This is a genomic window from Streptomyces roseofulvus (assembly GCF_039534915.1).
In the GTDB taxonomy this organism is placed as follows: Bacteria; Actinomycetota; Actinomycetes; order Streptomycetales; family Streptomycetaceae; genus Streptomyces; species Streptomyces roseofulvus.
This window is the reverse complement of record NZ_BAAAWE010000001.1, coordinates 6,483,993-6,591,363: the sequence shown is the minus strand read 5'-3', so window position 1 is coordinate 6,591,363 and position 107,371 is coordinate 6,483,993. Positions and strand designations below refer to the sequence as shown.

114 protein-coding genes, 1 tRNA gene and 1 pseudogene (1 of these 116 running past the window's edge) are annotated in these 107,371 nt (G+C 74.6%); 57 read left to right on the top strand and 59 right to left on the bottom strand.

Translation table 11 applies throughout. The annotated features are described in order from the left end of the window. Positions 1 to 231, top strand: partial view of an NAD(P)/FAD-dependent oxidoreductase gene (locus ABFY03_RS30415; RefSeq protein WP_346171306.1) — the end only. The gene continues 726 nt to the left of window position 1, outside the view; 231 of the gene's 957 nt are visible here — the last part of the coding sequence; its start codon lies off the left edge, out of view; its stop codon occupies positions 229 to 231. Between the two features lie 64 nt (positions 232 to 295). Here ABFY03_RS30415 and ABFY03_RS30410 read toward each other — a convergent pair whose 3' ends face one another. Continuing rightward, positions 296 to 592: a hypothetical protein gene (locus tag ABFY03_RS30410; protein WP_319013235.1), complete on the bottom strand. Its 297-nt coding sequence runs from the start codon at positions 590 to 592 to the stop codon at positions 296 to 298. A gap of 116 nt (positions 593 to 708) precedes the next feature. Beyond that, on the bottom strand, positions 709 to 2,019 hold the full coding sequence (locus ABFY03_RS30405) for a M14 family metallopeptidase (protein WP_346171305.1): 1,311 nt from the start codon (positions 2,017 to 2,019) through the stop codon (positions 709 to 711). A gap of 205 nt (positions 2,020 to 2,224) precedes the next feature. Here ABFY03_RS30405 and ABFY03_RS30400 point away from each other — a divergent pair, with 205 nt between their 5' ends. Further along, the gene (locus ABFY03_RS30400; RefSeq protein WP_346171304.1) at positions 2,225 to 3,730 is read left to right on the top strand and encodes a M1 family metallopeptidase; all 1,506 of its coding nucleotides are present in this window, start codon (positions 2,225 to 2,227) and stop codon (positions 3,728 to 3,730) included. Positions 3,731 to 3,754: 24 nt separating this feature from the next. Here the strand turns inward: ABFY03_RS30400 and ABFY03_RS30395 are convergent, their stop codons facing one another. Both ABFY03_RS30395 and ABFY03_RS30390 read right to left on the bottom strand, forming a co-directional pair. Beyond that, entirely contained in the window at positions 3,755 to 4,789 is a 1,035-nt protein-coding gene (locus tag ABFY03_RS30395) for an oxygenase MpaB family protein (RefSeq protein WP_346171303.1), read from the bottom strand. A gap of 141 nt (positions 4,790 to 4,930) precedes the next feature. Further along, positions 4,931 to 5,422 carry a F0F1 ATP synthase subunit B family protein gene (locus ABFY03_RS30390; protein WP_319013239.1) on the bottom strand — a complete coding sequence of 164 codons (492 nt, stop codon included), beginning with the start codon at positions 5,420 to 5,422 and terminating at the stop codon, positions 4,931 to 4,933. 172 nt (positions 5,423 to 5,594) lie between these two features. On the opposite strand from ABFY03_RS30390, the gene sph reads away from it, so the two are divergent. After that, positions 5,595 to 6,575 carry a sphingomyelin phosphodiesterase gene (gene sph, locus ABFY03_RS30385; protein WP_346171302.1) on the top strand — a complete coding sequence of 327 codons (981 nt, stop codon included), beginning with the start codon at positions 5,595 to 5,597 and terminating at the stop codon, positions 6,573 to 6,575. Between the two features lie 22 nt (positions 6,576 to 6,597). Here sph and ABFY03_RS30380 read toward each other — a convergent pair whose 3' ends face one another. Then, on the bottom strand, positions 6,598 to 7,101 hold the full coding sequence (locus tag ABFY03_RS30380; protein WP_346171301.1) for a hypothetical protein: 504 nt from the start codon (positions 7,099 to 7,101) through the stop codon (positions 6,598 to 6,600). Positions 7,102 to 7,145: 44 nt separating this feature from the next. Next, the gene (locus ABFY03_RS30375; protein ID WP_346171300.1) at positions 7,146 to 7,631 is read right to left on the bottom strand and encodes a macro domain-containing protein; all 486 of its coding nucleotides are present in this window, start codon (positions 7,629 to 7,631) and stop codon (positions 7,146 to 7,148) included. An 84-nt stretch (positions 7,632 to 7,715) separates the two neighbouring features. On the opposite strand from ABFY03_RS30375, the gene ABFY03_RS30370 reads away from it, so the two are divergent. The 3 genes from ABFY03_RS30370 to ABFY03_RS30360 are packed head-to-tail and all read left to right on the top strand — an operon-like array spanning position 7,716 to position 9,250. Next, positions 7,716 to 7,925, top strand: coding sequence for a helix-turn-helix domain-containing protein (locus ABFY03_RS30370; RefSeq protein ID WP_031004626.1), 210 nt, complete (start codon positions 7,716 to 7,718; stop codon positions 7,923 to 7,925). Next, positions 7,925 to 8,461: a Clp protease N-terminal domain-containing protein gene (locus tag ABFY03_RS30365; protein ID WP_319013243.1), complete on the top strand. Its 537-nt coding sequence runs from the start codon at positions 7,925 to 7,927 to the stop codon at positions 8,459 to 8,461. The genes ABFY03_RS30370 and ABFY03_RS30365 overlap by 1 nt, the downstream gene beginning before the upstream one ends. A gap of 51 nt (positions 8,462 to 8,512) precedes the next feature. Further along, positions 8,513 to 9,250, top strand: coding sequence for a MerR family transcriptional regulator (locus ABFY03_RS30360; protein ID WP_319013244.1), 738 nt, complete (start codon positions 8,513 to 8,515; stop codon positions 9,248 to 9,250). Here ABFY03_RS30360 and ABFY03_RS30355 read toward each other — a convergent pair. Genes ABFY03_RS30355 through ABFY03_RS30340 form a run of 4 tightly spaced genes read right to left on the bottom strand, consistent with a single transcriptional unit; the run spans position 9,237 to position 15,041 of the window. Beyond that, a complete protein-coding gene (locus ABFY03_RS30355) occupies positions 9,237 to 11,411 on the bottom strand; it encodes a 3-hydroxyacyl-CoA dehydrogenase NAD-binding domain-containing protein (protein ID WP_346171299.1) in 2,175 nt (724 codons plus the stop codon). The genes ABFY03_RS30360 and ABFY03_RS30355 overlap by 14 nt on opposite strands. A gap of 40 nt (positions 11,412 to 11,451) precedes the next feature. Continuing rightward, the gene (locus ABFY03_RS30350; RefSeq protein WP_319013246.1) at positions 11,452 to 12,666 is read right to left on the bottom strand and encodes an acetyl-CoA C-acetyltransferase; all 1,215 of its coding nucleotides are present in this window, start codon (positions 12,664 to 12,666) and stop codon (positions 11,452 to 11,454) included. Positions 12,667 to 12,714: 48 nt separating this feature from the next. Next, positions 12,715 to 13,866: an acyl-CoA dehydrogenase family protein gene (locus ABFY03_RS30345; protein WP_346171298.1), complete on the bottom strand. Its 1,152-nt coding sequence runs from the start codon at positions 13,864 to 13,866 to the stop codon at positions 12,715 to 12,717. Next, positions 13,863 to 15,041: a CaiB/BaiF CoA transferase family protein gene (locus tag ABFY03_RS30340; RefSeq protein WP_346171297.1), complete on the bottom strand. Its 1,179-nt coding sequence runs from the start codon at positions 15,039 to 15,041 to the stop codon at positions 13,863 to 13,865. Before ABFY03_RS30340 ends, ABFY03_RS30345 begins: the two co-directional genes overlap by 4 nt. Before the next feature lie 166 nt (positions 15,042 to 15,207). On the opposite strand from ABFY03_RS30340, the gene ABFY03_RS30335 reads away from it, so the two are divergent. Next, a complete protein-coding gene (locus tag ABFY03_RS30335; RefSeq protein WP_346171296.1) occupies positions 15,208 to 16,413 on the top strand; it encodes a saccharopine dehydrogenase family protein in 1,206 nt (401 codons plus the stop codon). A gap of 24 nt (positions 16,414 to 16,437) precedes the next feature. Here ABFY03_RS30335 and ABFY03_RS30330 read toward each other — a convergent pair whose 3' ends face one another. The 4 genes from ABFY03_RS30330 to ABFY03_RS30315 all read right to left on the bottom strand — a co-directional run bounded on the left by ABFY03_RS30330 (position 16,438) and on the right by ABFY03_RS30315 (position 18,218). Beyond that, positions 16,438 to 16,869, bottom strand: a complete 432-nt coding sequence (locus tag ABFY03_RS30330) for a RidA family protein (RefSeq protein WP_319013250.1) — start codon at positions 16,867 to 16,869, stop codon at positions 16,438 to 16,440. A 59-nt stretch (positions 16,870 to 16,928) separates the two neighbouring features. Further along, complete coding sequence (locus tag ABFY03_RS30325; protein ID WP_319013251.1) at positions 16,929 to 17,315, bottom strand: VOC family protein; 387 nt, start codon at positions 17,313 to 17,315, stop codon at positions 16,929 to 16,931. After that, the gene (gene mmpA / locus ABFY03_RS30320) at positions 17,312 to 17,452 is read right to left on the bottom strand and encodes a morphogenic membrane protein MmpA (protein WP_319013252.1); all 141 of its coding nucleotides are present in this window, start codon (positions 17,450 to 17,452) and stop codon (positions 17,312 to 17,314) included. The genes ABFY03_RS30325 and mmpA overlap by 4 nt, the downstream gene beginning before the upstream one ends. Before the next feature lie 73 nt (positions 17,453 to 17,525). Beyond that, positions 17,526 to 18,218 carry an endonuclease V gene (locus ABFY03_RS30315; protein WP_319013253.1) on the bottom strand — a complete coding sequence of 231 codons (693 nt, stop codon included), beginning with the start codon at positions 18,216 to 18,218 and terminating at the stop codon, positions 17,526 to 17,528. Positions 18,219 to 18,277: 59 nt separating this feature from the next. Between ABFY03_RS30315 and ABFY03_RS30310 the strand changes: the two genes are divergently transcribed. Beyond that, a complete protein-coding gene (locus ABFY03_RS30310) occupies positions 18,278 to 18,838 on the top strand; it encodes an SMI1/KNR4 family protein (protein ID WP_346171295.1) in 561 nt (186 codons plus the stop codon). Between the two features lie 35 nt (positions 18,839 to 18,873). After that, positions 18,874 to 19,173, top strand: a complete 300-nt coding sequence (locus ABFY03_RS30305; protein WP_319013255.1) for a YciI family protein — start codon at positions 18,874 to 18,876, stop codon at positions 19,171 to 19,173. Between the two features lie 9 nt (positions 19,174 to 19,182). Here the strand turns inward: ABFY03_RS30305 and ABFY03_RS30300 are convergent, their stop codons facing one another. Continuing rightward, positions 19,183 to 20,259 carry a WD40/YVTN/BNR-like repeat-containing protein gene (locus ABFY03_RS30300; RefSeq protein WP_346172327.1) on the bottom strand — a complete coding sequence of 359 codons (1,077 nt, stop codon included), beginning with the start codon at positions 20,257 to 20,259 and terminating at the stop codon, positions 19,183 to 19,185. Positions 20,260 to 20,397: 138 nt separating this feature from the next. Between ABFY03_RS30300 and ABFY03_RS30295 the strand changes: the two genes are divergently transcribed. From ABFY03_RS30295 to ABFY03_RS30285, 3 genes are all read left to right on the top strand, one after another. After that, positions 20,398 to 20,919 carry a (4Fe-4S)-binding protein gene (locus ABFY03_RS30295; protein WP_346171294.1) on the top strand — a complete coding sequence of 174 codons (522 nt, stop codon included), beginning with the start codon at positions 20,398 to 20,400 and terminating at the stop codon, positions 20,917 to 20,919. A gap of 117 nt (positions 20,920 to 21,036) precedes the next feature. Continuing rightward, positions 21,037 to 21,453 carry a spore wall synthesis regulator SsgD gene (gene ssgD / locus ABFY03_RS30290; RefSeq protein WP_319013257.1) on the top strand — a complete coding sequence of 139 codons (417 nt, stop codon included), beginning with the start codon at positions 21,037 to 21,039 and terminating at the stop codon, positions 21,451 to 21,453. Between the two features lie 309 nt (positions 21,454 to 21,762). Next, a complete protein-coding gene (locus tag ABFY03_RS30285; protein WP_319013258.1) occupies positions 21,763 to 23,409 on the top strand; it encodes an ABC-F family ATP-binding cassette domain-containing protein in 1,647 nt (548 codons plus the stop codon). Here the strand turns inward: ABFY03_RS30285 and ABFY03_RS30280 are convergent. Next, entirely contained in the window at positions 23,395 to 23,871 is a 477-nt protein-coding gene (locus ABFY03_RS30280) for an ATP-binding protein (RefSeq protein ID WP_319013259.1), read from the bottom strand. The two genes, ABFY03_RS30285 and ABFY03_RS30280, sit on opposite strands and share 15 nt — an antisense overlap. Before the next feature lie 192 nt (positions 23,872 to 24,063). Here ABFY03_RS30280 and ABFY03_RS30275 point away from each other — a divergent pair, with 192 nt between their 5' ends. The 3 genes from ABFY03_RS30275 to ABFY03_RS30265 all read left to right on the top strand — a co-directional run bounded on the left by ABFY03_RS30275 (position 24,064) and on the right by ABFY03_RS30265 (position 26,352). Then, positions 24,064 to 24,909, top strand: a complete 846-nt coding sequence (locus tag ABFY03_RS30275; protein ID WP_346171293.1) for a helix-turn-helix domain-containing protein — start codon at positions 24,064 to 24,066, stop codon at positions 24,907 to 24,909. A 12-nt stretch (positions 24,910 to 24,921) separates the two neighbouring features. Continuing rightward, positions 24,922 to 25,170 carry a hypothetical protein gene (locus ABFY03_RS30270; protein ID WP_319013261.1) on the top strand — a complete coding sequence of 83 codons (249 nt, stop codon included), beginning with the start codon at positions 24,922 to 24,924 and terminating at the stop codon, positions 25,168 to 25,170. A gap of 207 nt (positions 25,171 to 25,377) precedes the next feature. After that, a complete protein-coding gene (locus ABFY03_RS30265) occupies positions 25,378 to 26,352 on the top strand; it encodes an acyl-ACP desaturase (RefSeq protein WP_319013262.1) in 975 nt (324 codons plus the stop codon). 37 nt (positions 26,353 to 26,389) lie between these two features. Here ABFY03_RS30265 and ABFY03_RS30260 read toward each other — a convergent pair whose 3' ends face one another. After that, on the bottom strand, positions 26,390 to 26,662 hold the full coding sequence (locus ABFY03_RS30260; RefSeq protein ID WP_319013263.1) for a WhiB family transcriptional regulator: 273 nt from the start codon (positions 26,660 to 26,662) through the stop codon (positions 26,390 to 26,392). Positions 26,663 to 26,707: 45 nt separating this feature from the next. Then, positions 26,708 to 27,760: a non-homologous end-joining DNA ligase gene (gene ligD / locus ABFY03_RS30255; RefSeq protein WP_319013264.1), complete on the bottom strand. Its 1,053-nt coding sequence runs from the start codon at positions 27,758 to 27,760 to the stop codon at positions 26,708 to 26,710. Between the two features lie 52 nt (positions 27,761 to 27,812). Here ligD and ABFY03_RS30250 point away from each other — a divergent pair, with 52 nt between their 5' ends. The 4 genes from ABFY03_RS30250 (at position 27,813) to ABFY03_RS30235 (ending at position 32,057) form a co-directional block, all read left to right on the top strand. Beyond that, positions 27,813 to 28,871, top strand: coding sequence for an ATP-dependent DNA ligase (locus ABFY03_RS30250; RefSeq protein ID WP_346171292.1), 1,059 nt, complete (start codon positions 27,813 to 27,815; stop codon positions 28,869 to 28,871). A gap of 356 nt (positions 28,872 to 29,227) precedes the next feature. Further along, complete coding sequence (locus ABFY03_RS30245; protein ID WP_373307825.1) at positions 29,228 to 29,476, top strand: hypothetical protein; 249 nt, start codon at positions 29,228 to 29,230, stop codon at positions 29,474 to 29,476. A gap of 63 nt (positions 29,477 to 29,539) precedes the next feature. After that, positions 29,540 to 31,642 carry an MDR family MFS transporter gene (locus tag ABFY03_RS30240; RefSeq protein WP_319013266.1) on the top strand — a complete coding sequence of 701 codons (2,103 nt, stop codon included), beginning with the start codon at positions 29,540 to 29,542 and terminating at the stop codon, positions 31,640 to 31,642. Between the two features lie 55 nt (positions 31,643 to 31,697). Beyond that, the gene (locus tag ABFY03_RS30235; protein WP_319013267.1) at positions 31,698 to 32,057 is read left to right on the top strand and encodes a hypothetical protein; all 360 of its coding nucleotides are present in this window, start codon (positions 31,698 to 31,700) and stop codon (positions 32,055 to 32,057) included. Between the two features lie 15 nt (positions 32,058 to 32,072). Here the strand turns inward: ABFY03_RS30235 and ABFY03_RS30230 are convergent, their stop codons facing one another. Beyond that, positions 32,073 to 32,516, bottom strand: a complete 444-nt coding sequence (locus ABFY03_RS30230) for a YchJ family protein (protein ID WP_319013268.1) — start codon at positions 32,514 to 32,516, stop codon at positions 32,073 to 32,075. Positions 32,517 to 32,659: 143 nt separating this feature from the next. Here ABFY03_RS30230 and ABFY03_RS30225 point away from each other — a divergent pair, with 143 nt between their 5' ends. Then, positions 32,660 to 34,003: a 6-phospho-beta-glucosidase gene (locus tag ABFY03_RS30225; protein ID WP_346171291.1), complete on the top strand. Its 1,344-nt coding sequence runs from the start codon at positions 32,660 to 32,662 to the stop codon at positions 34,001 to 34,003. Between the two features lie 52 nt (positions 34,004 to 34,055). On the opposite strand, the gene ABFY03_RS30220 is transcribed toward ABFY03_RS30225, so the two are convergent. The 3 genes from ABFY03_RS30220 to ABFY03_RS30210 all read right to left on the bottom strand — a co-directional run bounded on the left by ABFY03_RS30220 (position 34,056) and on the right by ABFY03_RS30210 (position 36,066). Continuing rightward, complete coding sequence (locus ABFY03_RS30220) at positions 34,056 to 34,874, bottom strand: SAM-dependent methyltransferase (RefSeq protein ID WP_319013270.1); 819 nt, start codon at positions 34,872 to 34,874, stop codon at positions 34,056 to 34,058. 76 nt (positions 34,875 to 34,950) lie between these two features. Beyond that, on the bottom strand, positions 34,951 to 35,187 hold the full coding sequence (locus ABFY03_RS30215) for a DUF397 domain-containing protein (protein ID WP_030495614.1): 237 nt from the start codon (positions 35,185 to 35,187) through the stop codon (positions 34,951 to 34,953). Next, entirely contained in the window at positions 35,188 to 36,066 is an 879-nt protein-coding gene (locus ABFY03_RS30210) for a helix-turn-helix domain-containing protein (RefSeq protein ID WP_319013271.1), read from the bottom strand. 263 nt (positions 36,067 to 36,329) lie between these two features. On the opposite strand from ABFY03_RS30210, the gene ABFY03_RS30205 reads away from it, so the two are divergent. Genes ABFY03_RS30205 through ABFY03_RS30195 form a run of 3 tightly spaced genes read left to right on the top strand, consistent with a single transcriptional unit; the run spans position 36,330 to position 37,994 of the window. Beyond that, positions 36,330 to 36,821 carry an ATP-binding protein gene (locus tag ABFY03_RS30205; protein ID WP_346171290.1) on the top strand — a complete coding sequence of 164 codons (492 nt, stop codon included), beginning with the start codon at positions 36,330 to 36,332 and terminating at the stop codon, positions 36,819 to 36,821. A gap of 5 nt (positions 36,822 to 36,826) precedes the next feature. Then, positions 36,827 to 37,249: a hypothetical protein gene (locus ABFY03_RS30200; protein ID WP_346171289.1), complete on the top strand. Its 423-nt coding sequence runs from the start codon at positions 36,827 to 36,829 to the stop codon at positions 37,247 to 37,249. Between the two features lie 34 nt (positions 37,250 to 37,283). Then, positions 37,284 to 37,994 carry a class I SAM-dependent methyltransferase gene (locus ABFY03_RS30195; RefSeq protein WP_319013274.1) on the top strand — a complete coding sequence of 237 codons (711 nt, stop codon included), beginning with the start codon at positions 37,284 to 37,286 and terminating at the stop codon, positions 37,992 to 37,994. 6 nt (positions 37,995 to 38,000) lie between these two features. Here ABFY03_RS30195 and ABFY03_RS30190 read toward each other — a convergent pair whose 3' ends face one another. The 5 genes from ABFY03_RS30190 to ABFY03_RS30170 form a co-directional block, all read right to left on the bottom strand. Further along, positions 38,001 to 38,711 carry a hypothetical protein gene (locus ABFY03_RS30190; RefSeq protein ID WP_346171288.1) on the bottom strand — a complete coding sequence of 237 codons (711 nt, stop codon included), beginning with the start codon at positions 38,709 to 38,711 and terminating at the stop codon, positions 38,001 to 38,003. Positions 38,712 to 38,806: 95 nt separating this feature from the next. Beyond that, positions 38,807 to 38,894, bottom strand: a tRNA-Leu gene (locus ABFY03_RS30185). A gap of 270 nt (positions 38,895 to 39,164) precedes the next feature. Further along, a complete protein-coding gene (locus ABFY03_RS30180) occupies positions 39,165 to 39,800 on the bottom strand; it encodes a class F sortase (RefSeq protein ID WP_319013276.1) in 636 nt (211 codons plus the stop codon). A gap of 84 nt (positions 39,801 to 39,884) precedes the next feature. Beyond that, positions 39,885 to 40,430 carry a hypothetical protein gene (locus ABFY03_RS30175; protein ID WP_319013277.1) on the bottom strand — a complete coding sequence of 182 codons (546 nt, stop codon included), beginning with the start codon at positions 40,428 to 40,430 and terminating at the stop codon, positions 39,885 to 39,887. A gap of 166 nt (positions 40,431 to 40,596) precedes the next feature. Next, on the bottom strand, positions 40,597 to 41,541 hold the full coding sequence (locus ABFY03_RS30170; protein WP_319013278.1) for a beta-ketoacyl-ACP synthase III: 945 nt from the start codon (positions 41,539 to 41,541) through the stop codon (positions 40,597 to 40,599). Positions 41,542 to 41,760: 219 nt separating this feature from the next. On the opposite strand from ABFY03_RS30170, the gene fdhD reads away from it, so the two are divergent. After that, positions 41,761 to 42,591: a formate dehydrogenase accessory sulfurtransferase FdhD gene (gene fdhD, locus ABFY03_RS30165; protein WP_319013279.1), complete on the top strand. Its 831-nt coding sequence runs from the start codon at positions 41,761 to 41,763 to the stop codon at positions 42,589 to 42,591. A gap of 6 nt (positions 42,592 to 42,597) precedes the next feature. On the opposite strand, the gene ABFY03_RS30160 is transcribed toward fdhD, so the two are convergent. Together ABFY03_RS30160 and ABFY03_RS30155 are read right to left on the bottom strand one after the other, a co-directional pair. After that, positions 42,598 to 43,011 carry a (2Fe-2S) ferredoxin domain-containing protein gene (locus ABFY03_RS30160; protein ID WP_319013280.1) on the bottom strand — a complete coding sequence of 138 codons (414 nt, stop codon included), beginning with the start codon at positions 43,009 to 43,011 and terminating at the stop codon, positions 42,598 to 42,600. A gap of 25 nt (positions 43,012 to 43,036) precedes the next feature. Further along, the gene (locus tag ABFY03_RS30155; protein WP_346171287.1) at positions 43,037 to 44,068 is read right to left on the bottom strand and encodes a bile acid:sodium symporter family protein; all 1,032 of its coding nucleotides are present in this window, start codon (positions 44,066 to 44,068) and stop codon (positions 43,037 to 43,039) included. Between the two features lie 131 nt (positions 44,069 to 44,199). Between ABFY03_RS30155 and ABFY03_RS30150 the strand changes: the two genes are divergently transcribed. From ABFY03_RS30150 to ABFY03_RS30135, 4 genes are all read left to right on the top strand, one after another. Continuing rightward, complete coding sequence (locus ABFY03_RS30150) at positions 44,200 to 45,072, top strand: LysR family transcriptional regulator (RefSeq protein ID WP_319013282.1); 873 nt, start codon at positions 44,200 to 44,202, stop codon at positions 45,070 to 45,072. Positions 45,073 to 45,801: 729 nt separating this feature from the next. Continuing rightward, positions 45,802 to 47,643 (top strand): AMP-dependent synthetase/ligase, encoded by a 1,842-nt coding sequence (locus ABFY03_RS30145; protein ID WP_319013283.1) that lies wholly within the window; start codon positions 45,802 to 45,804, stop codon positions 47,641 to 47,643. A gap of 165 nt (positions 47,644 to 47,808) precedes the next feature. Then, positions 47,809 to 48,600: an aldo/keto reductase gene (locus ABFY03_RS30140; protein ID WP_319013650.1), complete on the top strand. Its 792-nt coding sequence runs from the start codon at positions 47,809 to 47,811 to the stop codon at positions 48,598 to 48,600. Between the two features lie 8 nt (positions 48,601 to 48,608). Then, on the top strand, positions 48,609 to 49,088 hold the full coding sequence (locus ABFY03_RS30135; RefSeq protein ID WP_319013284.1) for an RICIN domain-containing protein: 480 nt from the start codon (positions 48,609 to 48,611) through the stop codon (positions 49,086 to 49,088). A gap of 24 nt (positions 49,089 to 49,112) precedes the next feature. On the opposite strand, the gene ABFY03_RS30130 is transcribed toward ABFY03_RS30135, so the two are convergent. Next, the gene (locus ABFY03_RS30130; RefSeq protein ID WP_346171286.1) at positions 49,113 to 50,066 is read right to left on the bottom strand and encodes a class I SAM-dependent methyltransferase; all 954 of its coding nucleotides are present in this window, start codon (positions 50,064 to 50,066) and stop codon (positions 49,113 to 49,115) included. A 308-nt stretch (positions 50,067 to 50,374) separates the two neighbouring features. Between ABFY03_RS30130 and ABFY03_RS30125 the strand changes: the two genes are divergently transcribed. Beyond that, the gene (locus ABFY03_RS30125; protein WP_346171285.1) at positions 50,375 to 52,000 is read left to right on the top strand and encodes an ABC-F family ATP-binding cassette domain-containing protein; all 1,626 of its coding nucleotides are present in this window, start codon (positions 50,375 to 50,377) and stop codon (positions 51,998 to 52,000) included. Between the two features lie 15 nt (positions 52,001 to 52,015). Here ABFY03_RS30125 and ABFY03_RS30120 read toward each other — a convergent pair whose 3' ends face one another. Both ABFY03_RS30120 and ABFY03_RS30115 read right to left on the bottom strand, forming a co-directional pair. Beyond that, positions 52,016 to 52,750, bottom strand: a complete 735-nt coding sequence (locus ABFY03_RS30120) for a class I SAM-dependent methyltransferase (RefSeq protein ID WP_346172326.1) — start codon at positions 52,748 to 52,750, stop codon at positions 52,016 to 52,018. A gap of 40 nt (positions 52,751 to 52,790) precedes the next feature. Then, positions 52,791 to 53,096, bottom strand: coding sequence for a 4a-hydroxytetrahydrobiopterin dehydratase (locus ABFY03_RS30115; protein WP_319013287.1), 306 nt, complete (start codon positions 53,094 to 53,096; stop codon positions 52,791 to 52,793). 104 nt (positions 53,097 to 53,200) lie between these two features. On the opposite strand from ABFY03_RS30115, the gene ABFY03_RS30110 reads away from it, so the two are divergent. Continuing rightward, entirely contained in the window at positions 53,201 to 54,016 is an 816-nt protein-coding gene (locus ABFY03_RS30110; protein ID WP_346171284.1) for a helix-turn-helix domain-containing protein, read from the top strand. Here the strand turns inward: ABFY03_RS30110 and ABFY03_RS30105 are convergent. Continuing rightward, the gene (locus ABFY03_RS30105) at positions 54,006 to 54,422 is read right to left on the bottom strand and encodes a hypothetical protein (protein ID WP_319013289.1); all 417 of its coding nucleotides are present in this window, start codon (positions 54,420 to 54,422) and stop codon (positions 54,006 to 54,008) included. The two genes, ABFY03_RS30110 and ABFY03_RS30105, sit on opposite strands and share 11 nt — an antisense overlap. Positions 54,423 to 54,649: 227 nt before the next feature. On the opposite strand from ABFY03_RS30105, the gene ABFY03_RS30100 reads away from it, so the two are divergent. Further along, the gene (locus ABFY03_RS30100) at positions 54,650 to 55,858 is read left to right on the top strand and encodes a low temperature requirement protein A (protein ID WP_346171283.1); all 1,209 of its coding nucleotides are present in this window, start codon (positions 54,650 to 54,652) and stop codon (positions 55,856 to 55,858) included. Between the two features lie 94 nt (positions 55,859 to 55,952). On the opposite strand, the gene ABFY03_RS30095 is transcribed toward ABFY03_RS30100, so the two are convergent. The 5 genes from ABFY03_RS30095 to ABFY03_RS30075 form a co-directional block, all read right to left on the bottom strand. Continuing rightward, positions 55,953 to 56,120: a hypothetical protein gene (locus tag ABFY03_RS30095; RefSeq protein ID WP_319013291.1), complete on the bottom strand. Its 168-nt coding sequence runs from the start codon at positions 56,118 to 56,120 to the stop codon at positions 55,953 to 55,955. A 59-nt stretch (positions 56,121 to 56,179) separates the two neighbouring features. Continuing rightward, positions 56,180 to 56,563, bottom strand: coding sequence for a hypothetical protein (locus tag ABFY03_RS30090; RefSeq protein ID WP_319013292.1), 384 nt, complete (start codon positions 56,561 to 56,563; stop codon positions 56,180 to 56,182). 77 nt (positions 56,564 to 56,640) lie between these two features. Continuing rightward, on the bottom strand, positions 56,641 to 58,056 hold the full coding sequence (locus tag ABFY03_RS30085; protein WP_346171282.1) for an amino acid permease: 1,416 nt from the start codon (positions 58,054 to 58,056) through the stop codon (positions 56,641 to 56,643). A gap of 83 nt (positions 58,057 to 58,139) precedes the next feature. Beyond that, the gene (locus ABFY03_RS30080) at positions 58,140 to 60,302 is read right to left on the bottom strand and encodes a phage holin family protein (protein ID WP_346171281.1); all 2,163 of its coding nucleotides are present in this window, start codon (positions 60,300 to 60,302) and stop codon (positions 58,140 to 58,142) included. A gap of 100 nt (positions 60,303 to 60,402) precedes the next feature. After that, entirely contained in the window at positions 60,403 to 60,807 is a 405-nt protein-coding gene (locus ABFY03_RS30075) for a recombinase family protein (RefSeq protein WP_346171280.1), read from the bottom strand. 90 nt (positions 60,808 to 60,897) lie between these two features. On the opposite strand from ABFY03_RS30075, the gene ABFY03_RS30070 reads away from it, so the two are divergent. Together ABFY03_RS30070 and ABFY03_RS30065 are read left to right on the top strand one after the other, a co-directional pair. Then, entirely contained in the window at positions 60,898 to 61,677 is a 780-nt protein-coding gene (locus ABFY03_RS30070; RefSeq protein WP_319013296.1) for an MBL fold metallo-hydrolase, read from the top strand. After that, complete coding sequence (locus ABFY03_RS30065; RefSeq protein WP_319013297.1) at positions 61,674 to 62,351, top strand: DedA family protein; 678 nt, start codon at positions 61,674 to 61,676, stop codon at positions 62,349 to 62,351. The genes ABFY03_RS30070 and ABFY03_RS30065 overlap by 4 nt, the downstream gene beginning before the upstream one ends. Here the strand turns inward: ABFY03_RS30065 and ABFY03_RS30060 are convergent. The 3 genes from ABFY03_RS30060 to ABFY03_RS30050 form a co-directional block, all read right to left on the bottom strand. After that, positions 62,331 to 63,368, bottom strand: a complete 1,038-nt coding sequence (locus ABFY03_RS30060) for an MBL fold metallo-hydrolase (RefSeq protein WP_319013298.1) — start codon at positions 63,366 to 63,368, stop codon at positions 62,331 to 62,333. The genes ABFY03_RS30065 and ABFY03_RS30060 overlap by 21 nt on opposite strands. Next, entirely contained in the window at positions 63,365 to 64,663 is a 1,299-nt protein-coding gene (locus ABFY03_RS30055; protein ID WP_319013299.1) for an aminotransferase class I/II-fold pyridoxal phosphate-dependent enzyme, read from the bottom strand. The genes ABFY03_RS30060 and ABFY03_RS30055 overlap by 4 nt, the downstream gene beginning before the upstream one ends. A 67-nt stretch (positions 64,664 to 64,730) precedes the next feature. Continuing rightward, positions 64,731 to 65,927, bottom strand: coding sequence for a sulfite oxidase (locus tag ABFY03_RS30050; protein WP_319013300.1), 1,197 nt, complete (start codon positions 65,925 to 65,927; stop codon positions 64,731 to 64,733). Between the two features lie 390 nt (positions 65,928 to 66,317). Between ABFY03_RS30050 and ABFY03_RS30045 the strand changes: the two genes are divergently transcribed. Beyond that, positions 66,318 to 67,154 (top strand): methyltransferase domain-containing protein, encoded by an 837-nt coding sequence (locus ABFY03_RS30045; RefSeq protein WP_346171279.1) that lies wholly within the window; start codon positions 66,318 to 66,320, stop codon positions 67,152 to 67,154. Between the two features lie 7 nt (positions 67,155 to 67,161). On the opposite strand, the gene ABFY03_RS30040 is transcribed toward ABFY03_RS30045, so the two are convergent. Beyond that, positions 67,162 to 69,123, bottom strand: a complete 1,962-nt coding sequence (locus tag ABFY03_RS30040; RefSeq protein ID WP_346171278.1) for a DUF5107 domain-containing protein — start codon at positions 69,121 to 69,123, stop codon at positions 67,162 to 67,164. Positions 69,124 to 69,280: 157 nt separating this feature from the next. On the opposite strand from ABFY03_RS30040, the gene ABFY03_RS30035 reads away from it, so the two are divergent. Further along, on the top strand, positions 69,281 to 69,616 hold the full coding sequence (locus ABFY03_RS30035; RefSeq protein ID WP_319013303.1) for a DUF6204 family protein: 336 nt from the start codon (positions 69,281 to 69,283) through the stop codon (positions 69,614 to 69,616). Here ABFY03_RS30035 and ABFY03_RS30030 read toward each other — a convergent pair. The 3 genes from ABFY03_RS30030 to ABFY03_RS30020 form a co-directional block, all read right to left on the bottom strand. Then, positions 69,597 to 70,142, bottom strand: coding sequence for a GNAT family N-acetyltransferase (locus ABFY03_RS30030; RefSeq protein ID WP_346171277.1), 546 nt, complete (start codon positions 70,140 to 70,142; stop codon positions 69,597 to 69,599). The genes ABFY03_RS30035 and ABFY03_RS30030 overlap by 20 nt on opposite strands. 206 nt (positions 70,143 to 70,348) lie before the next feature. Continuing rightward, on the bottom strand, positions 70,349 to 70,690 hold the full coding sequence (locus tag ABFY03_RS30025; protein WP_319013305.1) for a hypothetical protein: 342 nt from the start codon (positions 70,688 to 70,690) through the stop codon (positions 70,349 to 70,351). Continuing rightward, positions 70,687 to 70,938 carry a lipopolysaccharide assembly protein LapA domain-containing protein gene (locus ABFY03_RS30020; RefSeq protein ID WP_319013306.1) on the bottom strand — a complete coding sequence of 84 codons (252 nt, stop codon included), beginning with the start codon at positions 70,936 to 70,938 and terminating at the stop codon, positions 70,687 to 70,689. The genes ABFY03_RS30025 and ABFY03_RS30020 overlap by 4 nt, the downstream gene beginning before the upstream one ends. A 158-nt stretch (positions 70,939 to 71,096) precedes the next feature. Here ABFY03_RS30020 and ABFY03_RS30015 point away from each other — a divergent pair, with 158 nt between their 5' ends. From ABFY03_RS30015 to ABFY03_RS30005, 3 genes are all read left to right on the top strand, one after another. Then, on the top strand, positions 71,097 to 71,858 hold the full coding sequence (locus tag ABFY03_RS30015) for a GntR family transcriptional regulator (RefSeq protein ID WP_319013307.1): 762 nt from the start codon (positions 71,097 to 71,099) through the stop codon (positions 71,856 to 71,858). Positions 71,859 to 71,925: 67 nt separating this feature from the next. After that, the gene (locus ABFY03_RS30010) at positions 71,926 to 73,014 is read left to right on the top strand and encodes an adenosine deaminase (RefSeq protein WP_319013308.1); all 1,089 of its coding nucleotides are present in this window, start codon (positions 71,926 to 71,928) and stop codon (positions 73,012 to 73,014) included. A gap of 52 nt (positions 73,015 to 73,066) precedes the next feature. Further along, positions 73,067 to 73,720: a GntR family transcriptional regulator gene (locus ABFY03_RS30005; RefSeq protein ID WP_319013309.1), complete on the top strand. Its 654-nt coding sequence runs from the start codon at positions 73,067 to 73,069 to the stop codon at positions 73,718 to 73,720. A gap of 40 nt (positions 73,721 to 73,760) precedes the next feature. On the opposite strand, the gene ABFY03_RS30000 is transcribed toward ABFY03_RS30005, so the two are convergent. The 5 genes from ABFY03_RS30000 to ABFY03_RS29980 all read right to left on the bottom strand — a co-directional run bounded on the left by ABFY03_RS30000 (position 73,761) and on the right by ABFY03_RS29980 (position 80,747). Continuing rightward, a complete protein-coding gene (locus ABFY03_RS30000) occupies positions 73,761 to 74,711 on the bottom strand; it encodes a S66 peptidase family protein (RefSeq protein ID WP_346171276.1) in 951 nt (316 codons plus the stop codon). Then, positions 74,708 to 76,708: a S9 family peptidase gene (locus ABFY03_RS29995; protein ID WP_346171275.1), complete on the bottom strand. Its 2,001-nt coding sequence runs from the start codon at positions 76,706 to 76,708 to the stop codon at positions 74,708 to 74,710. Before ABFY03_RS29995 ends, ABFY03_RS30000 begins: the two co-directional genes overlap by 4 nt. 51 nt (positions 76,709 to 76,759) lie before the next feature. Further along, positions 76,760 to 78,100: a M20/M25/M40 family metallo-hydrolase gene (locus ABFY03_RS29990; RefSeq protein ID WP_346171274.1), complete on the bottom strand. Its 1,341-nt coding sequence runs from the start codon at positions 78,098 to 78,100 to the stop codon at positions 76,760 to 76,762. After that, a complete protein-coding gene (locus ABFY03_RS29985) occupies positions 78,093 to 78,926 on the bottom strand; it encodes a M55 family metallopeptidase (RefSeq protein ID WP_319013313.1) in 834 nt (277 codons plus the stop codon). The genes ABFY03_RS29990 and ABFY03_RS29985 overlap by 8 nt, the downstream gene beginning before the upstream one ends. Before the next feature lie 99 nt (positions 78,927 to 79,025). Next, complete coding sequence (locus tag ABFY03_RS29980; protein ID WP_346171273.1) at positions 79,026 to 80,747, bottom strand: hypothetical protein; 1,722 nt, start codon at positions 80,745 to 80,747, stop codon at positions 79,026 to 79,028. A 173-nt stretch (positions 80,748 to 80,920) separates the two neighbouring features. On the opposite strand from ABFY03_RS29980, the gene ABFY03_RS29975 reads away from it, so the two are divergent. Continuing rightward, the gene (locus ABFY03_RS29975) at positions 80,921 to 82,090 is read left to right on the top strand and encodes a hypothetical protein (RefSeq protein ID WP_346171272.1); all 1,170 of its coding nucleotides are present in this window, start codon (positions 80,921 to 80,923) and stop codon (positions 82,088 to 82,090) included. Positions 82,091 to 82,104: 14 nt separating this feature from the next. Here the strand turns inward: ABFY03_RS29975 and ABFY03_RS29970 are convergent, their stop codons facing one another. Next, the gene (locus tag ABFY03_RS29970) at positions 82,105 to 84,558 is read right to left on the bottom strand and encodes an MFS transporter (protein WP_386723609.1); all 2,454 of its coding nucleotides are present in this window, start codon (positions 84,556 to 84,558) and stop codon (positions 82,105 to 82,107) included. Between the two features lie 276 nt (positions 84,559 to 84,834). Next, complete coding sequence (locus tag ABFY03_RS29965; RefSeq protein ID WP_031004497.1) at positions 84,835 to 85,278, bottom strand: SRPBCC family protein; 444 nt, start codon at positions 85,276 to 85,278, stop codon at positions 84,835 to 84,837. Between the two features lie 163 nt (positions 85,279 to 85,441). On the opposite strand from ABFY03_RS29965, the pseudogene ABFY03_RS29960 reads away from it, so the two are divergent. Continuing rightward, a pseudogene (locus tag ABFY03_RS29960) lies at positions 85,442 to 85,660 on the top strand (Rv2578c family radical SAM protein); the annotation flags it as partial. Positions 85,661 to 85,763: 103 nt separating this feature from the next. Here the strand turns inward: ABFY03_RS29960 and ABFY03_RS29955 are convergent. Both ABFY03_RS29955 and ABFY03_RS29950 read right to left on the bottom strand, forming a co-directional pair. Further along, on the bottom strand, positions 85,764 to 86,303 hold the full coding sequence (locus ABFY03_RS29955) for a hypothetical protein (protein WP_346171271.1): 540 nt from the start codon (positions 86,301 to 86,303) through the stop codon (positions 85,764 to 85,766). Between the two features lie 466 nt (positions 86,304 to 86,769). Then, entirely contained in the window at positions 86,770 to 87,522 is a 753-nt protein-coding gene (locus ABFY03_RS29950) for a GntR family transcriptional regulator (RefSeq protein ID WP_346171270.1), read from the bottom strand. 364 nt (positions 87,523 to 87,886) lie between these two features. Here ABFY03_RS29950 and ABFY03_RS29945 point away from each other — a divergent pair, with 364 nt between their 5' ends. From ABFY03_RS29945 to ABFY03_RS29895, 11 genes are all read left to right on the top strand, one after another. Next, positions 87,887 to 88,603 (top strand): hypothetical protein, encoded by a 717-nt coding sequence (locus tag ABFY03_RS29945; RefSeq protein ID WP_346171269.1) that lies wholly within the window; start codon positions 87,887 to 87,889, stop codon positions 88,601 to 88,603. Beyond that, positions 88,603 to 88,770 carry a hypothetical protein gene (locus ABFY03_RS29940; RefSeq protein WP_346171268.1) on the top strand — a complete coding sequence of 56 codons (168 nt, stop codon included), beginning with the start codon at positions 88,603 to 88,605 and terminating at the stop codon, positions 88,768 to 88,770. Before ABFY03_RS29945 ends, ABFY03_RS29940 begins: the two co-directional genes overlap by 1 nt. Before the next feature lie 67 nt (positions 88,771 to 88,837). Beyond that, complete coding sequence (locus tag ABFY03_RS29935) at positions 88,838 to 89,215, top strand: hypothetical protein (RefSeq protein WP_346171267.1); 378 nt, start codon at positions 88,838 to 88,840, stop codon at positions 89,213 to 89,215. A 68-nt stretch (positions 89,216 to 89,283) separates the two neighbouring features. Further along, complete coding sequence (locus ABFY03_RS29930) at positions 89,284 to 89,517, top strand: hypothetical protein (RefSeq protein WP_346171266.1); 234 nt, start codon at positions 89,284 to 89,286, stop codon at positions 89,515 to 89,517. Beyond that, complete coding sequence (locus tag ABFY03_RS29925) at positions 89,514 to 89,717, top strand: hypothetical protein (RefSeq protein ID WP_346171265.1); 204 nt, start codon at positions 89,514 to 89,516, stop codon at positions 89,715 to 89,717. Before ABFY03_RS29930 ends, ABFY03_RS29925 begins: the two co-directional genes overlap by 4 nt. A 39-nt stretch (positions 89,718 to 89,756) precedes the next feature. Then, positions 89,757 to 90,833, top strand: a complete 1,077-nt coding sequence (locus tag ABFY03_RS29920; RefSeq protein WP_346171264.1) for a hypothetical protein — start codon at positions 89,757 to 89,759, stop codon at positions 90,831 to 90,833. Positions 90,834 to 91,016: 183 nt separating this feature from the next. Beyond that, entirely contained in the window at positions 91,017 to 93,122 is a 2,106-nt protein-coding gene (locus ABFY03_RS29915) for a hypothetical protein (RefSeq protein WP_346171263.1), read from the top strand. 264 nt (positions 93,123 to 93,386) lie between these two features. Next, positions 93,387 to 93,854 (top strand): hypothetical protein, encoded by a 468-nt coding sequence (locus tag ABFY03_RS29910; RefSeq protein ID WP_346171262.1) that lies wholly within the window; start codon positions 93,387 to 93,389, stop codon positions 93,852 to 93,854. Positions 93,855 to 94,117: 263 nt separating this feature from the next. Next, positions 94,118 to 94,363: a helix-turn-helix domain-containing protein gene (locus ABFY03_RS29905; protein WP_346171261.1), complete on the top strand. Its 246-nt coding sequence runs from the start codon at positions 94,118 to 94,120 to the stop codon at positions 94,361 to 94,363. Then, the gene (locus ABFY03_RS29900) at positions 94,363 to 94,524 is read left to right on the top strand and encodes a hypothetical protein (RefSeq protein ID WP_346171260.1); all 162 of its coding nucleotides are present in this window, start codon (positions 94,363 to 94,365) and stop codon (positions 94,522 to 94,524) included. Before ABFY03_RS29905 ends, ABFY03_RS29900 begins: the two co-directional genes overlap by 1 nt. A gap of 837 nt (positions 94,525 to 95,361) precedes the next feature. Next, positions 95,362 to 97,416 carry a hypothetical protein gene (locus ABFY03_RS29895; protein WP_346171259.1) on the top strand — a complete coding sequence of 685 codons (2,055 nt, stop codon included), beginning with the start codon at positions 95,362 to 95,364 and terminating at the stop codon, positions 97,414 to 97,416. 1,182 nt (positions 97,417 to 98,598) lie between these two features. Here the strand turns inward: ABFY03_RS29895 and ABFY03_RS29890 are convergent. The 4 genes from ABFY03_RS29890 to ABFY03_RS29875 all read right to left on the bottom strand — a co-directional run bounded on the left by ABFY03_RS29890 (position 98,599) and on the right by ABFY03_RS29875 (position 101,227). Further along, the gene (locus ABFY03_RS29890; RefSeq protein ID WP_346171258.1) at positions 98,599 to 99,012 is read right to left on the bottom strand and encodes a hypothetical protein; all 414 of its coding nucleotides are present in this window, start codon (positions 99,010 to 99,012) and stop codon (positions 98,599 to 98,601) included. 275 nt (positions 99,013 to 99,287) lie between these two features. Beyond that, positions 99,288 to 100,337 (bottom strand): tyrosine-type recombinase/integrase, encoded by a 1,050-nt coding sequence (locus ABFY03_RS29885; protein ID WP_346171257.1) that lies wholly within the window; start codon positions 100,335 to 100,337, stop codon positions 99,288 to 99,290. Positions 100,338 to 100,532: 195 nt separating this feature from the next. Beyond that, the gene (locus tag ABFY03_RS29880) at positions 100,533 to 100,934 is read right to left on the bottom strand and encodes a hypothetical protein (protein WP_346171256.1); all 402 of its coding nucleotides are present in this window, start codon (positions 100,932 to 100,934) and stop codon (positions 100,533 to 100,535) included. A 35-nt stretch (positions 100,935 to 100,969) separates the two neighbouring features. Next, positions 100,970 to 101,227, bottom strand: coding sequence for a hypothetical protein (locus ABFY03_RS29875; RefSeq protein WP_346171255.1), 258 nt, complete (start codon positions 101,225 to 101,227; stop codon positions 100,970 to 100,972). A 77-nt stretch (positions 101,228 to 101,304) separates the two neighbouring features. Here ABFY03_RS29875 and ABFY03_RS29870 point away from each other — a divergent pair, with 77 nt between their 5' ends. Genes ABFY03_RS29870 through ABFY03_RS29860 form a run of 3 tightly spaced genes read left to right on the top strand, consistent with a single transcriptional unit; the run spans position 101,305 to position 102,590 of the window. Further along, positions 101,305 to 101,508, top strand: coding sequence for a helix-turn-helix domain-containing protein (locus ABFY03_RS29870; RefSeq protein ID WP_346171254.1), 204 nt, complete (start codon positions 101,305 to 101,307; stop codon positions 101,506 to 101,508). A 3-nt stretch (positions 101,509 to 101,511) separates the two neighbouring features. Then, positions 101,512 to 101,943, top strand: a complete 432-nt coding sequence (locus ABFY03_RS29865; protein ID WP_346171253.1) for a hypothetical protein — start codon at positions 101,512 to 101,514, stop codon at positions 101,941 to 101,943. Beyond that, positions 101,940 to 102,590 carry a hypothetical protein gene (locus tag ABFY03_RS29860; RefSeq protein WP_346171252.1) on the top strand — a complete coding sequence of 217 codons (651 nt, stop codon included), beginning with the start codon at positions 101,940 to 101,942 and terminating at the stop codon, positions 102,588 to 102,590. Before ABFY03_RS29865 ends, ABFY03_RS29860 begins: the two co-directional genes overlap by 4 nt. A gap of 114 nt (positions 102,591 to 102,704) precedes the next feature. Here ABFY03_RS29860 and ABFY03_RS29855 read toward each other — a convergent pair whose 3' ends face one another. Beyond that, positions 102,705 to 104,105 carry a recombinase family protein gene (locus ABFY03_RS29855; RefSeq protein ID WP_346171251.1) on the bottom strand — a complete coding sequence of 467 codons (1,401 nt, stop codon included), beginning with the start codon at positions 104,103 to 104,105 and terminating at the stop codon, positions 102,705 to 102,707. A 21-nt stretch (positions 104,106 to 104,126) separates the two neighbouring features. Here ABFY03_RS29855 and ABFY03_RS29850 point away from each other — a divergent pair, with 21 nt between their 5' ends. The 3 genes from ABFY03_RS29850 to ABFY03_RS29840 all read left to right on the top strand — a co-directional run bounded on the left by ABFY03_RS29850 (position 104,127) and on the right by ABFY03_RS29840 (position 107,295). Further along, positions 104,127 to 104,987, top strand: coding sequence for a radical SAM protein (locus ABFY03_RS29850; RefSeq protein WP_346171250.1), 861 nt, complete (start codon positions 104,127 to 104,129; stop codon positions 104,985 to 104,987). A gap of 112 nt (positions 104,988 to 105,099) precedes the next feature. Further along, entirely contained in the window at positions 105,100 to 106,770 is a 1,671-nt protein-coding gene (locus ABFY03_RS29845; RefSeq protein ID WP_346171249.1) for an alpha/beta hydrolase, read from the top strand. 81 nt (positions 106,771 to 106,851) lie between these two features. Beyond that, on the top strand, positions 106,852 to 107,295 hold the full coding sequence (locus tag ABFY03_RS29840; RefSeq protein ID WP_319013319.1) for a RidA family protein: 444 nt from the start codon (positions 106,852 to 106,854) through the stop codon (positions 107,293 to 107,295). The last annotated feature ends 76 nt before the right edge of the window (positions 107,296 to 107,371 follow it).

Sequence of the window (107,371 nt, the reverse complement as noted above, 5' to 3'; positions counted from 1 at the left end):
ACGGCGGCGGGGATCGTGGCGCGGTGCGCGCGGATCCGGCCGGAGATCGCCGGGGCGCGGGTGCTGGGGCACCGGGTGGGGCTGCGTCCGGCCCGGGCGGGCGGGGTGCGCATCGAGGCGGAGCGGCTGCCGGGCGGGGGCCGGCTCGTGCACCACTACGGGCACGGGGGCGCCGGGGTCACGGTGGCCTGGGGGTGCGCGCGGCGGGCGGCGGAGCTGGTGACGGGCTGAACGGCCGACGGCCCCGTCCGGAGGGACGGGGCCGTCGGGGAGCGGCGGGGTGGCCCGCCCGGGGTCACCTGCCGAACGGCGGGGCCACGACCTCGTCGGCGCGGGCGCACTGCCTGGCCTGGCGGTCCAGGGCGTCGGCGCGGGCGGCGGCCCGGCGGGCCTCCTCGCGGGCGCCGAGGCGCTTGAGCTGGGCGGCCCGGTCGCGCTCGTCGCGGGCCTGCTGGTGGAGCCGGTTGACGTTGCAGGTGCGGCTGGTCGCCGCCTCGGCCACCGGGGCGGTGACGGTCTGGCCGAGCAGCAGGCCCCCGGCCAGCAGCACGGTGGCGAGCAGGGCGCGGCGCGCACGCGTCGCGTGGTTCATGTGTTTCTCCAAGTCGGAGCCGTGACGGCCCGTGTGAGGCATGGTCAGTACCGACCAGTAACTTTACGCGCTCCGACGCGACCGATCGGACACGACCCGCCGTACCCACCCGATCGTCAACACTCCTCCACAGAACGCCCACTGACGAGGTGGTAGGCGGCGCGGCCGTCGAGCAGCAGGGGCACGAGCAGCCGCTGCGACTGGCGCAGCGGGACGAACGCGCCACCGCCCTCCTCGCGGCGCACCGTCACGCCGTGCAGGGCGAGTTCGTCGCCCGCCTCGGCGTACTGGGCGGCGTCGAGGCGGTAGCCGCAGGGCGGGTCGGCGAGGATCTCGGCGGGCTCGGGCGGGTCGTTGTCGGCGCCGCCGAGGTAGACGGGGCCGCGGTCCGCGAAGCCGGTGAGCCGGGCGGCGGCGGAGGCCGCGGCCAGCGGGCCGCCGCGCTCGGAGACGTACGCGAAGACGTCCTTCAGCGCGGTGAGGTGGGTGGCCACCCTGCGCCGCTGGGAGAGGGCCGGGTCGCGTTCCTCGGCCTCGCCCAGCGGGTCCTCCCGGGTCTCGGCGAGCAGGGCGGCCATGTGCTTGATCCCGGCCGTGTTGCGCAGGATGCGCTCCTGGCCGTCTCCGGCGACCTGCCGCACCGGCTGTCCGGTGAGCGGGTCGGTCCAGATGCCGTACACGCCGTGGGTGTGCCCGGCGCGGGCGGCGCCGGGGCGGACGTACTCCTCCGAGAGGGTGCGGGACTCGGCGTGGACGCGGGCGTCGGTGTCGAGGCTGCGCGGCCAGAGGGTGAGCAGGTCCTTGTCGTAGAAGCCGGGGGTGGCGCCGTACTCGTGCAGGTCGTGGACGAGGTCGGGCCGCCGGTCGCGGAGGACGGCGGCGAGGGCGCGGGCCTCGGGGGTGCGCAGCGCCAGGTGGTCGCGGTTGACGTCGACGCCGGCGGCGTTGCCCCGGGTGCCGGCCTCGCGCCCGTCGGGGTTGGCGTTGGGCACGACGAGGACGGTGGTGCGGGCGAGGAGCCGCAGGGTTCCGGGGTCGCGGGTGTGGGCGAGGTCCCGGACGGTGGTGAGGCACGCCTCCCGGCCGGCCGGTTCGTCGCCGTGCTGGCCGCAGACGAGCAGGACCGTCGCGGCGCCGTGGGCGGCGCCGAGGGCGGCGAGCCGCAGCGGCCGGCCCTGCTGGCTGGCGCCGATCGTGGTGACCGTGACCCGGTCGCTGCCGCGGTCGACGGCGGCGAGGAAGGCGCGCTCCTCGGCCTCGGTGGTCCAGCGGGCGCCGCCGCTCGTCTCGAATCCGGTCCGGGGCGGGGCGGGCGGTCCGGCGGGGCCGGCCGCCTTCGCCGGGACGGTGACGAGGGGCAGTCCGAGCACGGCGGTCCCGGCGGCGAGGGCCAGGACGCGGCGGGCGGCACGCGGTCGCTTCGGCATGGGGCGGAACGTACTCGCCGGGCCCGCCGGGGCGGAAGACCGCGTGCGGGAAACGGGTGAACGGGTGGTTCATGTCGGCCGAATGGCGATCGTGTGGCGGGAGGCGCTCTTTACGTGACCGTCCGCGGCGTGGTTCATAGAGTCCGGACTTAAGGACCGACGCCCACCCACGCGTCTTACGTTTCTTATGACTTGGGGAGCATCCGTGCACCGCAGACTGATCGTTCCGAGCGCCCTCGCCGCCTCACTCCTGCTGGCGATCCCGGCATCGGCGGCCGACTACGTCCCCGGCGCGCCGGGCATCGGCGACTCCTACTACCCGGCGAGCGGCAACGGCGGCTACGACGTCTCCCACTACGACCTGCGCCTGAAGTACCAGCCGGCGACCGACCTCCTGGAGGGCACGGCGACGATCCTGGCGACGACGACGCAGAACCTCTCCCGGTTCAACCTGGACCTGGGGCTGCGGGCGAGCGAGGTGCGGGTCGACGGGCGGCTCGCGAAGGCCACCGCGACCGGGGCGCACGAGCTGGAGATCGTCCCGGCCGTGCCGCTGCCGAAGGGCAAGCAGATCACGGTGGTGGTCCGCTACGCGGGCAAGCCGTCGGAGTTCAAGGTCGACGGCTGGTCGGCGTGGCACCGCACCCCGGACGGCGGTGTCGCCGCGCAGGAGCCCGACTCGGCCGCCTGGTGGTTCCCGTCCAACGACCACCCGCGCGACAAGGCCACCTTCGACGTGTCGGTCTCGGTGCCGGACGGCACCCAGGCGGTCAGCAACGGGGTGCTCCAGTCGCAGTCCTCCCGGCTCGGCTGGACCCGCTTCAACTGGCGCTCGAACAAGCCGCAGGCGACGTATCTGGCGACGCTCGCCGTCGGGAAGTTCGACATCACGACCGACAGGACCGCGAACGGGCTGCCCGTCCTCAACGCGTACAGCAAGGACCTCGGCGACAACGCGGGCGCGGCGCGCGCCTCGATCGAGCGGACCGCCGAGGTCGCGGAGTGGCTGGAGGGGGTCTTCGGCCCGTACCCCTTCAACGCGCTCGGCGGCTACGTCCCCAACGTGACGAGCGGGTACGCGCTGGAGACGCAGACCCGGCCGTTCTACAGCCCGCGCCAGTTCGCGAACGGCGCGAACGTGTCGGTGGTCGTGCACGAGCTGGCCCACCAGTGGTACGGCGACAGCGTCTCGGTGCACGACTGGAAGGACATCTGGGTCAACGAGGGCTTCGCCCGGTACAGCCAGTGGCTGTGGTCGGAGAAGGAGGGCGAGGGCACGGCCCAGGAGCTGGCCGACTACGTGTACGCCACGCGGACCGCCGAGGACCCGTTCTGGACGGTGAAGCCGGGCGACCCGGGCCCGGACAACCAGTTCCACATCGCCGTGTACGACCGGGGCGCGCTGGCGCTCCAGGCGCTGCGCAACGAGATCGGCGACGAGGACTTCTTCGCGGTCCTGAAGGGCTGGCCGCAGCGGTTCGCCCACGGCAACGCGCGGGTCGCGGACTTCGTCCGGTACGCGGAGGAGGTCTCCGGCAAGCCGCTGGCGGCGCTCTTCGACACCTGGCTGTACCAGCCCGCGAAGCCGGCGGCCGGGCCCTCGCCCGTGGGCGCCTCCCTGGCCCGGGCGGCCGCGGCGGAGCCCGTCCAGCCGAAGTCGTGGAAGAAGATCGCGGCGACGAACACGATCCACGAGCACGAGGACCACTGAGGCACCGCCCCGGGAGGCCGTCCGTCAGCGCCCGGCGCGGCGGGCGGCCTCCCGGGCGCGCCGGGCGAGCGGCAGATAGCGCAGCCGCTCGGGCAGGACCGGCACGACGACCCGCACGACCCGGGCGAGACGGCGCAGCCGGCGCTCCTGTTCCGGCGTCCACTCCAGGCCGATCGCCGCGCGGGCGTCCGGCGGCATCAGGCCGACGGTGAGGAAGGCGCGGACCCGCTGGAAGGGGCGGCGGAGCAGCGGCCACAGGGGGCGGAGGACCAGCCGGAGGAGGAGCGGCCCCCGGTCGGGGGCGGGGACGGGGGCGTCCGGGTCGAGCAGCTCGCGGACGACGGCGGTGGCCTCCAGCTCCTCGGCGAGGACCGTGCGGTAGTACGGCCAGAACTCCTCGACGGTCTGCGGCATGTCCCGGTCGTGGATGCCGAGGATCCGCCCGACCTGGAGCCATTCGGCGTACAGCCTGCGGTCCTGGGCCTCGGTGAGGGGCCGGTGGAGCAGGGCGAGGCCGTGCCGGTAGACGGGGTAGCCGGTGGCATGGACCCAGGCGTAGTAGGCGGGGGTGAGGGCGTGGTAGCGGCGCCCGTGCGCGTCGGTGCCCTGGATGGAACGGTGCAGGGCGCGCAGCCGGCGCCCTTCGGCTGCGGCCCGGTCGCCTCCGTACACCCAGAGCTGGACGGAGCGCAGCGAGCGCTCGCCGCGGCCCCAGGGGTCGGTGCGGAAGACGGAGTGCTCGTCGACGCCGGCGCCGATCGCGGGGTGGGCGACCTGCATGGTGAGGGCGGCGGGCAGCATCAGGAGGGCGCGGACGTCCCCGGCGACGCTCCACAGCACGCCGCCGGCGGGCGGCGGGACGGGGTCGGCGGAGTGCCGGCCGGTCGCGCGCGGGCCGGCCGCCGGCCCGGGCTCCGAACCTTCCGCGACAGCGGTGCCGTCGGGCGTGCCCGAGGGACCGGGCGCGGAGCGGCGGGTGTCACGCGCGCCGGGCTCCGCCCCGGCCGCGCCCGCGAGCCCTGCCCCGGGCTCGGCCGCGGTGTCGCCGCTGGTGCTCATACGGGGGCCTCCCTCTGCCTCTCGCCTCGGTGGCCGCCCTTCCAGGGTGCGCCCTCGGGGCCGTACGACGACGCCGGGGCCGTTCCCGTGGGCTCTCGCCCCGGGTACGGCCCCGGCGTGGTGATCTGCGGGCGGTCGCGGTCAGGCGCGGTCGGCGCCGACCGGCTCGCCGACGATGCGGCCGGCGAGGGCGCGGGCCCAGGCGTCGACGTCGGCGTTGAGCTCGCGCTCGGCGGCCTCGCGCTCGGCGGCGATCTTCGCGCCACCGGCGGCGAGGATCGCGTCGCGCTCGGCCTGGCCCTCGGCGCGGGCGGCGGCGATGGCGGCGGAGCCCTCCTCGACGGCCTTCGAGCGGATCCGGGCGGCGTCGTGGCGGGCCTCGGCGAGCTCGGCCTCGTACTGGGCGCGGATGTCGGCGGCCTCGGAGCGCAGGTCGTCGGCGCGCTCGGTGCCGCCGTCGATGGCGTCCTCACGCTGCTCGATCGTGCGCTTGATCTTCGGCAGGATCACCTTCGCCATGAAGAAGAAGGTCAGGAAGAACACGGCGAAGCCGATGATGAGCTCGGCCCAGACGGGGTTGAGCGGGCCGAGGTCCATGTTGAAGATCTTGGCATTGGAGGCGAGGGTCGTCATGGCGCGCATTCTACCTGGTCCCGGAAGCGGCGAATCGTACACCCCGTCGATCGTTGGCGCGCTCGTACGACGCGGTCAAGATTCCCGGCACCTGAAGGCTACCGGAAGGTAACTACGACTGGTTGTATGTCCCGCGCCGAGTCCAACCCCCCACCACTCGACGGGAGTTCACGTGTCCCTCAGCGCGTTCCGCCGTATCCCCGGTGCCGCCCTGTCCCTGGCGCTCGCCGCCGCCACCCTGGCGGCGACCGCCCCCGCAGCCTCCGCCGCCTCCACCGAGGCGCCGCGCATGAAGGTGCTCACCTACAACGCCTTCCTCTTCAGCAAGACCCTGTACCCGAACTGGGGGCAGGACCACCGGGCCCGGGCGATCCCCGCGGCCCCGTTCTTCCAGGGCCAGGACGTCGTGGTGATCCAGGAGGCGTTCGACAACTCCTCCTCCGACGCGCTCAAGGCGAACGCCGCCGCGGCCTACCCGTACCAGACGCCCGTCATGGGCCGCTCGAAGACCGGCTGGGACGCCACCGGCGGGGCCTACTCGGCGACCACCCCCGAGGACGGCGGGGTCACGGTCCTCAGCAAGTGGCCGATCGTCCGCAAGGAGCAGTACGTCTACAAGGACGCCTGCGGCGCCGACTGGTACTCGAACAAGGGCTTCGTCTACGCGGTCCTCGACGTGAACGGCAGCCGCGTCCACGTCGTCGGCACCCACGCCCAGTCCACCGACCCGGGCTGCTCGGCGGGCGAGGCGGCGCAGATGCGCAGCCGCCAGTTCAAGGCGATGGACGCCTTCCTGGACGCCAAGAACATCCCCGCGGGCGAGCAGGTGATCGTCGCGGGCGACATGAACGTGGACTCCCGCACCCCGGAGTACGCCACGATGCTGGCCGACGCGGGGCTGGCCGGCGCGGACGCCCGCACCGGTCACCCGTACTCCTTCGACACCGAGCTGAACTCGATCGCCGCGGAGCGCTACCCGGACGACCCGCGCGAGGACCTCGATCACGTCCTCTACCGGGCCGGCAACGCCCGCCCGGCGAACTGGACGAACCACGTGGTCCTGGAGTCGAGCGCGCCGTGGACGGTCTCCAGCTGGGGCACCTCGTACACGTACACCAACCTGTCCGACCACTACCCGGTGACCGGCTTCTGAGGCGGCCGTCCGGGCCCTCGGGTCAGGAACCGGCGCCGCCGAAGACGGTGTACGCCCAGGCGGCGACGGCTGTGCCGACCAGCACCAGCACCACCCAGGAGCCGGCGCCCGTGTGCCGGCTCCCGGCCCTGGGTGCCCGGGGCGTCCTCTTCCGCACCTTGGACGCCTTGGGCGCCTTGGGTGCCTTGGGTGCCTTCCCCGGCCGGCCGGCCCGCGAGGGGCCGGCCGGCTCGGCCGCCGCGGCGACCTCGGCGAGCATCCGCCGGCAGACGGTGGCCAGCTCGGAGACCGGCGCCGTCAGGTCCACCACGACCTCGGTCCGGGCCGGCGCCGTGGTCCCCCCGTCGAGCAGCCGCCCGGCCCGCAGCAGCGCCCGGTCCCTGCCGCCCGTCGGGGCGAGGCTGATCCACCGCCGCACGTGCTCGCCACGGATCACGACACCGCCGCCCCGCTCCCGGTACACCGTGTGCTCCCGCCACAGGACTCCGGCCAATTCCGAAGCGGTCTCCCTGAGTTGCGCGTACATCCCACTCCCCTGTTCCGTCCGCAGACGCGGACCGGCCGCCGACTCTAGCCGCCGGCGACGTCGTACACGGTGACCGGTATCCCCCGGGCCACCAGCCGCTCCCGGACCATCGGCTCCACCCGCTCCCACCGCCCCCCGGCGAGCCCGCAGCCAATCCGCGGCATGTGCACGGAGGCCCCGAGCTCGACCGCCTTGTCGGCGAGCCGCCCGAGGGCCGCGTCGATCGCCTCGTACCGCACGGGGACGCCGGTGCTCCGCCCGGTGCGGATCCCCCGCTGGCCGACCAGGTTCGCCACCCAGAGGTACGGCGAGACCTGGACGAACTGCGCCGCGCCGAGCCCGAAGTCGTTGGACGCCCGCTCGCGGTGCCAGCGGCGGTAGGCCGCCTCCGGCTCCGGCCAGCGCCGCGAGACGGCCACCACGAAGCCCTTGCCCCATCCGCCCAGGTCGTTGCAGACATGGGCGATGATCCGGACGCCCTTCCCGAGGGGAGCGGTCGCGTCACCGCGTACGTATGCGATCTCCGTCATGGGGTCACCGTAGGGCTCGGCACCGACATCACCCTCGCGTCAACCATGGTTGACACCCGACAGGTGTCAACCTACATTGACAGCATGACCGATGCGACCGATCTCGCCGCGCGGGCCGGCGACCGCGACCCCCGGGTGGGGCTGCGGGCCGTCTCCGCCCTGCGGCGGCTGCTGGAACAGCTGGAGGCCGTCCAGGTGCGCGGCGCGCGCGCCCAGGGGTGGTCCTGGCAGGAGATCGCCACCGAGCTGGGAGTCAGCCGGCAGGCCGTTCACAAGAAGTACGGGAGGCAGTGATGTTCGAACGGTTCACGAAGGCGGCGCGCGCCGTGGTGAAGGGCGCCGCCGAGCACGCGGAGCGCGGGGGCGCGGCGGTCGTCACGCCGGAGCACCTGCTGCTGGCGCTGCTCGACCGGGAGGACACCCGCGCCGCGGCGGCGCTCGGCCGGCTCTGCCCGGCGGAGCGGCGGCCGTCGCTGTGCGCCGCGCTCTCCGACGCCCGGCGCCGGGCCGGGCTCTCCCGGGCGGACACGGAGGCGCTGGCCGGCCTCGGCATCGACGTCGGCGCGATCGTCGCCCGCGTCGAGGAGGCGCACGGCGCCGGCGCCCTGGCGGGCGACCGGAAGGACGAGGGCCGGTGGTCGGGGCGGCGGACCTTCTCCCGGGAGGCGAAGGGCGTCCTGGAGAAGTCGCTCCGGGTGGCGCTGGCCCGCAAGGACCGGGAGATCGGCGACGAGCACCTGCTGCTCGCGCTCACCACGACCGGCGGTGTCGTCGCCGAGGTGCTGGCCGACCACGGGGTGACGTACGCGGCCGTCGACACCGCGCTCTGAGCCACCGGGGGGGCTTTTACAGTTCTGGTGAGACAGCAATACTGTTCCACCATGGAGGACGCGAGCGACGAGGGACGGCTGCCCGGCTACACCGTCGACGAACTGGCCGCGCGGGCCGGGGTGACGGTGCGGACCGTGCGGTTCTACGGGACGCGGGGACTGCTGCCACCGCCGGTGATCGGGCCCCGCCGGGTCGGCCGGTACGGCCCCGAGCACCTGGCCCGGCTCGCGCTCATCGAGGAGCTGCAGCGGCAGGGCATGACGCTCGCCGCGATCGAGCGGTACCTGGAGCAGCTGCCGGCCGACCTGAGCGCGCAGGACCTCGCGGTGCACCGGGCGCTGGTGGCGTCCTGGGCTCCCGAGTCCGCCGAGTCGATCACCCGGCGGGAGCTGGAGCGGCGGGCCGGGCGGGAGCTGGCCGACCGGGACCTCGCGCGGCTCGCCGCCATGGGCGTCGTGGAGGCGGGCGAGGACCCGGAGGTCTTCCGGCTCGACGGTTCGCTGCTGCGGCTCGGGGTCGAGATGCTGGACGTGCCCATCGAGCACGACGCCATCCTGGCCTCGCGGACCGTGCTGCTCGACCACGCCCGGTCCGCCGCCCAGGAGCTGGCCCGGCTCTTCCAGGAGCAGGTGTGGAACCCGTACCGGGAGAGCGGGGAGGACCCGGACCACCTGACCGCCATGAAGTCGCTCTCCGCGCACATGCAGCCCATCGTGGTCCAGGCCCTCCTCACCGCGTTCCAGCGCTCCCTCAGCGCGGAGCTGAGGGCCGCCTTCAGGCGTCCGTGAAGGTCTCGCCCCGCTCGGCCTTCGCCACCAGGAGGGCCGGCGGGTCGAACCGCTCGCCGTACGTCTCCGCCAGCTCGCGGGCGCGGGCGACGAAACCGGCGACGCCGCCCTCGTAGCCGTTGACGTACTGGAGGATGCCGCCGGTCCAGGCCGGGAAGCCGATGCCCATGATGGAGCCGATGTTGGCGTCGGCGACGGACGTCAGGACGCCCTCCTCCAGGAGGCGGACGGTGTCCAGGGCCTCCGCGAAGAGCATCCGCTCCTGCATGTCGCGGAAGGGGATCTCGTACCCGGGCTTGGTGAAGTGCTCGCGCAGGCCCGGCCACAGCCTGCCCCGCTTGCCGGACTCGTCGTAGTCGTAGAAGCCCGCGCCGCCGCTGCGGCCGGGGCGGCCGAACTCGTCGACCATCCGGTCGATGACGACCTCGCCGGGGTGCGAGACCCAGGTGCCGCCCGCCTCCTCGACCGCCTTCCTCGTCTCGTTGCGGATCTTGCGCGGCAGGGTGAGGGTCAGCTCGTCCATGAGGGAGAGGACCTTCGCCGGGTAGCCGGCCTGGGCGGCGGCCTGCTCGACGGAGGCAGGCTCGATGCCCTCGCCGACCATCGCCACGCCCTCGTTGATGAAGTGGCCGATGACCCGCGAGGTGAAGAAGCCGCGCGAGTCGTTGACGACGATCGGCGTCTTGTTGATCTGGCGGACCAGGTCGAAGGCGCGGGCCAGGGCCTCGTCGCCGGTCCGCTCGCCCTTGATGATCTCGACCAGCGGCATCTTGTCGACCGGCGAGAAGAAGTGCAGGCCGATGAAGTCGGCCTGGCGCTCGACGCCCTCGGCGAGGACGGTGATCGGGAGGGTGGAGGTGTTGGAGCAGAGCAGCGCGTCGGGCTCGACGACGTGCTGGATCTCCTGGAAGACCTTGTGCTTGAGCGCGGTGTCCTCGAAGACGGCCTCGATGACCGCGTCGCAGCCGGCGAGGGCCTGCGGGTCGGCGGTGGGGGTGATGCGGGCGAGGAGGGCGTCGGCCTTCTCCTGGGTGGTGCGGCCCCGGGAGACGGCCTTGGCGCAGAGCTTCTCCGAGTACGCCTTGCCCTTGGCGGCGGCCTCGTCGGTGACGTCCTTGAGGACGACCTCGATGCCGGCGCGGGCGCAGGAGTACGCGATGCCGGCGCCCATCATGCCGGCGCCGAGCACGGCGACCTTGCGGACCTGGCGCTTCTCGACGCCCTGGGGGCGGCTGGCGCCGGAGTTGACGGCCTGGAGGTCGAAGAAGAACGCCTGGATCATGTTCTTCGCGGTCTGGCCGGTGACCAGCTCGGTGAAGTAGCGGGACTCGATGACCTGCGCGGTCTCGAAGTCGACCTGGGAGCCCTCGACGGCCGCGGCCATGATGCGCTGCGGGGCCGGGTAGGGCGCGCCGTTGAGCTGCTTGCGCAGGTTGGCCGGGAAGGCCGGCAGGTTGGCGGCGAACTTCGGGTTCGACGGGGTGCCGCCGGGGATCCGGTAGCCGGGCACGTCCCAGGGCTGGGCGGACTCCGGGTGGGCGTCGATGAAGGCGATGGCCTTGGCCATCATCTCCTCGGGGGTGGCGGCCAGTTCGTGGATCAGGCCGCTGTCCAGGGCGCGCTTCGGGGCGTACTGGGTGCCCTGGAGGAGGACCTTGAGGAGGGCGTCGGTGATGCCCATGAGACGGACGGCGCGGGTGACGCCGCCACCGCCGGGCAGCAGGCCGAGGGTGACCTCGGGCAGCCCGATCTTGGAGCCGGGCGCGTCGAGCGCGATCCGGTGGTGGGAGGCGAGCGCGATCTCGTAACCGCCGCCCAGGGCCGCGCCGTTGAGGGCGGCGACGACCGGCTTGCCGAGCGTCTCGATGCGGCGCAGGGCGCGCTTCATGTCCATCGCGGCGTCGAAGATGGACGGGGCGTGCTCGGGGCCCGCCTGGATCATGTCCTTGAGGTCGCCGCCGGCGAAGAAGGTCTTCTTCGCGGAGGTGTAGATGATGCCCCGGACGGAGTCCTTCTCGGCCTCCAGACGGTCGGCCACGGCCGTGATCGAGGCGCGGAACGCCTGGTTCATGGTGTTGGCGGACTGGTTCGGGTCGTCGAGGACGAGGGTGACGATCCCCGTGGCGTCCTGCTCCCAGCGGATGGTGGTGCTCTCGCTCATGACTGATGCTTCTCCGGTAAGAGGGGTGCGGACGGGGAGGTCAGACGCGCTCGACGATGGTGGCGATGCCCATGCCGCCGCCGACGCAGAGGGTGGCGAGGCCGTAGCGCTTGTCCTGGCGCTCCAGCTCGTCGACGAGGGTGCCGAGGATGATGCCGCCGGTGGCGCCGAGCGGGTGGCCGAGCGCGATCGCGCCGCCGTTGACGTTGACCTTGTCCAGGGAGACGCCCATGTCCTTGACGAAGCGCAGGACGACCGCGGCGAACGCCTCGTTGATCTCGATGAGGTCGATGTCGTCGATGGTGAGGCCGGCCTTGGCGAGCGCCTTGCGGGCGGCCGGGGCGGGGCCGGTGAGCATGATGGTGGGCTCGGATCCGGAGACGGCCGCCGCGACGATCCGGGCGCGCGGCGTCAGCCCGTACCGCTCGCCGACCTCCCGGGAGCCGACGGCGAGGAGGGAGGCGCCGTCGACGATGCCGGAGGAGTTGCCGGCGTGGTGGACGTGGTCGATCTCCTCGACCCAGTGGTACTTCTGCAGCGCGACCGCGTCGAAGCCGCCGAGCTCGCCGATGTCCTTGAAGGACGGCTTGAGCTTGGCGAGGGAGTCGGCGGTGGTGCCGGGGCGCATGAACTCGTCGTGGTCGAGGACGGTGAGCCCGGCCCGGTCGACGACGGGGACGACGGAGCGGGCGAAGCGGCCCTCCTTCCAGGCGGTCGCGGCGCGCTCCTGGGAGAGGGCGGCGTACTCGTCGACGTCGCGCCGGGTGAAGCCCTCGATGGTGGCGATGAGGTCGGCGCCGATGCCCTGCGGGACGAAGTTGGTCTCCAGGTTGGTCATCGGGTCGGCGAACCAGGCGCCGCCGTCGGACGCCATCGGCACCCGGGACATCGACTCGACGCCGCCGGCGAGGACGAGGTCCTCCCAGCCGGAGCGGACCTTCATGGCGGCCATGTTCACGGCTTCGAGACCGGAGGCGCAGAAGCGGTTCTCCTGGACGCCGGCGACGGTGTCGGGGAGGCCGGCGGCGATGCCGGCGATCCGGGCGATGTCGGAGCCCTGGTCGCCGACCGGGCCGACGACGCCGAGGACGATGTCGTCGATCGCCGCCGGGTCCAGGCTCGGGTTGCGGCGCTGGATCTCGCGGATCAGGCCGGTGACGAGGTCGATGGGCTTGGTGCCGTGCAGGGAGCCGGTGGCCTTGCCGCGTCCGCGCGGGGTGCGGATCGCGTCGTACACGTACGCTTCGGTGCTCACGGGAAGCCTTTCGCGGTGAGGGTTTCTCAGGAGGGGTCGGGCGGGGACTCAGCCGAGGAGGGAGCGGCCGATGATCTCCTTCATGATCTCCGTCGTGCCGCCGTAGATGGTCTGGATGCGGCCGTCGGTGAAGGCGCGGGCGACCGGGAATTCGCTCATGTAGCCGTATCCGCCGTGCAGTTGCAGACAGCGGTCGGCCACCCGCTTCTGGAGCTCGGTCGCCCACCACTTGGCCATGGAGGCGTGGACGGGGTCGAGGCCGAGGCCCGTGGGGTCGGCGTGCTCCTCGATGCACCGGTCCACGAACGCCCGGGTGACGGCGCACTCGGTGGCCATCTCCGCGATCTCGAACCGCACGTGCTGGAGCTTGGCGAGCGGCCTGCCGAAGGCCTCGCGCTCCTTGACGTAGGCCGTGGTCAGCTCCAGCAGGTGCTCGGCGCCGGCGATCCCGGCGACCGCGATGGCCAGGCGCTCCTGGGCCAGGTTGGTCATCAGGTGGACGAAGGCGCCGTTGAGCTCGCCCAGCAGGTTCTCCTTGGGGACGCGGACGTCCGTGAAGAAGAGTTCGGCGGTGTCCTGGGACTTCTGGCCGATCTTGTCGAGGTTGCGGCCGCGCTCGAAGCCCTCCGTGCCGCGCTCGACGACGAGGAGGGAGAGGCCGTGCGCGCCGCCCTCGGGGGTGGTCCTCGCGACGACGATCACCAGGTCGGCGAGGATGCCGTTGGAGATGAAGGTCTTGGAGCCGTTGAGGACCCAGTGGTCGCCGCGGTCCTCGGCGGTGGTGCGGATGCCCTGGAGATCGGAGCCGGCGCCCGGCTCGGTCATCGCGATGGCGGTGATCAGCTCCCCGGAGCAGAAGCCGGGCAGCCAGCGCCGCTTCTGCTCGTCGGTGGCGAGCTTGGTGAGGTACGGGCCGATGATGTCGTTGTGCAGGCCGATGGCGAGGCCCGGGGCGGCCGCCCGGGTGAACTCCTCGGCGAGGACGGAGGCGTACCGGAAGTCGGAGTTGCCCCCGCCGCCGTACTCCTCCTCGACGGCGATGCCGAGGAGGCCCTGCCGGCCGGCGGCGCGCCAGGCCTCGCGGGAGACGATGCCGTCCTTCTCCCACTGCGCGTAGTGCGGCAGCACCTCCTTCTCCAGGAAGGTGCGGACGACCGCCCGGAAGGCTTCGTGGTCCTCGGTGTAGAGCGTGCGCTTCATGCGGTCTTCGACTCCTGGGTGTGCGGGGCGTCCTGCGGGCACAGGGCGGGGACGGCCCAGTCGCGGGCGACCTCGGCGGTGTCGGCGCCGGGCAGGGCGGGGCCGGTACGGAGGGTGCCGGGGGTGGCGGAGAAACGGGGCGCGGGCGCGGGCTGGACGAGTCCGCCGTGCTCGGCGAAGGTGGCCCGGGCCGCGAGGTGCGGGTGGCCGGGGGCCTCGCGGAGCGAGAGGACGGGGGCGACGCAGGCGTCGGAGCCCTCGAAGACCTCGGTCCACTCGGCGCGGGTACGGCTCCGGAAGCGGGCGGCGACGGCCTCGCGCAGCTCGGGCCAGCGGGCGAGGTCGCGCCGGAGGGCGGTGGCGTCGACGCCGGCCTCCGGCAGGCCGAGCAGCCGGGCGAACGCGTCGTAGAAGCGTTCCTCCAGGGCGCCGACCGCCATGTGGCCGCCGTCGGAGGTCGCGTACACCCCGTAGAAGGGGCAGCCGCCGTCGAGGAGGTTCACCCCGCGCCGGTCCTGCCAGCCGCCGGCCAGGAGCATGGCGTGGATCATGGTGGTGAGGTGGGCGGTGCCGTCCACGATGGCGGCGTCGACGATCTGGCCCTCGCCGTGCGTCCGCGCGTGCTGGAGGGCGGCGAGGACGCCGACGACGAGGTAGAGCGAGCCGCCCGCGTAGTCGCCGAGCAGATTGGCCGGGATGCTCGGGGGGCCGTCCGGGTCGGGGCCGACGAGGCCGAGGGCGCCGGTGACGGCGATGTAGCCGATGTCGTGTCCTGCGGTGGGGGCGAGCGGACCGTCCTGGCCCCAGCCGGTCATCCGCCCGTAGACGAGCCGGGGGTTGCGGGCGAGGCACTCGCCGGGCCCGACGCCGAGGCGTTCGGCGACGCCGGGCCGGTACCCCTCGATCAGCACGTCGGCGCGTTCGACGAGGTCGAGGACGGTCGCGGGGCCGTCCGGGGCCTTGAGGTCGACGAGGACCGAGCGCTTGTTGCGGTTGGTGAGGTCCTTGGCCGGGTCGACGCCGAGGCCGGGGCCGCCGGGCCGGTCGACGCGGACGACGTCGGCTCCGAGGTCGGCGAGGAGCATGGCGGCGAAGGGGCCGGGGCCGATGCCGGCGAGCTCCACGACCCGGACCCCGGCGAGCGGACCGGTCCGCTCGGTCTGCCTCGTGCTCATCGAGCCCCCAGAGTGTGTGACACCAATGATGTAACACCGGAGATGCTAGGAACGTGTTCCACTCGGCACAAGCCCCCCGGCCGAGCAAGCGCTTGGAAATTCGACGGGGCGGGCGGGTCCGCTATCCTCCGCCGACGACATCGCCGAGGGACGGGAGTGGGGCTCGATGGAGACAGGGGCGGGCGCGGGGCGGGACCCCGGCGGACGGCGGTACGACGTGGTCCTGTTCGGGGCGACCGGGTTCGTGGGCGAGCTCACCGCGGAGTACCTGGCCGAGCACGCCCCCGCCGAGTGCCGCTGGGCCCTCGCCGGACGCTCGGCCGCCCGGCTGGCGGCGCTGCGGGACCGGCTCGCCGCCGGCCGGCCGCACCTCGCCGGGCTGCCCCTGCTGACCGCCGATTCCGGCGACCCCGCCTCGCTGCGCGCGCTCGCGGAGTCGGCGCGGGTGGTGGCCTCCACCGTCGGCCCCTACGTCTGGTACGGCGAGGGCCTGGTCGCCGCCTGCGCGGACGCCGGCACCGACTACCTCGACCTGACCGGCGAGTCCGAGTTCGTCGACCTCATGTACGTCCGCCACGACGCCCGCGCCCGGGAGACCGGCGCCCGGCTCGTGCACGCCTGCGGCTTCGACTCGGTCCCGCACGACCTCGGGGTGCTCTTCACGGTGGAGCAGCTGCCGGAGGGCGTACCGCTGCGCGTCGACGGCTTCGTCCGGGCCGGCGCCGTCTTCTCCGGCGGCACCTTCGCCTCCGCGCTCACCGCCTTCGGCCGCGGCCGGGAGATCCTGCGGGCCGCCCACGAGCGCCGGCTGCACGCGCCGCGGCTGGTGGGCCGGCGGGCCCGCGCGCCGCTGGGCGCCCCCCGGTTCAGCACCGAGACGGGCACCTGGGCGCTGCCGCTGCCCACCCTGGACCCGCAGGTGGTGGCCCGGTCGGCGGCCGCGCTCGCACGGTACGGCCCGGACTTCCGCTACCGCCACTACGCCTCGGTGAAGACCCTGCCGATGGCGCTCGGCGGCACGGCGGCGATCGGCGCGGCCGTCACGGCGGCCCAACTGCCGCCCGTGCGACGCTGGCTGATGGACCGTTACGCGGCGGGCTCCGGACCGTCGGCCGAGCGGCGCGCCCGCAGCTGGTTCACGGTCCGGTTCGTCGGCGAGGGCGGCGGGCGGCGGGTCCTCACCGAGGTGTCGGGCGGCGATCCCGGCTACGACGAGACGGCGAAGATGCTCGCCGAGGCGGCGCTCTGCCTCGCCCTGGACCCGCTGCCGGAGACGGCGGGCCAGGTCACGACGGCGGTGGCGATGGGCGACGCGCTCATCACCCGGCTGCGGTCCGCGGGCCTGCGCTTCCGGGTGGCGCACCGGGGGTAGCGGCGGCCCGGTGCCACGGCCGGTTCACCAGCCGATCATGTCGGGGGCGCTGTGGTCGACGACGACGGCGTCGACCTCGATCTCGACCAGCCACGCCGGGTCGATGAACCGGGACACCTCCATGAAGGTGCAGGCGGGCCGGACGGCGGCGAACCGCTCGCCGTGGGCGCGGGCCGCCTCGCGCCAGGCGGTGGCGTCGGTGAGCAGGACACGGGTGCGGACGACGTCCTCCAGGCGGGCGCCCGCCTCGCGGAGGGCCGCCTCGGCGATGTCGAGACAGCGCACGGTCTGGGCGTAGACATCGCCGGGCGCGGTGGTGGTGCCGTCGGGCGCGATCGGCGCGGTGCCGGCGACGGAGACGTACGGGCCGTGCCGTACGGCGCGGGAGAAGCCGATCTCCGGTTCGAGCGGGGAGCCGGAGGAGACGAGTCGTCGCGGTGTGGTGTGCAGGTCCATCCCGTCTTCCTTCCCCTGGTGCGCCCCGGTCGAATCCGGTGCGGCGAAGGGTCCGGGGCTCAGTCCCCCATGAGCCGGAACGGGTGCCCGGCCGGATCGGCGTACACCCGCCAGAGCGGCCCGGCGGCGTCCTCGCCTCCCCCGCCCTCGCCGAGGGGCACGGCTCCGAGGGCGAGCACCGTCTCGTGGGCGGCGGCCGGGTCCGGGACCCGGACGTCGAGGAGGACCTGCTGCTCGGGGGCGCCCCAGACGGGCGGCCGGTGGTCGGCGACGTCCTGGAAGGCGAGGACCGGCCCGTGGGCGTCGCGGAGCACGGCGGAGCCCGCTCCGACGGCGAGCCCGGGGTCGGGCGCGGTGATCTCGCCGCCCAGCATCTCGCGGTAGAACCGGGCGAGTTCGCGGGAGTCGGGGCAGTCGAGGACGACGCACCGCAGCCGCCCGGTCATCCGGTGGTCCAGTCGGCGAGCACGTACAGGATGGCGCAGGTCCAGGCGAGCGCGGAGAGCGCGGCGACGGCGAGGACGACGGGCATCGCGCGGCCCGTGGAGCGGCGGCGGGAGTGCGTGGTGACGGGGGTTGTCATGGAGGCCACTGTGCCGCGGGGGTCTGACAACGGGCATCCGTACGGGTACTCAGACGCGCCTGGTACGCGGACGCTACGCGGCCCGGGCCTCCTGGAGGGCGCGTCGGCAGAGCGCGTCGGCGTGCCGGGTCGTCTCGGGGATCCGGTAGCGCGGGGTGAGCGCGAGGGTGTGCGCGCAGGCGTTGTCGAGGGAGATCCGGTGGCCGACGGAGACGAAGACGGGCTTGACCCCGCTCCGGGTCCGCAGCGCCCGTCCGACCTCCTCGCCGTCGGCGCGCAGCGGCGCGAAGTCGCCGCGGTCCGGGCCGGGTCGGTCGTAGGCGAAGGTGAACGGGTTCTTGGCGACGCCGATCGCGGGCCGCCCGGTGAGGACGCCGAGGTGGGAGGCGAGCCCGAACCGGCGCGGATGGGCGAGGCCGTAGCCGTCGCAGACGAGGAGGCCGGGGTCGGCGGCGAGGGCGTCGAGGGCGGCCAGCACGGTGGGGATCTCGCGGAAGGCGAGGAGCCCGGGGACGTAAGGGAAGGAGACCCGTCCCACGGCGGTCGCCCGCTCCACGACCTCGAGGGTCCCGGCGTCCAGGACCACGGCCGCGGCGGCGACGAGGTCACGCTCGTCGTCGTACGCGACGTCGAGCCCGGTGACGTGCCCCTCGCCCGCCGCCGGCCCCTCCTCGTCCAGCACGAGCCGTTCCCGCAGCTCGCGCTGGACGTCCAGCGCCGTCTCCTCGTCGGCGGGCCAGCCCGCCGGAACCCCGGTGATCCCCATGCGGCCACCCTACGGCGGCGGCCGGTTCCGGTGTCGGCGCGGTGCGCTGGCGTCCCCGCATGACCGCGATCGACGCTCTCGTACGCCTCTGCCCGCCGCCCGCCGAGCCGCCGCCCGCCGTGGACTGGGCGGGGACGGAGCGCGCGCTCGGGGTGCCGCTCCCGGCCGACTACAAGCGGCTGGTCGAGACGTACGGGCCCGGGGTCTTCGACGAGACGGTGTGGCTGCTGACGCCGGACGCCGGACGCGCCCACCGCGACCTGGTCGCGCAGACCGCCGAACGGACCGAGATCCTGGAGTCGTTGCGGGAGTGGGAGGCCGACGAGTGGCCGGCGGAGCTGTCGGAGCCGGGGGCGCGGTTGGTGCCGTGGGCGTTCGAGGAGGGCTCGGGGGCGTTCCTGTACTGGCTGGTGCGGCCCGAGGCGCACCCCGACGACTGGCCCGTCCTCTACAACGAGGGCCGCGGCCCGCTCTGGGAACGGCACGGGCCGGGGTGCGCCGCCTTTCTGCTGGGGGTGCTCACGGGCACGGTGGAGACCTCGTACTTCGGTTACCTGTACGAGGTGCTGAAGCCGACCGAGCACCGCTTCGAGCAGCCCACCGTGGCGGCGGACGACTGATCGTCGGGGCGGTCCCCGCCGGTAGCCTTGCACGCATGTTCGTACTCGAATTGACCTACACGGCGCCCGTCGAGCGGGCGGACGCCCTCATGGACGCGCACATCGCCTGGCTGGACGAGCAGTACGCCGCCGGGGTGTTCCTCGCGTCGGGGCGGAAGAACCCGCGGGACGGCGGGGTGATCCTGGCGGCCGGGGTCGACCGGGCCGCGATCGAGCGGATCGCGGCGGCCGACCCCTTCAGCGCCGAGGGCGTGTGCGCGTACCGGATCACCGAGTTCTACGCGTCGAAGACCGTCGAGGCCCTGGCCGGCTACCGCGAGCAGCCGCCGGCCTGACGCGGGGCCTCAGGGGCGCGCGAGGACGGCGATCCGGCCCTTCTCGCCCGAGGCCCAGCAGCCGCCGTCCGGGGTGCAGTCGACGGTGTCGTACGAGCCGGTGTCCACGGTCCGCCAGGTGCGCCCGCCGTCGCGGGTGAGGTCGGTGCCGGTGGGCCCGACGGCGAGGGCGGCGCTCCGGGAGTGCGGGAGCCAGGCGACGCCGGAGCGGTAGGCGGGCGGGGGCGTGCCGGCCGGGGTCCAGGTGCGGCCGCCGTCGGCGGTGACGGCGGCGGCCTGCGGCGACGGCCGGCCGGTGCGGTAGTCGCCGCCGACGGCGAGGCCGTGGTGGCGGTCGCGGAAGGCGAGCGCGAAGACGCCCCTGGCCGGGTCGCCGGCCGGGACCGGGCTGTCGGTGACGGTCCAGGTGCGGCCCCGGTCGGCCGAGTGGAAGACGCGGGCGGTGGCGGCGCCGCCGGTCGCGAACCAGACGTCCTGCCCGCCGCTCCCCGCCGTGACCAGGCACTGGCCGCTCGCGGCGAAGCCGGCCTCGCCGGGCAGGGCGGCGGGCATGCCGGCGTCCGGCAGGACCTCCCAGCTGCGGCCGCCGTCGCGGGTGGAGAGCACCCGGAACCGGCCGTCGACGGGGTCGCTGAGGGCGAGGCCGTGGCGGCGGTCGAGGAAGGTCACGCAGTCGTAGAAGGCGCGCGGATCGGTGTTGCGGAAGGTCTCGGTCCAGGTGGCGCCGCCGTCCTCGGTGCGCAGCAGCCGGGACGCCTCGCCCTCGCCGATGGCGAGGACGACGGCCCGGCGGGCGTCGAACGCCTCGACGTCGCGGAGCTCCAGGTCCTCGGCGCCGGCGGGCGAGACGTCGCGCCAGGTGCGGCCCGCGTCGGTGGTGCGCAGGACGGTGCCCCGGGAGCCGGCGGCCCAGGCGGTGTGCCGGTCCACCGCGGCGAGACCGCGGAAGCGGACCTCGGTGCCGGTGGGGGTGAGCCGCCAGCCGTCCGCGGAGGCGGCGGTCGCGGGGGCCGCGGGGGTCTCCCCGGCCCGCGCGGGGGCCGCGAGGGACAGCGCCAGCGCCGCCCCCACCAGTCCCGCCGTCATCGTGCGTCGCGCCGTTCGCATCTTTCGCACAGGTGTCATGGCGCCGGAAGCTAGCGGCGGCCGCCGGGCCCCGTCCAGAGGGCGTCCGGTCCGGTCCGCCGGAGTGCGGGGCGCGGCGGGCGTTCCTAGGCTGGGCGCATGACCGAGGGAACAGCGGACGCGCCGCCGGGGACGCCGGGGACGCCGGAGGCCCCGATCGTCGGGAAGCCGCGGCTGAAGGAGTACGACGGCGAGGGCATCACCGTCACGTTCGAGCCGCGCCGCTGCCTGCACGCGGCCGAGTGCGTCCACGGTCTGCCCGAGGTCTTCGACCTGTCCCGGCGCCCGTGGGTGCTGCCGGACGCGGCCGTGCCGGAGCGGGTGGCCGAGGTGATCCGGCGCTGCCCCTCGGGGGCGCTCCAGTACCGGCCGGCGGCGGGCGGCGCGGCGGAGGAGCCGGACGCGCCGACCCGCGTGCGCCGGAACCCGTCGGGTCAGCTGGTGGTCCGGGGCGATCTGCTGGTCGCCGGCGAGCAGGGGGTGCGGCGCGAGACCCGGGTGCTGCTGTGCGGCTGCGGGGCGTCGGGGAACCAGCCGTACTGCGACCACTCGGGGCCCTGCGCGGAGCCCGGCGACGACGTGGCCGAGGAGCGCCAGGAGCCTTCCGGTACGGCGCGGTGACGCACCTCACGTAGGGGTCCGGTGCACGTTCCGGCGGTTCCGCTCGTCTTGACGGGTGTCAGGTGCCCTGGTGTCGGGGAGACGCACAGGATCGCAACCGCGCGAGAGGAGTTCGCCGTGTCCGCCGTGATCGAGCAGCCCGTCCAGGCCCGTCTGGTCGCTTCCGCGCCCCGGATGGAGACCGTCCCCGCCACCCTGCGCTACGACCGTGAGGACCCGTACGCCGTCAGCATGGCCTTCCCGCCGCCGGCCACCCTGGAGGGCGTCGAGGTCTCCTGGGCCTTCGCCCGGGAGCTGCTGGCCCAGGGGGTCGAGCGGCCCGCCGGCGACGGGGACGTACGGCTCCGCCCGTACGGCTACGACCGCACCGTGGTGGAGTTCCACGCCCCGGAGGGCGTGGCGATGGTCCACGTGCGCACCTCGGAGCTGCGCCGCTTCCTGGAACGCTCGCAGCACCTGGTGCCGGCGGGGCGCGAGCACCAGTACCTGGACTGGGACCGGGACCTGGCGGCGCTCCTGGGCGACGTGCCCTGAGCGGTCCGCTCCGGACGATCCCTCCGGAGCGCTCCGCACCCGAGCCGTCCGCCCGGGACGGTCCGCCGAAAACCGGTTGTCCCTCCGCTCGCCGGGTCCTACCGTCGGTGAGGTCAGATCGCCTCCCGATCGGAGAAGGAACGTTGTACCTCTGAGGTCCCGAGACACCGTGCCGCGCGCGTGCCCCGTGCCGTGCGTGCCGTTCTCGACCTCGGTGGACGAGCCGTTCCCCACGCTGCCCGCGCCCCGGTGTCTCACGCGTCGCACCACGCCCACGCTCGAACCGTGCTCGCGGCACCGGAGGCCCTCGTGTCACATCACCCTGTCTTCCTCTCCACCACCTCGCTCTCCTTCTCCTGGCCGGACGGCACCGAGGTCTTCGACGACCTCAAGGTGACCGTCGGCCCCGGCCGCACCGGTCTGGTCGGGTCGAACGGCTCGGGGAAGTCCACCCTGCTCAGGCTCCTCGCCGGGGAGCTCACCCCCACCGCCGGCTCCGTACGGACGGCCGGCGAGATCGGCCACCTCCCGCAGAACCTGGTCCTGGACACCGGCCGGCGGGTCGACGAGATCCTCGGCGTCGACCGGAAGCGGGCCGCGCTGCACGCCGTCGAGGCGGGCGACACGGCCGAGGAGCACTTCGCCGTCATCGGCGACGACTGGGACGTGGAGGAGCGGGCGCTGGCCACGCTCGACCGGCTCGGTCTCGGCTCGATCGGCCTGGACCGCACGGTCGGCGAGGTGTCCGGCGGTGAGTCGGTGCTGCTGCGGCTCGCCGCGCTGCTGCTCGCCCGGCCGGATGTGCTGCTGCTCGACGAACCCACCAACAACCTTGACCTGTACGCCCGTTCGCGGCTGTACGAGACGGTGGAGAGCTGGTCCGGGGTGCTGGTGGTGGTCAGCCACGACCGGGAGCTCCTGGAGCGGGTCGACCAGATCGCCGACCTCCACGAGGGCGGGGTGAGCTGGTACGGCGGCCCCTGGTCGGCGTACGAGGAGGCGCTCGCGGCCGAACAGGAGGCGGCCGAGCGGATGGTGCGGGTCGCCGAGGCGGACGTGCAGCGGCAGCGGCGCGAACTGGCCGACGCCGGAATGAAGTTGGCACGCCGCAGGCGGTACGCGCAGAAGAGCTTCGAGAACAAGGTCGTGCCGAAGGTGGTGGCCCACACCCGGCGGGGTCAGGCGCAGGTCTCGGCGGGCAAGCACCGCAACCTGCACGCGGAGCGGCTGGCGGAGGCGCGGGAGCGGCTCGACGTGGCGGCGGAGGCGGTGCGGGAGGAGGACGAGATCCGGGTCGAGCTGCCGCGCACCTCGGTGCCGCCGGGCCGCGAGGTGCTGCGGATCAGGGACCTGGAGCTGCGGTACGGGGCGCGGGTCGACGGCGGGTTCGAGCTGCGGGGCCCGGAGCGGATCGCGCTGGTGGGCCGGAACGGGGCCGGCAAGACCACGCTGCTGCGGACGGTCGCCGGGGAGCTGGAACCCGTGTCGGGCGAGGTGGAGACGCTGGTGCCGCTCCGTTTCCTGCCCCAGCGGCTCGACGTCCTCGACGACGGGCTGAGCATCGTGGAGAACGTGGCCCGGTTCGCGCCCGCGGCGTCGGGGAACGAGATCAGGGCCCGGCTCGCGCGGTTCCTGTTCCGGGGCGCCCGGGCGGACCAGCCGGTGGGCGCTCTGTCAGGTGGGGAGCGGTTCCGGGCGACGCTGGCGGCGCTGCTGCTCGCGGAGCCCGCTCCGCAGCTGTTGCTGCTGGACGAGCCGACGAACAGTCTGGACATGGCGTCGGTGCGGAAGCTGACGGCGGCGCTTCGCGCGTACGAGGGGGCGCTGGTCGTGGCCAGTCACGACCTGACATTCCTGGAGTCGCTGGGTCTCACGCGCCGGCTGCTCCTCGACGGCCGTCTGCGGCCGACGTCGGCGGAGGAGCTCCGGGCGGGGTCGGTGTCAGAAGTGCAGTAACGCCCAGGACTTGGTGCCGCCGTCCGGTGTGAGGGCGGGGGCGAGCCCCCAGTCCCCGCCGTGTTCCTCGACCGCCGCGGCCAGCAGCCACATGCTGCGGCTGCGGCGGTCGCGGCACTGTTCGGCGGCGTCCGGCCTACGGTGGAGCGGATGCTGGTCGTAGACCACGATCCGCAGCGCGTCGTACTGCCAGCGGACGCGCAGCGCCATCTCCCGGTCGGGGGTGAACCGGTAGGCGGCGGCGACGAGTTCGGAGGCGGCGAGGGCGGCGGTCTCGCACAGTACGGCGAGTCCGTGGCGGGTGAGGAGGCCGCGGACGGCCTCGCGGGCGAGGCCCGCGCAGTAGGCGCCGCCGGGGAGCAGCATCGAGTAGCTGAGGTTCTCCGCGGCGGGGGGTATGGGCCCGGCGGCCGTGACGGCGGCCGGAAGGCAACGCAGGGCGCCCTTCATCGGATTGCTCACATTTCCTGTACAGGGGGGTGCTCTGCACACGGTCACGGTCGCCCCGTGTGAGACTTGCGCTACCGACCGTAGCGCAGAAGCGGAGCACGGTGCTACTACTTGCGGGTAGTGGCGCCGTTTCCGGACAGAGGCCGAACGGCGGCGCGGGAGCGGGGCGGCAGGGGGCCGCCCGGCAGGACGAGGGAGATCGACGTGCCACCCAGGAGCAGCCCCACCGCGCGCCAGCAGCGGCTCGGCGCCGAACTGCGCAAGCTGCGCGAGCAGTCGGGGATGTCGGCCCAGCAGGCCGCCGCCCTCCTGGGCGTCGACCGCACCCGCATCCCGAACATCGAGTCCGGCCGCTTCGGCATCAGCCCCGAGCGGGTGCGGACCCTGGCCTTCAACTACGGCTGCCCCGACACCGCCCTGGTGGACCTGCTCGCCGCCATGGCCCAGGAGCGCGACCGCGGCTGGTGGGAGGAGCACCGTGGGCTGCTCCCGCCCGCCCTCCTCGACATCGCCGAACTGGAGTACCACGCCGCCGAGTTGTCGACCGCGGTGACCACCCACATCCCCGGCCTGCTGCAGACCGAGGAACAGGCGCGGGCGGTCTTCGACACCGCCGTGCCGCCGCTGCCGGGACCGGACCTGGAGGCCCGGCTCGCGCTGCGGCTGCGCCGCCAGGAGACCCTGGACCGGCCGGTGCCGTACGAGGCCGTGATCCACGAGGCGGCGCTGCGCATGCAGTTCGGCGGCCCGAAGGTCGCCCGGGCCCAGCTGGAGCACATCCTGGAGCAGTCCGAGCGGCCCACCGTCACCGTGCGGGTCATCCCCTTCGCCGCCGGGGGTTTCCCCGGGGCCGGACAGTCGTTCAGCTATGTGTCCGCACCCGTGCCGCAGCTCGACACCGTCCAGCTCGACTCCTCGCACGGCTCGATCCTCCTCGACGCCGACATGAAGCTGCGCCGGTACCGGGGCCTGCTGGAACGGCTGCGCGGACTCGCCCTGTCCACCGCCGACTCCCGCGCGTTCATCCGCTCGACAGCCCAGGACCTGTGAAGGACCCGCACCATGCCCGACACCCTGCCCGACACCGTGAACCTCACACCGTCCGCCCCGTCCGTCCCCGCCGGCGCGATCGCCTGGGGCGACGCCTTCTGCAGCGAGGGGGCGAACTGCTTCCGCTTCGGCCTCGACGACGCCGGCCGCGCCTACATCGGCTCGACCCTCGCCCCCGGCGAGTACGTCAGCGACTCCGTCGAGGCGCTCCGCGCGCTGATCTCCGCGGTCAAGTCCGGGGCCGCCGACCATCTGCTCTGAGTAGCCGATCAGTTGTTCACGGGTGACCGCCCCGGACGTGACCTGCATCTCTTTTGAGGGGTCCGAGCTGGGCACATAACGGAACGTAACCGGACAAGGGTCGAGCGGGGCTTGGTCGCCGCCTTACGGGGCCTTAACCTACGGAGTCGTAACCTACGAAGCCGTAGGTATTCCCGTTCGCCCTCCTCTCCGTCCCCAGGAGTCCCCGTGACGCTCACCTCTCCCCACCTCGGCAGCTCGGCAGGGTGGACCGACGCGCGCTTGCTGTACGCGCTGGAAGAGGTGGTGGAGAAGGAGCTCAACCGGCACCTGAAGGTCGTCAAGGACTGGATGCCGCACGAGTACGTGCCGTGGTCGGACGGCCGGAACTTCCCGGGCTTCTTCGAGGACGGCGAGGCGTGGGACCCGGCCCAGTCCAAGGTCACGGACATAGGGAAGATCGCGCTCGTGGTCAACCTCCTCACCGAGGACAACCTGCCGAGCTACCACCACGAGATCGCCAGCCTCTTCGGCCGTGACGGCGCCTGGGGCACCTGGGTGCACCGCTGGACCGCGGAGGAGGGCCGGCACGGCATCGTCATGCGCGACTACCTGCTCGCCTCCCGCGCCGTCGACCCGGACAAGCTGGAGCAGTTCCGGATGTCGCACATGAGCGAGGGCTTCGAGTCGGACAACCGCCACTCGATGCTGCACTCGGTGGCGTACGTGGCCTTCCAGGAGCTCGCCACCCGCATCTCGCACCGCAACACCGGCCACCAGTCCGGCGACCCCGTCTGCGACCGGATGCTCGCCCGCATCGCGCTCGACGAGAACCTGCACATGATCTTCTACCGCAACCTGCTGAAGGCCGCCCTGGAGATCGCCCCCGACCTCTCCATGCAGGCCGTCCGCGACGTGGTGGTCAACTTCCGGATGCCCGGCCACGGCATGCCCGGCTTCGAGCGGGCCGCCGCGCAGATGGCGATCGGCGAGATCTACAACATGCGCATCCACCACGACGACGTGCTGGAGCCGGTGCTCCGCCACCTGAAGGTCCTCGACATCACGGGCCTCGGCCCGGACGGGCTGCGCGCCCAGGAGGAGCTGGGTCTCTTCATGAACGGCCTCGACGCGGAGGCCGCGAAGTTCGACGCGAAGCTCGCCGCCCGCAAGGCCCGGATGGCCTCGCGCGCCGCGGGCTGAGCCCCGCCCACTCCCCCGCGCACTCCCCGGGAGCGGTTCAGGAGCGCTGCGTGCGCCGCAGCCTGAGCCGCTCCTTCTCGGAGAGCCCGCCCCACACCCCGAACCGCTCGTCGTGCGCGAGCGCGTACTCCAGGCAGGCGACGCGCCCCTCGCAGGCGCCGCAGAGCTGCTTGGCCTCGCGGGTCGAGGAGCCGGGGGCCGGGAAGAAGAACTCGGGCCCGGCCTGGGCGCACAGCGCGTCCTCGCGCCAGGCGAGGTCGGCGGCGGGGCGGGGGGCCGGGAAGGTCAGGACGTCGGTGTCGGTCTGCATGGCTCCACCCTGACGCGGGACGCTAAACACACCGTCAACGTCCGATCAATGCGGCTCGTCGGGCGCGTCCCGTCCGTTCTCCGCCGGCTTCTTGGCCCGGCTCGGCTGGACCCGTTTCGGCTCGCCGGGCATCTTCGGGTACTCGGGCGGATAGGGCAGGTCCCCGAGGTCGTGGTCGGCCTCGTCGCGCCGGGCCAGTTCGAGCAGCGGCTCCAGGTCGAAGCGCTCGTCGTCCATGTCCGCGTGCACGTCGCCGAGCTCGGCGTACCGGGCCGGCATGGTGCGGATGTCGAAGTCCTCCGGCACCGCGTCGTCGACCTCCTCCCAGCGCAGCGGGGCGGAGACGGGGGCGTGCGGCTTCGGGCGGACCGAGTAGGCGGAGGCGATCGTGCGGTCCCGGGCCGTCTGGTTGTAGTCGACGAAGATCCGCTCGCCGCGCTCCTCCTTCCACCACTTCATGGTGACGCGGTCGGGCATCCGCCGCTCCAGCTCGCGCCCGACGGCGATGGCCGCCCGCCGGACCTGGACGAAGGTCCAGTCGGGGCGGATCGGGACGAAGACGTGCAGGCCGCGTCCGCCGGAGGTCTTGGGCCAGCCGCGCAGCCCGTACTCGGCGAGGACGGCCCGCAGCTCGTGGGCGGCGCGGACGGCGTCGGCGTAGTCGGTACCGGGCTGCGGGTCGAGGTCGAGGCGGAGCTCGTCCGGGTGGTCGGTGTCCCCGCGCCGGACCGGCCAGGGGTGGAAGGTGACGGCGCCGAGGTTGGCGGCCCAGACCACGGCGGCCGGCTCGGTGGGGCAGAGCTCGTCGGCGGACCGGCCGCTGGGAAAGGTGATGTGCGCGGTGGGGATCCAGTCGGGGAGGTACTTGGGGGCCCGCTTCTGGAAGAAGGACTCCCCCGTCACCCCGTCGGGGTAGCGCTCCAGGGTGGTGGGCCGGTCCCGCAGGGCGCGGGTGACGCCCTCGCCGACGGCCAGGTAGTAGCGCACCATGTCGAGCTTGGTGTAGCCGGGCTCCGGGAAGTAGATCTTGTCCGGGTTGGAGACGCGGACGGTGCGCCCGCCGGCCTCCACCTCCACCGCTGCCGTCTTGCCTGCCATGGGCGCTACCCTAGGGCTCGCCGACACAAGGCGCATACCGGACAATCGACCCATGGATCTGCCGGTGATGCCGCCCGTGAAGCCGATGCTCGCCAAGTCCGTGAAGAAGATCCCGCCCGGCATGCAGTACGAGGCCAAGTGGGACGGCTTCCGGGCCGTCGTCCACCGCGACGGCCCCGAGCTGGTCATCGGCAGCCGTACCGGCAAGCCCCTCACCCGGTACTTCCCCGAGCTCGTCGAGGCGCTGCGGGAGCGGCTGCCGGAGCGATGCGTGGTGGACGGCGAGATCGTCATCGAGCACGGCGGGCGGCTCGACTTCGACCGGCTGAGCGAGCGGATCCACCCGGCGGAGTCCCGGGTCAGGATGCTCGCCGAGACGACCCCGGCCCGCTTCGTCGCCTTCGACCTGCTCGCCCTCGGCGACGACGCCCTCCTCGACACCCCGCTCGCCGAGCGCCGCGAGGCCCTGGAGCGGACGCTCGACGGCACCACCGCCCCGCTCCACCTGGCCCCCGCCACCCGGGACCCGGAGCTGGCCGCCCGCTGGTTCGACCAGTACGAGGGGGCCGGGCTGGACGGCGTGATCGCCAAGCCGCTCGACCTGCCCTACCGGCCGGACGCCCGGCTGATGTACAAGATCAAGCACGAGCGGACCGCCGACGTCGTCGTGGCCGGGTACCGCTTCCACAAGAGCGGCCCCGTCGTCGGCTCGCTCCTCCTCGGCCTCTACGACGACCGGGGCGCCCTCCAGCACGTCGGCGTCTGCGCCGCCTTCACCGCCCGGCGCCGGGCCGAGCTGGTCGAGGAGCTGGAGCCGCTGCGGATGGACCCGCCCGACGGACACCCGTGGGCCGCCTGGGCCGAGGAGGCCGCGCACGAGGGCGCCCGGCTGCCGGGCGCGCCCAGCCGCTGGTCGGGCAAGAAGGACCTGTCGTGGGTGGCGCTGCGGCCGGAGCGGGTCTGCGAGGTCGGCTACGACCACATGGAGGGCGACCGCTTCCGGCACACCGCGCAGTTCAAGCGCTGGCGCCCGGACCGCGCCCCGGAGTCCTGCGGGTACGGACAGCTCGACGAACCCGTCTCGTACGACCTGTCGGACGTGCTGAGCTGACGATCCTCCCGACCGGGACGCCTCCGCGCCACGTGATTTCCTTCACACCACGAGCGCCGTCCGGGGGCTTGCGCCGCGCCCGCCCGGCCCCGCCGCCGGGCGCCGGCGACCGCGCCGCGCGGAGCCCGCTCGGAAGGCCCGGCCGCCGCCGTGCCCCGTACCTGCGGGAACGCCCGCGCGCGCGATCACCCGCGCCGACGGGTGCCCGGCGGGTGCGCCCGCGCACTCCGGGCGGGTCGGGCGCCCCCGTCGCACACCGGCGCCGGAGCCGTACCGGAACCGCTCCCGCCATCCGGTACGTATGGAGGTGAGAGCCCTTCCCGTCCGCCCCCACGAGCCGCTAGGACTGACCCGTGATCGCCTCGCCCTCCCCCCTCGTCCCCGTCCCGATCCCCGACCGCGTGGCCGCCCTCATCGGCTCCTGCCTGCCCGCGCACGTCCTCCAGGCGGAGATCGAGGCGGACTGCGCGGCGCGCGAGGTCTACCGCTTCCGCGGGCCGCTCTGCGCGGAGGACCGGGCCGACCGTGAGCACGCCCTGGCCGCTCTCGCCCGCGCCAACAAGATCCTGGCCAAGCACCACCCGACGCTGCCGGTACGCCCCTGACGGCTTCGCCCGATCGGCCGCACCCCGCGCGCAACGGCGGCGGCACGGTGTGACGCTGCGAGGGTGACCACGACCAGCGACGCCGCACCCGCGGCCCCCGCCGCGCCCGCACCGCCCGTGCTCGACGGCCGCCGCCGCAACATCGTGTTCGGCACGATCATGCTCGGCGTGCTCCTGGCCGCGCTGGACCAGACCATCGTGGGCACCGCCCTGCCCACGATCGTCTCGGACCTCGGGGGCGCCGCCCACATGTCGTGGGTCGTCACCTCCTATCTCCTCGCCGAGACCGTGGCGACGGTCCTGGTCGGCAAGTTCGGCGACCTCTTCGGCCGCAAGGTGATCTTCCAGATCTCGGCCGTCGTCTTCATCACCGGCTCCTTCCTCTGCGGCCTCGCCACCAACATGACGCTGCTGATCGTCTGGCGCGGCCTCCAGGGCGTCGGCGCCGGCGGTCTCATGGTCACCTCGATGGCGCTGATCGCCGATGTGATCCCGCTGCGCGAACGCGGCAAGTACCAGGGCGCGATCGGCGCCGTGTTCGGCGTCTCGACGGTCATCGGGCCACTGCTCGGCGGCCTGTTCACCGACCACGCCAGCTGGCGCTGGGCGTTCTACGTGAACGTGCCGATCGCCGTCCTCGTCGTCATCGCCGCCGCCCGGACGATCCCCTCGGTCCGCTCGGCGAGCCGGCCGGTCATCGACTACCTCGGCATCGCGCTGGTCGCGGTCGGCTCCAGCGCCCTGATCCTGGCGACCAGTTGGGGCGGGAACGAGTACGCCTGGGGCTCCGGCGTCATCATCGGGCTCTTCGCCGGCGGTCTGGTCGCCCTCGGCCTGTTCTGCTGGGTGGAGTCCCGGGCGGCCGAACCCATGCTGCCCATGCGGCTGTTCCGCAACCCCGTCTTCACCGTCTGCTCCGTCCTGAGCTTCGTCGTCGGCTTCGCGATGCTCGGCGCGATGACCTTCCTGCCGACCTACCTCCAGTACGTGGACGGGGATTCGGCGACGGTCTCCGGCATCCGGACGCTGCCGATGGTCGTCGGCCTGCTCATCGCCTCGATCTACAGCGGCAACGTGGTCAGCAAGACCGGGCACTACCGGATCTTCCCCATCGTCGGCTGCGCGGTGATGGGCCTCGGGCTCTTCCTGCTGTCGCTGATGGACCAGAACACCGGCGCCTGGCTGGAATCGCTGTACATGTTCGTGCTCGGCGTCGGCATCGGCCTGTGCATGCAGGTGCTCACCATCGCCGTGCAGAACACCGTCGACTACGCCGACCTGGGCACCGCCACCTCCGGCGTCACCTTCTTCCGCACCCTGGGCAGCTCCTTCGGCACCGCCGTCTTCGGCACGATCTACACCAACGCCCTCAAGCCCAACCTCACCACCGGGATCGCCGAGGCGTCCGTTCTCGCCGGGCCCGTCGGCATCGATCCGGGGACCGTCGCGCGGGCCGCGCTGAGCCCGCAGGGGCTGCACGCCTTGCCCGGCGGCATCGCCGAACCGATCGTCCGGGCCTACGCCGACACCCTGCACACCGTCTTCCTGTGGACCGTGCCGGTCGCCGTCGTCGGCTTCGTCGTCGCCCTCTTCCTCCGGCAGGTCACGCTGCGCGACACGGTCCGGGAGGCCGCCCCCGACATGGGCGAGGGCTTCGCCTCGCCGACGAGCAGCGGCGACTCGGCCAAGCTCCTCGAACTCTCCGTCGGACGGCTGCTGCGCCGGATGGACATGGACACCGCCCGCCGGATCGTGGCGGGTTCCGACACCCGCCTCGACACGGCCGGCGCCTGGGCGGTCATGCAGGTGGAGCTGTACACCCGGACGGTCGGCCACGCGAGCCTCGGGCTGATCGCGGCGAGCCGGCGGCTGCCGCCCGAGGTCCTCCTCCCCGCCTTCGACCGGATGGTCGACGAGGGCTTCCTCACCCGGCACGGCAACCTCCTCTCGCACACGCCGGCCGGCGCCCGCGAGGCCGAGGTCATCACCCGGGCCTGGGGCGACTGGCTCTCCGCCCGCCTGGAGCAGGAGCGCGGCCGCCCCAGCGGCCCCGAACTCCGCGCCGCCGTCGACGCCATCGCGAAGAAGGCCGTGGCGGAGGACCTCTCCACCGGCCTCCCCGCGGACCGCCGGGACGACCGGGCGGCGGTCGCCGCGCGCGGCTGAGGCCCCGGCCGAAAAGCGCTGGCAGGAGCGGGGCCGGGGGCACGACGATCGGCCCATGAGCCTTCTCGTCCACACCTTCGTCGTCGACGCCGACGGAAGCGAGCGCCTGCTGGAGGACCCGCCGCTCGGCCGCGAGCTGGCGGGCTTCGAGCGGAGCCGCACCAAGCTGTGGGGATCCCCCGCGATGCGTGCCCTCGGCGCGCGGTTCTTCCCGCTCCTCGACGGCTACGACCTGCGTGTCCAGCCCGAGGAGCTCGGGGAGTTCCTGGCCGAGTGCGCGACGGTCCGCCCGCACCTGCCCGCCCTCGCCGAGCACAGCGGCTACACGCTGGAGTACGTCACCGCCCGCTTCGACAACATCGTCGCCGCCGCCCACCGCGCCCGCGAGGTGAACGGCGGCGTCCTGGTCTGGTAGGCCCGGCGGGCCGGGTCAGTCGTCGGGGAAGTCGCCGTCGACGTACACCCAGGCGCCGTCGTGGCGGGCGAAGCGGCTGCGCTCGTGCAGCGCGCCGGCCTCGCCGCCGTGCGCGTACCGGGCCCGGAAGGTCACGGTGCCGGTCTGGTGGAAGGCGGTGCCCCCGGTCGTGTCCAGGATCTCCAGGCCCGTCCAGCGCATGCCGGGGTCCAGGTCGAGGGTGCCGGGCCGGGTCTCCGGGGCCCAGGTGCGCAGCAGGTAGGGCGCGTCGCCGACGACGAAGGCGCTGTAGCGGGAGCGCATCAGGAGTTCGGCGGTGGGCGCGGTGCCCGCCGTACCGCTGTGGAAGCGGCCGCAGCAGGCGCCGTACGCGGCGTCGAGGCCGCAGGGGCAGGGCGTGTCGGCGGTGACGGCCGGGGCGGGCGCGGGCGGGCGGGGCCGGGTCTTGCGTCGGGACATGCCGTCATTCTCCCTCAGACCCACCGCCCGGGACGGGGCCCGCTGCCCGCCATGGGGCCATGCTGCCCGCGATGCGGACGGCGGCGTGGACGCGGGGGCCGGTTCGGGCCGTCCGGCGGGGATGTCCGAGTAGCGTACGGGGCATGCGACTGACGATTCTCGGAGGCGGCGGGTTCCGGGTGCCGCTGGTGTACGGCGCGCTGCTCGGCGACCACGCCGAGGGGCGGATCAGCCACGTCACCCTGCACGATCTCGACGGGGACCGCCTGACGGCCATCGCGCGGGTCCTCGCCGAGCAGGCCGAGGGGGTGCCGGACGCGCCCGCCGTCACGGCCACCACCGATCTCGACGAGGCGCTGCGCGGCGCGGACTTCGTCTTCTCGGCGATCCGGGTCGGCGGGCTGGAGGGCCGGGCGGCCGACGAGCGGGTGGCGCTGGCCGAGGGGGTGCTGGGGCAGGAGACGGTGGGCGCGGGCGGGATCGCGTACGGCCTGCGGACCGTGCCGGTCGCCATGGCGATCGCCCGCCGGATCGCGGTGCTCGCCCCGGACGCCTGGGTCATCAACTTCACCAACCCGGCGGGGCTGGTGACGGAGGCGATGTCCCGGGTCCTGGGCGACCGGGTCGTCGGCATCTGCGACTCCCCCGTCGGTCTCGGCCGCCGGGTCGCGCGGGTCCTCGGCGCCGACCCCGACCGGGTGTGGATCGACTACGTGGGCCTCAACCACCTGGGGTGGCTGCGCGGGCTGCGGGTGGACGGGCGGGACGAGCTTCCCCGCCTCCTCGCCGACGAGGCGCTGCTCGGCTCCTTCGAGGAGGGGAGGCTCTTCGGCACCGAGTGGCTGCGGTCGCTCGGCGCGGTCCCCAACGAGTACCTGCACTACTACTACTTCAACCGGGAGGCCGTCGCCTCCTACCGGGGCGCGGAGAAGACCCGGGGCGCCTATCTCCTCGACCAGCAGGCCGGTTTCTACGCGGCGGCCGGAAAGCCGGAGACCCGTGCCCTGGACGCCTGGCACCGCACGCTCGCCGACCGGGAGGCGACGTACATGGCGCACAACCGGGAGGCCGCCGGGGCCGGCGACCGGGCGGAGGAGGACCTGGAGTCGGGCGGCTACGAGAAGGTGGCGCTGGCGCTGATGCGGGCGATCGCGCGCGGCGAGCGGGCCACGCTGATCCTGAACGTGCGGAACGGGCGGACGCTGCCGGGACTCGACGCGGACGCGGTGGTCGAGGTGCCGTGCCTGGTGGACGCCAACGGCGCCCGCCCGGTGGCCGTGGACCCGCTGCCGTACCACGCCATGGGGCTGGTGTCGGCGGTGAAGGCGGTCGAGCGGGAGGTGCTGACGGCGGCGCGGAGCGGGGCGCGGGCGGACGCCGTGAAGGCGTTCGCGCTGCACCCGCTGGTGGACTCGGTGGCGGTGGCGCGCCGGCTGCTCGACGGCTACACGGCGGCGCACCCGGGGCTCGCCTACCTGCGGGGGTGAGACGACGGGGGGAAGGCCCGCGGGCCTTCCCCCCGTGGCGTCCGCGCGTGGGTCAGGGCTTGCGGGCCACGGCGGCCCAGCCCGGGATCGGGTCGTCGCCCTGGACCGGCACCGGCTCGCCCAGCTCCGGGTGCCAGTCGGCGGTGAGCGAGACGCCGGGCTCGACCAGCTCCAGGCCGTCGAAGAAGGCGGCGAGCTCGTCGCGCGAGCGGGGCCGCAGGGTCATGCCGCGGGCCTTGTACATGCCGACGGCCTTCGCGGCGCCCTCCGGGTCGAAGTCGCCGGTGACCTGGGACAGGACGAGGTAGCTGCCGGGCGCGAGCTGGTCGACGAGCTTGGCGACGATGTCGTGGGCGCCGTCCTCGTCCCCGAGGAAGTGCAGCAGGGCCAGCATGGACAGCGCGATGGGCTGGTCGAAGTCAAGGACCTTTCCGGCCCGTTCGAGGATGGTCTCCGGGTCGCGGGCGTCCGCCTGGATGTACTCGGTGGCCCCCTGGGGGGTCGAGCGCAGCAGGGCGGCCGCGTGCGCGAGCACGATCGGGTCGTTGTCGCAGTAGACGATCCGGGACTCCGGCGCGGCCTGCTGGGCGATCTGGTGCAGGTTGGGCTCGGTCGGGATCCCGGTGCCGACGTCCAGGTACTGGCGCACGCCCCGGGCGCTGAGCCAGCGGATGGCGCGGTGCATGAAGGCGCGGTTGACCCGGGCCATGTCCCGGCCGCGCGCGTCGACGGTGAGGAGCTGGCGGGCCATCTCCTCGTCGACCGGGTAGTTGTCCTTGCCGCCCAGGAACCAGTCGTACATCCGCGCCGGGTGCGGCTTGCTGGTGTCGATCCGGATCTCGCTGCGGGCGGATGCGGGGTCCTGGGTCATCGTCGGCTCTCCTGGTCGGGACGAACGGGTGGCGCTGCTACAAGAGTTACGTGACGGTAGGCAGGGTGCGGAAGGGTCAGGTGAGCAGGAAGTCAGCCTGACCGGATTTGGCCCCCGCGATGAACGCGGCGATCTCCCCGTGGGTGTAGATGAGAGCGGGTCCTTCAGGGTCTGCGGACTGTCGCACGGCGACCCTGCCGTCGGCCAGCTTCATGGCCTCCACGCAGTTGCCCCCGTTCCCGCCGCTCCAGGGCTTGTGCCATCCCTCGGCACCTAGCTCCGCGGCGGGCATGCCGTTGTATATGCGATCCATTCACAGCTCCTTGCGGAGACCCCGGAGGATCTCCTTCGTGCGTTGTGCAGTCGCGGCCTGCGCCGCCATCCGGTCCATGACCTCCAGGTGGGACGCCACCTCGGGGCGCGCGTCGAGGTAGACGGCGCCGGTCAGGTACTCGCTGTAGACCATGTCCGGGAGTTCGGGCATGGCGAAGCGGAAGAGGACGAAGGGACCGTACGTGCCGGGGTGGTGGCCGGACGCGAACTCCGCGATCTGCAGGGTGACGTTCGGCAGCTCGGACGCTTCGAGCAGCCGGTCGAGCTGGTCGCGCATCACCTCGGGCCCGTCGCCGACCGGCCGGCGGAACACCGTCTCGTCCATGATCACCCAGAATCGGGGGGCGTCCTCCCTGGTCAGCAGGGACTGACGCTCCATCCGCAGGGCTACATGCCGTTCGATGTCCTCTTCGCGCGCGGTGTCACCGCCACCGCCGCCGACCGCTCCGCTGCGCAGAATGGCGCGGGCGTACTCCTCGGTCTGGAACAGACCGGGGACGAACTGGGGCTCGTAGGACCGGATGAGGCTCGCGGCCCCCTCCAGGCTGACGTACATGGAGAACCAGCCGGGCAGCACGTCGTGGAACCGCTGCCACCAGCCGGGCAGGTTGGCCTCCTCGGCGAGCGCGACGAACGCCTCCGCCTCGGCCTCGGCGATCCCGTAGGTCTTCAGCAGCAGCTGGACGTACGGGATCTTCAGCGCGACCTCGGCGGTCTCCATGCGGCGGACGGTGGCCGGGGCGACGTGGAGGACCTTCGCGGCCTCCTCCCGCTTCAGGCCCGCGCGCTCGCGCAGATCCTGCAGACGCCGGCCGAGGACGACCTGCCCCACCGTGGGGGCGGACCGCGGCTCGCTCACTCTCAGACCTCCCCGACGCGCTGTTTCGATGAGTGTGCCACGAGACAGGGCCAGAGAGAACACGGCACTCTGCAATTTTCAGAGTGCCACTTGCCAAGTGTCCGCGTCAGGAGGACAGTGTTCCGGTGAACCAGTACACACTGCCGCCGGTGCGCCCCCGGGCCCCGGCGACAGCGACGTACGGCAGCCCTGCCCACTGTTGTGAGGAACCGGTCGTGGCCTCTGGTAACGCGCAGCCCTCAGGTCTCATGAGCCCCCGAGTCATGGCCCAGCGCCCGCAGGCCCGCCACGATCCCGCTCCCCACGACGCCCGGTTCCGCGATCCCCACCACCGGGACGCCCCGCACCGCGCCCCGCTGCGCCGCATGGCCTTCGAGCTGCCCGCGCGCACCGAGTCCGTGAGCCGCGCCCGCCACCTCACCGAGGAACGGCTGATCCTCTGGGGCTGCGGACCGGAGATACGCGACACGGCCGCCCTGGTCGTCTCGGAACTGGTCACCAACGCGGTCCTGCACACCGCCAGCAGCCGGATCGTCTGCGAGGTCCGCGAGGGCGCCGAAGCCCTCCGCATCGCCGTACGGGACGAGGGCGGCCCGGCCGGCCCCCGGATACGCGACTGCGGCGCGGACGAACGCGGCCGCGGCCTCCTCATCGTCGACGCGCTCTGCGCGGCCTGGGGCGCCGAGCGCACCGGCCACGGAACGGCCCAGATCGTCTGGGCGGAACTGCCCCTCGCCCTGGGAGAGCCATGCTGAAGTCCATGGCGACCCTGCTCGTCCCCCGCGCCCGCCGCTCGCCCGAGAACGGCCCCGGCCGCGCCCTCGTCTCCACCCGCCTCGCCGTCCCCACCGGCCTGCACACCGGCCTCGGCTGCGACGCCGTCGGCGTCCCGGCCCGTTTCGGCTTCAAGATCCTCTCCCGGCTGCCCGCCAAGGGCTGCGTGTACGCGGACACCGACTGGTGGTGGTGGCTCGTCCCGGCCGGCTCCGACCTCGACCTGGTCTGGCCGCTGCCCGCCTGTTACGCCCGGGGCGCCGAGATCCCCGACCGCGGTCCGCGACTGATCCACCACCCGGACGGCACCTCCCCCTACACCCCGCCGATCCCCCTCTACCTGCTGGTCTGCCAGCTCACCGGGATCGCCCCGGCGTGGCCCGCCCCGCAGGTGCGCAGCGCCCTGTGACCGTCCGACCGCCCGGCTGCGTAGAGTCGGTGCCATGTTCACCCCGCAGGGCCCGACCCTCCGCGAACTGACCAGGCAGGCGCTCTCCTCGGTCGAGCACGGCTACGACCTCCTGGCGCCCCTGTTCGAGGCGACCCCCTTCCGCACCCCGGACCGGATCCTCACGGCGGTGGCCGGCGCCCTGGCGGAGCTGGGCCCCTTCGAGTCGGGCCTGGACGTCTGCTGCGGCACCGGCGCGGGCCTCCCCGTCCTCCGCTCGGTCTGCGCGGGCCGCGTCGCCGGCGTCGACTTCAGCACCAACATGCTGGCCGAGGCCCGCCGCCGGCACCCCGGGGCGACCCTGGTCCGCGCCGACGCCCTGGCCCTGCCCTTCGCCCCGGCCTTCGACCTGGCGGTCAGCTTCGGCGCCTTCGGCCACTTCCTCCCCGACGCCCAGCGCACCCTCTTCGCCCAGGTCCACGCCGCCCTCCGCCCCGGCGGCACCTTCGCCTTCCCCCTCCCGGCCCCGCCCCCGGTCGGCTCCCGCACCTACTGGGCCCTCTGGGCCTTCGACGCGGCGATGCGCCTCCGCAACGCCCTCTGGCGCCCCCCGTTCGTCATGTACTACCGCACCTTCCGCCTCCCGGACGTCCGCACCCGCCTGGAACAGGCGGGCTTCGAGGTCACCCACGTCCCCCTCACCCCCTTCGGCCACCGCCCGGACGGCAGCCCGAACTGCCGGCTGGTGGTCGCGCGGAAGGGCTGAGGGGCGTCAAGGCAGCTCGCCGCCCCAGAAGGCGGAGTCACCGGTGAAGCCGACGCTCACCTCGACCTCGATCAGGTCCGCCGCACCGGGCGGCACGTCGAAGCCGTAGACCGCGACGGCCTGCCGGTCCGGGAGCAGGCCGCCGGAGAGCGGCAGCAGCCCTTCCGCGCCGTCGAAGACCTGTACCGCCTCCCGGCCGTCGCCGTCCCGGGCCTGGACGACCACGTTCACGAGTTCGAGCCGTTCGCCGGTCTCGTTGCGGACGGTCACCTCCACCTTCACCGCGATGTTCCCCGCCTTGTGCCCGGCCGACGAGTCCGCCGGGCTGAAGCGCTCGGGGGCGGAGACCGTCACCTCGACCCCGCTCTCGTACCGGTGGGCCCGCCCGAACGGGAGCAGCCCGTCGGCGGAGTTCTCGCCGGGCGGCGAGGTCGCGGGCGGTCCGGTCGTGGGAGCGGTGGAGGTGTCGCCCGCCGTCGCCGACGGGGCGGGGGTGCGGGTCTTCTCGCCGTCTCCGTCCCCGAACGCGCCGGTGCCCGCGAGGAGCCCGGCGACGCCGACGGCGAGGACGACGGCTCCGACCAGGGCGAGCAGCCACGCGCGGCGGCGCGGGGGCCGGGCGGAGGATCCGCTGAGCGGTCCGGGCGGCGGGCCGGACGGCGGTTCGCCGCCCCCGGAGGGCCGGCCGGCGGAGCCGGATGTGTTCGCGTCGCCCATGGCACGCCTCCGTGGTCCCCGAGAGGGATTCCCCTCAGGGTAGGCGCGGCATGCCGAAAGCGCCGGTCGATACGAGATCGACCGGCGCTTTCGTCTGGTGTCCGAGGGGGGACTTGAACCCCCACGCCCGATAAAGGGCACTAGCACCTCAAGCTAGCGCGTCTGCCATTCCGCCACCCGGACAAGGTGTCTGTCGTTTCGCGGGGCGTTCCCCGCGGCGACATGGATAACTCTACCAGGGGTTCGCGGGGGCTTTCACCAGCGTTTTCCGTCGTCGGGGGTGGTCCCGTGCGCCGGTGGACCCCGGGTCGTGACCGGGCGCACGGGGACCGCCCATCCCCGAGGGATGCCGCCTCGGCGGCCTGGAGCCGGGCGCCCCCCGACGCCCGCTCCGGGTACCACCTTGTCCCCGGCGGGTTGGTCCAGGCCACTTCGTGTCCGGAATACGTCAGGTCAGCGGACGGCGGTGAGGCGCGCGGAGACGACGACGTTGCCGGTGTAGCCGGTGGCGCGGGTGTAGGGGCCGCCGCAGGTGATCACGCGGAGTTCGGGGGTGCCGGTGGAGGCGTAGACGCGCTCGGCGGGGAAGCCGTCCTTCGGGACGAGCTCGACGCCGTGGACGGTGAAGACGGCGGTCCGGCCGTCGGCGCGGCGGATCTCGATCGCGCGGCCGCGGGTGAGGGAGCCCAGGGCGTGGAAGACGGCCGGTCCCGCCGGGGTGTCGACGTGGCCGACGACGACGGCGGTGCCGGGTTCGCCGGGGGTGACGGCGCCGGTGTACCAGCCGGCGCGGCCGGGGTGCTCGGGCGGCGGGGCCTCGATCCAGCCGTCGGCGTCCAGGCCGACCTGGGTGAGCGGGGCGTCCACGCCGAGCGCGGGGACGGCGACCGCCAGCGGGGCGGCGGCCGGGAGGCCCGGGCGGGCCGGCGGTGGCGGGGGTGCCGGGGCCGCCGGGGCGTCCGCCGCGAGGGGCCGGGGCGGACCGGAGGCGGTGAGCTGCTCCGTACCGCCCCGGACCAGGTGGACGCCGACGAGGAGGAGGACCGCGACGACGCCCCAGGCGCCGCGCCGGCCGTACGCGCTCTCCACGGGCTCGGCCTCCTCGGCTCGGATGCGGTGCTGCTGGTCGCCCCTCCGTCCCGGACCTCGTCACACCGGGGCGGAGGGGCCGTCTCAGGGGCGGCCGCCGGACCGGCCGCGGCGGCGGGCGAGGGCGACGGCGGCGCCCAGGGCTCCGGCGATGAGGACGGCACCGGTCGCCAGCTCGGCGGTGCCGAGGGCGTCGGAGCCGGTGGAGCTGCCGAAGCCCGCCTTGACGCCCTTGCGCGGGGCGGGCGGGGCGGGCGGAGTGACCGGGGCCGGCGGGGTGGTGCCGTGGGCGACGGTCAGGGTGGTGGTGCCGCGCTCGCCCTTGCAGTCGAAGGCGATCTCGTACTCGGCGCCGGCCTTCGCGTCGAGGTCGACGGTGGCGGTGCCGGGGCGGCCCTCGGTGAGGGTGACGGTGTCGAAGATCCCGGAGGTGACCGTCACGGACGGGACCTCGCAGCCCTCCGTGGTCAGGGTGACCGTCCCGCCGGGGGCGACCGTGCTCGGGGTGACGGAGAAACCGAAGGAGGTGACGTTCGGCGTGGTTCCGTCGTCGGCGGAGGCCGTGGGGGCGGACACCGCCACGGCCGCGGTGATCAGCAGGGCGGCGGAAGCGGTACGTATCGCGCGCATGCGGTCCTCCGGGTCGCGGCGGGGGCAGGCGCGCGGAGCCGCTCCGCGTCCGGGTCCGGCGCCGTCGGCGCGGGCACCCCCACCGCGATCGAAGCTAGGTGCGGCCCGGGGGCGCCGCCACCGGGCCCTCCTCGCGCTGCGCCGTACGGGGCACGCGGCGGGGCGTTCAGGGGACGCGGACGACCTGGCCGGCGTAGGAGAGGTTGCCGCCGAAGCCGAAGAGGAGGACGGGGGCGCCGGAGGGGAGCTCGCCGCGCTCGACGAGCTTGGCGAGGGCGAGCGGCACGGAGGCGGCGGAGGTGTTGCCGGAGTCGACGACGTCCCGGGCGACGACCGCGTTGACGGCGCCGATCTTCGCGGCGAGCGGCTCGATGATCCGCAGGTTGGCCTGGTGGAGGACGACGCCGGCGAGGTCCTCGGGGGCGATGCCGGAGCGGGCGCAGGCCTCGCGGGCGAGGGCGGGCAGCTTCTGGGTGGCCCAGCGGTAGACGCTCTGGCCCTCCTGGGCGAAGCGCGGCGGGGTGCCCTCGATGCGGACGGCGTGGCCCATCTCGGGGACCGAGCCCCACAGGACGGGGCCGATGGCGCCGGTGTCGGTCTCGGTGGCCTCGACGATCACGGCGCCGGCGCCGTCGCCGGTGAGGACGCAGGTGGTGCGGTCGGTCCAGTCGGTGATCTCGGTCATCTTGTCGGCGCCGATGACGAGGGCGCGGCGGGCGGCCCCGGCGCGGATCGTGTGGTCGGCGGTGGCGAGGGCGTGGGTGAAGCCGGCGCAGACCACGTTGAGGTCGAGGGTGGCGGGCGCGTCCATGCCGAGGCGGGCGGCGACCCGGGCGGCGGTGTTGGGCGAGCGGTCGATCGCGGTGGAGGTGGCGACGATGACGTAGTCGATGTCCCCGGCGGTGAGCCCCGCGGCGGCGAGCGCCTTGCCCGCCGCGTGCGCGGCGAGCTCGTCGACCGGCTCCTCGGGACCGGCGACGTGCCGCGTGCGGATGCCGACCCGGCTGAGGATCCACTCGTCGCTGGTGTCGACCCGTTCGGCCAGGTCGTGGTTGGTCAGCACCTTGGCGGGCTGGTAGTGCCCGAGCGCGGCGATGCGAGTGCCCGTCATCCCGGGACCCCCTCGATGGTTCGTTCAGCGGCAGGAGCCACCCAGTCTTGCCAGCGACTGATGGGTAACAGGTGACGTAAACCACCAAGATTCCCCCGAGTCGCCTGTCCGACCGTGACAAGGGGTCAGGCGGCGCACCGGGTTCGGGCGGGGGGCACCGGGGTGGCGGACAATGACAGGGTCAGGTCGGGAACAGCGAGGGAATCGAAGGCGGCGGGGATGGGACGGGTCACCGAGCGACGGCGAGTCACGCGGATCCGCGGCGGGGCGGTGAGCGCGCGGCCGGACACGCTGGTGGCGGAGGAGCCGCTGGAGATCCGGCTGAACGGGCGGCCGCTCGCCGTCACCATGCGGACGCCGGGCGACGACTTCGCGCTGGCGGCGGGGTTCCTGGTGAGCGAGGGGGTGCTCGCCTCGGCCGCCGACGTCCGGTCCATCGTGTACTGCGCGGGGGCGAAGGAGGACGGCACGAACACCTACAACGTGGTGGACGTGAGGCTGGCGCCGGAGGTCGTCGTCCCCGACATCACACTGGAACGGAACGTGTACACGACCTCGTCGTGCGGGCTGTGCGGCAAGGCGAGCCTGGACGCGGTGCGGACGACGGCGCGCTTCCCGATCGCGGACACTCCCCCGGTACGGGTCTCCCCCGCGCTCCTGTCGGAGCTGCCGGTGCGGCTGCGGGCGGCGCAGAGGGTCTTCGACACGACGGGCGGGCTGCACGCGGCAGCGCTCTTCTCGGAGGACGGCGAGCTGCTCGACGTGCGCGAGGACGTGGGCCGGCACAACGCGGTGGACAAGCTGGTCGGGCGGGCGCTGCGGGAGGACCTGCTGCCGCTGGACCGGGCGGTGCTGCTGGTGTCCGGGCGGGCCTCGTTCGAGCTGGCGCAGAAGGCGGTGATGGCGGGGATCCCGGTGCTCGCGGCGGTGTCCGCGCCGTCCTCGCTGGCGGTCGACCTGGCGGCGGAGACGGGGCTGACGCTGGTCGGCTTCCTGCGCGGGCCGGACATGAACGTGTACGCGGGCGAGCACCGGGTCGTGCCGGCCTGAGAGGCCCTAGTTCTTCGGCGGGTCGATCATCTGGAGGGCCAGGGTCGCCGGGGGCGGGGCGAGGCCGGGGCCGCCGGCCTCGGTCCAGGCGAGGATGTCGTCGAGGCAGTCGTCGTCGAGGGTGAAGCCGATCCAGGCGGCCCGGCCGCCGCGGCGGCGGCCCTCGGTGGAGGGCTGCACGACGACGATGTTGGCCTGGGCGCAGGGGCCGAGGCAGTCGCTGGTGCGGACGGCGAGCTTTCCGCCGGAGGCCGCGGCGGCGGCGCGGAGCCGGTCGAGCTGGGCGGCGTGGTCGGTGCCGGGGTTCTTGCGGGGGTCGCCGCAGCAGCAGCCCCGGCAGACGACGAGGGAGCAGGGACGGGACCCGTACCGTATGGGGACGCGGTGCGCGCGGGTGCGGCCGGGATCGAGTGAGGGCATGGGAGCACCGTAGCGGCCCGGGTGATCACCCGGGAGTGACGGTCGGCGCGGGCGTGCCCGGGACGGGGGCGCCGGCCCCGGTCTCCTCCGGGTCGCGGGACCGGCGCCGGGCGAGGACCGCGCAGACCATGAGCTGCATCTGGTGGAAGAGCATCAGCGGCAGCACCGCGAGCGAGGCGTGTGCGCCGAAGAGGACGCTCGCCATGGGCAGGCCGGCGGCCATGCTCTTCTTGGACCCGGCGAACTGCACGGCGATCCGGTCGGCCCGTCCGAACCCGAGCTTCCCGGCGCCGTACCAGGTCAGGGCCAGCATCAGGGCGAGGAGGACGGCCTCGGCGGCGAGCAGCAGGGCGAGCCGGCCGGGGGTCACCAGGTGCCAGATGCCGGCGACCATGCCCTGGCTGAAGGCGGTGTAGACGACGAGGAGGATCGAGCCCCGGTCGACGTGTCCGAGCGCCTTCTTCCGCCGGGCCAGGAAGCCGCCGACCCGGCGGCGCAGCGCCTGTCCGAGCAGGAACGGCACCATGAGCTGGAGGACGATCCTGACGACGGCGTCGGCGGAGAGGCCGCCGGTGTGCCCGCCGAGCAGGGCGGCGGCGAGCAGCGGGGTCAGCACGATGCCGGCGAGCGAGGAGAAGGAGCCGGCACAGATCGCGGCCGGCACGTTGCCGCGGGCGATCGAGGTGAAGGCGATCGACGACTGGATGGTCGACGGGACCAGGCAGAGGAAGAGGAACCCGCTGTACAGCTGGGGGGTGAGGACGGCGGGGACGAGTCCGCGGGCGGCCAGGCCGAGCAGCGGGAAGACGAGGAAGGTGCAGCCGAGGACGGTGAGGTGGAGCCGCCAGTGGCGCAGTCCGTCGAGCGCCTCCCGGGTGGAGAGCCGGGCGCCGTAGAGGAAGAACAGGAGGGCGACCGCGCCGGTGGCGGCGGCCTCCGCGACGCCGGCGGCCGCGCCGGAGGCGGGCAGCAGGGCAGCGAGGCCGACGGTGCCGAGCAGGGCGAGGACGTAGCCGTCGACCGGCAGCCGGGCGGGCAGGCGGGGGCGTCGGTTCATGGCTCCACACGGGCGGGGACGGGTCGGGTCGGGTGCGCCGGGCGCGGTCCCCATCCTGGTCGACGGGACGGTCATCGGGAATCCCGTACAGGGCACTGACTGTCATCGCGATCCGCGATAGCGTCGGCTCCGTGTACGAGCCCACCCAGCTGCGCACCTTCCTCGCCGTCGCCCAGACGCTGAGCTTCACCCGGGCGGCCCGGCGGCTCGGGCTGCGCCAGTCGACCGTCAGCCAGCACGTGCGGCGGCTGGAGGAGGCGACCGGGCGGCCGCTCTTCACCCGGGACACCCACAGCGTGGAGCTGACCGAGGACGGGCAGGCGATGCTCGGCTTCGCCCGCACGATCCTCCAGGCGCACGAGCGGGCGGCGGCCTTCTTCACCGGGACGCGGCTGCGGGGCCGGCTGCGGTTCGGCGCCTCGGAGGACTTCGTGGCGACCCGGCTGCCGGAGATCCTGGAGTCCTTCCGGCGCGCCCACCCCGAGGTGGACCTGGAGCTGACCGTCGGCCTGTCCGGGGTCCTCCAGGCGCGGCTCGCGGCGGGCCGGCTCGATCTGATCCTGGCCAAGCGGGGCGCCGGGGCGGACGGCGAGGGCGGGGTGCCGGTGTGGAGCGACGTCCTGGTCTGGATCGGGGCGCCGGGGCTGCGGCTCGACCCGGAGCGCCCGGTGCCGCTGATCGTCTATCCCCCGCCGGGCATCACCCGGGCCCGCGCGCTCGCGGCCCTGGAGGCGGAGGGCCGGGCCTGGCGGATCGCCTGCACCAGCTCCAGCCTGAGCGCCAACGTGGCGGCGGCCCGCGCGGGGCTGGGCGTGATGGCCCACACCCGCGGCCTCGTCCCACCCGGCCTCGTCCCCGTACCGGCCCGCGCCGGCCTGCCGGAACTCGGCGAGGTCGACTTCGTCCTCCGCAAGGGCCGCCGCGGCGGGGCGACCCAGGAGGCGGCGGACGCCCTGGCGGAAGCGATCCTGAAGGGCGGCGACGGCCTCCGCCGCCCGGGATGACGGGCGGGGCGGGCGCGCGGCGGGGCACGGCCGGGGTCTCCGTGGGGCGGCAGCCGAGGGCGCCCGGGCCGGCGACGGGCTGCGGCGCCGGGGCCGGTGCGGCGGCTGCGGTCCCGCGCCACCAGGGGTACGGCGACGGCACCGGCCCCCGCGCCACCGGGCCCCCGGTCTACGGCACCGGCCTCCGCGCCACCGGGGTACGGCTCCGGGCCGCCGGGGAGTACGGCGACGGCTCCGGCCTCCGCGCCACCGGGCCGCCGGGGTACGGCACCGGCCTCCGCGCCGCCGGGGTACGGCACCGGCCTCCGCGCCACCGGGGTACGGCACCGGCCCCCGCGCCACCGGGCAGCGGCTACAGCCGCTGCCCCGGGCCGCCGGGGCGCCGGCCCCGGGGTCCCGGGCGCCGGCCCGGAGGGCTCCGCGGGGCGCCGGCCCCGGGCGCCCGGGCGCGGGCGCGGGACCTCGGGTGGATACCGGCCGGTCTTGGGGCGTGGTCGGGGGGTACAGATTCGGTGGAGACTTGGCGGGGGTGGGGCGTACCGAGCGGTACGCAACGGGCCCCGGTCGGCCGTCACTTGCCTTCTCACCGGCCCTGACCTGTGCGAACGGGGAATGTCGCGGCTTGGTGAAGGTCCTGCCGCCGCCGCTTCCGGTGGGGTACGGTCACGGCGCCGCAGCCGTCACAGCGGCCCCTTTCAGCCACCGAGCCGTCGAGGGAGGAGCAGGTCCGTGCGCGAGTTCACCGTGCCGCCCGTCGAGGCGGCTCCGCTGAGCGGCGGCCTTGCGGACGCCGTCTTCGCCCGCGCCGCCGACACCCCCGACGCGGTCGCCTTCGGACGCCGGGCGGCCGACGGGTCCTGGGAGGACGTGAGCTGCGCCCGGTTCCGGGACGAGGTGCTGGCGCTGGCGAAGGGGCTGGTCGCGCACGGGGTCCGGTTCGGCGACCGGGTCGCCATCATGTCCCGTACCCGCTACGAGTGGACGCTCTTCGACTTCGCGCTGTGGACGCTCGGCGCCCAGCCCGTACCGGTCTACCCGACCTCCTCCGCCGACCAGGTGCACTGGATGCTGCACGACGCCGAGGTCACCGCGTGCGTGGTGGAGCACGAGGACCACGCCATGACCATCGGATCCGTCGTGGACCGGCTGCCCCGGCTCCAGCGGCTGTGGCAGCTGGACCCGGGCGAGGACGCCGGCCCCGGCGCGGTCGCGGAGCTGACCGCCGCCGGGGAGGGCATCGACGAGGACGTCGTGCACCGGCACCGCCGCGCGGTCACCCCCGAGTCGGTGGCGACGGTCATCTACACCTCGGGGACCACCGGCCGCCCCAAGGGCTGCGTGATCACCCACGCCCACTTCCTGCACGAGACGGACGCCCTGCTCGCCGGCTGGGAGCCGGTCTTCCGCTCCCGCCCCGGCGACCAGGCGTCCACCCTGCTCTTCCTGCCGCTGGCCCACGTCTTCGGGCGGATGGTGGAGGTGGCGGCGGTGCGCGGCGGGGTGAAGCTGGGGCACCAGCCGTCGATGACCGCCTCCGCGCTCCTGCCCGACCTGGTGTCCTTCCGGCCGCGTTTCGTCCTCGCCGTGCCGTACGTCTTCGAGAAGATCTTCCACGCGGCGCGGCGCAGGGCCGAGAGGGACGGCCGGGCGGCGGTCTTCGACAAGGCCGTGGACGTGGCCGTGAAGTACGCGGAGGCCCTGGAGCAGAAGGCGTTCGGCCAGGGTCCGGGGCCGTCGGCGGCGCTGCGGGTGCAGCACCAGTTCTTCGACAGGACGGTGTACACCAAGGTGCGCGAGGCGCTGGGCGGCCGGATCCGGTACGCGATGTCGGGCGGCTCGGCGATGGACCGCGCCACCGGGCTGTTCTTCGCGGGCGCCGGCGTCACCGTCTTCGAGGGGTACGGCCTGACGGAGTCGACGGCCGCCGCGACCGCGAACCCACCGGGCCGGGTCCGGTACGGCACGGTGGGCCGGCCCGTGCCGGGGACCACCGTGCACATCGCGGAGGACGGCGAGGTGTGGGTCCACGGCGGCCAGGTCTTCTCCGGCTACCTCAACGACCCGGCGGCCACCGCCGCCGTCCTGAACGACGGCTGGCTGGCCACCGGCGACCTCGGCTCGCTGGACGCCGACGGCTATCTGACGATCACCGGGCGGAAGAAGGAGATCCTGGTGACGTCCGGCGGCAAGAGCGTGGCGCCGAGCGGACTGGAGGAGCGGGTGCGGGCGCACCCGCTGATCGCCCAGTGCCTCGTCGTCGGCAACGACCGCCCGTACGTCGCGGCTCTGGTGACCCTCGACCAGGAGGCGGTCGACCACTGGCTCGCCATCCAGGGCAGGCCGCCGCTCTCCCCCGCCGAGCTGGTCCGCGACCCGGACCTGGAGACGGAGATCCGGCGCGGGGTGGTGGCCGCCAACACCCTGGTGTCGCAGGCCGAGTCGATCCGCACCTTCCGGATCCTCGCCCACCCCTTCAGCGAGGAGCACGGGCTGCTCACCCCGTCGCTGAAGCTGAAGCGCAAGGCGATCGAGCGGGCGTACGCGGCGGAGGTCGAGGCGCTGTACGGCTGACGGGGCCGTGGCGCGCTCGCGGAATGACCGGCGCCGGGTGATCGTTGTGCCCTTGGGGCGAGGCGTCCGCGCGGCGCCCGCCGACGACCATGACGACGTAAGGATCCATCCCACGTGAGCACGGACAGCAAGGTCCCCTCGGTCATCCTGAACAACGGCGTGGCGATGCCGCAGCTCGGCTTCGGCGTCTGGCAGGTGCCGGACGACGAGGCGGCGAAGGCCGTGGCCACCGCCCTGGAGGCCGGCTACCGCTCGATCGACACGGCGGCGGTCTACGAGAACGAGCGCGGCACCGGCGAGGCCGTCGCGGCCTCCGGGATCCCCCGCGAGGAGCTCTTCGTCACCACCAAGCTGTGGAACAGCGAGCAGGGCCACGACAGCACGCTGCGCGCCTTCGACGCCTCGCTGGAGCGCCTCGGCCTCGACTACGTCGACCTGTACCTGATCCACTGGCCGGTGCCGGCGAAGGACGCGTACGTCGACACCTACAAGGCCCTGGAGAAGATCCTCGCCGACGGGCGCGCCAAGGCGATCGGCGTCTCCAACTTCCTCCCGGAGCACCTGGAGCGGCTGACGGCCGAGACCTCGGTGGTGCCGGCGGTGAACCAGATCGAGCTGCACCCGCAGCTGGCGCAGGCCGAGTCCCGCGCCGTCCACGCCGAGCTGGGCATCGCGACCGAGGCGTGGTCGCCGCTGGGCCAGGGCCGCGGGCTGCTCGACGTCCCGGCGCTCGTCGCCATCGCCCGCAAGCACGGGCGCACCCCCGCCCAGGTGGTGCTCCGCTGGCACCTCCAGCTGGGCAACGTGGTCATCCCGAAGTCGGTGACCCCGTCCCGGATCCGCGAGAACATCGAGGTCTTCGACTTCGAGCTGGACGCGGAGGACGTCGCCGCGATCGGCGCGCTGGACGAGGGCCGGCGCCTCGGCCCGAACCCGGCCGAGTTCAACGTGGCCTGAGGCCCCTGGTGAGGGGGACGGCGGACGGGGGCACGGCCCCCGTCCCGGAGGGGCTGTACCGGGTGCGGAACGTGGGCAGCGGGCTGCTCCTGGAGGTGTACGCCGGTTCGCGGCGCGGGGGCGCCAAGGTGCAGCAGGGCGCCGCGTCGGACGCGCCGGGGCAGCACTGGCGGGTGTCGCCGGTGCCGAACGGCGGCGGGCTCTACCACCTGGTCAACGCGGCCAGCGGGAAGCGGCTCGACGTGGTGAACGCCTCCACGGAGCCGGGCGCGCTCGTCCAGCAGTGGCGGGCGAACAACTTCGGCGCCCAGGAGTGGATCATCGAGCAGGACGTCCAGGCACCCGGGACGGTCGCGCTGGTGAGCTTCATCAGCGGGCTGCTGCTCGAAGTGGCGGACGGGTCGGCGGCCGAGGGTGCCGACATCCGCCAGGGGGAGGACACCGACTCCCCGTTCCAGTGGTGGCGGCTGGAGCCGGTGTCCTCCTGAGGCGGGCGGGGCGGCCCGCGCGGTTCAGCCCTTGCGGGCGGTGTGGACCGTGTGGGCCGTCAGGTGGAAGAGGTCCGTCCGGCGGTGCAGGGAGTGCTCGTCGGCCGGGTCGAGGAGCCGGTCGAGGACCGTGCGGTCCTCGGCGGCCAGGTGCTCGCCCATGCCCTCGCGGAGCCGCTCGAAGTGGCGGACGGCCAGCTCGCGGACGACCGGCGGGACCGGCGCCGGGACGTCCACGAGGAAGGTGCGGGTGCCGGCCGGGGTGAGGCCGGCCGCGGCGAACAGGGCGCGCCAGTCGTCCGGTTCGCGGACGGCGCCGGGGAGTTCGGCGCGCATCCGGGCGAACCAGTCGGCGTGTTCGGCGTCGAGGCGGGCCTCCAGGCCGGGGCGGCCGATGCCGATGTCCCGGGGCAGATGGCGGAGCGGCAGCCCGCCCTCGACGAGGGCGACCAGGCCGCCGGGGCGCAGCAGCTTCGCGAAGTCGGCGAGCGCGGCCCGCTGGTCGCCGAGGTGGTGCAGCGAGTTGCCGGCCCACAGCAGGTCTGCCTCGCCGAGTGCGCCGGTCTCCTCGGGGAGTTCGGCGCGCAGGGTGGAGACGCGGCCGCCGAGCCCCTGGTCCTCGGCGCGGGCGCGGGCCCGCTCCAGGAGCTCCGGGGTGCCGTCGACGGCGACAGCCTCGGCGTACGGGAACGCCTCCGCGAGGAGCGTGGTGATGACGCCGGGGCCGCTGCCGATGTCGAGCAGGCGGCGCACGCCGCCGGCCGGCACGAGGGTGCCGAGCCAGGCGGCGGCCTCCCGGTAGGCGCCGCCGGCGACCTCGGCCTGGCGCTCCAGGAGCGGGGCGAGCCGGCCCCAGTCGAGCTCGGTGCCGTCGCCGTGGGAGTGGCCGTGGGAGTGACCGGTGGACGGGGTGTGGCCGGGGGACGGGGCGGGGCCGTGGCCCGCTCCGTGGTGGTGGGCGTCGCGATGCTGGGTCATGGGACCAGAGTGCGCCGGATCCCGCCGGAAACGCGAGAAAAGTTGCCGGTACGGCAAACGTGTCGGCGCCCGGACCCGGCGCGGCCGCCGGGGGCGGGGCACGGGCGCCCCTGCCGACGCGACTCGGGGTGCGGGGTGTGGTGGGCGCGGGAAAAGTCGCGGGACGTCGTCCGCGGCGGCTGTTAGCCTCGGACGTATGGGTACGTTGTACTACTTCCTCTGATTCCGGGTGCCGGCCCGGTCGCCGTCGCGGCCGCGGGCCGGTTTCGTGTGCCCTTTTTCCACGCAACCCGCAGAGGAACACACCCATGCGCGCTCGCGCCCAGCTCTCCCTTCGTCAGGTCGGCGTCTCCTTCGGGGACCGGCGGGTCCTCGACCAGGTCTCGTTCACCGTCCGCCCCGGCGAGAAGGCCGTCGTCGTCGGCGAGAACGGCTCCGGCAAGTCCACCCTGCTCCGGCTGCTCGACGGCGGTCTGGCCCCGGACGAGGGCGAGGTCCTCGTCAGCTTCCCGGGCTCCGTCGCCCGGCTCGCCCAGACGCTGCCGGAGACGTACCCCGTCGGGCCGGACGACACGGTCCAGGACGCCGTCGATCTCGCCCTCGCCGAACTGCGGAGTCTGGAGGCCGAGTTGAGGGCGGCCGAGGCGGGCCTCGGCGCGGCGGGACCGGACGAGCTCGCCGCGTACGGAACGCTCCTCGACCGCTTCGAGGAGCGCGGCGGCTACCGCGCCGACGCCGAGACAGCCGCCTCCCTCGACGCCCTCGGCCTCGGGCACCTCACCCCCGACCGGCCGCTCGCCACCCTGTCCGGCGGCGAGCAGGCGCGGCTCGCGCTGGCCTGCGTGCTCTCCTCCGGCGCCGAGCTGCTGCTGCTCGACGAGCCGACGAACCACCTCGACCGCGACGCCGTCGACTGGCTGCGGGGGCGGCTCGCCGCACACCGGGGCACCGCGCTCGTCGTCACCCACGACCGGTCCTTCCTCACCGGCTTCGCCACGACGGTCCTGGAGGTCGACCGGGACCGGCGGACCGTGCTGCGGTACGGGGACGGCTGGGCCGGCTACCGGTCCGCGAAGGCCGCCGAGCGCCGCCGCCGCGAGCAGGAGCACCTGGAGTGGCGGGAGGAGGTGGCCCGTACCGAGGAGCTCGTCGCGGCGGCGGGGCAGCGGCTCGCGGTGACCGGGAAGGATCCGCGCCAGGGCTTCGGCAAGCACCGCCGCTCCAGCGAGAACAAGCTCTCCGGGCAGGTGCGGACGGCCCGCCGCCGACTGGAGGAGCTCCTGCGGGAGCCGGTGGCGGCGCCGCCGGAACCGCTGCGCTTCGGCGGCCGGTTCACCGGCGCCGCCCCCGGCGCGGACGTGCTCGTCGAGCTGGCGGGGATCCGCTGCGGCGACCGGCTCGCGGTGGACGGGCTGCGGATCGGGACCGGCGAGCGGCTGCTGGTCTCGGGTCCCAACGGCGCCGGGAAGACGACCCTGTTGCGGCTGCTCGCCGGTGAACTCGCCCCGGACACCGGCGTGGTCCGCCGGACGGGCCGGGTCGGGCATCTCGCGCAGGAGCTGCCGCACTCCCCCACCCGCCGGACCGCCCTCGCGGTCTGGGCGGACGGCCGGCCGGGGCCGCCGGAGGAGCACGCCGGGGAGCTGCTGGCGCTCGGCCTGCTGCGGGAGGAGGACCTGCCCGTGCCGGTGGCGGCGCTCTCGGCAGGGCAGCGCCGGCGGCTGGAACTGGCCCTGCTGGTCTCCCGCCCGGTCGATCTGCTGGTCCTGGACGAGCCCACGAACCACCTCGCGCCCGCGCTGGTGGAGGAGTTGGAGGAGGCGGTCGCCGCGTTCCCGGGCGCGGTGGTCGCGGTCTCCCACGACCGGGAGTTCCGCGCCCGCTTCGCCGGCCGCCGACTCGAACTGGCCGGCGGCCGGGTGGCCGCCTGCTGACGGCTCGCGGCGCGGCTAGACCGTCTTCGCGTAGGCGGCGAGGCGGTACTCGGGTGCCGGGCGGGGGCGGTCCTGGTCCGGCAGGGCCGCCAGGGCGGCGGCGAGGGCGTCCGTGGCGGCCGGGTCGCCCCGGAACCAGGAGGCGTAGTACCCGGCGCGGAGTCTGCGGGCGGTGGACTCCGGGGTGGCGCCCTGGCCGTGGCCGGTGAAGGTGGCGGTGCCGACCGGGGCGAGACCGTGGGCGGCTGCGAGGGCGTCGACGCGTCCGGCGCGGTCGTGTGCGGCGCCGGCCGCCCGGTGCGGGCGCAGCAGCGCGTCGATGTCGCTGCCGACGTCGTGGGCGGCGTCCTTGTCGACGGTGACGGCGAGGACGCCGCCGGGGCGCAGCACCCGGGCCGCCTCGGCGACGATCTCCCCGGTGAACGGCACCAGATGGAGCAGCCACACCGCGCAGACCGCGTCGAGGCTCGCGTCGGGGAAGGGCAGCCGGCGGGCGTCGGCACGGACCACCCGGCCCGGGAGGCGCCGGTCGGCGGTCCGGAGCATGGCGTGCGCGGCGTCGGCGCCGAGGACGCGGAGCCCGGGCCGGGCGATCCGTTCGGTGACGAGACCGGTGCCGCAGGCGAGGTCGAGCAGGGTGCGGGCGCCGGGCGGCAGCAGCCGCAGCACGGCGCCGGCCGCCGCCTCGGCCCGGGGCACGCCGCCCCGGGTCTCGTCGTAGTGGGCCGCCTCGGTCTCGTAGTCGAGCAGGGTGTCCGCCATGGAGGGCAGCCTACGAGCGGACGGTCCGTCAGTGGGCGCCGTGGGCGGGGGCGATGGCCTCGACGCGCTCGGCGAGGGCGAAGTCCTTCTCGGTGAGGGCGCCGCCGGCGGAGTGGGTGGAGACGGCCAGGGCGACCGTGTCGTAGCCGAGCGTCAGGTCCGAGTGGTGGTTCAGCTCCTGCTGGACCTGGGCGACGTGGACGACGAGCGCGGTGGCGGCGAAGTGGTCGGGGAGCCGGTAGGAGCGGACCAGGCGCGCGTCCTCGACGGACCAGCCGGGCAGCTCCCGCAGTCGGTCCTCGATCTCCTTCTGAGACAGCGGCTGCGTGGGCACGGGGGTGCTCCCTCCGGTCGGTGGTGCGCGGGGCGGGGTACGTGGTGCGGGCGACGGTCCCCGTGGGAACGTACCCGGTCACTCCTCTGGGATACCGTCTGCGCATGACAACAGTCGTGAGCGACACGGGGGTGGGAGCGCTGCTGCGCGGCTGGCGCGAGCGGCGGCGGCTGAGCCAGCTGGAGCTGGCCCTGCGGGCGGACTCCTCGGCGCGGCACATCTCCTTCGTGGAGACGGGCCGGTCGCGGCCGAGCGAGGAGATGATCCTCAAGCTGGCCGAGCACCTGGACGTGCCGGTGCGGGACCGCAACGCGCTGCTCCTCGCGGGCGGTTACGCGCCCCGGTACGCGGAGTCGACGCTGGACGCGCCGGAGCTGGAGACGCTGCGGGAGGGCCTCGCGCGGCTGCTCCAGGGGTACGAGCCGTACCCGGCGGTGGTGGTGGACGGTTCGTACACGGTCGTGGCCGCCAACCGGGCGATCGGGATGCTCCTGGAGGGGCTGCCGGAGCATCTGCTGACGCCGCCGATGAACGTCATGCGGATCACCCTGCACCCGGAGGGCCTGGCGCCCAGGATCCGCAACCTGCGCGAGTGGCGGGGGCATCTGCTCGCCCAGATGGAGCGTCAGATCGCCTTCGCCCGCTCGGAGGCGCTGCGGGCGGTGTACGAGGAGGTGACGGCGTATCCGCTGCCGGAGCCGGCGGCCGGCGGTGCCGCCGAGGACCCTGCGGACCCGGAGCCGTACCCGTACTTCGCGCTGCCGCTGCGGATCGAGCACGACGGGCGGGTGCTGTCCTTCGTGTCGTCGATCTCGACGTTCAACACCCCGATGGACGTGACCGTCGCCGAGCTGGCCATCGAGACGATGCTCCCGGCCGACCCGGCGACGGTGGAGTACCTGCGTTCCCTCAGCGACTGACCGCCCGCAGCGCGGACCACTGGAGGACGGCGAAGCCGGCGACGGTGCCGGCCTGCATCGGGGTCCAGACGAGTCCGGCGGTGGTGGGGTCGAGCCAGGCGGCGAGGGCGACGAGGCTGAGCACGGCCCAGAGCAGGTTGGCGTCGACGACCAGCTTCACGGCGAGCGCCGGGGGCGCCGGCCGGCTCGCGAGCCAGGCGACGCCGGCGGCGAAGGCGGTGAGGAAGAGGCCGAGTCCGAGGAGCAGGGCGGGGTCCACGCCGAGGAGGTCGCCGAGCGGGCCGGAGGCGAGGGCGTAGGCGAGGCCGTTGGCCCCGGTGACGACGGCGTCCAGGGCCAGGAACCGGCGGACCATGGACTGCGGCCGGGTGGTGCGGGCGAGACCGGCGAGCAGGGCCTGGGACATGGCGGATCACCCTCCTGAGGGGGTCGTTCGTGCGCTGGGGAGCCGGTGCCCGGGCGGAGTGCGCCGCCCGGGTTCCGGTGCTTCAGAGCTTGCCGCCGACGGCGGGTGCGGGTCGATTACCTGGGAGGTCATGCCGGAGTCCGGACTCCCGCCGCGCGGGCCGGGCGGCGTGTGTAGGGTGCGCGCCGGGCGGCGCGCGCCGCCCCTGTCACGGGGAGGACACGCGGATGGCGCGGGACAGAGGCCGGGCCGGCCTGGTGGCCACGGGGGACGATCACGCGGTGACGCCCGCCGAGCTCTTCTTCGACCTGGTGTTCGTGTATGCGATCACGCAGGTCACGGCGTTGATGGCGGCGGCGCCGTCGCCGGTGCGGATGGCCGGCGGCATGGTGGTGCTGGCGCTGCTGTGGTGGTGCTGGTGCTGTTTCGCCTGGCTGGGCAATGTCGTCCGGGCCGACTCGGGCGGCCTGTTCGGGGTGCTGGTGACCGTGATGGCGGTCGTGCTGATCGTGTCGTTCGCGGTGCCCGAGGTGTTCGCGGACGCGCCGGGCGGCCTGCCGGCGCCGCTGGTGTTCGTGCTCTGCTACGGGGCGGTACGGGTGCTGCACCTGGTCTCGTACTGGCTGAGCGCGCCCGGGGACGCGGTGCTGCGCCGGACGCTGCGGCGGACCGCGCTGCTGTCGGTGCTGCCGCCGCTGGTGCTGCTGCTGATCGGCTCGGCGTACACGGGCCGGGCGCAACTCCTGCTGTGGCTGGGCGCGGTGGCGGTCGACTACGGCGGGATCTACGTCACGGGTTCGTCGGGGTGGCGGGTCAACTCGCCCGGGCACTTCGCCGAGCGGCACGGCCTGATCGTGATCATCGCGCTGGGCGAGTCGATCGTGGCGATGGGCGTCGGGGTGTCGGGCTTCCCGCTGACGCTCGCGGTGCTGGGCGCGGCGACGGCCGGACTGCTGCTGTCGGCGGCTCTGTGGTGGCTGTACTTCCGGCAGTTGGGCACGGGGGCGGAGCACCGGCTCGCGGCGCTGGACGGCGACGACCGCACCCGCTTCGCCCGGGACGTGTACACCTTCCTGCATCTGCCGCTGGTGGCGGGCGTGGTGCTGTGCGCGCTGGGCATGAAGAAGGTCCTCCAGCAGGTCGCGGACACCGGGCACTACGGGCTCGCGGAGCCGATGCACGGGGTGGTGGCCTGGTCGCTGCCGGGCGGGGTCGGCGTCTTCCTGCTGGGCGCGGCGGCGATCGGGTGGCGGAGCTCGGGGCGGCCGCCGGTGGCGCTGGCGGCCGGCGGGGTGGCCGGGCTGCTCGCGGGGCCGCTGGTGGGGCTCGTGCCGGGGCTGGTGGCGCTGCTGGCGCTGGCCGTGGCGACGACGGGGCTGCTGGCCGTGCACGGGCGCCGGGGCGCGGGCGCGCCGGCCGCCGTCGCGGAGGCGTGACGGCGAAGGCGACGAAGGGGAGCCGGCGGATCGCGGGGGGGGGCGCCGGTCGGCGGCCGCCCGGCGCGGGGCCGGGCGGCCTGACGGGCGCCGGTCAGCGGGCCGGGCTCTCCCGGTGCGGGCGCGGGTCCGAGGGGGCGGGCGCGGGCTCCGGGGCCGGCGCGGGAGCCGGTTCGGACGGGTGCTCGGCGGCGCGGCGGCCACGGGCGGCCTCGGCGCGCAGCAGGGCCTGGAGGACGGCGTACGGGTCGGACGACGGCATGGCGGTGCTCCTCGCGGGTGCGGGGTCGGGTGGGGAAGGGCTGCTGGAGGCGGGGCCTGTCAGCAGCGCATCACCACCGGCCGGCGCGACGGCGGGCGCGGAGCGGGTACGGGGGCGGGAGCGGCGCGCCGGGGGGCGCGGCGGGCCGGGCGGGGGCCGCCGGGTGCGGGGACGGGGCGGACGCGGGTCCGCCGGTGCCGGGTGCGGCCGGGGACCGCGGCCTCGGCGGGCCCCGGTTCGTACGTCTCGCCGGCCGGGTCCGGAGCGGCGGGCGCGCCGGCCGGCCGGGGTTCCGCGGCCGTGCCGGCGCTCTCGCCGGTGAGTGCTCCCGGCGCGGTGACGACGAGGAGGAGTCCGCAGACCAGGAGCAGCAGCCGCCGGACGCGCGCCGGACGGCCCGCCGGGGCGGCGGGCGCGCGGTGCGGCCGGGGTGCGGGGCTCACGGTTATCCGTACTGCCCCGCCGGGCGGGCGGCCCCTCGTCCCGGGCCGGAGATCCGCTCTCCTGGACTACGCGCCCGTCAGGCGGTGCCGGCGGCGCGCCTGCGGGCGGCCATCCAGGCGTAGACGAGGACGCCGGCGAACAGGAAGAGCACGCCCTGGTAGACGGCGGCGTAGCCGGAGCCGGCGACCAGCCAGAGGGAGAAGCCGAAGGCGGCGAGGGCGAGGACGGTGTCGCGGACCAGCCGGGACCGCTGGACCCGGTCGGCCTGCCCGGAGAGCAGGAAGTAGATCTGGGCGGCGGCGGAGAGCAGGTAGGGGACGGTGGCGGTGAAGGTGGTGACGAGGACCAGGATCTCGAAGACGCCGCTCGGGCCCGCCGTGTAGTTGTACACGGTGAGCAGGGAGGCGAGGACGACGGTCACCAGGACGCCGGCGGTGGGCACGCCGCGCCGCTTGACGGTGAAGACCTGCGGGAAGAGGCCGTCGCGGGCGGCGGCGTACGGGGTCTGGGCGCTGAGCAGGGTCCAGCCGTTCAGGGCGCCGACCATCGAGACGAGGGCCATGCAGGCGACGGCGGTGCCGCCCCAGGAGCCGCCGAACATCAGGTTGACGGAGTCGGCGAAGGGGGCGCTGGAGTCGACCAGCGTGTCGTGCGGGACGGTGCCGAAGACGGAGACCATGGTGAGGAGGTAGAGGCCGGCGGCGGCGAGGGTGCCGAGGACGGTGGCGCGGCCGACGTTGCGGCGCGGGTCGCGGACCTCGCCGGCGCTGACGGCGGCGGACTCGACGCCGAGGTAGCTGAAGAGCAGGATCGCGGCGGAGGCGGAGACCGCGCCGAGGGCGCTGTCGTCGCCGGCCCGGAAGGGGCCGAGGTTGGCGCTGTCGAAGAAGAAGAACCCGCCGACGGCGACGAGCAGCAGCGGGACGAACTTGAGCACGGTGGCGACGAGCTGGACGGCGCCGACGTACCGGGTGCCGGCGAGGTTGGCGAGCGCGGGCAGCCACTGGAGGAGCAGGGCGGCGGCGATGGTGGCGGCCGTGGACTGGTGGACGGGGACGAGGACGTCGAGGTAGCCGACGGCGGCGACGGCGAGGGCCGCGTTGGAGACCCAGGCGGTGATCCAGTACGACCAGGCGGCGAGGAAGCCGGCGAAGTCGCCGAACGCCTCGCGGGCGTAGACGTAGGGGCCGCCGGTCTTCGGGTGGCGGCGGGCGAGCTTCCCGAAGACCAGGGCGAGGGCGAGGGCCCCGGCGGTGAGGATGCCGAAGGCGACCAGGCTGATGGTGCCGAAGGGGGCGACCGAGGCGGGGAGGAGGAAGATGCCGCCGCCGATGATGTTGCCCATGACCAGGGCCGTGGCGATCGGCAGGCCGAAGCGCCGGGCGTGGTGTCCGCCGCTCGCGCCGGTGCCGCCGTGCGGGCCGGTGGCCGCGGGGGCGGTCGGGGCCGTGCCGGCCGGGGGAGCGGTCGGGGCCGTGGGGGCCGTGCTCATGGGGTGGTGCGCCTTCCGTCGTGCAGTACCGGACAATCCTCCGGAACCGGACCATGGTCGGGTACGGCGAACACCCGTCCAAATCAGAGGTTTTTGTCCGGCAGAACCCGCCCCTCGACCGGAAGAACTGATTCCGCTCCGGCCCCGGACGGGGAAATCTCCGGAGCCCCCGCCACCCCGTCCACCGGCACCTGCGGACCGTCGGTCTCCCGCAGCCAGCGCCGCAGCACCCGGTGCACGCGCTCCGCGCCCACCAGCTCCTCGCCCTCCGCGACCGGCGGCGACAGCTCCGGCGGAGAGAGCAGGAAGGGGTGCCCCTGCTCGCCGCCGAGCCCGCCGTGCGAGCCGATCTGCTCCTCGAAGGCGTGCACGGTGCCGGTCGCCGGGTCGTACATCGAGTTGACCATCACGTCGGCGACGTGCGGGAAGCCGTTCGTCCGCCGGACCGCGTCCGCCGCGCCCCGGCCGAACACGGCCAGCGGCCCGTCGTCGGCCAGCTCCGCCACCGGCACCTCCACCCCGTCCGCGGCCAGCACCACCGCGCCGTGCTCCGCGCTCGCCACCAGCAGGAAGCCGATCCCCGGATGCTGCGCCAGGGTCCGCAGCAGCGCCGGGTGGCGTCGGTCGATCTCCTCCTTCGTCATCCGGTGCGGCACGTCCGGGAAGGACACCAGGCCCAGGTTCCCGGAGGCGAGCACGACCGGCTCCGACGTCCGGGCCGGCAGCTCCCGCTCGGTCTCCTCACCCGTCTCCACCGGCCGGTGCAGGGCGCTGCGCAGCGCGTCCCGGGCCGCGTCCCGGGCCTCCGCGCCGCTGCGCGTGCGGCCCACCCGGCGCGACACCGGCAGCCCGCAGCCCGCCCGGACCAGGTCCTTCAGCGTCAGCCCGTACGCCCCCTCGAAGGTCTCCCCCGGGCTCTGCCCGTGGTCGGAGAGGAGCACGATCCGGTACGGCCTCGGGGCGTGCTCGGCGACCCGGGCGATCAGGCCGACGGCGCGGTCGAGCCGGCGCAGCACCTGGTCCGTGTCGCGGCCGCGCGGCCCCGAGTGGTGGGCCACCTCGTCGTACGCCACCAGGTCGGCGTAGACGGCGGTCCGGCCGGCGAGCATGTCGCCCAGGACGGCGGCGACCACCACGTCCCGCTCGATCACCGTGGCGAAGGCGCGCACGAAGGGGTACGTGCCGCCGCGCCGGATCCGGGGCGTCTCCCGGCGCAGCCGGGCCCGCACCGACTGGACCACCTCGCGCACCACCTCGTTGACGAAGGAGCCGGCGGTGCGCACGGCGTTGGCCGGGTCGGAGAAGTACGCGAAGTAGCCGACCCGCGAGCGGTTGCGGCGGCCCCGGCGCGCCGCCACCGTCAGGACCAGCGCCACCTGGTCGGCGCCGCCGCTGAAGAGGTTGCCCCGGGAGGCGCCGTCCAGGGTGAGCAGCCCGCCGTCGCCGGTGCGGCGGACCGCCCGGCGCTGGAGCTCCACCGCGCTCGCCGGCCGGTTCGACACCATGAGGCGGCCGGTGTCCTTCTCGTACCAGCGGAAGGCCGGCACGTCCTCGTTGGTGCCGTGCAGGATGCCGAGCTGGCTGGCGCCGGTCTGGCTCGACCAGTCGGTCCGCCAGGGGGTGAGCCGGTGCCCGGCGTCCAGCCAGCCCGCCACCGTGGGCATGAGACCGTCGGCGACGGCAGCCCGCAGCACCTCGTGGCCGACGCCGTCCAACTGGAGGAAGACCGTGCCGGGCGGCGGCGCCGGGACGGTCCGGGGGTCGCGGGGGCGGGTGCGGCCGGTGAGCCGGTAGAGCCGCCGCCGGTACGCCTCGTCGTCCCGCACGGCGAGCGCGGTGGACGTCGCGGACGCCACCGCGGACATCACGGCCGCGACCACGACCGCCGTCTCCGGATCGGCGGCGCCCCGCCCGTCCGGGATCAGCCAGAGCGCGACGAGCAGCAGCGAGCCGTTCAGGAAGAAGACGAGCAGGCCGAGGACGAGCGCCGGGACGAGCAGCAGCGCGCGCACCACCAGCGGCCAGACCAGCGCCGTCAGCAGACCGAACGCGCCGGCCGCCGACGCGGCGGTGAGGGCCGTACGGGTGAGGCTGTCGCCGTCGGCGGACTGCAGCTGGAAGTCGGGCAGCAGTCCGGCGAGCGCGAGCAGCGTGACCGTCGAGACCGCCCACACGGTGAGCACCCGGACGACCGTCCGCCCCGCGGTGCGCCAGCGGTCGGTGCCGCCCCTTCGCCCGTCGCCCACGCCACCCGTCACCTTTCACCCCGACGTCCCCCCACCCTGACACACCTGCCCACGGGCGGCGGGAGGCACGTCGGCCGGGCGCGGGCGGTGTGCCGGGGCGTCAGCTGCCGTCGTAGCCGGCGGTCGGCATGGAGAGCCGGCGGTGGACGGCCGCCCGGGCCGCCGAGTCGTAGGCGGGCGGCGGGGCGTCGGCCGTCTCCACCCGGACGCCCCGGCGGGCGCACTCCGCGCGGAAGGCGGGGACCGAGGTCACGGCGCGGGCCAGGACGCCCTCGTTGGCGGCCACGAAGAGGTCGACCTCGCCGGACTCGACGTCGGCCCACAGCTCGTCGTGGTCGGGCCGGACCCCGTAGAAGAGGAGCTGGCGGGTGAGGACGTACCCCCGTTCGACGGCCCAGCGGGCGCACACCGCGTGCTGGCCGCGGGTGTCGACGAGAAAGGGGTGGGAATCGAGTTCTTCGAGCGGGGTGAGGCTGGCGATCGCCGCGACCCGGACGTCGTTCATGCGCCGACCCTACTGCCCTGCGGTGCCGCACGGGAGGCCCGCCGGGCCTCTACTCTCGACGACAGGGAGCGGACGGTCGAGGAAGGGCGGATGCCGGTGGAGGTCACCTGGTGGGGGCACGCGACCTGCACGGTCGAGGACTCCGGGGTCCGGTTCCTCACCGACCCGCTGTTCGCGCGGCGCCTCGCGCACCTGCGCCGCCGCCGCGGCGCCCCGCCGCCCCCCGAGGCGGCCGTGGCGGAGGCGGTCCTCGTCTCCCATCTGCACTCCGACCACCTGCACCTGCCGTCGCTCGCCCGGCTCGCGCCGGGGACCCGGCTGGTGGTGCCGCGCGGCGCGCCCGACGCCGTGCCGGGGCTGCGCCGGCTGGCCGCGGCGGGGCTGCGGCTGACGGAGGTGGCGGCCGGCGACGAGGTGACGGTGGAGGGCGTGACGGTACGGGCGGTGCCGGCGCTGCACGACGGCCGGCGGCTGCCGTTCGGCCCGCACCGCTCCCCCGCGCTCGGGTACGTCGTCGAGGGCGAGGCCCGGACGTACTTCGCCGGCGACACCGGGCTGTTCGACGCCATGGCGGAGGAGGTCGGGCCGGTGGACGTGGCGCTGCTGCCGGTCGGCGGCTGGGGCCCGTACCTGGGGCACGGGCACCTGGACGCGGGCCGCGCGGCGCAGGCGCTGGCGGCGCTCTCCCCGGCGGCGGCGGTGCCGGTGCACTACGGCACCTACTGGCCGATCGGCCTGGACGGGGTCCGGCCGCACGAGTTCCACGCGCCGGGCGACGAGTTCGTGCGGCAGGCGGCCCGGCTCGCGCCGAAGGTGGCGGTGCACCGGCTGGGGCACGGCGAGCGGGTGCGGCCGGAGGTCGCCCGGTGACGAGTGGAGTGCTCGCCGCCGTCCGCGACCTGCCGCCGGAGTCGACCCAGCAGGCGGTCGGCTATCCGTCGCTGTTCCTGCTGGTGGCGCTGGGCGCGCTGGTGCCGGTGGTGCCGACGGGGGCGATCGTCAGCTCGGCGGCCGTGGTCGCCCTGCACCAGTCGTCGGTGGACTCCCCGTTCCCGCTGCTCTTCGTCTTCCTGGTGGCCTCGGCGGCGGCCTTCCTCGGCGACGTGGCGCTGTACTGGCTGGGGCAGCGGGGCGTCCGGTCGCGGAACGGCTCGCGCTGGCTGGCGGCGCTGCGCGCACGGGCGGCGCCGGACCGCCTGGCGCACGCCCAGGAACGCCTCGACACCCACCAGGTGTCGGTGCTCGTCCTCTCCCGGCTGGTCCCGGCCGGCCGGATCCCGGTGATGCTGGCCTGTCTGCTGGCCCGGATGCCGCTGCGCCGCTTCGCCCGCGGCGACGCGGCGGCCTGTCTGGCCTGGGCGGCGACGTACCAGCTGATCGGCATCCTGGGCGGCTCGCTCTTCCCGGAGCCGTGGCAGGGCGTGGTGGCGGCGGTCGGGCTGACGCTGCTGATCAGCGCGGTGCCGGCGGTCTGGCGGCGGATCCGCGGCGACCGCGGTGACGGAGGCGACCGGCCGGGCGCGCTACGGCACGAGGACGCGTGACCCGCCGACCGGGAGGTCCCACAGGTCCTCGCGGGGCAGTCCGGCCCGTTCCCAGGCGGCCCGGACCCGGGTGAGGGGTTCGAGGACGGGCTCGGAGGAGAGGACGAAGGTGGCCCAGTGCATGGGGGCCATCCGGCGGGCGCCCAGGTCCTGGTGGGCGCGGACCGCCTCCTCCGGGTCGGTGTGGACGTCGCGGAGCCACCAGCGGGGGTCGTACGCGCCGATGGGCAGCAGTGCCAGGTCGATGCCGGGGTGCCGGCGGCCGATCTCGGCGAACCAGTGGCCGTAGCCGGTGTCCCCGGCGAAGTAGATCCGGTGGCCGGCGGGGTCGGTGAGCACCCAGCCGCCCCAGAGGGAGCGGCAGGTGTCGAGGAGGGTCCGCTTGGACCAGTGGTGGGCGGGGACGAAGTCGAAGCGGACGCCGCCGAGCTCGACCGCCTCCCACCAGTCGAGCTCGGTGACGCGGGTGAAGCCGCGGCGGAGGAACCAGCGGCCGAGCCCGGCCGGGACGAGGACCGGGGTGGCGCGCGGGAGGCGCCGGAGGGTCGGGGCGTCGAGGTGGTCGAAGTGGTTGTGGCTGATGACGACCGCGTCGACCGGAGGCAGGTCCTCCCAGCGGACGCCGACCGGGGTGAGCCGCGCCGGGGTGCCGAGGATGCGGCGGGACCAGACGGGGTCGGTGAGGACGGTGAGGCCGCCGAGGCGGACGACCCAGCTGGCGTGCCCGGCCCAGGTGACGGCGACGGTGCCGGGTCCCGCGGGCGGCAGCGGGCCGGCCTCGAAGGGCAGCAGCGGCACGTCCCGCAGCCCCTCCCGCCGGGGGCGTACGGCCCCCTCGCGGGCGAGCCGGGCGAGGGCGCGGACGCCGGGCAGGGGCGCGGTGAGCCGGTCGGCGAAGGTGCGGGGCCACTGGCCGAGCCGGCCGAGCGGCTGGAGCACGGAGGTCGGGAGGGCGGCGGGCGCGGGCCGGTGCGGGGCCTCGGCGGCCGGGGCGGGGCGGGCCGTCCGTTCGGTCATCTGCGGGCTCCGTTCTGCGCGGGGGGCGGCTCGGCGGCGGGCTGCCCGGCGGGGCGGGCTTCGGCGAGGTCGTCGAGCGCGGCGGTCAGCTCGGCCAGGGCCCGCACCGTCTGGGGCAGGTGTTCGGGGGCGCGGGCGGCGAGGGTCTCGGCGCGCTCGGGCGGGGTGACGCCGAGCAGCGGCCCGGTGTCGAGGCGGACGCGCAGCGCGCCGAGTTCGTCGCCGAAGCGGTGGCCGCCGGGGACGGGACGGCCGAGGCGGGCCGTGAGGTACTGCTCCAGCTCCAGCGAGTCGGTGACGCCGCGGGCGGCCAGCCCGGGGCGGAGCGGACCGAGGTCGGCGTAGAGGTGGCGGCCGGCCTGCGGGGGCCGGGCGAGGGCGCCGGCGGCGAGGACGGCGCGGTGCGCGGCGGCGGCGATCCGGCCGTGCGCCGCGGCGGCGCGCAGGGCGGGTACGAAGACGTCCTCGGGCTCGTCGAGGGCGTGGGCGACGGCCGGGGCGACGGGGGCGGGGAGCACCGCGCCGAGCGCGGTGAGGACGTCGAGGGCGCGGGCGCGCGGGTCGCCGTACCGGTCGGCGCGGGCGGCGCCGGTGGGCGGGAAGCGGGCGATCGCGCACGGCCAGGAGGCGGGGACGAGACCGCCGCCGGCGAGGTCGGCCAGGACGGTGACGTCGTCGGGGCACATCTCGGCGGGGCTGACGACGACGGTCTCGCGCGGCCGGTGGAGGGTGTCGCGCCAGGTCTCGTCGCTGATGACGTGGAGGCCCTCGGCGACGGCGGCCTCGCAGCTCTCGCGGACGAGCTCGGGCGGGGCGACGGTGGCGGTGGGGTCGTCGGCGACGGAGAGGAGCAGCACCCGCGGGTCGCCGCCCTCGGCGCGGACCCGGCGGACGGTCTCCAGGAGGGCGTACGGGTCGGGGACGCCGCCGGCCTCCGCGGTGGTGGGCACGTGGTACGCGGGCCGGCCCAGGAGCCGGATCTGCGGGGTCCACCAGGCGGGGCACGGCCGGGGCAGCAGTACGTCGCCGCCGTGGGCGGCGAGGAGGGCGAGGAGCAGGGCGGGGGCGCCTGGGGCGGCGAGGGAGTCCTCGGCGTGGCCGCGCAGGCCGCGCCGCCACCAGTAGCCGGCGGCGGCCTCGCGCAGGACCGCGCCGCCGCCGGGCGGTTCGGGGTCGGTCCGGCCGGCGGCCGCCGCGAGGAGGGCGGCGAGCTCCGGGGGCACGGGCCGGCCGCTCTCGGGCACGGGAGGTCCGTAGCGCACCGGGCCGCGGCCTTCCGGAGCCGTCTCCCGCATGTCCCGTACCTCCTGAGCGCACGGGGGCGCCGGGCACGGCGTCCCCGTGCCCTTTATAAGTCGGCGCTCAGGCGATCGCGACCGGGTGACGGACGATCGCGTCGAAGAGGTAGCCCTGGGTGTTGTGGACGGCCCGGTCGGGCTGGACGTTCCCGGCGGCGTCGGTGGTGCGGGAGAGCAGGGTGACGGGCCCGGTGCGCTCCGGCCGCCACGGCGCCGACCAGCGGACCCAGGCACCGCGCCGGGGGCCGTCGTGGAGCCGGGCGGGGCGCCAGGTGGCGCCGCCGTCGGTGGAGACGTCGACGGAGCGGACGGGTGCGTGGGCGGACCAGGCGCGGCCGGTCAGCCGGTGGACGCGGCCGGCCTCCAGGGTGGCGCCGAAGGGCAGCTGGTAGCCGGACTTGAGGGTCTGCCGGGTGAGCGGGGCACTGCCGCCGGGCGGGTGGGCCTCGCCGAGGAGCCGGTACCAGTCGGTGGACCAGGGGCTGGTGAGCGGGCGGGTGGAGACCTCGATGTCGCCGAGCCACTTGACGGATGCGATGCCGACCCAGTCGGGCACGATGAGCCGGACGGGGTGCCCGTGGTCGTACGGGAGCGGCTCGCCGTTCATCTCGTACGCGAGGATCACGTCGTCCAGCGCCTTGGCGACGGGCAGCGGACGGCGGACCCGGCCGTGGTCGGTGCCGCCCGAGACGTAGGGGGCGTCGAGGCCGCGCGGCATCAGGTCGACGGCGTCGTGGGCGAGTCCGGCGCGGCGCAGCACCTCGCCGAGGCGGACGCCGCGCCAGCGGGCGGCGCCGACGGCGCCGAGGGTCCAGGCGGTGCCGGAGACGGCCTGGCCCTGCTGGGTTGCGTACAGGCTGCGGGCGTTCCCGGCGCATTCGACGAGGGCCGTCCGGGTGACGGAGGGCAGATCGCGGAGGTGTCCGTAGGTGAAGTGGACGGGCGAGCGGCCGTGGAGTCCGTCGCCCCAGAGGGTGAGCCGCCAGTCCTGGGCGTCGAGGACGGGGGTGGTGGTGTGGTTGCGGACGAAGAAGCGGTCGGCGGGGGTGAGGAAGCCGGTGTCGCCGAAGGCGTCGAAGCGGGCTTCGGCGTTGGTGCCGCGGACGGTGAAGTACTGCTCGGGGAGCGGCTTGACGATGCCCGGGGCTGCTGCGGGGGCGGCCGACGCGGGGGTGGGGGAGCCGCCGAGCGCGGCCGCGAACGGGGCTGCGGCGAGGCCCTTGAGGAGCGTACGGCGGACGGGCGCGGGCGGGTTCGGCACGGGACTCCTCGGCACGGTCACGGGGCGGGCCGCCGGACGGCGGCGGGCCGATCGTAGGCGTGCGCGGGGCGGCCGAGCCGGTTTCCGGCCGCCCGTTCACGAGGCTGTCACAGGAGGCCCGGCGCGGGCCGCGGGCCGGGAGTGGAGAGGGGGCGGAGCGCGGCGGCGGCCCGGTCTCCCCCCTGGGTCCGGGCCGCCTCCGCGGGCACGCGCCCCCGTTGCGCGTCCCCCCGAGGGGAAACATATAGAAGTCCTTTCTAGAAACCAACTCCAGTCCGGAATTCCCTGCTCCCGACCCCTCTTCTGTCCACATCCCAAGACACCCGTCTCACCATGCGTCAGATGGCCCTACGGTGGAGGCCCGTACCCACACCAGAGGGAGTCGGTTCCATGACGCACGCCTCCGAGCGGACCCAGGCCCGCGAGACCGCCGTCTACACCCACGGCCACCACGAGTCGGTGCTCCGCTCGCACACCTGGCGCACCGCAGCCAACTCGGCGGCCTACCTGCTGGGCGAACTGCGCCCGGGGCTCGACGTGCTGGACGTGGGCTGCGGGCCCGGCACCATCACCGCCGACCTGGCCGCGCTGGTCGCCCCGGGGCGGGTCACCGCCGTCGACAGCGCCGAGGACGTCCTCGGCAAGGCGCGGGCGGCGGCACGCGAACGCGGCCTGGAGAAGGTGGAGTTCGCCGTCGCCGACGTGCACGCCCTGGACTTCCCCGACGACTCCTTCGACGTCGTCCACGCCCACCAGGTGCTCCAGCACGTGGGCGACCCGGTGCGGGCGCTGCGCGAGATGCGCCGGGTGTGCCGGCCGGGCGGGATCGTGGCCGCCCGGGACAGCGACTACGGCGCCTTCACCTGGTACCCCGAACGGTCCGCGCTGGACGGCTGGCTGGACCTGTACCACCGGGTGGCGCGCGCCAACGGCGGCGAACCGGACGCCGGACGGCGGCTGTTCGCCTGGGCCCGGGAGGCCGGCTTCGCCGACGTCGCCGCCTCGGGCAGCGTCTGGACCTTCGCGGGACCCGAGGAGCGGGCCTGGTGGAGCGGCCTGTGGGCGGACCGCACGACCGGCTCGTCCTACGCGGACCTGGCGGTCGAGGGCGGCCACGCCACCCGCGCCGAGCTGGCGGAGGTCGCCGCCGCCTGGCGCGAGTGGGGCACCCAGGAGGACGCCTGGTTCATGGTGCCGCACGGCGAGGTCCTGTGCCGCGTCCCCTGACGCGCGATCAGGGCCGCATGCGGAACGCGTAGGCGGCCGGCAGCGGTTCGTCGGTGAGCCGGGACCAGAGGTCGCCGAGGATCTCGGCGCCCTCGCGCAGGTCGGGCACCTCGAAGCCCTCGTCGAAGACGGCCCGGGCCTCGTCCGGGCGCCGCTCGGCGAGGAGGATCCGGGCCTCCAGGAGCCGGAACGCGCCCCGGGCGCGCACCTCCTCCGGCAGCGCTCGCCACAGCGCGCGGGCGCGCTCGGGCCGCGCGGCGGCCAGCTGGGCGTCGACCGCCTCGCGGGTCAGCGCGGCGGCCACGGTGACGGCGGCCGGCCCGTCCACCGTCCCGTCCAGCTCCCCGCACGCCTCGGCGAAGCGGTGGGCGGCCCGCTCCGGATGCCCCTCCTCCCGGTCGGCGACGGCCAGGCAGTACAGCAGCGGCCAGCGGACCACCGCCCCCGCCAGGCCCCGCTCCCAGCTGCGGACGGCCTGCGCGCGGTCGCCGGCGTGCCACTGGGCGATGCCGAGGTGGTACTCGGTGGACGGGTCGGCGGGCGCGGTCTCCAGCATGTCCCGCCAGGCCGGGCCGACCTGCGGCGGCAGCGGCGGGTCGCCCTTCGCGGGCGGCGGCAGGACGCCGGTGCGCAGCAGCTCCCGCCACGGCTCCTGCTCGGGGCCGAGCGTCGCCTCGGGGAAGGGGGTGCCCGGGAGGGCGTGGCCGGCGCGCAGCACTTCGAGGGCTCCCCAGCCGGAGCCGGCCGCCAGGACCGCGTCCGGGGCCGGATCGGTGTCGGCGGCCCCCTCCCGCCAGGCCGTGTGCGCGGCGTCGACGGCGGTACGGGGCAGGGCCAGGTCCAGGGCCCGCTCGGCCTCGGCCCGGGCCGCCGCCCAGTCGGCGCCGAGCGCGGTGGCCGGATCGGCGACCAGCGGCCCGTACGCCTCCAGCCAGCTCAGCTCCGACCCGGGGGCGAGTTCGAGGTGTTCGAGCTGGGTACGGGCGAGGCCGGCCTGGATCTCGGCGTACCCCTCGGTGCCGGGCGCGGTGAGCCATTCCTGCCAGCGGCGGCCGCCGGGTCCGGTGCCCCAGACGAAGAGCTTGCGGCCGCGCAGGCCGTCGGTGGAGGTCTGGACGAGGCCGGTGCCGTCCTCGTCGAGGGCGGCGATCCAGCGCCGTCCGCCGTCCGGCAGGTCGTAGAACCAGTCGCCGGCGTGGGTGCTGTGCCCGGGCCGGGAGCGGTCGGTGCCGTCCTCACCGGCGGGGACGGGGACCCTGCGGAGCCCGCGGTCGTGGCCGTGGTGCCAGGCGGTGTCGGCGGGCGCGAGGATCCGGCGGCGCTCGGGAACGGCGGTGTTGGACCACCAGTAGACCGGGGCGGGCCGCTCGTGCGGATTGCGGACGCGGACGCCGACGAGCAGGAAGTCGGAGCCCTCCGGCAGCCACAGGTCGACCTGGAACGGCAGGTCGCGCAGGCGCTCCCACTCCCAGAGGCGGAGCATCGGGGTGCCGTCCGGGGCGGGGACGGTCGCCGCGTGCAGCGGGGCGCAGGAGAGGGTGGTGTGGCCGGTGGCGCCGGTGTTCCACTCGATGCCGCCGGAGAACCAGGCGCCGTTGAGGGCGAAGGCGGCGGGCTGGAAGACGGGGTTGCGGTAGACGAGTTCGCGGCCGCTGGGCTTGTGGTGGAGGGAGTGGACCCGGCCGCCGAGCCCGGGAAGCACGGTGACCCGCAGCCGGTCGTTCTCCAGGACGAGGGCGTCGAGGGCCCGCTCCGGGCGGTCCCGGCCGTAGCCGTCGCGGACCGGGGCGGGCAGCAGGCTGCGCAGCGGCGCCCGGCCGATGCCCCGCGCCATCTCGCGCGGGAGCGCGGCGAGTTCGGCGGGCCCGAGCGCGTGCGCCGGGCCGGGGGTGCGGAGGGCGGGCAGCGGGTTGTCCGGGCCGAGCGGGGCCGCGGGGAGGGTGAGCACGGCACGTCGTACGGTCGTCATCCGCCCATGGAACACGCCGGGGACCGCCGTGAACAGACCGCGTGACCTGGGCCTTCCGTCGCGCTTAATGCGCGTGCGCCCGGCGCGGGACCCTGCCTAGGGTGGAGGGTCGTCCGCCGCCGTGGCGGGCACCGGGAGCACCACGGGAGTACGAGAGATGGGCACGCCACACACCTACCGGGTCATCGTGCGGGGCACCTTCGACGGGCTGTCGCCCGAGAGCCGTGAGCGGCTGCTCGCCGAGGTGGAGGAGCACGGCCTGACGGCGATGCGCTTCACCGAGGAGGGCTCGCTCACGTACGACCGCGCGCTCAAGCACTTCTCGTACCGGCTGGTCGTCGAGTCGGACGCGGAGGACGGCGACGAGATGGCGGGCGCGCTGGCCGAGGAGCGGGTGGAGGCGGCGCTGGCCGCGCTCGGCCACGGCTACAAGGGGCTGAAGTCCACGGTGACGGACCTCGACACGATGAAGGTCAACCGCAAGGGTCGGTGATCGCCCACCGCTCGTGGTCCCGCCAGGCGCCGTCGATGAAGAGCATCGCCGGCGAGAAGCCCTCCAGTCGGAAGCCGGCGCGGCGGACCAGGGCGCGGGACGGGGCGTTGCCCGGCTGGATGTTGGCTTCGAGCCGGTGCAGCCCCATCGGCCCGAAGGCGTACCCCAGGAGCAGTCCGAGAGCCTCCCCCGTCAGGCCGCGCCCGGCGGCGTGCGCGAAGGCGCCGTAGCCGAGGGCGCCGCTGCGGAAGGCGCCGTGGACGATGTTGTTGATCGTGAGGAAGCCGGCGATCCGCCCGCCCTCCTCGCGCTCGCAGACGAGGAAGCCGGCCCGCGCCGGATCCTCGATCAGCGCGCCCGCGTAGGCGGCGTACGCCTCGGCCGTCCGCGGCGGGAACAGCCACGGCCGGTGCAGCGCGACGCTCTCCTCGGCCCGCGCGGTGAACTCCCCCGCGTCGCCGGACGTGAACGGCCGCAGCCCCACCCGGGGCCCGACCACGAGATAACGCTCAAGATCGCCGGACATGCGTCCCAGGCTAGGCGGTGGGGAGGCGTGCCGGCTGCCGTCCCGCCGGGGTACGGCCCGGAGGGGGCCGACTGCCGCCCCGCCGGTCGGCCTTGGGCGGGCCCGCGAGCCGGTCCGGGAGACCGCCGGTGGGTCGGGCTGCCTTCGGGCTCCCGGCCGGCGCCAGGCAGGGTGCCGTCGTGCGGTGCCCGCGGGGCGTGCGCGGGTCAGCGGCGGGCCGTCGTCACGCGGGCGGGGCAGGGTTCGCCCTTGCGGAGGACGCCGATCGTCACCGTCGTGCGGCGGTCGAGGCCGGTGCCGGCGGCGGGGTACTGGGTGCAGACGCGCCAGCTGGGGGGCCACAGGACCCGGCGGTCGCGGCCGGACGCGTCGTGGACGTCGAGGCGGGTGCGGTGGTCCAGGCGGGTGAAGACCCGCCACAGGCCGCCGCCGCGGAAGTCCGGCATCGGCGGCCGGGCCCGCCGGGCGGCCGTGTCGCCGACGGCGCCCGCCGCCACCGCCGCGACGGCCAGGGCCGCGCCCGCCCCGATCAGGGCGCCGCGCCTCACTTGTTCCTCCGGGGGCCCCTCCGGGCGGCGTACCAGCCGCAGACCGCGCCCAGCACGGCGGTGGCGAGGAGCGCCAGGTAGAGCGGCATCGTCACCTCGGGGATCAGCAGCCGGATCTTCACCTCGCGGGTGTTCTCGAAGATGAAGACGAGCAGGAGGACCGCGACGACCGCGATCGCGATGCGTCCCGGGGTGACGGCGCCGAGCCTGTCCCCCCGTCGCGTGCCTGCCGTGTCCTTGGGACTCATGCCCGGCCCCTCTCCTGTCGTCCGTCACGGGCGTAGCCGTGGGACCAGAATGGGGGGACCGGCACGTCGGCGGGGCGGTGGACAGCGCCGTCCGGGTGACTTGTCAGACAACCAGGGGCGGCTACGGTGGTGGCCGGACGAAGGGACGAGGAGGGGCCTTGGCGCTCAGCGGGCACCGACGGCGACCGGTGGTGGCGCTCTACGAGCGGATCGCGGACGCCGTCCACGACGGCACCTACCCGCCCGGATCCACCCTCCCCTCCGAGCCGAAGCTCGCCGCCGAACTCGGGGTGAGCCGGCCCGCCCTGCGCGAGGCGCTGCTGCTGCTCCAGGAGGACGGCCTGCTCACGGTGCGCCGGGGGGTGGGGCGGACCGTGAACGCGCGCCCTCCGCGCCGCGGCTTCGAGCACGTCCAGCCGCTGGAGGAGCTCGTCGGCGGCGGCACCGGCCCCCGCGTCCGGGCCCTGCTGCGCAGCGTGGAGGAGCCCACCGACTTCACCACCCAGCACCTGCTGGCCCCGGCCCGCGCCGAGCTGCGGTTCTGGGAGTCGCTGCTGAGCGGCGAGTCGGGGCCGGCCGCGCTGTGCCACGAGTGGGCGGCGGCGGACGAGGTCCTGGAACGCGTCCATCCGGCGTTCGCGGCCGCGCTGCGGGAGTGCGGGGACGCGCCGGCCGGGGATCCCGCCGTGTCGATGCTGTCGGTGCTGCTCGCCGCCTCCCGCGAGGTCGCGCTGCACGCCCACAGCGGGATCACCGCCACCCTCCTCGGACGCCGCCGGGGCGAGCAGCTGGGCCGCCCCGCCGACACCCCCGCGGTCCTCGTCACCCAGGTGGTGCGCGTAGGGGACACCCCGGTCCTGGCCGCCAAGCACATGCTGCCGACGGGCGCCCCCGCGCTGCCGGTCCTGCAGTCCCACTGAGCCCGCGCCGCCGGCCCCGTCGGCCGGGCCTCCCCGCCCGGCGGGTGATGACGTACACTTCCCGGCCATGCACTTGTCTGACAACCCTGCCACGCCTGCCCGGGCCGCCGTCTCCGACTGGATCCGCCGCGCCCCGAAGGCCGTCCTCCACGACCACCTCGACGGCGGGCTCCGCCCGGCCACCATCGTCGAGCTGGCCCGGGAGTGCGGCTACACCGCGCTGCCGACCGAGGACCCGGCCGAGCTCGCGGTCTGGTTCCGGGACGCCGCCGACTCCGGCTCCCTGGAGCGCTACCTGGAGACCTTCGCCCACACCTGCGCGGTCATGCAGACCCGCGAGGCGCTGCTGCGCATCGCGGCCGAGTGCGCCGAGGACCTGGCGGCGGACGGGGTCGTCTACGCCGAGGTCCGGTACGCCCCCGAGCAGCACCTGGAGGGCGGCCTGACCCTCGACGAGGTCGTCGAGGCGGTCAACGAGGGCTTCCGCGAGGGCGAGCGCAGGACCGGCGGCCGGATCACCGTCCGCGCGCTGCTCACCGGCATGCGGCACACCGACCGCTCGCTGGAGATCGCCGAGCTGACCGTCGCCCACCGCGACAACGGCGTGGCCGGCTTCGACATCGCCGGCGGCGAGATCGGCAACCCGCCGGCCCGCCACCTGCCCGCCTTCCAGCACCTGAAGCGGGAGAACTGCCACTTCACCATCCACGCGGGCGAGGCCGTCGGCGCCGAGTCGATCCACGAGGCCGTGCAAGTCTGCGGCACCGAGCGGATCGGGCACGGCGTGCGGATCACGGACGACATCGCCGAGGACGGCACCCTCGGCCGCCTCGCCGCGTACGTCCGCGACAACCGGATCGCCCTGGAGGTCTGCCCGACCTCCAACCTGCAGACCGGCGCCGCCAAGGACTACGGCTCCCACCCGATCGACGAGCTGCGCCGCCTCGGCTTCCGCATCACGCTGAACACCGACAACCGGCTCGTCTCCGGCACCACCATGAGCGAGGAGTTCCAGCACATGGCGGACGCCTTCGGCTACGGCCCCGCGGTCTTCGAGGAGTTCACGGTCGCCGCCCTGGAGGCCGCGTTCCTGCCGCTGCCGGAGCGCCGGCGGCTGATCGAGGAGATCGTGCGCCCGGGCTACGCGGCGCTGTGACCGCCCCGGGGAGGGCGGCGGGTGCCGTCCTCCCCGGTGGAACAATGGCGCCATGACAGCTGCTGAGGAGTTCAGGCCCGAGTCGGAGCGGATCACGCGCACCCTGCGCGACCAGATCATCGACGGGACGCGGGCCCCCGGCAGCCGGCTCGTGGAGCGGGAGATCGCGGCCGAGCTGGACGTGAGCCGCCTGCCGGTCCGCGACGCCCTCAAGGACCTGGTCAACGAAGGACTCGTGACGCCGCGGCCGCGCACCTGGGCGGTGGTCCGGGAATTCACCGCCTCCGACATCGCCGACCTCGTCGAGGTCCGGTCCGCCCTGGAGATCCTCTCCTTCCGGCTCGCCGCTCAGCGCCGCACCCGCGCGGGCCTCGCGAAGCTGCGGGCCGTCCTCGACGCCGAGCGGGCGGCGGCGGAGCGCGGCGACGGGGCGGAGGCCCGCCGGGCGGCGGCCGACTTCCACGAGACGGTCACCGAACTCGCCGACAACGCCCTGCTGACCGAGCTGGAGGGCACCCTGCGCAGCCGCATGCGCTGGCTGCTCGGCCAGCACGACGACTTCACGGTCGTCGCCGAGGAGCACGAGGAGCTGTTCCGGGGCATCGAGGCGCGGGACGTCGAGCGCGTCGAGGAGCTGGCGCTGCGCCACCTGGAGACCAGCCGGACCAAGGCGACGGAGCACCAGCGGCGCCTGGCGGCCGAGTAGCCCTCGCCCGCGGTCCCGCCGGGCCCGGCCGGGCGGCGCCTCAGATCAGCGCGGGTCTCTCGAACGTGAGCGTGCCCGCGTCGGCGTCGAGGACCGCCGGTACGCCGAGCGGGACGGTGAGCGCGGTCGGGCCGTGGCCGAAGCCCAGCTCCTCCACGACCGGGACGCCCAGGCCGCCGAGCCGGTCGCCGAGGACCGCGCGGACCTCCTCGTACGGTCCGCACTCCTCCCACGAGCCGAGGGCGATCCCGGCGACGCCGTCGAGCCAGCCCGACCGCAGCAGTTGGGTGAGGATCCGGTCCAGGCGGTACGGCTCCTCCCCCACGTCCTCCAGGAGCAGCAGCCCGCCGCGGGCGGAGGGCCGGGCGTGCGGGGTGCCGAGGTCCGCGGCGAGCAGGCTGACGCAGCCGCCGAGGGTGACGCCGGTGGCCCGGCCCGGGACGAGGGGCCGCGCGGTGCCGAGGCCGAGGACCCGGACGGTCTCGGGCTCGAACAGGGCCGCCCGCAGCGACTCCCGGGTGGCCGGGTCGCCGGCGAAGGCCGCCACGGCGGTCATGGTGCCGTGCAGGGTGGCGAAGCCGGCGCGGACGGCGAACGCCTCGTGGAGGGCGGTGACGTCGCTGTAGCCGACGAACGCCTTGGGCCCCGCGGCGCGGATCGCGGGCCAGTCCAGGAGGTCGGTCATGCGCTGGGCGCCGTAGCCGCCGCGCGCGCAGAGCACCCCGGCGATCGCGGGGTCGCACCACGCCTCGGTGAGGTCGCGGGCGCGGTCCCGGTCGGCGCCGGCCAGGTGACCGAGCCGCGGGTGGACGTCGAGGACGTGCGGGGCGACCACCGGTTCCAGTCCCCAGCCGCGCAGCACGTCGAGTCCGGCGGCCAGCGCGGCCTCCGGGACGGGGCCGCTGGGGGCGACCACGGCGACCCGGTCGCCCGGCCGCAGCCGGGCGGGCCGGGCGAGCGCGGGCACGGGGCCGGAGGCGGCGGCGGTCACGTGCGCAGCTCCAGCTCCGGGACGTCGGGCCGGTCGAAGCCGAAGACCCGTGCGTAGAGGGCGAGTTCCGCCTCCAGGGCGCGGACCATGGTCTCGGCGTGCCGGAAGCCGTGGCCTTCGCCGGGGAAGGCGAGGTAGGCGTGCGGGACGCCCCGGCCTGCGGCCCGGGCGAGGAGGCGCTCGGCCTGGGCGGGCGGGCAGATGACGTCGTCGAGGCCCTGGAGGAGCAGGAAGGGGGCGGTGATCCGGTCGACGTGTTCGAGCGGCGAGCGCTCCTCGTACCGCTCGGGCACCTCGTCGAGGCGGCCGACGAGTCCGTCCAGGTAGCGGGACTCGAAGTCGTGGGTCTCGTCGGTGGCCCAGCCCTTGAGGTCGAGGACGGGGTAGATGATCGTGCCGCAGGCGTAGACGTCGGTCTGGACGAGGGAGGCGGCGCTGGTCCAGCCGCCGGCGCTGCCGCCGCGGATCGCGAGCCGGGCGGGGTCGGCGGTGCCCTCGGCGGCGAGGGCGCGGGCGACGGCGGCGCAGTCCTCGACGTCGACGACGCCCCACTGCTCGCGGAGCCGTTCCCGGTAGGCGCGGCCGTGGCCGGTGGAGCCGCCGTAGTTGACCTCGACGGCGCCGATGCCGCGCGAGGTGAAGTAGGCGATCTCCAGGTCGAGGACGAGGGCGGAGCGTCCGGTGGGGCCGCCGTGGGCGCGGATCACATAGGGCGGGAGCTCGCCTGCGGGCCCGGTCGTGCCGGGGTTGCGCGGCGGGTACACGTGGGCGTGGATCTCGCGGCCGTCGGGTCCGGTGAAGGTGCGGACGACGGGCCGGGGATAGAAGGACGGGTCGACGGGGTCGCGGTGGGCGGAGCCGACGACGCGGGTCCGGCCGGTGCGGGTGTCGAGCTCGACGATCTCGGCGAAGCGGTCGGGTGCGGCGGCGACGCCGAGGACGCGGGTGCCGAGGACGGCGAGGGTGGAGCCCCAGACGGTCCAGGGGCCGGGGGCGTCGACGAGGGTGCCGGTCTCGGGGTCGAGGATGCCGAGGACGGCGTCGCCCTCCCCGTGGAGGACCGCGATCGGGCCGGTCTCCAGGGCCTGGAACCAGCTGACCCCGGTCTTCCAGAGGGGTCCGGCGAACTCCTCCTCGCGGGGGCAGAGGGCGCGGGCCGGGCCGAGGCCGCCGTCGGCGGCGAGTTCGGCGCGGTACAGGTTCCACCAGCCGGTGCGGTCGCTGGCGAAGAGGAGGCGGCCGGCCGCGTCCCAGTCGGCCTGCGGCACGGACTCCGCCGGGCCGCCGGCGACGGTCCTGGCGTCCTTGAGGGTGCCGTCGGCGGTGATCTCGGCGAGCACGGCGTCGGTGCCGTCCCAGGGCATCCGGGGGTGGTCCCAGCCGAGCCAGACGGCCCGCCGCCCGTCGGGGGAGATCCGGGGGCCGGTGAGGAACCGGTGGCGTCCGTCGGAGAGTTCGCGGACGGCGGCGCGGTCGTCGGCGGCGGAGCCGTCGAGGGGGACGGCGGCGAGGACCCTGCGGACGTCGGTGGGCGCGGGGCCGGTGAACTCCTCCAGGACGCACCAGACCTCGCCCCGCCCGGGCAGGAGCACGGGGTCGGCCCAGCGCAGTCCGCCGCCCACGGCGGAGACGGGGGTGAGCGGCCGGGGCGCGGCGCCGGGTTCCGCGTCGGGCTCGTAGGCGTAGAGCCGCTGGTCGGGGAAGTGACAGAAGACCAGCAGGGGTCCGGCGCCGGGCCGTTCGACGGCGGCCCAGGGCCGGCCGCCGTACTCGATGACCCGGCTCCGTACGTTCCAGGGGGCCGGCAGGACGGTCTCCTCGGTGCCGTCCGCGCGCCGCCGGACCAGGGTCCGCCGTCCGCCCTCGGTGGGGCGCGGGGCGGACCACCACACCTCGTCCCCGACGGTGCCGAGGTGTTCGGGACGTCCGTCGCTGGCGGCCGCCAGCGCGGCTCCGACGGGCGACGGCCAGCTGCCGTGGGCGGCCGTGTTCTGCATCCTCGTTCCCCCCTGGGTACGGGTCGGTGCCGGGTGTGCGGTGGTCCGGCGCTAGGCGGTCTTCAGGTAGTGGTCGAGCACCCGCACGCCGAAGTGCAGGGCGTCGACGGGGACGCGTTCGTCCACGCCGTGGAAGAGCGCCCCGTAGTCCAGGCCCGGCGGCAGCTTCAGCGGCGAGAAGCCGTAGCCGGTGATGCCGAGGCGGGAGAACTGCTTGGCGTCGGTGCCGCCGGACATGGTGAACGGCAGGGTGTGGCCGTCCGGGTCGAAGCGCTCGACGGCGGCCCGCAGCTTGGCGAAGGTCGGGGAGTCGACGGGGGCTTCGAGGGGCACCTCGCGGTGGTGGAACTCCCACTCCACGTCCGGGCCGGTCAGCCGGTCCATGGTGGCGGCGAACTCCTCCTCGGCGCCGGGCAGCATCCGCCCGTCGACGTGGGCGACGGCCTGGCCGGGGATGACGTTGCACTTGTACCCGGCCTGGAGCATGGTCGGGTTGGCGCTGTTGCGGACGGTGGCCTCGACGAGGGCGGCGGCCGGTCCGAGCTTGTCGAGGAGGAGCGGCACGTCGAGGTCGGGGTCGTCGGTGTCGACCTCGATGCCGTGCAGCGCGGCGAGTTCGGTGAGGGCGGCGCGGACGGTGGCGGTGAGCCGGACGGGCCAGGTGTGGGCGCCGATGCGGGCGACGGCGGCGGCGAGGCGGGTGACCGCGTTGGCGTCGTTGACCTTGGAGCCGTGGCCGGCCCGGCCGCGGGCGGTGAGCCGGAGCCAGGCGGTGCCCCGTTCGCCGGCGCCGATGGGGTAGAGCGTCATCCCGGGCTGCGGGTGGAAGCTGAACGCTCCGGACTCGCTGATGCCCTCGGTGCAGCCCTCGAAGAGGGCGGCGTGCCGGTCGGCGAGGAAGCCGGAGCCGTCGTCGGCGCTGTCCTCCTCGTCGGCGGTGTAGGCGAGGACGATGTCGCGGCGCGGCCGGACGCCCTGGCGGGCCCAGGAGCGGGCGACGGCGAGGACCATCGCGTCCATGTTCTTCATGTCGACGGCGCCGCGGCCCCAGACGACGTCGTCGCGGACCTCGCCGGAGAAGGGGTGGACGGTCCACTCGGCCGGGTCGGCGGGGACGACGTCCAGGTGGCCGTGGACGAGGAGCGCGGGGGCGGTGGGGTCGGTGCCGGGGATGCGGGCGACCACGTTGGTCCGGCCGGGGGTGCGCTCCAGCAGGGTCGGTTCGACGCCCGCGTCGGCGAGCCGCTCCGCGACGTACTCGGCGGCGGGGCGCTCGCGGCAGTCGCCGCCGCCGCGGTTGCTCGTGTCGATGCGGATGAGGTCCGAGGTGAAGGCGACGACCTCGTCGAGCGCCTCGGCGTCGGGTCCTGCGGGGGTCGTGCTGCTAGCCATACTGCTCCTCAACGGCGGCCGAGACGATCGTCGTGACCGCTTTGAACGTGCGGATCGCCTCGTACATCGTCGCGCTGGTGTACGCGACGCGCCGCTCGGCGCTCCGCGCCACGCCGGGAACCACCGTGGCGGCGGCGCCCAGGTGCTCGGCGTCGAACTCGACCTCGACGGTGTGCGGTCCGGCGTGGACCGGGTCGTGCCGGACGGCGAGGGCGGCGGCCTCGCGGGCGGCGGCCCGGATGTCGGCGGCGGTGCGGGCCGGGGTCCGGCACACCGCCGCGTACCGCGAGACGTGGTCCTTGACGGCGACCTTGAGCGCCTCCGGGGCGTACCCGAGGGCGTCCTCGCAGGTCAGGTCGTCGCCGGTGACGAGGACGACGGGCACGCCGTACTCGGCGACGACATGGGCGTTGAGCACGCCCTCGCTCGCCCGGAGGCCGTTCAGCCAGACGCCGGTGATCGAGTTGGCGAGGTAGGTGTGGGCGAGGACGCCCTCGGCGCCGGCACCGGTGTGGTATCCGACGAACGCGATCCCGTCGACGTCCCCGTGCTGGACTCCCTCGACCATGGAGAGCGACTTGTGACGGCCCGTGAGCATCTGCACGCGGTCGTCCAGTCGCTCCAGGAGCAGGTTCCGCATCGTCCAGTGCGCCTCGTTCACCAGCACCTCGTCGGCACCGCCGTCGAAGAAGCCGAGCGCCGCCGCGTTCACGTCCGAGGTGAACATCGGCCGGCACCGCTCCCACTGCGGCGTGCCGGGCAGCACGTCGGCGGGCCAGGTGACGCCGGTGGCGCCCTCCATGTCGGCGCTGATGAGGATCTTCATGGAGGGAACCGTACGCTCCGCCCGGCGCCGCTACCACCCCTGTGGACAACTGTCGTTGGAGTGGACCAGTGGCACCGCCGGGAGGACCGTACCGGCACGTCAGGGCCGTCGCGCGAGGGTCCGCGGATCCGTCTCGGCCATGCGGCGCAGCGCCTCGGCGGCGCGTTCGGCGGGCGGCCTTCCGTCGTCGGGCAGCCGCCACTGGTGGAACCGGCCCGGCTCGCCGGGCGCGTCCCCGTCGCCCCCGGCGGGCCGTTCCGTGAAGGTGACGACGGTGGTGTCGGGGTCGTCGTGGTACGTACTGATCCATCCCCGCCGGAGCCCCCAGCGGGTGAGGAGGTCGGGCCGGTCACGGAGTCCGGCGGCGATCAGGCGGGCGGTGTGCCGGGCGGGCCAGGTCCAGGAGTGGTCGTTCTCCGCGCGGGCGATCTCGGCGTCGTACGCGTCGGCGTCGAAGCGGTACGCGGAGGGGTCCGCCGTCCCGCCGGGCCGGCGCCCGCCGTCCCACACCACGTGCCGGCCCTCGCGGCGGACGGTGACGTACAGGGCGCCGCAGCACGCCTCGGCGCACGAGGTGACACCGAGCCGCACGGCCCGGTGCTCGGCGGCGGCTCGCAGGGCGCCCGCGTCCAGGAGTTCCTCGGGGGTGTCCCCCCGCCCCTGCGGGAAGGCGACGGGCAGGATCGGGCGCCCGTCGACCAGGATCCGCGTCTCGACGGCGGTCGGTCCGGCCGGGTCGGCGACGGCGACCTCGACGCGCAGTCCGGGCGCGGGGGCCGGGCCCGCCGCCCGGAGGTGCCGGGCGGTGCGCCGGATCCAGTCGGCACGGCGCCCGGCCTCCGCGGGTTCCCGCACGGCCTCCAGGAGCCGCGCGAGGACGGTCTCGCGCCGGCCTGGCGGCCAGGCGAGCAGGCGGGAGGCGCCGCTGTGGAGTTCCTGGGCGAGGGTGACCAGCCGCGCCTGGTGACCGGGGGCCGGGCTCAGCAGGTGGGCTCGTTCCGCCACCGTCCCGTAGAGGGCGGTGGCGTCGGCGTAGGCGAGGATCTCGATCCCGTGGTCCCCCTGGGTGACCATCCGGGCGAGGACGCGCAGGGCCTGGGCCGGCAGCGCCGTGTCCTCGGGCGCCCGGCCGAGGAGGTCCACGAGCCCGGTGGCCTCGGCGACGCGGCGGGCGTGGGCGGGCTCCATGAGCCGGTCGCGCGGGGCGAGCCCGAGGAGCTGTTCCCGTACGGCGGCGTGGTCCCGGGCGGCGACGGCCTCGACGAGACCGCGCGGCGCGTTCAGGGGGTAGTGGGTCAGCCACAGCAGCGCGGCGGCCGGCCGGTCCAGGGGGTCGAGGGCTTCGACGGCGTACCGGAAGACGTCGTGGAGCGCGCCGAGTGCGCGCAGGTACGGGACGTCCTCGGGCTCGCCGAGCCGGGTGAGCAGTCCGAGGCCCGCGGCCACGCCGTGGACGGTCGTCCCGTCGCGGACGAGCCGTCGCGCGAGGGCGCGGGCGGCGGCCGGGTCGGCGGGGTCGAGCGCGGCGGCGGTGTGGAAGACCAGGTGGTCGCGGACACCGGTGGCGGCGAGCCCGCGCTCGGTCCCGGCGGCGGCGCGGGCCGTGCCGGGCCCGGCGATCCGGTCCCGGAGGAGGCCGGTGACGGTCTCGCGGGCCTGCTTGTAGGGGAGGCGGACGGCCCTGTCGTACGGAGGCCGTGCCGTGGCGGGCAGGGGGTGCCCGCCCCGGGGCGGCGGCGCTCCGGGCGCGGCGTCGCGCAGGCTCCGGGCGTACGCGTACAGGGCGGGCGCGGGCGTCGGCCGCGCGTGCGGGGCGCTCACCGCGCGGGGCGGGTCTCGATTCCGTGGATCATGGGGACAGCCTGCCCGGCGGTCCCGCCGCGCGCCATCGCTTTCTCCGACGATCCGACTCCGGAATCGGGCCAAACATCGCCAAGCGGTACGTATAGGCTGTCGGCCGCAGTTGTCCCGCCCGACCGACCGGAGTGTTCTCGGTGACCATCGCCCTCGATCCGTCCGACACCACCCCCGCCCCCGCCTCCTCCGAGCCGGAGGAGAACTTCTGGGTCCCGGAGGCCACCCCCGCGCCCGAGGCGCCCGAGGCGTCCGAAGAGACCGTCGCGACCGGCGAGACCGGCGAGGAAGAGGTCGCCGCCGACCCCGCCGACCACGACCCGGTGGTCGTCCGGGACGCCCGGGAGTTCGGGGTGTACGCGCGGACCGGCGGCTGGGCGTTCGCGCTCAAGGTGGCGCGCAGCGTGCGGCCCGGTGGGCAGGCGGCCGAGGGGGTGGCGGCGCGCAAGGTGTCGGCGCGGGCGTTCGCGGAGCTGGCGGGGTGCTCGGCGGACCGCGTGATGCGCTACTACAAGGCGTGGGACATGGCGGCCGACGACGGTCTCGTGCCGCAGTTCGAGGTGCTGGAGCCGGGCGCCGACATCGAGCTGCCGGACGCCGACGTGTGGCTGTCCTACTACACCTCCCGCAACAGCGCCTCCTCCGTGCGCGGCCAGGCGATCAGCGCCGCGGCCGAGGCGGAGGGCATCCGGCCGACGAAGGCGCTGGAGGTGGCGGAGAACCCGACCGCGCTGCGGGCCGCGATCCTCGCCGACCCGGGGACGGCCGAGGCGGCGCGCGGGGCGCTGCTGGACCGGATGAAGGAGGACCCGGCGCTCCAGACGGAGCTGGCGCGGGCCATCGCCCGCACCGACGACCTGAAGAAGGCCGTGGCGACCGAGGCGAAGGTGGCGGACCGGATCGGGTACGTCCGCCAGATCGTCGAGAACGGGCAGATCAAAACGCCCGCCGGACAGACGGTGGAGGCGCCGCCCGAGGTCCGCGCGGAGGCCGAGCGGCATCTGTCGCTGCTCGACGAGCTGGACGACGCGGAGGAGGCCGGCGAGTGGGCCGGCGAGGCGTACGAGTCGGTGAAGGGGCTCGTCGCCAAGGCCGTCGAGGAGGACCCGGCGCTGCGGGTGCAGGAGCGGCGCACCCGCTTCTACAGCTCGCTCCAGAAGGCCACGAAGGTCTTCGAGGAGCTCACCCTCGACGAGGTCATGGAGGAGGAGATCTACGAGGAGGACATGCTCCAGCGCCTCGAAGCCCTCCAGGAGGCGATCGGCAGCTGCATCGCCGCACTGCGCAAGGCCGCGCCGACCGCCTCCTGACGGGTCCGGGGCCGTCAGTCCTGGTGGCCGAGCTGGAGGTCGCGCTCGGTGCGGCCGCCGCCGGCCACCTGGAGGACGGTGGCGACGGGCGGGTAGCCGGCGGCGATGACCGTGTACTCGCCGGAGGACAGGTCGACGAAGCGGAAGGTGCCGTCGGGCCCGGTGGTGAGGGTGTCGACGACGTTCCCGGCCGCGTCGAGCAGGGTGACCCGGGCGTCCTCCACCGGGCGCCCGCCGCCGGCCCTGACCGTGCCGCGCAGGACGGCGCCGCCCGCCAGCTCGATGTCCTGGCGGGTCTCGCGGGAGGACTGGACGCTGACCGGAACGGCGGCGGGCCGGAAGGCGGGGGCGCTGGCCGCGAGGGTGTACTCGCCGGCGACCAGTTCGGTGATCACGTACCCGCCCTCGCGGCCGCTGCGGGTGGAGGCGACGACCTCGCCGCGCACGTCGGTGAGCGTGACGGCGGCGTCCCGCACCGGGCTGCCGTCGGCGGTCACGACGCATCCGGCGAGGCGTCCCGCGCCGCCGAGGACGACGTCGAGGTCGACCGGCCGGTCCCCGACGGTGACGGAGACGGCCTGCGGCTGGTGGCCGCCGGCGGCGGCGATCAGCACGTACGAGCCGCTGGCGGGCACGCTGAGCGCGTACCGGCCGTCCTCGCCGCTGGCGCCGCGGCCGATCTGGCGCCCGCCGACGTCGATGAGGGTGAGCGCGGCGCGCGGGACGCGGCTGCCGTCGTGGTGCTGGACGGTGCCGCAGACGGGCACTCCGGTGTGGAGCGGTGCGGCCTGGGCGGGGGCGGGGCCCGCGTGGCGGGCGTGCGGGACGGCCTGGACGCCGGTGTCGAGGAAGGCGTCGACGGCCTCGGGGGCGGGGGTGTGGTGGGACACCAGCGGTTGCTCCTTGAGGAAGAAGGCGAGGACGAGGCCGAGCACGAGGACCGGCACGAGGTAGAGGAAGATGCGCGGCATGGCGTCCGCGTACGCCTGGATGTAGAGGTCGCGCAGGGCGGGCGGCAGGGCGTGCACGGTCTGGGGGGTGATCGCCTCGGCGGGCGGCAGGGCGGCGGCGCCGGAGCTCTGGACCGCGGGGAGCCGGTCGGCGAGGGCGGAGTCGAGGCGGGCGGCGAAGAGGGTGCCGAAGATCGCGGCGCCGACGCTGCCGCCGATCTGGCGGAAGTAGTTGTGGGCGCTGGTGGCGGTGCCGAGGTCGGCGGGCCGGACGGAGTTCTGCACGGCGAGGATGAGCACCGGCATGATCAGGCCGATGCCGGTGCCGAGCACGGCCTGCCAGAGGCTGTGGGTGAGGCGGGGCGTGCCGATGTCCATGCGGGAGAGCAGGGCCATGCCGACGACGGCGAGGGCGGAGCCGATCAGCGGGTAGACCTTGTAGCGGCCGGTGCGGCTGATGAGCTGGCCGGAGACGACGGAGGCGACGACGATGCCGCCCATCAGCGGCAGCATGAGCAGCCCGGACTCGGTGGCGGAGGCGCCCTCGACCATCTGGAGGAAGCTCGGCAGGTAACTGGCCGCGCCGAAAAGGGCGATGCCGACGACGGCGCCGACGAGCGAGGTGACCGTGAAGACGGAGTCGCGGAACAGGCGCAGGGGGATGAGGGGTTCCGGCGCGCGGTGCTCGACGACGAGGAAGAGCAGGACGGTTCCGGCGGCTCCGCAGCCGAGGCCGAGGATGACCCGGTCGTCCCACTCGTACTCCGTCCCGCCCCAACTGGTCAGCAGGACCAGGCAGGTGGAGGCGGCGGCGAGGAGCAGGGTGCCGAGGACGTCGAAGCGGCCGCGGGCCTTCGGCTTGGGCAGTCTGAGGACGGCGGCGACGACGGCGAGGGTGACGAGCCCGAAGGGCACGTTGAAGTAGAAGCACCAGCGCCAGGAGACGTGGTCGGTGAAGAAGCCGCCGAGGAGCGGTCCGGCGACGGAGGCGAGGCCGAAGGCGGCGCCGATGAGGCCCATGTAGCGGCCGCGTTCGCGGGCCGGGACGATGTCGGCGATGATCGCCTGCACGCCGATCATGAGGCCGCCGGCGCCGACGCCCTGGAGGGCGCGGAAGGCGATGAGCTCGTCCATGCTGCGGGACCAGCCGGCGAGGCCGGAGCCGATGACGAAGACGACGATGGCGAAGAGGAAGACGCTCTTGCGGCCGAGGAGGTCACCGAGCTTGCCGTAGACGGGCAGGCCGATGGTGGAGGTCAGCAGGTAGGCGGTGATCGCCCAGGACATCCGGTCCAGGCCCTGGAGTTCGCCGACGATCTTCGGCAGGGCGGTGGCGACGATCATCTGCTCCAGCGCGGCGAGGAGCAGCGCGAGCATCAGGCCGAAGAAGACGAGCCGGACGCGGCGGGGGTCGAGGGGCGTCTCGGCCGGGGGCTGCGGCGGGGGTCCGGCGGGCGGGCCGTCCCCGGGGAGCACCGCGGCTTCCCCGGCGTCTTTCACCAGCGTGATGGCACCCACGTACGGCTCCCCTCGTCATGGCGTCGCCCCGGCTCGGTAGCGGCCTCGGCTGGAGGCAGACTCGGGGACGGGCCATTCTTCGCATCGGGCGCGAAGCGGGAGCAAGTCGGGCGGTACGGGCGGAGGGTGGCGCGAGGGGTGCGAACGGCGGCGCGCGAGGGGGCACTTGTGCGCCTTCATCAGCGCGTTTCGTGAACTCCCCGCGCCCCCTCGGCGCGTCGGGCGCCGGTACGGGGGCGGCGGGGAATCCACTCGAATCGGTGAACGCCGCGGGCGTTACTTCTCGGTCTCGGCCGCCAGGTTGGCGAGCACGGCGTCGTAGATCCGGGCCAGGCCCTTGGGGGCGAAGGTCCGCTCGAAGAAGCCGCCGATGCCGCCGGCGCCGTTCCAGACGGTGGTGACGACGGCGCGGGACCTGCCCTCGCCGGCCGGGGTCACGGTCCAGGTGGTGACCATGGAGGAGTTGCGGTCCTTCTCGACGAGCTGCCCGTCGGTCGGTTCGGTGACCTCCAGGAGGCAGTCGCGGACGCGCTTGCTGGTGGCCTGCAGCTTCCAGTGGACGAGGGTGCCCTCGCCGTCGCCGCCCTCGCGCACCTCGTACTCGCTGAAGTGCTCGGGCAGCAGCTTCGCGCGCGTGCCGCTGTAGTCGGCCAGCGTGTCGAACACGGTCTCCGCGTCCGCAGCGATGATCCGTTCCGTCGTGGCCTCGACCTGCGCCATCGCATTTCCTCCAGCTGTCATGGGTTCTCCAGGGGTGTGGGCCAAGCGAACCACGTGCCTCGCGGGGCGCGAAATCCGGGTGGCGGCGATCAAGGGAACAGATGTTCTATTCTGGAGTCCACGGCAGTCGAACGTACGAACGAAGTCGATCGAGGAGGCGTCCATGCGCTGGGACCACCTGGGCGAGACCCCGCCCACGCCCGCCGACACCGCCCTGTTCGGCATGGACGCGGTCACGACCCGCACCTTCGACACCCCCGAGTTCCGCGGGATCACCTTCCACGAGGTCCGGGCCCGCACCATCCTCAACCGGGTCCCCGGCGCCTCACGGATGCCGTTCGAGTGGACCGTGAACCCGTACCGCGGCTGCACGCACGCGTGCTCGTAGATACCCGGAGAGCTAGGTTCTAATAGGGCGCTGACCTGCGGGAACACGACAGACCCCGACACCGTGTGGCTGGTGTCGGGGTCTGGAGGGACTGCAATCAGGCGATCAAGAGGAGGTCGTCCACGACGGCGAGCACGTCCTCCAGGGCCTCCCGGGCGAAGTACTCCACACCTCGGACGGGACGGTGTCCGCGAGCCCGCAGGACGGCCTTCAGGGCGCGCTCCAGGTCGGGCGCCACGGTGTTCGGGAGCGCTTCGCGGAGCCGGTGGACCTCGGTCAGGTTGTCCCGGCGGTGGACGTCCAGGCGGATCCCCGGGTCGCCCGAGGTCACCCCGAACTTGACCGTTCCGATCTTCGGGTCTTGGACGACGTAGAGGATGTTCCACGACTTGCCCCGACACCGGTTGCAGAGACCGCTACCCCGCAGGACGTTGCTTGGGGTCGGCGAGCACGGGTGGCCCTCGGCGCACCGCAGCTCCACCGGAGTCTTGGTGTCCGCGTACGGGCCCACCACCTCGCCGCCCAACTCGGCGACCCGCTCACGGAACCGGCGCTGCGCGTCGGCCGGGTCCTGGCCGACGCACGTACGGCAGACCCCTTGTCCGCGCAGGACCCCGACAGGCCATGGCGAGCGCACGTGGCCCTCGGCGCAGCGGACGGATACGGGGGTGTCTACACCCTGGTACTCCCCGACCACCTCGCCGCCGAGGTCGGCGACCCGCTCACGGAACCGGCGCTCCGCGTCGGCCGGGTCCTGGCCGACGCAGGCACGACACAGACCCCGACCCCGGAGAACTCCGTCCGGTCGGGGCGAGCACGCGTGGCCCTCGCGACACCGGAGCTCCACGGGGGTGCGCGCGTTCACGTACGGGCCGACGACCTCGCCGCCGGCCTCCGCGACGCGGGCCCGAAACGCCTCCTCCGTCTCAGCGGGGGTACGGTTCCGCCGTCTCACCGGCGTACCATCACTCACGTCACTACCTCCTACCAGGTTCTGACACCGGCCCCGTCCGCCTCACCTGCGTGACGGGGCCTTTCACCACCTCAGCCCCGGTACCGCAGTGCGGTCCGGGGCTTCCTCGTGCCCGCTCGGGGCAGGGCGGTCACTCGGCGGGAGGCGGCCCGGGGATGGTCTCGCCCGGGGCGTAGACGTCCTCCCACACCGCGAGGGGTCCCGCGTCGTCGGAGAACTCCGTGGTCACCACCAGGACCGCTCGGGCCGACGTCGGGTCGGCGAACTGGTGGAACTTGCGCATCTCGTGCTGGGTGGCGATGCGCGCCCCGTACCGGACGTGCCGGTGCACGGAGAGCCCGGTGCGCTCCTCGTAGATCTGCGGCCACTGGCTCGGGAGGACGCCCTCCTCCACCAGCTCGGGGACGGCGACGCGGGCGCGCACCCCGTAGTACGACACGGCGTACTCGTACCGCTTACCGCCCTCGCGGACGTACACCCGCTCCCGCACGCCGACCTCATCGTGGAAGTCGATACCGAGCGCTTCCACCACGGCCCGGTCATCGATGGAGACGACCCCGGCGTGGTGCTCGGTGGACGTCTCCCCGGGGAGGAGCCCGTTCCCGCCCCGGCGGACACGCTCGATGCGGTCCCCGCCGGGCGCAGCGAGCCCGAGAGAGGCGACCACGGTCCCCCGCCCGGGGTGGGCCTGGATAAGGCCCTCGCGCTTCAGGACGTCGTACGCCCGGACCACGGTCCCCTTCGCCACGCCGTGCTCCTCCGTGGCCGCCTTCAGCGTCGGCATGGGGTCCCCCGGGGCCATCTCGCCCTTCAGGATCCGCCGGCGGTACAGCGCCGCCAGGTCCAAGGAGCCCGGTGCGGTCCTTCCATCGGTGCCGCTCATGTCCATTTCCTCCTGGTCCGCTACTGGGTCTGTTCGAGAACAGTAGCACGACCAGTTCAAAATCGGTCCTGTACCGGGTGGACCAATTCGATACCGCTGTAGTACGGTTCTGTCTGTCGCCAGGGAGCCCCGCTCCCCGGGCGGCCCGTCACCTGGCGGGGACTACCGGGCGCCATGGCAAGACCCGGTCGAAGAACAAAGCCCGGCGGACACCCCCGGGCACGCAGTTCCGCCCCGGCATCCACGCCGCGAGGGCGCCGGATCGAATCCGGCCCGGGGCACTCGGAGCGCCGCCGCTCGAACCGCCGGCGCTCCCCACGCGGCCACTGAGGGGTGGCCGCCCCACCTGCACGGAGGAGCACCCATGAACAACACCGACACCGACACCGACACCCGCGTCTGGGCCTTCGCGAACACCGGCCGGCTGATGCACGCCTTCACCCGGCCCTGGGTGGACGCCGAGGGCAACACCTCCGCCCAGCACCTGCGGGCGGAGTGCCGGGGCACCATCGCCCGGCACAAGGACTCCCTCTTCGTCTCCGCCGCGTCCGCCGTTCCCCGTTGCAAGTCCTGCGAGGCGAAGTGGAACGGCTACCTGGCCCGCCTGGAGGCGTCCATGGCCCCGGTGAACCCGTATGACCAGGTGTGCGAGGGCATCGAGCCGGAGGTCGTCGTGCCCGAGGAGATCGCCACGGCGGGCCGGGAGCTGTTCACCCGGACGCTGGAGCGTGTCCGCCGCGACCGCCGCGACCGCCACACCGCCCGCCGCGTGCTGGCCGACCGGCGGCGCACCAACCGGGCGGCGGCCCGCTGCGCCCGCCGGCCTCAGACCGTCGTGACGCACCTGATCGCCACCGGGCTCGCACCGAAGGCGGCCCGGTCCGCCGGCGGGACGCTCCGCAAGTGCGCCGACCGGATCGTCACGGCGGGCACCCTCGGCGTCTCGTACGCCAAGCGCGTGCCCGCCCGCCCCTGCGTCCGCTACACCCGGGCGGAGATCGCCCTGGCCGCCGCCCAGTACAAGCCGCGTAAGCCGGAGTACAAGGCGGCCCGCCTCGCCCTGGTCGGCGGTGCCCGCTGATGGCCGACACCGCCCTGACGGCCGCGTCCATGGTGGCCACGCTCGCGAGCGTGCCCCCGCTGGCCGTGGCCGCCATCGCAAGGCAGCGCGCCACCGTCCACGGGGCGCTCGGGCTCGCCTGCCTCCTGTTGCTCCTCTCCTTCGTCCTGGACGTGCTCGCCGCGTAGGACGCCCCACAGACCCGGGACCCGGCACTCCCGCCGGGCCCCGACCAACCCACCGGAAGGACACCGCATGACCGCCACCACCACCCCGCAGCCACACCCCAACTTCGAAGCGCTCCGCCAGGTGATGGCCGCCCGGACCGCCGTCACGGCCCTGGTCGGCGCCCTGGTACCGGACCGCAGCCCCGACGCGGGCACCCGGCGGCCGGACGCCTACCGGGCGTCCGTGACGGCCCTGGACCTGGCCCTCCTCCTGGAGTCCCTGTCGGTCGGGCTCCGCGCCCTCTCCGGGCCCACCGAGGACGTCCTGAAGGCCCTGGGCCGCACCGACGCGGCGAAGTGCCACGCGGCCCTCGCCGACGACGCCCACGACCAGGCCCTGACCCTCGCGGAGACGGTGCGCTCCATGGCCCTCAGTGCCATGGAGGCGGCCGAGGGCCGCCACTAGCACCGTACGAACCCTGGGGCCCGGCGCTCCCGCCGGGCCCCTCCCTACCCGAGAGGACCAGACCCGCCATGAAGACCACCACGCCCCGCCTGCGCCGCCCGGTGCTCGCTGTCACGCTCGCCGTGGTCGCCCTGTGGCTCCTCGCCACCGGGCTCTTCCCGCTCCTCGCGTCCCCGGTCGCGTGGTTCGTATCGGGCGTCCATACCGTCGCGGGCATCGTCCCCACGGCCTGGTACGCCCTCGGAGCCGTCGCGCTGGGCGCCTGGTACCAGCACCGCTACCCGCCGGCGCGTACCGCGTGACCCGGGACGTGAAGCGCCTGGTGGCCGCTCTGGAGGCCGTCGGCGCCGAGGTGACCCTGGGGCGCGCCGGACACCTGCGGGTCCGTCACCCGAGCGCCCACCGCCTGGTGTGGCTCCCCTCCACCCCGAGCGACCGGCGGTGGATGGCCAACAAGATCTCCGAAATGCGGTCGGCCGGCATCCCGCCGGTCCGGCTGTGACCTCCGAAGAATCGATTCACCCGAGTAAGGAATCCCGCCATGAAGTTCCTGGCCTACCTGGGCCTGAACCCCAAGCGCCCCGACGTCTTCCGCTTCGTCTCCCTCCTCCTCCTCGCGGCCACGTTCCTGGTCGTCCCCCTGGAGCTCGGCCCCGTCATCACCGACGGCCTCCAGCTCCGGAGCTCCTGGACCCGCTGGGTCGGATACGCCGTGGCCGTCGTCTTCGACGCGGTGTGGCTCGGCGCGCTGGCCAAGCTCCCGAGCGCCGTCCGCCAGCGCGCCACGGCGGCCGTCATCACCGCCCTCGGCGTGTCCGCCCTCGGCGCCGGCGCCTCCGTCCTCGGCGTGCACCGGTACGGCTCCATGCCCGCCCTGGCCCTGGTCCCGGTGCTCGCCCTCGCGGTTCACGCGCTGGGCCTGGTGTTCGCCGGGACGCTCGCCGACGCGGACACCGACGCGCAGATCGCCGGGCTCCAGGCGAACGACCGCAACCGCAAGGCGCAGGCGGTCCAGGGCGCCCGGTCCCTGGCCCTCACGCGGACGCTGACCGCCCGTGCGGAGGTCGCGGCGATGCTCGCCGACCAGTCCGACGCGGACGCCCTGGAGGAGGCCCTGGAGGCGCACCTGGCGGCCCGTAAGTCCCGCCGGACGAAGGATGCGGCGGGGCGTGAGAAGAGCCTCGCCCGAGTGATCGGGCGGCACGGTGAGCGGGCCGACGCGTTCGCCTCCCGGGGGCTCCTCGCGGAGCTCTCCGCCACCGGGTCCGACACCGGTGCGGCCCCTGTGCGCTCCGGGTCGATGTACCCCGCAGCTATCTCTGTCGACACGGTGGCGGAGACGGTGGCGGAGCCCCGGGGGACCGGGTCCGAGGAGGGCGCGCACCGCTTCACCGCCACCCGCTCGGAGGCCGAGCTGGAGGCCAAGGGGTGGGAGATCTACCGCACCCTGAAGCCCCGCACCTGGAGCGCGTTCAAGGCGGCCATGCGCGAGGCCGACCACGGGGCCGCCGACGCTCGCCTGAAGCCCGTGTGGGCCACCGTCCAGTCCGCCGCCACGGAGGCCGTGGTGGACGCGCTGCGCGAGGACGTGGAGGCCGAGGAGGCGGGCGCCGAGTAGCACCGCCCGCCCAGTGCCACGGGGCTACCACCCCGGAGCGCACAGGGCCCGCACCGCCACGGTCACCTCGCGGCCACACCCGACCAGACGACGCACGCGAGACGGCGCCGGCCGCCCTCACTCGAACTGAGGGCGTCCGGCGCCGCAGTCCATGACCGTACCGCACGGAAGAGAGATCAACCCATGTCGCACGACGGGATGTTCAACGCCCAGTTCGACTCGATAGTCCGCAACCTCGGCAAGGAGGAGGCGGACACCGCGACGACCGCCGGCCTGGTGCCCGCCGAGCCCGCGTTCCCCCCGAGCCCCCTGGACGACCTCTCGTCCACCGTCACCCCGCTGGCCCCGCTCCCGCCGCTGTCGGGACTCGTCATCCCGGGTGGCCCGGTCCCCACCGCCCCGCAGGGCCGCCGCAGCCTCCTGGCCAGGGCCCGCGAATGGGTCGTCTCCCGCACGGGGATCCAGACCCTCGGCGTGTCCCTCGGCACCCCGAGCCTCGCCCTCCTGATCGGCGAGGTGTCCGCCGCGCACTCCCAGGGCTGGACCGGCGCCGCGTCGGCCGCCCTCCTCCTCGGCGGCGGAGCCCTCGGAATCGCCTCCCTGAAGCACCACTGGGGCAACGGGGCCGTGCTCACCGGGTGCGGTTCCGGGATCCTCGGCCTTCAGCTCGCCATGTCTGCCGCGTCCTCGCCGTGGCTCGCGTTCACGGGGTGGGTCCTCGGCGCCGCCGCGTCCGGGGGCGCCCGGATCGCCTACGCCAACGGGCGGAAGAAGCCGGAGGCGGAGGTTCGGATCCTCGCGGCGGAGGCGCAGCGCCGGGAGGCGGCCGTCCTGACGGAGCAGTACAGGGCGGCGGCGCAGCTCCACCGGGCGCAGCTCGAACAGATCCGGGTTCACGTGGCCCTCACGGCCGCCGTGCCCGCCCCGCAGGTCCACCACGGGCTTTCGTACACCCCGGTGCTGCGAGGTGACGAGACGGGCGCCGAGACGGCCCTGATGTACGCCCTGACCCCAGGGCGCTGGGCGGACACGGCGCCGGAGCGGGGCCTGGACGGCACCTCCGTGGTGTCGTGCCGGCTGACTGACTCCGGCATCGTCCTGGAGCTGCGCCTGAACGGGCGGTGGGACCCCGCCAAGCTGGCTGCCCAGGAGGGTCAGGTCCGCGCGCTCGCGTCGGTCCCGACCGCCACCCGGGTGCAGATCGGCCCCGGAGCGCTCGGGGACACCGCCACGGTGCTCATCCGGACCCGGTCCGCCTCCGACGGGATGTCCACCGAGTGGGCCCCGGGGAAGCCGGGCATCGGCGTGGTCGTGTCCACGGGCGAGGTCTTCGACATCCCCGTGGAGGGCGTGCACTCCATGACCGGAGGGCGCACCAACATGGGCAAGTCCGCGTACGCCCGGATTCAGTTGATGCGCACCGTGGCCGACCCGCTCCGGGCGGGCATCGTCATCGACCCCAAGCGGGCGGAGGCGGTCGCGTGGGCGGGCAAGCTGCGCACCGCAGGCGAGGCGGCCGACCCGGAGGAGCGCTGGGAGGAGATCTACGCGCTCCTGAAGGAGCTCCTGGCCGAGTTCCGGCACCGTCAGACGCTCTTTCCCGGGCTGTACTGGGAGGCCAGCGAGGAGTACCCCACGCTGTTCATCACGCTGGATGAGGGCGCCGCCCTGAAGCGCATGGCCGAGTTCGAGCGGGTGGCCGAGGGCGGGAAGAAGTACAAGCCGTTCGAGGATGCGCCCTCCATTGCCGAGACGCTGTACGGCGAGGCTCGCGTGGTCGGTATGTGGTTCAACTGGGCGAGCCAGTACCTCGCCAAGGGGACCAGCATCCCCCAGTTGGTGAAGGAGAACGTGGGCGCCACGGTCGGCCTGACCACCCTGGGCGCCGAGGGTGACCGGATGCTCTTCGGCGAGGAGGCCGGCCGGAAGGGCTGGTCCCCGTCGGAGCTGTGCAAGGGGATCCCGGGGCGGGCGCTGGTCAAGTACATGGACTCGGAGCCCGAGCCCGTCCAGCTCTGGCACGTCACCGGGGACCACATCGCCGCCCTCCCCGACGCGGAGCCGTGGCGGTCGAAGGCGCCGGCGGTGCTCGCCGAGCGGCGACGCCAGGCCGTGGCGGACATGCCCGCCGAGGACCGCCGGGCAGCCACGGCGGCGGACGCGGCCGACCTGAAGGCGCGGATCCTCGCGTACGCCGAGGAGCACCCGGAGGCGTCCCCCGGGGCGATCGCCGACGCGCTCGGCGTGGGCCGCACCACGGTCCGCCGGGCGCTCGGTACGACCTCCTGAAGGTGGCCGCCGACCCCTGGCCACCACTGATCAACCCCGTCACGTCCGGCCACCCTGGCCACGGGAGTTGACCAGTGGTGGCCAGGGTGGTGGCCACTTCGGTGGCCACGCGCCTGACCTGCGGAAACGCGGGTTGATCAGGCGCCCGCGAAAAACCTACCTCTCCCACCCCTGGGGGCCCCTGTGACGGGCTCCCAGGGGTGCTCCCCACCCCGGGGCCCGGCGCCTCCCGCCAGGCCCTCCACGACCCCAGGAGACGCCGCCATGACCACCCCCGGACTGACCCCCGCCGAGTCCGCCGAGAGTGCCCGCCTCATCGAGACCGCGTACCGCGACGACCGCCCGCCCAAGCCCACCGGCGCCGCCCCGGTCCCGCAGCCCGGGAGGGCGCCGATGTCCGCCCGATCCACCGAACTTGCCACCCTGTGCCTGTGCGCCGGGGCGGGTGTCGGTCTCGCCGGGGCCGGGACGTCCGCCGTCCTCCTCGCGCTCGGCACCGTGCCCGCGTCCACGCTCGCCGTGGCCGCCGGCGGTCCCGTGGCGCTCGCCCTCGCCGGGGCCGTCCTGGTGAAGACGATGGGGCGCGCCGCGAGGGACGTGGCCGCCGCAGCGCCGCCCGTGAATGTCGTGACGAACCACTACAACGGGGCGAGCACCCACACCCACCACACCGCCGAGTCCCACGCGCGCACCGTCTTCGGACGCGCGTCGGCGAAGTCGCGGACGCGGTAGGCGCGCACCGCCCCGAGCCCCGCCGGCCCCTCCCCCACGGAGGCGGGCGGCGGGGCTCTCTCGTCTCTCAACTATGACCACAATCCCGCATGTTGAGATTTCACGTAGGTGAAGTAGCGACGTTTCCGCAGGTCATTGGCCGGTACGGCGGCCAACCGGGGCCCCGTGCGCCCAGTTGATCACCTAGCCCGGGTGGACTGTACGCAGGCCCCGGGGAGATCGCCCCGAGAGGCCGGCCACCCGCCCTGACCAGGAGGTCTGCCATGCCCGAGCCCGTGACCGACACCCCGATGCGGGCCGCCCGCGAACGTCTCGGGATCTCCGCCGCACAGGTCTGCGCCCAGACCGGTATCAGCCGCAAGTCACTGGAGCGGTTCGAGGGAGGCGCAGGCTCGCTCAGCACCCACAACCTGTACCGGTGGGCGCAGGCGCTCGGGAACACGACCCTGGCCCAGGGCCTCGCCCCGCTGGTCCGTGTGCTGCCCGAGGGTCGTCAGGCGGCCCGGTGATGGACGACGCCACCCGGGCCAGGATCGCGGCCCACGCCCGCGAGCTGGCCGACCAGGCCCCGCCGTTCTCCGGCGCCACCAGGGACCGCCTGGCCGTCCTCCTCCGGGGCGCGATCCCGGCGGACACCGCCAACCCCCGCCCGCTGCGCCTCGCGGCGTAGGCGGACACGAGAGAGGCCCCGGGGACACAGCTCCCGGGGCCAGCACACACGAAGGAGAGTCCGGAATGAGCGAGACCGCCCGTGGCCGCGAGGGAGATGAAGTGAGCGGCCCGCCCGCTGCGCACCTGCGGTTCACCGTGGCGTACGCCCTGACGGTCCTCCCCTCGGGGGAGGTGGATCGGGCCCGCCTGCGGTCGCTTCTCCCCCAGGGGACCGTCCGGGTGTCCGCGTCGGGCGACCCGTCCAACCGAGTGACCGAGGAGTTCCGGGGCATCCTTCGTCAGTTCGAACGCAAGGGGTGGATCGTCCGATCGGCGGACACCGTGCGGATCACGGACCGGCGGAGTCTGAGCGACTACGTGCGCCGCCTGCCTCGGGGCGGGGACGACCGCCTCGCGGAGTCGCGGAGCGGTATCCGCGAGGCGGTCGAGACGTGGTACCCGAAGACCCGTCCGGAGGCGCCGGCACCCCTGCCGACCCCCGTAGCCCCCGCCGCCCACCGCGTGCTTGAGCTGTACGCGCTCAGCGATGAGGCCAGGCAGGAGGCGCGAGAGAGCGCCAGGCGGCGGAGCTCCCGCAGGCGAAGGCGGACCTGACGGCAGTCCTCCGCCAGTGGCGGGAACCCGCCATCCAACCCCGTCACCCAAGTGAACCCCGCAGCTCGGGAGTTCAGACCTGACGGGTGGATAAGTCTCAACCTCGGGTTGAGGGTTGCGGGGGCGAGCACCGCCCCGTACGCCAGAAAGATCGAAGAACGCGAACGGCCCCCGGGGCGGAAACCCGAGGGCCGATCTGTCCAGCCGCTACCAACGGCGTGAACGAAACGAAGTGATTCCCATGGTGACTTCTGTAAACGACTCTGTCAACCCCGAGGACGACGGCGACGGCGCCGACGCGTACGCCGGGTTCGGCGTGGAGGTGCCCGCCACCACACGGACCCCGGAGGAGTTCGCCCGGGTGGCCAAGGAGCTGGAGACCCTGGAGGCACCCCAGGTGCCCGCCACGCGACCGGGGGGCGACGTGTGGAGGGACGGCGCCAACACGGACATCCTCGCCCCGGAGGAGGGCGCCGTGGGCTCCAGCGAGGAGACCCTGGCAACGGCCTTGAAGGCGGCCCGGCTCTTCACCGGTCCGTGGTCCGACCTCGCCCGGAACTGCGCCAAGTACGGCCTTAGCCCGGCGGAGATCGAAATGGTCCGCCGGGAGTTCCAGGAGGGCCGCAGGAACCCCGCACCCCAGGAACTCCTCCTCCCGCTGGACGCCGAGGACGACGACACGGAGGCGGGCACCGATCCCGAGCGCGCCGAGCTCCTGGCCCGCCTCGCCGGGATCTCCATCCCGGAGGAGTTCTGGGACCTCCCGCACCTGGCCCCGGTGGCGCAGGCGGCAGACTCCCAGGGCGTGAAGCGCGAGGGCTTCCTGGTGCTGGCCATGAACTGGGCCGCGATCCTCGCCGGCCCCGGGGTCCAGGGCCAGTTCTCCAACCGCCAGCCGTTCGCGCTCACCGCCTACAACGCGCTGGTCGGCCTCTCCGGGTCCGGCTCCAACGTCTCCCGCCGGGCCGTGGAGGCGTACCTCCCCATCCCGGAGACGTTCCTCCCCCGGGAGCTCCGGACCGACTTCGAGTCCCTGGAGGAGGCCCTGGCGTACGACCACGGCTTCACCCGGGTGTCCCCGCCCACGGGGTCCACGCTGGTCTCCCACATGCAGCGGACGGTTCGCGTGGTGACGGGCGAGCACCCGACCAAGCTGGACGCGGACGGGCTCCCGGCGAAGACCTTCGAAACGGTGTCGGTTCCCGTCCCCCGCGTGCACGCCACCTACGCCGAGGGGGAATCCCTCCTCGGCGCCCTGAACAAGTCCGCGTCGGCGTCCAGCAACGGCGCCGGCCTCCAGCCGCTGTACCTGGACGCGTTCGTGGGGGACGAACTCCGGGCGGACGTGTCCGACAAGACGGCCCGCCCCCCGGTGCCGCAGGGGAGCTACGGGCTCGGGCTGGACGCGTACTTCCAGGCGGAGATCATCGGCCAGGCCCTGGCGCGCACCACCGGCCTCGCCCAGCGATTCGGGTACACGCCGATCCTCCAGACCAAGCGCCCCCAGTGGTTCCTCGACACCGTGCGCGCCCTGGCCACGGGTCAGGGCGTCTCCCGGGAGGAGATGGTGAAGGCGGAGGCGTACGTCCGGGAGAACCCCATGCCGCAGCCTCCCGAGCCCGCCCGGAGGGTGTCCGCGTTCCTCCTGGGCCTCGCTCGCGACGCGAGCGACTGGACCCGGGGAGGGGAGCCGGTCCGCATGACGATGTGCGCGCGCATGGAGTCGGAGATCGGCCTGGTCACGTTCGGACTCGCCGGAGGTCTCAACCAGGACGACCCGCTGATCTCCCACATCGCCCTGAACCTGTACCGCCGGGCGGCCCAGTCGGCGCTCCTGCGGTGCTCCCTGGTCATCGAGGAGGGGGACTGGGAGTTGGCCCTAGCCCTCTCGGCGGTCTCCGAGGAGACGAAGCGGGTGGCGGTCGCGTGGGGTCAGTGGCAGGAGCGGCAGGAGCAGAGCGAGGACAACATCCGGATGGCGTCCCGGGCGGCGGCGGCGGAGAACGCTCGGGCGCTCTCCAACAACGCGGTGCCGCCGCTGGTCCGGCAGGTGGCGCGCCGGATGCGGGAGAAGATCCTCCGCAATGGCGCCCCGGTGAACACGAAGGACCTGAAGAGCGTGATCAACGGGGCGTCGGACCTGAAGCTGTGGAACGGCTCCGGGGGCGCCGGCGGGAAGTCGGGTCTGTTCGAGAGCGCGTTGCGGTACGCGACCGCCTCCGGTCTGTTCGAAGCGGCCGAGGAGGGCCCCCGTGGCGGTGCCCGGTACCAGTTGAAGGCGGACACCGCCGAGTAGCGGCGTGACCCTGGGAAGCCCCCGGTACGAGATTCGTACCGGGGGCTTCTTCGTGTCCGCCCACGCGTCCGGCGGCGCGCCCCAAGGGGGCCTCCGGCCACGGGAGCGCGCTGCACGTGAGTAACCGCACCACTCGATTTCTATACGGAGCGTCACCACGGCTAAGGGGGGAGACGAAGGGGGGGAGAAGGGGGGGAGGGGGGGGAGACCCCATGCGCGCTGAAGGGGGGAGGGTCGCTCCCACCTCCCCCCCTTCCGACCTGCGGTTTTGCTCCTTAGGGGGGGTTACCTACCACACGATTTTGAAATTTAGTTTGTCCTAATTTACCCACTCTAGAGGGGGTATAGGGGGGGGAGAAAATCCGCGTGGGGGTCTCCCCCCCTCCCCCCCTTCTCCCCCCCTTCGCCTCCCCCCCTTCAGCCGTAACCGTCCGTGTCCGCCCAACCCGGGTACCCCAGACCCTCGCTCCGCTCGGGTGAGCGGACACACCCACCACCCGCCGGGGCGGGTGTCCGCCGTCTCGTGGCCGCCTCTCCGTGGACGCTCCGGACCCCCGCCGTCGTCCGCCTGCGGGGCTCGTGCTCGCTCAGCTTCAGACGGGCGGACACAGCCACAGCGTGGTGCCCGCCGCCTTTGACTACCGATTCGGTTCGGGATGACTCGTCTTTGCCGGAGCGCCCACCTCCCCCGGCCGTCCGTCTCGGACACGAACTTCGTACGCGGTGCCCGCCAGCCTCCGCGTCGGCTACGTCCGCCACGGCGGCGAGTACCGGCCCCACACGGCGAGGGTGCTCGCGTGGCCGCACGGTGGGAGCGACCACGACCGTCTCGGCCACGGGAGTGCGCTCGGGAGCGGGGCTCGGGGGCAAGGCCCCCGACGGCCACGCTCCCGAGCCCGGTCCAGGAGCGCCCACGCGCCCGCCTCCCGGGGTCGCAGCCCGAGCGCGCCCCTCGGTCGCCGAGGACCGCGAACGGGCCGCAGACGCCCGCCCAGCGCCTCCGCCCCCGTGGGCTTGCACCGCGACGAACGGCGCAGCGAGGGGGCGCCGGGTGCCCGCCCCGTTCGGTCGTCGTCCGCGCCCTCCACGGGGTCCCTCGCGGCCGTGCGGCCCGTCTGTGGCTCCGGGGCCGCACGGGGCGCTCCCCTGGCCGCAGGAGGGCGTACAGCGCCGCGAGCCTGGCTACGCCCCGGTGGCCGCGTCGGCCCGGTCGCAGGACTGGCATCCGTCCTCCGCGTGCGCCCGGCACCTCCACACCGGCGCGCGCTGGGCGGGCACCCGGCCCGAGCGGGCCGCGAGGAGCCCCAGGAGCCCCGCCACGGCCCTCGCGCCGGGTCCGTGGCGCTCGGGTGGCCCGGCCTCCGCCACGGCCTCCGAGAGGGCGTTCAGGGCGTCCGCGACGGACGCGGCGGGGCGGACGGCGAGGGCGGTCTGGGCGACCAGGAGCCCGGCGCCCGCGTCCCCCGCCGGCACCTGGAGGAGTTCGTCCAGGAGGGCGGGCACGGCGGAGCGGAGCTGGAGGAGTTCGAACGAGTCCAGGTAGTCCCCGAGCTCGGCGGCGGCGGTGCGGTGTTCGGTCACTTCGGTCAGTCCCATGGGTATGGGGGCGCACCTGGTCAACGCCGGGCGGACCGGGCGTATGCCACGGGGCGGACACGGGGCGCCGGCGGTGCCAGACTGACCCCGGTGCCCGGCACGCCCCGTGGCGACCCGCAGGCCCTCCCGCACGTCCATGCCGGGAGGGCCTGCGCCGTGTCCGCCCCGGAATGGCGAGAGGCCCCCTCCGCGTCCCTGGAGGGGGCCTCTCGGGCCCCCTGACCAGGGAGGCACCGCACATCGCCGAGTCTCGCACGGCGGTCGGACAGCGGGGGTTACGCCTCCATCCGGCCCGTCACGGACTCCTCGAACAGTTCGCCCCGGCGGACGTAGACCCAGAACACCGGGGACGACGCGGCGTGTCCGGTCTGGTCGCGCAGTTTCTCCGCCGGGACCCCGGCCCGCCGGCCCTCGGTGACGAACCCCGAGCGCAGGGAGTGCCCCGTCACCCGGTGCTCCAGCCCCGCGTCCTCGCCCATGCGGACCAGCGCCCGCGAGACGGAGTCGGGGCTCATGGCCGCCTCGCCCTTCAGGCGCCCGCCCCGGGTGACCGCCCGGAACGCGGGGCCTGCGGTGATGTCCGCCGCCTGGACGTACGCGAGCCACGCGCGCACCGGGCAGACCGCCGGATCCTTCATCCGTTCGATGCCCACCACGCGGCCCTCCCCGCCCTTCACGGCGGGCACGGCCACGACCAGGTTCCCCGAGCGGTCCACCGCCACGTCGGTGACCCGGAGCGCCGCCGTCTCCGCCGAGCGCATGGCCGCGTAGAACGAGACCAGCGCCATGGCCCGGTCGCGCAGGACGGCCCGGAGGGGCACCTGGGCGCCCCGCTCGGCGGTCACCATGACCCGCAGCCCCGGGAGCGTCAGCGCCGGTGCCTGCCCCCGCCCCCGGGCGGTGCGGACCGGGTCCCGCATCCACCTGCGCACGATCTCCCGAGCGGGCCCCGTCTCCGTCTTCGTCACCGTGCAGCCACGGGCGCGCGCCTCCACCGTGACCCCGGTGATCCGGCGGCCCATGGTGCTCGGTGCTTCGTGACGGACCTGGTCCAGGTAGTTGACGAAGGTGACCAGCGTCCCCGAGCGGACGGACGTGTCGGGGACGCGGACTCCCCGGGAGGCCGGCTGACGCGCGAGCCAGTCCAGGAACTCCGTCCACACCGCCCAGTCCCGGGCGAAGGAGGCGCGGGTCTTGGCGGGGCGCTCCGCCTGGACGTGCTCGGCGGCGGCGCGGTCCAGGGACGCCAGGAACTCCTCGGCCGCGTCCGGTTCGGTGGCCGCGAGGGCGCCGGCGGCGGTCGCGAGGGCCGTCACTTCTGTCATTTTCGAGCCTCCGGAGGGGCCTCAGAGTTACGTCGGATACTGAATCGTATCCGAGGATACCGGCGGTAACACCCCTGATAGAGACCGGATATGGCGACTCCGTTACGTCGTACACACGGCGGAGGGCCCGCACCCGGTCACCCGGGTGCGGGCCCTTTCCGCGTCACGCCATCCGAGACGCCACGCGTCGGGCGGTCACCCAGACCCCTCAGAACTACCGATTTCAGGCATACCGGCCGCCGAGCGCAGCGCCGGGTACCTGGCCTCCAGTGCGGCCAGCCGGGCGTCCGTGTCGGTGCCCGCCTTCAGCTTCAGCACGGTGTCGATGACCAGGGCCCCGGTGCGGGCCAGGGTCAGCCGCTCGGACGCGGGCACGTCCCCCGCCGTGGCCGCCCGGTGGAGGAGTTCGGCGCCCTCCATTGCCGCGTCCAGGACCCGCCCGTGGAGCCCGCCCAGGATCTCCGCCCGGCGCGCCATGATCTCCGCCTGGTGCTCGCGGGCGTAGTCGTGGACGTGGTTCGCGGACATCCGCAGGAGGGCGGCCACGTCCTTCCTGGGGCGGCCCAGGGCGAGCGCCGTCAGGGCCGCGTCGGCCACGCTGCGGTCAGCCTCTGAGGCAGTCTCCGGGGCGCTCACGCGGCACCGTCCGGGTACTCCCCGATGGCCTCCGCCGCGTCGCAGCGCCCGCAGTCCTCACCCCGGAGACGGACGCACCGGCGGGCGTGGGCGAGTTCGTAGACCTGGGCTGACGCGGCCTCGTCCAGGACCAGGGACTCCGGGTCGGCCGGCCGCACCGACGCGGGCACGGAGGCGGACGCGGAGGCGCGCCGGGCCAGTGCCCACTCCACGCGGTCGGCCCTGGCTATCAGGCTGCGGCTGGGTCCCTTCATGGCGGGCTCCCCTCGTTACAAAGGTGGTCAACTCCGCACGTTCGCGCACGGGTTGGTACGCCTGGAACAATCCTGGCATGGATGACCGACTCCTGACCCTCGCGCAGGCGGCGGACCGGCTGCATGTCGGGCGGACCACGGCCTACCGGCTCATCAGGGACGGCGCGCTCACGGCGGTGAAGGTGGCCGGGACGACCCGGGTCCGGGAGTCCGACCTCTCCGCCTACATCGCCGGGCGTCCTGCGCTCCGCCGGCACCTCCCCGCCTTCCGGAAGGACTGACCCATGGCCCGCCTGAACCCGCCACGCCCCGTGCCCGTGAAGCACTCCGCCCCGGCCCTCGCGCCGCAGCACCCCGCGTCCCTCGCCCTCGCCACGAAGCGCCGGGTGCGCCCCTCGGCCGCCGCGACGGAGGCGGCCATGCTGCGCCCCGTCGTCCTCGCCATGGCCGCCAAGCCCCGTGCCTCCGCCGGAGTGCGGGAGCTGGCCGCCGCGTTCGGCAGGCACGGCACGGTGGCCGCCGTGGAGGCCGAGCTGAAGGAGCGCGCCCGCCGGCCGTTCGGCTCCCCGGTGCGCGCCAACGCCGTGGCCGCCCTGCGGGTCCTGGGGACGGCGATCCCTGCCGCGACCACGCCCGGACCGAAGGCGGCGGCCAACGCCCGCAGGACCGCCACCCCCGCCCGCGTGACCGCACCGATCCGGAGGACTGCCCGATGACCGCGAGCACCACCCTGACGAAGACCTACGCGAAGACCCCCCGCTCCCGCGTCGTCCCGCCGAGCCTGAAGCCCGTGGAGCGTCCGGACGCCGACCTCCTCGCGCTGGTCGCGGAGGAGCTGCGGCTGGGCCGTTTCGCCCGCCCTGACCAGGTGTTCGCCCACCTGAAGGAGCTCGCCTCGCGCTACGCGGCGCCGGCGGTGCCCGCGTCCCTCGCCCCGGGGCACGGGTACGCCCCGCCCGTGGTGCCCGCCGGGTGCGTGGAGGAGGACCCGGTGGAGGCGTTCGTCCGGAAGATCTACGCGGGCGGCGGGCTCTTCTTCGACCAGGGGAACCAGCGCTCCGCCGCCGCCCTGCGGGAGCGGTACCGGCACAACACGCACGCCTCCGCCTACCGCTCGGCGCTGGCCGCGAAGGGCCAGGATCCCGAGCTCGGCCCGGCGCTGTACGGGGCGGGCACGAACGACCGTGCGGCGGAGTTCGCGGCCCTCGGTGTCCGGTCCTGGCGCTCGGTCTACGTCGTGGACGAGAGCCCCGTGGCGCCGCTGGTGCACGCCCTGGAGCGCCACGACCGGGCGGAGTTCGTCACCGTCGCGGACGCGTGGCTGGCCGCGAACGGGGCGGAGGAGGGCGTCACCGTCGGCTGACACAGGCCCCCGCGAGCAAGGGCCCATCTCCAGTCCTGGCTCGCGGGTGAACGAGAGGAGCCCCCACGGAAAGTCGGCCGTGGGGGCTCTTCGCCGTCTCGGGTCAGGGCGAGGTCAGACGCGGGGCACGATCCGTACCGTCTCGGGATCCCACGGGGCGCGCCCCGGCTTGCCCTTCAGGATGGTGACCTCCGCCAGCAACTCCACCACCGCCCGACGCCTGTCGAGAGAGAGCCCCCTCCAGGCCGCCCGGACGTCCTGGGCGCCTACGAGAGGGCCCAGGACGCGGGCACGCTGCGGGTGGGTCATGCGGCTTTCAACGTCCGCCAGGCGCTCGCGCAGACGCCTTACGGCCAGGCGGAACTCCATCACGTCGCCCTCATCGTCGTCCGCGAACTCGGCGGCCAGGGCCTTCAGGCGCCCCCGCAGCGCCACGGCCTGACTCCGCAGCTCCCCCGCGTCGGGCGCCTCCTCATCCACGAAGAGGAGGGCCGCGTCCGGCCGGCTCAACCGGGCTATGACGTACTCCTCCACCAGGAGGTCGATGGGCGCGGAGGTCCGGGCGAGGTGCTTGCCCCGCTCCTTGCACTGGTAAACCGACACCGTGCCGGACTTCCCCTTGGTCATGAGGCGTGACCCCGAGGTGACCGTGGTCTTCCCGTCGTCGCAGATACCGCACAGGGCGACCGAGGAGAGGAGGTGCACCCGGGCGTTCCCGGGAGAGGTGGTCCGGTCTTCGTCCGTGAGGATGTGCCGGGCGGCGCGCCAGGTGTCTTCCGACACCAGGGCCGGCCACCGGCCTTGATACATCGCACCTTCGTACCCCCGCAGCCCGGCGTAGCGCTCGTTCAGGAGCATGACCCGGACCGCGTTGTGCCGCCACGGCCTCCCGTTGCGGTTCAGGACGCCCCGTTCGTTCAGGTCCCGGGCGATCCCGGAGAGGCTGGCCCCGGCCAACAACGCGTCGAACGCGGCGCGCACCTCGGCCGCTTCAGCAGTAACGACCTCCCAGCCCGAGAGGCTGTACCCGAAACAACGGTGTCCGCTCGGCGGGTCACCCCGGGTGATGCGCTGAAGGGCCTCCCGTTTCTCGCGCTCGCTGAGCTGGTCAACTTCGAACGTGTCGACCTCCCCTAGGAGCCCCGCGAGGAGTCGGCCGGCCGCCGTGGTGAGGTCCAGCTCCGGGCCCTTGACGGTGAGGATCGACACCCCGTGTTCGCGGAACAGTTCGATGCCCTCGGCACGCTCCCGGCGGTTCCGCCACAACCGCCCGAGCATGTACACGATGACCACGTCGACCTCGCCGGCGCGCACGGAGGTCAGGAGCCGTTCGTAATCGGGGCGGTGCTTGCCCTTCGTCGCGGAGATGTCGTTGTCGACGTACCGCCTCCCCTGGACGGGGATGCCCCGGGCGAGCGCGAGGGCATCCGTGTCTTCAGCCTGGCGGATGACCCCGTCTTCGTCGTCTGCCTTCGACAGGCGGGCGTACGTGGCGCCCCGCTGAAACCTCGTCATGGTCGGGCCCCCTCGGTTTACTTGAGTAGGGGGAGGAGCATACCGAGCTCTCCGTGTCGGTACGCGTGCGTCTACTGTTTCGCGCGCAAGACCCACAGCTACCTCGACCTGGACACCGGCCTCGGCTTCGACTCCCAGATCGTGGTCAAGGTCAACGCCGCCGAGCTGCTCACCCGGCAGCTCGCCTCCCGCCGCTGGCAGGGCGCCCACATCGCCATGGGCACCAACGTCGACTGCTACCAGCGGGCCGAGGGCCGGTACCGGCTCATGCCCGGCATCCTCACCGCGCTGCGCGACCGGGCCAACCCCTTCTCCATCCTCACCAAGGGCACCCTGATCCTGCGCGACCTGGAGCTGCTCACCCAGGCCGCCGAGGTCACCGAGGTCGGCGTCTCCGTCTCGGTCGGCTTCACCGACGAGGAGCTGTGGCGCACCATCGAGCCCGGCACGCCCTCCCCGCACCGCCGCCTCGACGTGGTCCGCGCCCTCGGCGAGCACGGCATCGGCTGCGGCGTCCTCATGGCCCCCGTCGTCCCCTTCCTCGGCGACTCCCCCGAGCAGCTGCGCGCCACCGTCCGCGCCATCGCCGAGGCCGGCGCCGTCTCCGTCACCCCGCTCGTCCTCCATCTGCGCCCCGGCGCCCGCGAGTGGTTCATGAGCTGGCTCGCCCGCCACCACCCCCGGCTGGTCGGCCGGTACGAGCGGATGTACGCCGACGGGGCCTACGCGCCCACCTGGTACCAGCGCCGGATCACCCGCCAGGTCCACGAACTGGCCGCCGAGTTCGGCATCGGCCCGGCCCGCCGGGAGACCCCCCGGCGCCTCCCGCGCCCGGCCCCCGCCCCGCCGACCGGCGACCCGGAACAGCTCACCCTGCTCTGACCCCGCCGACACGCCGCGAGGTCACCTGACACGCCGTCATCGCACCCCCCGTTCGGGTCGATTACCGGCGGAACAGGTCGTGTCCCGCGCCACGCGGGGCACTCCACGCTCCATGACCACCCGCGCAGGAATGCTGATCGCCGCTGGGGCGCTGGTCGCCGGGACCGTCACCGTCCTGCCCGCGTCCGCCGCGGGCACCGGTGACCCGGCCCCCCGCCCCCTCCCCTCCCTCTCCTGGACCGGCTGCGCCACGAAGGCGTACCCGCGGCTCCAGTGCGCCACCCTGAAGGTGCCGCTGGTCCACCACGACCCCGCCGGCCGGAGCATCACGCTCGCGCTGACCCGCGTCCCGCACACCGCCGAGACCTCCGAGGGGCCCCTCCTGGTCAACCCCGGCGGACCGGGCGGCAGCGGACGCTCCATGGCCGGCTACGTCGCCGCCTCGCTGCCCGCCGAGGTCGCCGCCCGCTACGACGTCATCGGCTTCGACCCGCGCGGCGTCGGCGAGAGCGAGCCCGCGCTCGACTGCCGGCCCGGCCACTTCGACCCGGTCCGCCCCGACTCGGTGCCGCGCGGCACCGCCGCCGAACGCAACGCCCTGGAGCGCGCCCAGGCGTTCGCCGCCGCCTGCGGCAAGAAGCACGCCGACGTCCTCCCGTACATCGACACCGTCTCCACCGCCCGCGACCTGGACCTCATCCGGAAGGCGCTCGGCGCCGAACGGCTGCACTACCTCGGCTACTCGTACGGCACCTACCTGGGCGCGGTCTACGCCCGGCTGTACCCGGAGCGGGTGGGGCGCATGGCGCTCGACTCCGTCGTCAACCCGAACGGCGTCTGGTACGAGGACAACATCGCGCAGGACTACGCCTTCGACACCCGCCACAAGGCCTTCATGGCCTGGGTGGCGAAGCACGACGCCGCGTACGGCCTGGGCGACGACCCGGCCGCCGTCGAGGCCGCCTGGTACCGGATGCGCGAGGAGCTGCGCGACTCCCCGGCGGGCGGCAAGGTCGGCCCCGGCGAGCTGGAGGACACCTTCCTGCCCGGCGGCTACTACGACGGCTACTGGCCGAAGCTGGCGAGCGCCTTCTCGGCGTACGTGAACGACCGGGACCCGGCCCCGCTCACGGCCGCCTACGAGCGGTACGGGGAGGCCGACTCCGCCGCCGACAACGGCTACTCCGTCTACACCGCCGTCCAGTGCCGGGACGCCGCCTGGCCCAAGGACTGGAACGTCTGGCGGAAGGACAACTGGGAGGTCCACGCCAAGGCGCCCTTCTCCACCTGGAACAACGCCTGGTACAACGCGCCCTGCGCCTTCTGGCCGGTCGAGCCGCTCACCCCGCCGGACGTCAGCAACGACCAGCTGCCGCCGGTGCTCATCCTCCAGGCCACCGACGACGCCGCCACCCCGTACGAGGGCGGGCTCGCCCTGCACCGGATGATCCGCGGCTCCAGCCTGGTCGTCGAGGAGGGCGGCGGGAACCACGGCGTCACGCTGGCCGGCAACGACTGCCTCGACGAGCACCTGAGCACCTACCTCGCCACCGGCACCGTGCCGCGCGCCGAGGGCGGCGCCGAGGTGGACGCCGTGTGCGCCGCCCTCCCCGCGCCGAAGCCCGACCCGGCCCCCTCGAAGAAGAAGACGGCCGGGAAGCAGGCCACGGACGCGTCCGTCACGGAGAAGTCCGCCACCGGGAAGGCCGCCGTCAAGAGGGCGTCGGGCTGGGTCCCGCGGTCCGGGACGACCCTGCACGGCCTCCTGGGGCACGTGCGCTGACCTGTGGTCCTCGTCACTTCTGACGCCCGCGCCCGCTCCTGGGCGCGGGCGTTGTCAGTGGCGTGCGCGAGGATGTGGGGCATGACCAGCCACCTGACCCACGTCGCCGCTCCCGAGGGCGTCGCGCCCAGCCCCCAGTACAGCCACGTCGTCTGGGGCACGGGCCGGTTCGTCGCGATCTCCGGACAGATCGCGCTCGACGCCGCGGGGGCCGTGGTGGGCGCGGGCGACCCGGCCGCGCAGGCCCGGCAGGTCTTCGCGAACCTGGAGCGCTGCCTGGCCGCCGCCGGCGCGGACTTCGGGGACGTGGTGAAGCTGACGTACTTCCTCACCGACGTGGCCCACCTCCCGGCCCTGCGGGACGCGCGGGACGCGGCCTTCGCCGGGCTGCCGCTGCCCGCGAGCTCGGCGGTGCAGGTGGACGCGCTGACGCGCCCCGAACTGCTCATGGAGGTCGAGGCGTTCGCGCTGGTCCCGGAGCAGCGCCCGCAGGACGGGCAGCCGGAGCTGCGGCTGATACGGTGACGCGCGTGTTCCTCTTCCGTGCGTAGGAGTCGGCGTTCCGACGCCCGTGCCCAGGGTGCGTCCCCGGTACGGCGTC

Excerpts from the sequence above, each read along its gene's own strand:
- ABFY03_RS30405 (WP_346171305.1), bottom strand. The coding sequence starts at position 2,019 with ATGCCGAAGCGACCGCGTGCCGCCCGCCGCGTCCTGGCCCTCGCCGCC.
- ABFY03_RS30085 (WP_346171282.1), bottom strand. The coding sequence starts at position 58,056 with ATGAGCACGGCCCCCACGGCCCCGACCGCTCCCCCGGCCGGCACGGCC.
- ABFY03_RS30235 (WP_319013267.1), top strand. The coding sequence starts at position 31,698 with ATGAGCCTTCTCGTCCACACCTTCGTCGTCGACGCCGACGGAAGCGAG.
- ABFY03_RS30345 (WP_346171298.1), bottom strand. The coding sequence starts at position 13,866 with ATGAAGCGCACGCTCTACACCGAGGACCACGAAGCCTTCCGGGCGGTC.
- ABFY03_RS30200 (WP_346171289.1), top strand. The coding sequence starts at position 36,827 with ATGGCGACCCTGCTCGTCCCCCGCGCCCGCCGCTCGCCCGAGAACGGC.
- ABFY03_RS30170 (WP_319013278.1), bottom strand. The coding sequence starts at position 41,541 with ATGACGGGCACTCGCATCGCCGCGCTCGGGCACTACCAGCCCGCCAAG.
- ABFY03_RS30155 (WP_346171287.1), bottom strand. The coding sequence starts at position 44,068 with ATGAACCGACGCCCCCGCCTGCCCGCCCGGCTGCCGGTCGACGGCTAC.
- ABFY03_RS29885 (WP_346171257.1), bottom strand. The coding sequence starts at position 100,337 with ATGACAGAAGTGACGGCCCTCGCGACCGCCGCCGGCGCCCTCGCGGCC.
- ABFY03_RS30300 (WP_346172327.1), bottom strand. The coding sequence starts at position 20,259 with ATGACGGCGGGACTGGTGGGGGCGGCGCTGGCGCTGTCCCTCGCGGCC.
- ABFY03_RS30190 (WP_346171288.1), bottom strand. The coding sequence starts at position 38,711 with ATGGGCGACGCGAACACATCCGGCTCCGCCGGCCGGCCCTCCGGGGGC.
- ABFY03_RS30005 (WP_319013309.1), top strand. The coding sequence starts at position 73,067 with ATGACAGCTGCTGAGGAGTTCAGGCCCGAGTCGGAGCGGATCACGCGC.
- ABFY03_RS30215 (WP_030495614.1), bottom strand. The coding sequence starts at position 35,187 with ATGGATCGCATATACAACGGCATGCCCGCCGCGGAGCTAGGTGCCGAG.
- ABFY03_RS30335 (WP_346171296.1), top strand. The coding sequence starts at position 15,208 with ATGGAGACAGGGGCGGGCGCGGGGCGGGACCCCGGCGGACGGCGGTAC.
- ABFY03_RS30315 (WP_319013253.1), bottom strand. The coding sequence starts at position 18,218 with ATGGGGATCACCGGGGTTCCGGCGGGCTGGCCCGCCGACGAGGAGACG.
- ABFY03_RS29995 (WP_346171275.1), bottom strand. The coding sequence starts at position 76,708 with ATGCAGAACACGGCCGCCCACGGCAGCTGGCCGTCGCCCGTCGGAGCC.
- ABFY03_RS30340 (WP_346171297.1), bottom strand. The coding sequence starts at position 15,041 with ATGAGCACGAGGCAGACCGAGCGGACCGGTCCGCTCGCCGGGGTCCGG.
- ABFY03_RS30270 (WP_319013261.1), top strand. The coding sequence starts at position 24,922 with ATGCCCGACACCCTGCCCGACACCGTGAACCTCACACCGTCCGCCCCG.
- ABFY03_RS30060 (WP_319013298.1), bottom strand. The coding sequence starts at position 63,368 with ATGACCGAACGGACGGCCCGCCCCGCCCCGGCCGCCGAGGCCCCGCAC.
- ABFY03_RS29930 (WP_346171266.1), top strand. The coding sequence starts at position 89,284 with ATGAAGACCACCACGCCCCGCCTGCGCCGCCCGGTGCTCGCTGTCACG.
- ABFY03_RS29840 (WP_319013319.1), top strand. The coding sequence starts at position 106,852 with ATGACCAGCCACCTGACCCACGTCGCCGCTCCCGAGGGCGTCGCGCCC.
- ABFY03_RS30330 (WP_319013250.1), bottom strand. The coding sequence starts at position 16,869 with ATGGACCTGCACACCACACCGCGACGACTCGTCTCCTCCGGCTCCCCG.
- ABFY03_RS30010 (WP_319013308.1), top strand. The coding sequence starts at position 71,926 with ATGCACTTGTCTGACAACCCTGCCACGCCTGCCCGGGCCGCCGTCTCC.
- ABFY03_RS29900 (WP_346171260.1), top strand. The coding sequence starts at position 94,363 with ATGGACGACGCCACCCGGGCCAGGATCGCGGCCCACGCCCGCGAGCTG.
- mmpA (WP_319013252.1), bottom strand. The coding sequence starts at position 17,452 with ATGACAACCCCCGTCACCACGCACTCCCGCCGCCGCTCCACGGGCCGC.
- ABFY03_RS29890 (WP_346171258.1), bottom strand. The coding sequence starts at position 99,012 with ATGGGACTGACCGAAGTGACCGAACACCGCACCGCCGCCGCCGAGCTC.
- ABFY03_RS30355 (WP_346171299.1), bottom strand. The coding sequence starts at position 11,411 with ATGAGCGAGAGCACCACCATCCGCTGGGAGCAGGACGCCACGGGGATC.
- ABFY03_RS30305 (WP_319013255.1), top strand. The coding sequence starts at position 18,874 with ATGTTCGTACTCGAATTGACCTACACGGCGCCCGTCGAGCGGGCGGAC.
- ABFY03_RS30220 (WP_319013270.1), bottom strand. The coding sequence starts at position 34,874 with ATGACCCAGGACCCCGCATCCGCCCGCAGCGAGATCCGGATCGACACC.
- ABFY03_RS30095 (WP_319013291.1), bottom strand. The coding sequence starts at position 56,120 with ATGCCGTCGTCCGACCCGTACGCCGTCCTCCAGGCCCTGCTGCGCGCC.
- ABFY03_RS29875 (WP_346171255.1), bottom strand. The coding sequence starts at position 101,227 with ATGAAGGGACCCAGCCGCAGCCTGATAGCCAGGGCCGACCGCGTGGAG.
- ABFY03_RS30070 (WP_319013296.1), top strand. The coding sequence starts at position 60,898 with ATGCCGGTGGAGGTCACCTGGTGGGGGCACGCGACCTGCACGGTCGAG.
- ABFY03_RS29860 (WP_346171252.1), top strand. The coding sequence starts at position 101,940 with ATGACCGCGAGCACCACCCTGACGAAGACCTACGCGAAGACCCCCCGC.
- ABFY03_RS29940 (WP_346171268.1), top strand. The coding sequence starts at position 88,603 with ATGGCCGACACCGCCCTGACGGCCGCGTCCATGGTGGCCACGCTCGCG.
- ABFY03_RS29985 (WP_319013313.1), bottom strand. The coding sequence starts at position 78,926 with ATGAAGATCCTCATCAGCGCCGACATGGAGGGCGCCACCGGCGTCACC.
- ABFY03_RS30370 (WP_031004626.1), top strand. The coding sequence starts at position 7,716 with ATGACCGATGCGACCGATCTCGCCGCGCGGGCCGGCGACCGCGACCCC.
- ABFY03_RS30125 (WP_346171285.1), top strand. The coding sequence starts at position 50,375 with ATGCGCGCTCGCGCCCAGCTCTCCCTTCGTCAGGTCGGCGTCTCCTTC.
- ABFY03_RS30055 (WP_319013299.1), bottom strand. The coding sequence starts at position 64,663 with ATGCGGGAGACGGCTCCGGAAGGCCGCGGCCCGGTGCGCTACGGACCT.
- ABFY03_RS29910 (WP_346171262.1), top strand. The coding sequence starts at position 93,387 with ATGACCACCCCCGGACTGACCCCCGCCGAGTCCGCCGAGAGTGCCCGC.
- ABFY03_RS30195 (WP_319013274.1), top strand. The coding sequence starts at position 37,284 with ATGTTCACCCCGCAGGGCCCGACCCTCCGCGAACTGACCAGGCAGGCG.
- ABFY03_RS30260 (WP_319013263.1), bottom strand. The coding sequence starts at position 26,662 with ATGCAGACCGACACCGACGTCCTGACCTTCCCGGCCCCCCGCCCCGCC.
- ligD (WP_319013264.1), bottom strand. The coding sequence starts at position 27,760 with ATGGCAGGCAAGACGGCAGCGGTGGAGGTGGAGGCCGGCGGGCGCACC.
- ABFY03_RS30160 (WP_319013280.1), bottom strand. The coding sequence starts at position 43,011 with ATGCCCTCACTCGATCCCGGCCGCACCCGCGCGCACCGCGTCCCCATA.
- ABFY03_RS30100 (WP_346171283.1), top strand. The coding sequence starts at position 54,650 with ATGGCGCGGGACAGAGGCCGGGCCGGCCTGGTGGCCACGGGGGACGAT.
- ABFY03_RS30045 (WP_346171279.1), top strand. The coding sequence starts at position 66,318 with ATGACGCACGCCTCCGAGCGGACCCAGGCCCGCGAGACCGCCGTCTAC.
- ABFY03_RS29845 (WP_346171249.1), top strand. The coding sequence starts at position 105,100 with ATGACCACCCGCGCAGGAATGCTGATCGCCGCTGGGGCGCTGGTCGCC.
- ABFY03_RS30360 (WP_319013244.1), top strand. The coding sequence starts at position 8,513 with ATGGAGGACGCGAGCGACGAGGGACGGCTGCCCGGCTACACCGTCGAC.
- ABFY03_RS29965 (WP_031004497.1), bottom strand. The coding sequence starts at position 85,278 with ATGGCGCAGGTCGAGGCCACGACGGAACGGATCATCGCTGCGGACGCG.
- ABFY03_RS30380 (WP_346171301.1), bottom strand. The coding sequence starts at position 7,101 with ATGTACGCGCAACTCAGGGAGACCGCTTCGGAATTGGCCGGAGTCCTG.
- ABFY03_RS29865 (WP_346171253.1), top strand. The coding sequence starts at position 101,512 with ATGGCCCGCCTGAACCCGCCACGCCCCGTGCCCGTGAAGCACTCCGCC.
- ABFY03_RS29945 (WP_346171269.1), top strand. The coding sequence starts at position 87,887 with ATGAACAACACCGACACCGACACCGACACCCGCGTCTGGGCCTTCGCG.
- ABFY03_RS30130 (WP_346171286.1), bottom strand. The coding sequence starts at position 50,066 with ATGACCCAGCATCGCGACGCCCACCACCACGGAGCGGGCCACGGCCCC.
- ABFY03_RS29915 (WP_346171263.1), top strand. The coding sequence starts at position 91,017 with ATGTCGCACGACGGGATGTTCAACGCCCAGTTCGACTCGATAGTCCGC.
- ABFY03_RS30310 (WP_346171295.1), top strand. The coding sequence starts at position 18,278 with ATGACCGCGATCGACGCTCTCGTACGCCTCTGCCCGCCGCCCGCCGAG.
- ABFY03_RS30325 (WP_319013251.1), bottom strand. The coding sequence starts at position 17,315 with ATGACCGGGCGGCTGCGGTGCGTCGTCCTCGACTGCCCCGACTCCCGC.
- ABFY03_RS30140 (WP_319013650.1), top strand. The coding sequence starts at position 47,809 with ATGCCGCAGCTCGGCTTCGGCGTCTGGCAGGTGCCGGACGACGAGGCG.
- ABFY03_RS30365 (WP_319013243.1), top strand. The coding sequence starts at position 7,925 with ATGTTCGAACGGTTCACGAAGGCGGCGCGCGCCGTGGTGAAGGGCGCC.
- ABFY03_RS30110 (WP_346171284.1), top strand. The coding sequence starts at position 53,201 with ATGACAACAGTCGTGAGCGACACGGGGGTGGGAGCGCTGCTGCGCGGC.
- ABFY03_RS29950 (WP_346171270.1), bottom strand. The coding sequence starts at position 87,522 with ATGAGCGGCACCGATGGAAGGACCGCACCGGGCTCCTTGGACCTGGCG.
- ABFY03_RS30410 (WP_319013235.1), bottom strand. The coding sequence starts at position 592 with ATGAACCACGCGACGCGTGCGCGCCGCGCCCTGCTCGCCACCGTGCTG.
- ABFY03_RS30230 (WP_319013268.1), bottom strand. The coding sequence starts at position 32,516 with ATGTCCCGACGCAAGACCCGGCCCCGCCCGCCCGCGCCCGCCCCGGCC.
- ABFY03_RS30390 (WP_319013239.1), bottom strand. The coding sequence starts at position 5,422 with ATGACGACCCTCGCCTCCAATGCCAAGATCTTCAACATGGACCTCGGC.
- ABFY03_RS30175 (WP_319013277.1), bottom strand. The coding sequence starts at position 40,430 with ATGCGCGCGATACGTACCGCTTCCGCCGCCCTGCTGATCACCGCGGCC.
- ABFY03_RS29905 (WP_346171261.1), top strand. The coding sequence starts at position 94,118 with ATGCCCGAGCCCGTGACCGACACCCCGATGCGGGCCGCCCGCGAACGT.
- ABFY03_RS29895 (WP_346171259.1), top strand. The coding sequence starts at position 95,362 with ATGGTGACTTCTGTAAACGACTCTGTCAACCCCGAGGACGACGGCGAC.
- ABFY03_RS30040 (WP_346171278.1), bottom strand. The coding sequence starts at position 69,123 with ATGACGACCGTACGACGTGCCGTGCTCACCCTCCCCGCGGCCCCGCTC.
- ABFY03_RS30020 (WP_319013306.1), bottom strand. The coding sequence starts at position 70,938 with ATGAGTCCCAAGGACACGGCAGGCACGCGACGGGGGGACAGGCTCGGC.
- fdhD (WP_319013279.1), top strand. The coding sequence starts at position 41,761 with ATGGGACGGGTCACCGAGCGACGGCGAGTCACGCGGATCCGCGGCGGG.
- ABFY03_RS29870 (WP_346171254.1), top strand. The coding sequence starts at position 101,305 with ATGGATGACCGACTCCTGACCCTCGCGCAGGCGGCGGACCGGCTGCAT.
- ABFY03_RS30075 (WP_346171280.1), bottom strand. The coding sequence starts at position 60,807 with ATGAACGACGTCCGGGTCGCGGCGATCGCCAGCCTCACCCCGCTCGAA.
- ABFY03_RS30395 (WP_346171303.1), bottom strand. The coding sequence starts at position 4,789 with ATGAGCACCAGCGGCGACACCGCGGCCGAGCCCGGGGCAGGGCTCGCG.
- ABFY03_RS30030 (WP_346171277.1), bottom strand. The coding sequence starts at position 70,142 with ATGTCCGGCGATCTTGAGCGTTATCTCGTGGTCGGGCCCCGGGTGGGG.
- ABFY03_RS30035 (WP_319013303.1), top strand. The coding sequence starts at position 69,281 with ATGGGCACGCCACACACCTACCGGGTCATCGTGCGGGGCACCTTCGAC.
- ABFY03_RS29935 (WP_346171267.1), top strand. The coding sequence starts at position 88,838 with ATGACCGCCACCACCACCCCGCAGCCACACCCCAACTTCGAAGCGCTC.
- ABFY03_RS29855 (WP_346171251.1), bottom strand. The coding sequence starts at position 104,105 with ATGACGAGGTTTCAGCGGGGCGCCACGTACGCCCGCCTGTCGAAGGCA.
- ABFY03_RS29990 (WP_346171274.1), bottom strand. The coding sequence starts at position 78,100 with ATGGCTAGCAGCACGACCCCCGCAGGACCCGACGCCGAGGCGCTCGAC.
- ABFY03_RS30205 (WP_346171290.1), top strand. The coding sequence starts at position 36,330 with ATGGCCCAGCGCCCGCAGGCCCGCCACGATCCCGCTCCCCACGACGCC.
- ABFY03_RS30105 (WP_319013289.1), bottom strand. The coding sequence starts at position 54,422 with ATGTCCCAGGCCCTGCTCGCCGGTCTCGCCCGCACCACCCGGCCGCAG.
- ABFY03_RS30250 (WP_346171292.1), top strand. The coding sequence starts at position 27,813 with ATGGATCTGCCGGTGATGCCGCCCGTGAAGCCGATGCTCGCCAAGTCC.
- ABFY03_RS30295 (WP_346171294.1), top strand. The coding sequence starts at position 20,398 with ATGACCGAGGGAACAGCGGACGCGCCGCCGGGGACGCCGGGGACGCCG.
- ABFY03_RS30375 (WP_346171300.1), bottom strand. The coding sequence starts at position 7,631 with ATGACGGAGATCGCATACGTACGCGGTGACGCGACCGCTCCCCTCGGG.
- ABFY03_RS30225 (WP_346171291.1), top strand. The coding sequence starts at position 32,660 with ATGCGACTGACGATTCTCGGAGGCGGCGGGTTCCGGGTGCCGCTGGTG.
- ABFY03_RS29920 (WP_346171264.1), top strand. The coding sequence starts at position 89,757 with ATGAAGTTCCTGGCCTACCTGGGCCTGAACCCCAAGCGCCCCGACGTC.